Raw genomic sequence first — 112659 nt, 5'->3', positions numbered from 1 at the left:
GGTGTCGACGCGGGGCACGAACATCTGGGCCCAACGGCACTGAGTCACCGGAATCCCGGGCCGCACGCGGCGGCCGGTCCGAGGGGCGCACGGGGGCGCCCGCCGGGCGGGCCGTCGTGGGCACAAAAAACGGGCCGGTCCGTGGGGGGGAGACGGACCGGCCCGAGGGGGGGGTTTCCACCATAACCCTTCGTAAGTGATGCTGCGTGCATCCGCGTGCCACAACTACTCTCCGGAGTCGTCCGACAACGCCGCGATGAGCGCGGAACCATGGATTCCGGGCGTGATCATGGCCGATTCATGGCTGATTCAAAGGGAATCGTGGAGGATCGACAGAGATCCAATGGGTTCGTGACCGTTTCCACGACATGGCACCGCCGCGCCCGTCCGTACTCCGGGCGAGTGATCCGCGTGGCGCCCCCGGCTTGACCCGCCCGCTAACTTCGCACCCATGGCCACGTTCACGACGGACACACCGCAGGGGACATCCGAGCCGGTGCCCCTGGAACTGGCCGCCACGGCGCGCGCCCGGCGGCGGGGACTGCTCGGGCGCTCGGGGATCGAGGGCGCGCTGCTGCTCACACCGGCGAGCTCGGTGCACACCCTGGGGATGCGGTTCGCGATCGATGTCGCCTATCTGGACCGGTCGTCGCGGGTCCTGGCGGTACGCACGATGCGCCCGGGCCGGCTGGGACTGCCGCGACCCCGGGCCCGGCACGTCCTGGAGGCGGAGGCCGGGTCGATGGAGCGCTGGGGCGTGCGACGCGGCGCGCGGATCACCGTCCGGTACGCCTGACAGCGCGTCACCAGGGAAGGCAGCACCGCGCAGCCCCCTCCTCTGCGCGGTGCCACACGCGCAGCTTTGCTCACGCGAATTACCTTGGTCTGAACTTACGTCAGCCGAACAACCCTGGCGACAGCCGATCGATAACGATGTGGAAACCCCGTGCGGATGTCGCGCACACGGCGCGTCGCCCGCCCGGTCCGCCGCCGATCCCTCCGGACGGACATCTCACGCCGAGTGACCTCCATTGGGAGGTTTTCGGTCAATCTGCCGTGGAGATCAGCGGGCGGACCCGTTCCGCGGCGAAGCGGACGAAGCCCTCGGGGTCCGGCTCGTCGGCGGTGGGCTGGAGGACCACCGTGTCGGCACCGGCGTCGAGGAGACGCCGGACGGCCTCGGCGACGGCGTCCGCGTCACCCGCGACCCCGAGCTCCGGGACGGAGCCGTCGCCGTCGGCCTCGATCTCGGCGCGCAACCGGCCGGCCGCGCCGTCCCCGGTGGCGGTGAGCAGATAGACGACGACCCGGTGGTGTTCCTCCGTCCGGCCGGCCGCCCGCCGTCCCTCGTCGATGAGCCGGCGGGCCCGCCGTACCCCGTCGACCGTGGTCGAGGCGGTGAGGACCGTGCCGTCGGCCGCCTGTCCGGCCAGCCGGAGCGTACGGGGCCCGGTGGCGCCGGTGAGGACCTCGGGCACCTCGGAGGGCGGCCAGTCGAGGGCGACCCCGTCGAGTTTCACGTACCGCCCCTCGGTGGTCACCCGCTCGCCGCGCAACAGGGCGCGCAGCGCGTCGAGATGTTCCCGCAGCAACGTCATGGGCGACTCGGCCCGCGCCCCGACCTGTCCCATCCAGTCCTGGACGCCGTGGCCGACCGCGACGGTGGCCCGCCCGGGGAACAGCCGGTACAGGGTGGCGGCCTCCATCGCCGTGACGGCGACGTTCCGCAGTGGGACGGGCAGCAGTCCCACTCCCACCCGCAGGCGCTCGGTCCAGGCGAGGGCCGCCGCGGCGGCGGAGATGCCGCCTTCGAGGAAACAGTCCTCCCACAGCCACAGCTCCTCCAGCCCCGCCTCGTCCGCCGCGCGGGCCAGGGCGCGCAGCCGCTCGGGGGGCAGTTGGGGGCGGAAGACGACACCGAGGGAGGTCATGCCGTCTTCCTACCCGGGCCTCCCCCGGCGGACAACCGCTTTACGCGCGGTCCGTCCCGGCGGTTCCCTGCGTCCCGGCGGCATCGCCCGGCCCCGCGGTGGTGTCGCGCTCGTAGCGCAGGAGGGTGACGCCGTTGCCGAAGGTCCGCGTCTCGACGAGGCGGAGGTCGGTCGGGGCCTCGGACTCGGGGAACAGCAGTTTGCCGGCGCCGAGGAGGACGGGGTGCACGTACAGCCTGATCTCGTCGACGAGGCGCAGCCGCAGGAACTCCGCGGCGATGTCGGCGCCGCTGAGCGCGAGGTCGCCGCCCTCCTGCGCCTTGAGCGCCAGGATCTCCTCGGGCACGACCTCCCGTACGACCGTGGTGTGTCCCGTGCCGCGGTCGAGCGTCCGCGAGAACACCACCTTGGGAATGTTCCGCCAGATCCCGGCGAACTCGGCCATCTCCGGGCTGATGTCCGGGTCCTTGTCGGCCGTCGGCCAGTAGGAGGCCATCAGTTCGTAGGTCACCCGTCCGGACATCAGGGCGCCGAAGCCTTTGACCAGGTCGTTGAAGTGCTGGTGCAGTTCGGCGTCGACCCGGTGCCATTCGATGTCGCGGTCCGGGCCCTCCATGTATCCGTCGAGGGACACCGACGACATCAACACGATCTTCCTCATGGCGGACTCCATCGACCTCGTGCGCGACCCGTTCGTCGGGGGCATGCTGCCAGGAGGCCGGGCGCGGGAGAAGGTGACGCGCGCGTCAGGCGCTGTTCCCGTCCGCGGCGCCCCTCGGGAAGGTCACCTCCACCCGGCGGTTCTTGCGGCGGCCCTGTTCCGAGGTGTTGTCCGCGATCGGGTAGTCCTCGCTGTAGCCCCGCACCTCGAAGGTGACGTCCGCCTCCGCCGGACCGAGTGCGGCGGCCAGCCGGTCGTGCACCTCCTCCGCGCGCTTCTTGGAGAGGGTCAGGCCGTGCGCGTACGAGCCGAGGTTGTCGGTGAATCCGAAGACGCGGACGGTCGTGGCGTGCTGGGCCTTGATCTCGTCGGCGATCGCCTGGATACGGGACTGGGACTCCGGGTTGAGCTTGGAGCTGTCCTTGGGGAACAGGACCTCCGCCTGGAGGGCGAACGTCACGTCCTCGTTGGTGTCCTCCCGGCGCTCCTCGCCGCCCAGGTCCTCCACGACCGACTTGATGTCCAGCACCTTGGCGGGCGCGAGGGTGGCGCCGTCGGCGAGCTTGAGCCCCGGGCTGTTGGCGTCGACATCGGGGGGCGGGGAGGTGGTGACGCTGCCGGGCGGGGCACTGGGGTCGCTGTCGTCGGCGTGCGCGGGCCCGGGCAGGCCGAGGGTGACCAGTACGGCGAGAGCCGTGAACGCCGTCGCGGCGGCTCGGGGCGGGAGGGCCATGGGTCAGCCCTCGGAGATCTCGATGGAGGCGGGTGGCATGGAGCCGACCTGGAAGTCGACGGCGTCGGTTCCGGCGGGGGGTGCGGGGAACTGGGCGAACCAGTCGGCCGACTGGCCCGCGTCCACGCCTCCGCCGTCGAACTTGGTGCACAGGCAACGCCCCTGGGTGTCCCGCAGGACGAGGTACTTCTTCTTTCCCTTGCTGTCGGTCAGCGCTGCTCCGGCCATCGAGGCGCCGTTCCGGCTCAACTCGCGTTCGTCTCCGCGCCAGTTCGCGGCGACCCAGAACTGGCCGCCGCCGTTGGTCACCGTGCCGCTGACGGTGACGAATCCGCCCTGGTCCCGCACGGCCGAGGTGATCGTGAGCGTCACGTCACCACCCTTGACCTCGGCCAGCACCTGGTCCTGGCTCGCCGAGGGTGACGCCTGCTTCGAGCCGCCCTGCGCGCCCGACCGGGAGGAGGACGAGTCGGCCTTCGGCTTGTCGCCGCCGTCTCCGCTGCCGCACCCGGACACCGTGAGGAGCAATCCGGTACTGATCGCCACCGCGGTCATGACCCTGCGGCCCTTCATGGTGTGCCGGAGATCCATCGGTACGGCTTCCTCTCACTCGGCCAGATGCACTGAGAACAGCACGGACGCGTCGGGAAGTTCGTCCGAATGGAAATGTTCGGGATCGATGTCCACACTGCGCCCGGCACAATCCAGCCGCACGGGCTTCTTGGGGTCCGCGTCGGTGGGAAAGGTGCAGCGCGGTTCGATGACGGCCGTCGCGTGCGCCTGGGCATGGCGGCTCTCTGTGCCCGGAATGATCGAGTCGCCGACCGTGTAGCGGGTCTCGATCGCCACGCGATACCCGGGGAATCCGTTCACGACGGTGGGCTCAGGCCCACTTTGCACGTCCGAGTCGTTCTCGGCGGCCAGTCGGGCGGCGGCGGCCACGGCCCCCGCACCCTGGAACTTGTCACCGTCGAGCCAGTCCAGCCAGTGGTCGTCCGTACCGATGGCGCCCGTCAGCCCTTGTACGAGTTCGTCACGGGAGTCCTGCGCGGCCGCCAACGCCGCAGCGTCCGCCGCGGATTGAGCTCCATTGCGGGCGGACGCTGCTTGGGCGAAGGCGAAGAAGGCGAACGCGGCGAAGAGCAGGATCCCCGTCAGCCAGATGTAGATGGGGAGGGTCTGTCCTCGGTCGCCGCGGGTCGAACGGGTCAGCCTCCGGTGACCTGGGTGACCGCGTTCCGGATCGCACCGGAGATCAACCCGTCCAGGCCGATCTGGTCGATCAACGTGAAGATCCCCGCGATGATGATCATCAAGCCCGCGTACTCCACGAACCCCGCCCCCGCGTCCCGGTGGGCGCCCCGTGTCCGGGCGATCACCGTTCGGGTCCATGCGGTGAACCTGTTCATCAGGACTGCCCTCCCTGCCGAGGCCACTAACGACCCGAGCACCGTACGTGAGAAGTCGCCTACCGCGAGTGGGCCCAGGGGCCCAACTTCGCTGGTGGGGAACGCGGTGCGGAGTCATCGCCCCCACCCCTCGTGCGCGGTGCCCAGCCAGTGGGCGATCGCTTCGCTCCGCGAGGAACTGTGCAGCTTCGCGAAGATGCGATTGATGTGGTTCTTCACGGTCTTCTCCGCGATGAAGCAGGTGGCGGCGATCTGCCGGTTGTTCATACCGGCCGCGATGAGGTCCATCACCTCCACCTCCCTCGAACTCAGACCGAACTCGGACGGATGGACGGCATGGCGGTGAAGTCCCGCCGCCGGTAAGGGCCGAGCCTCCGAAGACTGTGCCACAGCCGGTTGCAGATGCGAAGAGAACGAGTGGGGTTGGTACGAAACTCCGAGTGAATCCGGGACAGTCGGGCGCCCGTGGCGCATCTCCCGTACGGCGGCGATCAGTTCGGCCGCCGTGAACTCGCCATGGACGAGGTAGCCGGAGGCGCCTCTGCGCAGGGCTTCCGCCACGACCTCGGGTTCACGGCTGTACGTCAGCATCATGACGGGCGCGATCGCGCACAGTGCGGGCAGCGCGGTGAGGCCGTCCGTGCCGGGCATCCGGACGTCGAGGAGGACCACGTCGGGGACGAGGAGGGCGGCACGGTCCAGCGCCTCCGCCCCGTCCCGTGCCGCCGCGACGACCGTGATGTCGGGGTGCGCGTCCAGCAGCGCGGTCAGGCCGGCCCGTACGACCGGGTTGTCGTCGGCCACGAGGACACGCAGGGACGGGCCGGGAAGTGCCTGGTCAGGCATGTGCGGCCTCCTCTTGGGAAGTGGGGGGAGCGGGAAGGGCGGCCGTCTGGAGCGGGAGGGTCAGCCGGACCTCGGTGCCCCCGCCGAGGGGCCGGTCCAGCCGGAGGAGGCCGCCGACGCACGCGGCCCGTTCCGTCATGCCGAGCAGGCCGAAATGGCCGGATCTCGTCCAGGCGGTGAGCCTGGCGGGGGTCGCCGGAGCCGGGAGGCCGACGCCGTCGTCACGGACGAGAAGCGCGAACACGTTCGCGGAAACATCGAGTTCGACGGTCAGCGTGCTCGCGTCCGCGTGCCGGTGGGCGTTCTCCAGGGCCTCGGACACGATCGCGAGGACGTGGTGGGCGGCGCTGCTGGGCAGGACCGGGGGCGCGCCCCGGAGCCGTACGACCGGGGCGAGGCCGGTGCGCGCCTCGAAGTCGGATGCCATGGCGTCGAGTTCGGGCAGCAGGTCGATGTCGGGGTCGGTCAGGTCGCTGTGCCGTCGCAGGTCCGTCAGGAGGGTGCGGGACTCGGCGGCGGCGAGGCGCGCCGCGTCCGCGACGGCGGTCGCCTGGCGTTTGAGCGCCCCCGGGTCCCCGCTCTCCGAGGAGGCGGCCAGTGCGTCCGCGGCGAGCGCGAGCCCGTACAGCGTCTTGGCCACCGAGTCGTGCATCTCGCGTGCCATGCGGGCCCGTTCGGACTCCACGGCCTCCGCGACGGCGAGCCTGCTGGTCGCCTCGGCCAGGGCCTGTCCCGCCGTGCCGAAGCGGAACAGCAGATTGCGCAGGGTCACCCCGATGATGCCGGCGCCCACGCAGAAGCCCGCGATGAGCAGGGTGTTGGATCCCGCCCCCGGCCGGTGTTCCCAGGCCCGGAACACCGTGAGCAGCACGACGAGCTGGAATCCGGTGAAGACGCCCGCGCCGCGCCAGCCGTACAGCAGGCCGGACAGGAGCGGGGTGCAGACCGTGGCGTAGGCGAGGGGGGAGGCCGGGGACGCGGTCAGGAGCAGGACCGCGCCGAAGCTGAGGTCCAGGCCCATCAGGGTCGGGTGGGCGAGGAGGCGCGGGCCGAAGCGGTCCCAGTCCCGGAGCATGGCGTAGGAGCCCATGACGCCGAGGACGGCGGCCGCGAGGACCGCGTAGCGCAGGAGGCCGCCCGTGGCGTTCGTCATCGCGAAGGGCGCGCCGACCACGATGGCCGCCAGCCGGACCGCGAAGGCCTGGCGGCACAGCGCCTGGAGGGCGTTGAGCTGGAGGCGGATGCCGCCGGGCGCGGGCGCGTCGTCGGCGAGGTAGCCGGTGCCCCGCTGTTCGCGGGTCCGCGCGAGCCGGAGGAACCGCCGCGCACGGCCTCGCGTGAGGCGGACGGACCGCTGTCCACGGCTTCGCGCGAGCTCGAAGGACTGGCGCAGGCGCTCGCGGGCCGCGCCACCCCGGCTCCTCGGAAGGCTCTTCATCAGCGCCCCAGGATCGAGCCGAAGTCGGTGCCCGAGCCCAGGAACATGCCCGTCGCGATGAGGATCATCGTCGCCGGGAGCATGAACACCAGCGTGACCATCGTGGCCTTGGGGATGGTCTTGGCGGCCCGGCGGCGGGCGTTCTGCGCGTCGGTGCGGCGCATGTCGGTGGCGAGCTGGATGAGGGTCTCGGCGATCGGGGAGCCGAGTTCCTCGCCCTGCTGGAGCGCCGAGACGAACTGGGCCACCTGCTCGGAGGAGTTGCGTCGGCGCAGCTCGTCGAAGGCCTGGCGGCGGCTGACGCCCATGTCCATCTGGCGCAGGGTGATGCGCAGTTCGTCCGCCCAGGGTCCCTCGTACTTCTCGGCGACGCGGTCCAGGGCCTGCCGGAAGCCGAGCCCCGCGGAGACGACGACGGCGAGGACGTCGAGGAAGTCGGGCAGGGTGCGGTCGATGACCTCCTTGCGCTCCCGGACGGCCTGCCAGATGAGGGCGTCCGCGGCGACCAGCCCGAAGGCGAAGGTGAGCACGGCGAAGAGGAGCTGGCCGTTGGAGAGGAAGACCAGCCCGAGGACGACGCCGAAGACCCCGTACACCGCGCGGCGGGCCGCGTAGCGGTTCAGGGTCAGACCGCCGGGGTTGCCGGCCATGTCGATGCGCCGGCGTTTGGCGTCCACCCGCCGCGGGCCCATCAGACGCAGGACGGTCGGCGCGAAGCGCATCCCGAGGCGGTCGACGGCCGAGTCCGCGGCCGAGACACGGGTGCCGCCGACCTCCAGAGCGAGCTGGAGGTCGCTGGGGAGTTTGACCTCGGAGCGGATCATCCGGACGCCCAGGAGGACGCCCGCGACGGCCGCGCCCATCAGGACGGCGAGCAGCAGCGGCAGCATGGTGATCCCTCCCTCACACTTCGATCTTGCCGAGCCGGCGGATGACGAAGAAGCCCACGGTGTAGAGGCCGAGGGCCAGCAGGACGAGGCCCTGGCCGAGGGGGGAGCCGGTGACGCGGGCGAGGGCTCCCTCGTTCGAGGAGTTGATGAGCACGAGCGAGCCGATGCCGAGGAAGGGGACCGTGAAGGCGGTCGCGTTGACCTCGGAGAGCATCGTGCGGACCTCGCGGCGGGTCTCCTTGCGGTCCTCCAGGGTCTGGGTGAGGTTGCGCAGGGAGCTGACGACGGAGCCGCCGGCCTTGTTCGCCAGGACGAGGGTGGTGACCAGGACGATCAGCTCGCGGGAGGGCAGTCGCTCCGACAGCTCCCCGAGGGCGTCGTCGATCGTGCGGCCCAGCATCAACTGGTCCGCCACGTGCGCCAGTTCCTCGCCTGCCGGGGCCTCCAGCTCCTCCGCGGCCATGGCGAGCGCCGTCCGCAGGGCGAGGCCGGCCGCCGTCGCGTTCGCCAGCAGGCGTGCCACGTCGGGGAGTTGGTTGATGAACGCCTCGATACGTTTCTGGCGCTGCCAGTTGAGGAAGATGCCCGCGCTCCACACGCCGAGGAGGGCCGCGATCGGGCCGAAGAAGGGGGCCAGGGTCGCGGCCGCGATCAGCCACAGGGCGACGACCACGGCGGTGACGTAGGTGAAGAACTCCCCCGCCGTGAGATCGAGTCCCGTGGCCGTCAGGCGCAGGTGGATCGTGCGGCCGAGGCCGGTGCGGCGCAGCCGGCGGTCGACGCCCGCGAAGCGGCGTGTCCTGCCGCCCGCCGTCGGGGGCAGGCCGCCGCCGGAGAGGCGGTCGAGGAGGTCCCGTCGCTGGGCGCGGCCCGAGGCGTAAATGTGCACTCCGGCGACGGCGAGCGTGCCGCCGAGGAGCGTCCCGCCGAGGGCGAGGAGTGCGGGGTCGTTGTTCATGGCTGCCTCCCTTCGGAGGTGAGGGGCGAGGGGGTGAGAGGCACGGGGGTAAGGGGCACGGGAGTGAGAGGGGCGAGGGTGAGGAGGGCGGGGGTGAAGGGGGCGGCGGACCGCTCGGCCCGGGACTCCTCGGTGGCGGGTCCCCCTGTCGAAGGCGTCATCCGATCGCCTGCCTCGTGTTGAGTACGTCGATGGCCTCGGCGACCCCGAAGGCGGGCGGCAGCGGCTCGTTGGCGACGTACAGCTTCTCCGCGACCGGGCGCGGGAGCGGTAGGTGCTCGAAGTGGCCCCTCACGACGCGGTCGGATCCCACCGGGCGGGGCACGAAGCGGGTGACGGGGGTGACCCGGAACTGCTCGCGGCCGTGCGAGACGAGCAGCGCGACCTCCGTGACCTTGCGGGAGCCGTCGGCGTGCCGGGACAGCTGGACGACGACGTCGACGGCGGAGTTGATCTGGTCCTTGAGCGCCTCGAAGGGGATCTGGACCTCGGACATCGAGCCGAGGGTCTGCAGGCGCATGAGGGCGTCCTCGGCGGAGTTCGCGTGGACGGTGGCGAGGGAGCCGTCGTGGCCGGTCGACATGGCCTGGAGCATGTCGAGGGTCTCGCCGCCGCGGACCTCGCCCACGATGATGCGGTCGGGTCGCATGCGCAGGGAGTTGCGGACCAGGTCGCGGATGGTGATCTGGCCCTTGCCCTCCACGTTCGGGGGCCGTGATTCGAGGCGGATGACGTGCTCCTGCTGGAGCTGGAGCTCCGCGGAGTCCTCGATCGTGATGATGCGCTCGTGCGAGGGGATCAGACCGGAGAGCGCGTTGAGCAGGGTGGTCTTGCCGCTGCCGGTGCCGCCGCTGACGATGACGTTGAAACGGGCCCGGACGAAGGCGGCGAGCAGCATGAGCGTCTGCTCGTCCAGGGAGCCGAGGCCGATCAGCTCGGGGAGCGTGTAGGCGCGGGGGAAGCGGCGGATGGTGAGGGTGGGGCCGGTCAGGGCGAGCGGCGGGATGATGACGTTGACGCGTTCGCCGGTGGGCAGGCGGGCGTCGACCATCGGGTTGGACTCGTCGACGCGGCGGTTGACCGTCGAGACGATGCGTTCGATGGTCTGCATGAGCTGCTCGTTGGAGGCGAAGCGCAGCGGGAGCTGTTCGACGCGGCCGGCCCGCTCGACGAAGATCGAGTCCGGGCCGTTGACCATGATCTCGGTGATGGACGCGTCGGCGAGGAGCGGTTCGAGGACGCCGAGTCCCAGGGCCTCGTCGACGACCCGGCGGATGAGCTGGGAGCGTTCGGCGGTGGAGAGGACCGGGCCCTCGCGGCTGATGATGTGGCCGAGGACCCGTTCGAGACGGACCCTTCTCTCGGCCGCCGCCAGGCTCGACATCTCGGCGAGGTCGATCTCCTCGAGGAGTTTGGCGCGGTAGACGGCGACGAGGTGTCCGTCCTCACGGGCGGGTCCCCCCTCGTCGGGGGAGGCGATGCGGGATCGCAGGCTCATGGTGTCGGCTCCTCCCGGTCAGTCGTCGGTGGGCATGGTGGCGTGGCGGCTGACGGTGTAACGGTCGAAGAGGGGGATGACGTTGGGGACCGTGACCGTGACCGTGGCGGTGGTGAGGTCGGTCCCGGGCCCTCCCTCCAACGACACGCTCGGGTCGAGCCATCCGCTCACGGCGGCCGTCCCGGCCGCCCCGCCCTCGCCGCCCTGCGAGGCGACCCGCGCGGCCGCCCGCGCCCCGGAGCCGGCCTGGTTGACGCCGTACCCGATGAGCCCGAGCTGGATGGTCGCCATCCCGATGAGCAGCAGGATCGGCAGGAACCCGACGAACTCCAGGATGGAGACGCCCCGGTCGTCCCGGAGCCTGCTCGCGGGTGCGGGTGCCGGTGTGGTCACCGGTGCGGCGGCGGTGACGGGCGCGGGTGCGTCGTGGGTCGGGGGCGTGCCGGTACATCCGTCTGTCGCCGCTGGATCAGACGTCGGTGTGGTGTGAAGCGTCGGCCGATCCGGACGTAAGCGACGGACATGTGATGTACCGGCACGTCCCCTTCCGCCGGATGCCGTCCGCGGGTGCGTCCTCATCCGTCGTCCCCCTCCAGCGCCGCGCCCGCCTTGCCCTGCACGTGGAAGCCCGCGTCGAAGCCGGGGAAGAAGAGCGGGACGTCGACGTCGACGGTGGCCGTCATGACCTGGCCCGACGAGCCGCACGCGATGCCCGCGTCCTTCCAGGAGCCCGGCAGATGCCTGCTCCCCGCCGCCGCGCAGGCGCCCGCGACGTCGCCGTGGACGGCGTAGGCCGCGGTGGCGGCCCGTGCCGCCTCGTCGGCCGCGTTCCCGGCCAGCGAGTACGAGTAGCCGTACAGCACGCACTGCCACAGGATCGTCATGACGACCAGGAGCAGCGGGAACATCCCGGCGAATTCGAGGGTGACCGCTCCCCGGTCGCCGCCCCGGCCGCGGAGCGAGAGCGCGCCCCGGTCGGACGCGGACGCCTTGCGGCGTCTGCCGCCTGCCCCGCCCTCCTGGGGGACGACGAGGCCCAGTTCGGCGGCGAGCGACCACAGCGCCTGTTTGACGGTCGAGCGGGCGTCCAGGTCCTGGAGCCGGCCCGCGTCGACGACCGACTGGAGTTCCTTGAAGGCGGCCGGGACCGCCGCGCGGGCGACCTTGGTGCCGGTGACGCGTTCGACGAGGGACGGCTGGATCTCCGTACCGCGGGCGAAGCGGTTCACGACGGTCGTGGTTTCCTCCGCCTTGCGGATCTGGAGGCGGTCCCACATCCGGACCATGCGTTTGGCGGCGCGTACGGCGACGACGTCGGGGGTGACGAGGAGCAGGGCCCGGTCGGCCATCTCGACGGCCGCGGCGGTGGCGGAGTTCATCTGGGAGCCGCAGTCGACGACCACGACGTCGTGACGGGAGCGCAGCGCGGAGACGACCTGGCGGGCCACGCGGTCGGTGACCTCCTCGCCGCGTTCGCCCTCGGCGGGCGCGAGCAGGAGGGCGATGCCGCTGTCGTGGGTGTAGACGGCGTCCTGGAGGACGCGCGGGTTGATGTCGGTGATGGCCGCGAGGTCGGCCACCGAGCGGCGGAACTGCACGTCGAGGTACGAGGCCACGTCCCCGGACTGCAGGTCCAGGTCGAGCAGCGCCACGTCGCGTCCCGACGCCTTCGCGGCGAGGGCGAGCTGGACGGCCGCGACGGTCGCGCCGACCCCGCCCTTCGCTCCGGTCACCGTGACGACGGTGCCGCCGGGGCCCGCGTACACCTCGGGGGCGCCGCTGTGCAGGTGGCGGCGCATTCCTGCGGACCAGGCGGCGGCGGCCTGGACGCGTTCGGCGAGGGCGTCGTAGCCGAGCGGGAGGCCGATGATGCCGCGCGCGCCGGAGTCCATGGCGGCGGTGAGGACGCCGGTGCTGGTGTCCGCGGTGATGAGGACGACGCCGACGGCGGGGAAGCGCATCACGAGGTCGCGGATCAGGTCCAGCGCCGGTACGGGGCCGATGCGTTCGTGGACGAGGACGACTTCGGGGAGTTCGTCGAGGGACTCGGCGGCCAGGCGCGCCAGGGTGTCGAGGAGGGCGGTCGAGTCGGGTACGGGCGGGGCGGGTTCGGTGTCGGCGAGCTGGCTCAGCAGGGTGGTGAGCGAGCGGGCCGAGTCGATGTCGCCGACGGCGGGAAGGATACGGATGGTCATCGGCGAAGCTCCTCGCTCGCGTGCCGCGCGGCGGCCCCTGTGCCCTGTGCCGCGGCGGGCGACGGCACCCCCGGCACCCGCCGCCGCGTCCCCGACCGGGGGCACGGCGCCGGCCGCGCCCTCGTCGCGGGGGCCGGCCTCGTACGCGGCCCGGTGGGCATGGACCTCATGCGCGGCCTCCTACTTGTCCTCGTCGAGGGTGTACGTGCGGTCGCCGGGCGCCACGATCGTGTCGGAGCCGCCGGCCACCAGGGCGAGCCGGACGTGTTCGGCGAACGACTCGGCGTACGCGACGCGTTGGGCGTCCGCGGTGCCGAGCGCGAAGGTGATCGGGACGGCCTGGGCGGCGCTGTTGCGCCGATCGGCGCTGGACTGGTCGGGTTCGAGGGCGGTGAGCTTGCCGACGTCGATGACGCGGGCGTTCTCGACGATCACCTTGGACTGGTCCCGGCCCTTGTCGTTCTCGGCCTTGAAGGTGGCGTAGATGTTGACCCGCGAGCCGGGGTCGATCTTGCCGGCCACGCCGGTCGAGGCGTCGATCATGATGGCGATCTCCTGCTGCCCCGCGGCCAGCCGGGGTTTGTCGACGATCATGTCGGCCTGCAGCAGGGAGCCCTTCTCCAGCCGGGTCACGGCGATCTTCCCGCGGATCCGCGCGAGGTCGGTGACGGCGGTGGACGACAGCCACCGCTCGGGCATCGAGATCTTCTCGAACTGGTCGGCCGTCAGCTCCTTGTAGGGCGCGATGTCGCTCTTGAGGCGGTACGCCGTGACCTCCGGGCCGACCTTGGAGTTCACGTCGCGGATCACCGAGAGGACTCCGGCGAAGGCGCCGAGGGCGCACAGGACCGAGAGGACCAGCAGGATGACGCCGCGGCGCTGGCGCGAGTTCACTGAATCTCTCCTCGTGGGGCGGAGCCGGGAAGGGGACCGGGCTGTCGTTCCTGCCGGGGATCCGGGGGCTGACCTCCGGGTTGATGCAGCATGTTCAGGACAACCTCGATCTACGGGGACGGCGGGGTCGGGCGGGTGGTGCCGGATGCGCTGTGCGGTCGTGCCGGACGTGCTGTGCGGTTCGTGCCTGGTGCGCTGTGCGGTCGTGCCGGTGAGGTCGTGCGGCTCGGACGGGCCCGAGGGGCCTATGTGGCGCCGCGGGGCAGGGCGCGTACCGGAGAGGCTGCCCGGACGGTCGTGGCCGGAAGCTCCTGCGCCGTGGGCGGCGGCGGCAGCGGGGCGGCGCAGAACCCGCAGCGGTCACCGATGAGTTCGAGGCCGCACCAGCGGCACTCGTCCCGCCGGACGGAGGACACGAGCTGGTAGAGGACGGAGACGTCGTACAGTCCGGCGGCGAACTCGACGAGTCGGTTCGTCCCCCACCAGCGGACCGACTCCTCGGGCAGCGGGACGGTGGCGGCGCCCTGGACCTGCCAGGCGGGCGCGAGGGTGGAGGTGACCCAGTCGGAGGGCGGCTGGCCGGAAGCCGAGAGCAGCCGGGTCCCGAACTCCGGACCGGGCAGCTCCTCCTGGCCGACTCTGATCAGCTCGGCGCGCGGATTGGCCAGTACGGCGAACTGGGCACCCGGCACCCAGGACTTGGCGTGCGACTTCAGGGAGACCGGGACCCGGTCGAGCTTGGCGACCGAGCCGAGCAGGGCGCCGGCGTAGATGTAGTGCGCGAGCAGCCGGGCGGCGGAGGCGAGCACACCGGGGCTGAAGTCGCAGACCGAGAGCTGGCGTAACTGCTGGGCCAGCAGGGCGATCCCGAGCGGTGGCAGCTCGATGCCGAGCAGGGCGATGCGGTCGCTCTCCAGGACGGAGCGGACGGTGTGCAGCCGCCGGGTGACGGCGGTGTCGGCGGAGGCCGGGTAGAGGGCGATGACATACCCGTGCTGCTCGATGAGCGTGTGCATCCCGGTGAGGGAGTCCTCCAGGGTGCCGAGCGGCTGGACGGCCGCCGGCGGAGTCTGCCGGTCGTGCGGTGGGAGCACCAGATCGGGACTGGTGACGGCTATCGCGGTCGGCACGCTGCACACACCCCGTTCGCTGCGGCGGGGTGGTCAACCACCGCCTCAGATCGCCCCTTTGTCGCCATAGAGCGTCACAGTCGTTCCTTCAACGGCCGCGGATCGCCACGGTGACGCCCTCTTGCATCAGCACCATATCCACGGCATGGCCCGCTCAACACCGAATCTCCGAGATCATCTCACCGAAGGTGCGGGCGTGATCAACGGAGAGTAAGCCGTCTCAAAACAACTGGGGCCTCACATAAGGGTGTTGGAAGTGCCGGAGGTCTTGACAACCAGATTGGTCTGGACCAACTTGTATCCACCGGCGGTGGCCACCGTTCCGTTCCCCCTCCCCTCCCCCACCTCTCCCTGGAGGACCCAGTGGACCGCGTCACCCGTATGCCCGGACGGAGATGGGCGGGAGCGCTCGCCGCCGCCGTCACCGCGTCCGTCCTCTCCCTCACGGGCCTGGCGGGCCAGGCCCAGGCCGCCGACGTCAACAACGTCAAGAACGCCGGCTTCGAGTCCGGCCTGAGCAACTGGACCTGTTCGGCGGGCAGCGGCGCGACCGTCTCCTCGCCGGTCCACGGCGGCTCGGCCGCCCTCAAGGCCACGCCCGCCGGGCAGGACTACGCGCAGTGCTCCCAGTCCGTCGCCGTGAAGCCCAACTCGACGTACACGCTGAGCGCCTGGGTCCAGGGGTCCTACACCTACCTCGGCGCGACCGGCACGGGGACGACGGACGTCTCGACCTGGACGCCCAACACCGCCTGGACGCAGCTCTCGACCACCTTCACCACCGGTGCCTCGACGACGTCGGTGACGGTCTGGACGCACGGCTGGTACGGACAGCCCGCCTACTTCGCCGACGACTTCTCGGTGTTCGGCCCCGACGGCGGCGGTGGCGGCGACCCGGCCCCGACGGTCCCGGCGACCCCCGCGGGCCTCGCCGTGTCCTCCACGACCTCCTCGTCGGTCTCCCTGGCCTGGAACACCGTGTCGGGCGCGACCGGCTACAACGTCTACCAGGGCGGCTCCAAGGTCCAGTCGGTGACCGGAACCTCCGCGACCGTCTCGGGGCTCTCCGCCTCGACGTCCTACTCGTTCCAGGTCAGCGCGACCAACTCGGCCGGTGAGTCGGCGAAGTCGTCCGCCGTCACCGGGACGACGAGCGCCTCGGGCGGCGGCGGGGGCGGGGGAACCGTGCCCGCGCACGCCGTGACGGGCTACTGGCAGAACTTCAACAACGGCGCGACCGTGCAGAAGCTCTCCGCGGTGCAGTCGCAGTACGACATCATCGCCGTCGCGTTCGCCGACGCCACCGGCACGCCGGGCGCCGTGAGCTTCACGCTCGACTCGGCCGGGCTGGGCGGTTACACCGTCGACCAGTTCAAGGCCGACATCAAGGCCAAGCAGGCCGCGGGCAAGAAGGTCATCATCTCCATCGGCGGGCAGAACGGCACCATCTCGGTGAGCGACTCCGCCTCGGCCACGAACTTCGCCAACTCCGTCTACTCCCTGATGCAGACGTACGGCTTCGACGGCGTGGACATCGACCTGGAGAACGGTCTCAACGCGACCTACATGTCCCAGGCGCTGCGCTCGCTGTCCGCGAAGGCGGGCTCGTCCCTGGTCATCACCATGGCCCCGCAGACCATCGACATGCAGTCCACGTCGAACTCCTACTTCCAGACCGCGCTGAACATCAAGGACATCCTCACCGTCGTCAACATGCAGTACTACAACAGCGGTTCGATGCTCGGCTGTGACGGCAAGGTCTACTCGCAGGGCTCGGTCGACTTCCTGACGGCGCTCGCCTGCATCCAGCTCCAGGGCGGTCTCGACGCGTCCCAGGTCGGCCTCGGCCTCCCCGCCTCCACCAGCGGCGCGGGCAGCGGCTACGTCTCCCCGACCATCGTGAACAACGCCCTCGACTGCCTGACCAAGCTCACCAACTGCGGTTCGTTCAAGCCCGCCAAGGCCTACCCGGGCCTGCGCGGCGCGATGACCTGGTCGACCAACTGGGACGCCTCCGCGGGCAGCGCCTGGTCGAACGCGGTGGGCCCGCACGTGCACTCCCTGTAGTCCCCACCGCCTGCTCCCCCTTCCCCGGCGGTGCCCCTCCCGGCCCCGTTCGCCGCACACGCGGCGAACGGGGCCGGTGCCGTCGCGCACGGCGTACGGCGTACGGCGGACGCGGCCCGTGCCGCCCGACGGGGGGCGGGTTCGGTGCCGTTCGGCGCGGCTGATTCCCGCCGACACCTCTTGGGCATCTCTTGACCTGCTCATGCCATGGCCTCACCATGAGCGCCACACCCGCACCAGGCACGTCACCTTGCGCCACCCCCCAGCTCCGTTCCCCCACAATTCCGGAGATCCCGGAATTTTCCGGAGAAACAAGGAGACTTCATGCGATTTCGCCCACGTGGCAGTGGCGGCGGGAGCAGAGGCGGCCGTCGCGGCGCCGCCCTCGCCGTTCTCGCGGCCCTCGCTCTCGCGGCTCCCCTGACCGCCACCGCCACCGACGCCACGGCGAACGGGGCCAGGGCCCTCGCGCCCTCGTCCGACGACGTCAGGCAGTACGAGATCCACCAGGGCTCGACCTCCGCCTCCCGGACGCAGATCCAGCGGTCGGGCGTCACCGTGGACGAGGCCGACGCGGAGACCGTCGTCGTCTCGGGCCGCGCCGACCAGATCGCCACACTGCGCCGGCAGGGCTACGACGTCACTCCGCTGGGCTCGGCGCCCGACCGCTCGTCCGGCGGCGTACGGCTCTTCGACTTCCCGACGGCGGACTCGAAGTACCACAACTACGCCGAGATGAACACGGAGATCGACCAGCGGCTCGCGGCCTATCCCGGCATCATGAGCAAGCGGGTGATCGGCAAGTCCTACCAGGGCCGGGACATCGTCGCCATCAAGGTCAGCGACAACGTGGCGACCGACGAGAACGAGCCCGAGGTCCTGCTGACCTTCCACCAGCACGCCCGCGAACACCTCACGGTGGAGATGGCGCTGTATCTGCTGCGCGAGCTCGGGGCCGGCTACGGCAGCGACTCCCGGGTCACGAACATGGTGAACAACCGCGAGATCTGGATCGTCCCCGACCTCAACCCGGACGGCGGCGAGTACGACATCGCGAGCGGCTCGTACCGTTCGTGGCGCAAGAACCGCCAGCCCAACTCCGGCTCCTCGTACGTCGGTACGGACCTGAACCGGAACTGGAACTACAAGTGGGGCTGCTGCGGCGGCTCCTCGTCTTCCAAGTCCTCCGAGACCTACCGCGGCGCGTCGGCCGAGTCCGCGCCCGAGGTGAAGGTGGTCGCGGACTTCGTACGCGGCCGGGTCGTCGGCGGCAAGCAGCAGATCACCGCGGGAATCGACTTCCACACCTACAGCGAGCTGGTGCTCTGGCCGTTCGGGTGGACCACGGCCGACACCGCGACCGGGATGACGGCGGACGACGCCGCCGCGTTCAAGGCCATCGGCCAGAAGATGGCCGCCAGCAACGGGTACACGCCCGAGCAGTCCAGCGATCTGTACATCACCGACGGCTCGATCGACGACTACCTCTGGGGCACCCAGAAGATCTTCGACTACACCTTCGAGATGTACCCGACGTCCAGCTCCGGAGGCGGCTTCTACCCGCCCGACGAGGTCATCGAGCGGGAGACCTCCCGCAACCGGGACGCGGTGCTCCAGCTCCTGGAGAACGCCGACTGCATGTACCGGTCCATCGGCAAGGCCGCCCAGTACTGCTCATAGGGGAGAACGCCCCCGCCGGACCGGCCGGGGGCCGGGGGTCCGCGCGCCCCACCTGACCGGGCGCGCGGATCCCCGTACCGCTTACGGCTTCTCGGCCTCGGCCTCGGCATCCGCCTTGGCTTCGACGTCCGCCTTGACCTCGACGTCCGCCTCGGTGTCGACCTCGGCCTCCGACTCGGTGGCGTGGTCCTCGCCGTCCTCGAAGTAGGCGTCCAGGACGGCGTCGAGCTGCTCCTCCCACTCCTTGAAGCGTGCCCGGGCGTTCGCCTCGATCTCTATCGGATACCAGCGGCGCTCCGGCGTGTGCACCGTGATGGTGAACCGCTTGCCGAAGCGCGGCGACTCCGTCTCGACGGCGCCGATCTCGTCCCAGCGGAACTCCGCCTCCTGGTCGTCCAGGCGCAGCCGGACACCGCTGTGGTCGGCCCGGATCGAGGCACGCCGGTCGGAGGCCTCGAAGACGGGACCGTCGGGGGCGGGTCCGCTCTCCTCCGCGGACCCGGCCTCCCCGTCGGACACGGCCTCCCCGTCGGACACGGCCTCCTCCACGGGCTCGGCCTCCTCCGCGATCTCGGTCTCCTCCGCGATCTCGGCTGCGGGCGCCTCGTCGGACGCCGCCTCGTCGGAGACCACGTCGTCGGAGACCGTCCCGTCGGAGACGGTCTCCTCCGCGGTGGCCTCCTCGGTCTCCGCGACCGCGTCCTTCGGCTCCGCCGGGACGGGTGACGTAAGCCCGGGGATGTACGCCGGGTTCACCGCGGCGGCGTCCAGGGGCTGGCTCTTCGAACCTATGCGCTGCTCCACAGCGGGAAGTATGGTCGAAGATCCTGTGCGGGACACAGCCAGGCCCGAATTGGCGATGCCACTGTTACACGAAGAGACTCACGACGGCGGCCACGGCGAACCCGGCGACGGACAGCACCGATTCCAGGACGGTCCAGGTCCTCAGCGTGTCGCGCTCGCTGATGCCGAAGTACTTGGCCACCATCCAGAAGCCGCCGTCGTTGACGTGCGAGGCGAAGATCGAACCCGCCGAGATCGCCATGATGACCAGCGCGACGAAGGCCTGGGAGTGGTCGCCCTCGGTGAGCAGCGGCGCGACGATGCCGGCCGTGGTGACGATCGCGACGGTGGCCGAGCCCTGGGCCACGCGCAGGACCAGCGAGATCAGATAGGCCAGGACGATCACCGGGAGGCCGACGTCGTTGAAGGTGTCCGAGAGTGCCTGGGCGACCCCGCTGGCCTTCAGCACGGCGCCGAAGACGCCGCCCGCGCCGACCACCAGCAGGATGTTGCCGACCGGCTTGAGGGACGAGGTCGACACCTTCTCAAGAGACTTGCGGGACCAGCCGCGCCGGATGCCGAGCAGGTAGTAGGCGAGGACCAGGGCGATGGTCAGGGCCACGAACGGGTGGCCGAAGAACTCGATGACCGAGCGGAGGGTGGAGGGGTCGAGGGCGATCGAGGAGAAGGTGGCCGCGAGGATCAGCACCAGCGGCGTACCGATGATGCCGAGGACCGTGCCGAGCGGCACCGGCTTCTCCTGGGGCTCCACCCCCGACGCCCGCTGTTCCTCGACGACGGCCCGCTTGGCCTCGGCGGCCGCCTCGACCATGTCCTGCGGTACGGGGACGAAGAGGCGCCTGCCGATCCAGGCCGCGTAGACCCAGGCGGCCAGCACGGCGGGGATGCCGCAGACGATGCCCATGAGGACGACCCAGCCGAGCTGGACGTGCAGCAGCCCCGCGGCGGCGACCGGGCCGGGGTGCGGCGGCAGGAAGGCGTGGGTCATCGACAGACCGGCGAGCAGCGGCAGGCAGTAGAGCAGGATGGACTTGCCCGACCGCTTGGCGGCGGCGTAGACGAGCGGCGCGAGGACGAAGATGCCGACGTCGAAGAAGACCGGGATGCCGAAGATCAGGCCGGTCAGGCCCATGGCGAGAGGGGCCCGCTTCTCCCCGAAGAGTCCGAGCAGCCGGGACGCCAACACCTCGGCCCCACCGCTGACTTCGAGGATCGCGCCGAGCATCGTGCCGAGGCCGATGATGATCGCGACATGGCCGAGGATGCCGCCCATGCCCGACTCGACGACCGAGACCGCGTCGGACCTCTGGACCGTGCCGAACAGTTCCGTGACCGAGAGTCCGGCGGCGAGGCCGACGGCTATGGAGACGGCGAGCAGGGCGACGAACGGCTGGAGCCGGACCTTGATGATCAGGAAGAGGAGGAGCGCGATGCCGAGGGCGGCGACCGTGAGCAGACCGGCCGTGCCGTCGAGGAGGAGCAGGAGACCGCCGGTGTGCGGTGGGGCCGGTGGGGCCGGGGCTGTCGCTGCGAGCGGGTACGACGACATGTCGGGGGAGCCTCTTTTTCGTCAGTCCGTGGGGGCTTTCGGGCAGGGCGGATCGCGGTGCGGCTCCCCGTGGGTGGTGGGGTGCCGCACCGTGACGTCGTACGTGGTGCGGGAGTTGCGCGGGTCGCGCCGGATGTGCGGGTCTCGCGGTCGCGCGGGAGTGGCGCGGACGCGGGCCCGGAGGGGACGTCAGCCGAGAACGGCGAGGACGTCGATCTCGACGAGGAGTCCGGCCGGCAGGCCGACGTAGACCGTCGTGCGGGCGGCGGGGGGCGCGGTGAGGCCCTGCTCCTCGAAGTACTGGTTGTAGATCTCGTTCATCTCGGCGAAGTGGCCGGTGTCCGTGAGGTAGACCCGGATCATCATCGCGTCGTCCCAGCCGGCGCCGCCCTCTTCGAGGATGGCCTTGACGTTGGCGAGCGTCTGGAGGGTCTGCTCGCGCAGGGTGGGACCGGCGGGCGTCGGGGGCCTGCCCTCCTCGGCGGGCAGGAAGCCGACCTGGCCGGCGACCTGGAGGATGTTCCCCTTCCGCACGCCGTGCGAGAACTTGGCGGGCGGGGTGGTGTGGGTCGAGGGGGTGAGGGCGGTCTTGTCGGTCATGCGGTGATCATTCCTTCGGGTCTTCCTTCGTGGGGGCTTTGCCGGAGTAGTCGCGGCTGATGGCGTCGGCCGTGCGGCGTACCAGCGGGAGCAGGGTGAGGAGTTCCTCGGCGGTGACGACGACGTTGGGCGCGGAGACCGACATGGCGGCGGCGACGCGTCCGTCGGCGCCGCGGACGGGTGCGGCGACGCAGTTGATGGATTCCTCGTGGCCGCCGAGGTCGGTGGCCCAGCCCTGTTCGCGCACCGTCGCCAGTTCCTTGAGGAAGGCGGGGGCGTTCGGGGTCGAACGGGCCGTGTACATCGGGTAGTCGAGCCTGTCGGCGACGGCGCGGCGTTCGGCCTCGGGCAGGTCGGCGAGGAGGAGTTTGGCGACCGCGGCGACGGTGATGGCGACCGGTTTCCCTATGCGCGAGTACATGCGCACCGGGTAGCGGCTCTCCACCTTGTCGATGTACAGGACCTCGTTCTCCTCGTACACGGCGAGGTGGACGGTGTGTCCGCAGCTCTCGTTGAGGCGGACGAGATGGGGGTGGGCGATCTCGCGGACGTCGAGGTTCTCGACGGCCTCCTGGGCGAGGGCGAAGAGGCGGGCGCCGAGCCGGTAGCGCTGGTCGGACTGGCGGTACACCAGGCCGTGTTCGTTCAGGGTGCGCAGCAGGCGCAGGGCCGTGGACTTGTGGACGCCGAGGCGGTCGGCGACCTGGCCGAGGTCGGCGGGGCCCTCGGCGAGCAGCGGCAGGATGCTCAGCGCTCGGTCGACGGTCTGGCTCATGGCGTACGTACCTCCTCGACGGCCCGTGGGTCGGCTTCGGTCCAGCCGGGGCCGAGACGAAGTGTCTCCCAGGCACGGTCGTCGAGAGCCGCCAGCCGGTCGGCGAGCCCCCGGGCGGGCGGCTCGGCGAGGTCGCCCGGGACGGTGAGGGCGGCGGCGGCCGTCAGGTGGCCGTGCCGCAGGCGGTCGCGGGCGGGCAGGCCGCGCAGGGTGGCGGAGAGGAACCCGGCGGCGAAGGCGTCGCCGGCGCCGACGGCCGCGACGACGTCCACCCCGAGGGCCCGGACGAAGGTGGCGGTGCCGGTCGGGTCCTCGGTCCCCTCGGGCGCCTCCGTGCCGGACCCGTCGAACACGACGGCTCCGTCCCCGCCGTACTTGACGACCAGGACGTCCGGTTCGGGCAGTGCCGCGCGGATCGCGCGCGCTCCGCGCAGGCCCCAGGCGTCGCGGGCCTCGTCGTCGCCGACGAAGACGATGTCGGCGCGGCGCGCGAGGTCGAGCAGGACGCGCGGCCCCTCGGGGTGGCCGCGCCACAGCCCCGGGCGGTGGTTGACGTCGAAGGAGACCAGGGGACGGCCGGTCCGGGGGGCGGTCAGTTCGCGCATCAGGTCGAGACAGCCCTCGGAAAGCGCGGCGGTGATGCCGGAGAGGTGGAGCACGCGGCCGGAGCGGGCGGCGGCCAGGTCCGTGTTCCCCGCCGTCATGGCCGAGGCGGCGGACCCGGCCCGGTAGTAGGCGACTTCGTGGGCGTCGGTCGCCCGGTCGCCCGCGGTGCGGAAGTAGACGCCGGTGGGCCGGCCGGGGTCCCGGCGCACGGCGGAGGTGTCGACGCCGTACGCGCCGATCGCCTCCACGAGGTGGTCGCCGAACCCGTCGGCGCCGACCCGGCCGACCCAGCGGGCGGAGTGACCGGAGCGGGCGAGCACGCAGGCGACGTTCGACTCGGCGCCGCCGATCCCCCGCTCGAAGGACGGCACGTCGGCGAGGCGTCCGGGGCGCGTGGGCAGGAAGGTGACCATGGACTCGCCGAGCGCCACCACGTCGACGGTGCCGGCGTCGGTGCCGGTGCCGGTGCCGACGACCGTGCCGGTGCCGGCGGCGGTCTCGGTGCCGGCGTCCGGGGACATGGCACCCGTGGGTCCGTTGCTGCTCACGGTGGTCGGGGCTCCTCGCTCTGGCGGCCCACGGCGGCGAACGGCACCGTTGACCCTGCGTCGGCTGGGATGTTAGACAGCAGCGAACGACATACGCAATGAGCGTTGCACATGATGCAACACGACCGAACAGGCCGAGGAGGCCCCATGAGCGCCGACACCGCCGCCGCACCCCTGGCCGCTCTCGCGGCGGAGCGCGTCGACCACCGTTTCAAGGGCCTGCCGCCGGACGCCGACGGCCTGAGCGTCGGCGAGTTGGCCGCCCAGCGCCGCAACCTCTTCACGGACGGCTTCACCACCCCCGTCCTCGCCCTCTCCGCCGAGCGCCTGACCCACAACCTCGAACTCATGGAGACGTACGCCGACCGGCACGGCCTCTCCTTCGCCCCGCACGGCAAGACGTCCATGGCGCCCCAGCTCTTCTGGCGGCAGATCGAGCACGGCGCCTGGGGCATCACCCTGGCGGTCCCCCACCAGGTGCGGGTGGCCCGGGAGTTCGGCATCGACCGGATCTTCCTCGCGAACGAACTCGTCGACCCCGCGGCCCTGCGCTGGATCGCCGCCGAACTCGCCGCGGACCCGGACTTCCGTTTCGTCTGTTACGTCGACTCGGTGCGCGGGGTGGAACTGATGGACGCCGCGCTGCGCGGGAGCGCCCGCCCGGTGGACGTCGTCGTCGAACTCGCCGCGGGAGAGGGCGCCCGTACCGGCGCGCGGACGGAGGAGGACTGCGCGGCCGTCGCCGACGCCGTGGCGGCGACCGGGACGCTGCGGCTGGCCGGGGTCGCCGGGTACGAGGGGGAGGTGCCGGACGCGGACCCCGAGCGGGTGCACGCCTGGCTGCGGCGGCTGACCGCGCTGGCGGCGGCCTTCGACGGCGCCGGGCGGTTCAAGGACGTCGACACGATCGTCGTCAGCGCGGGCGGCAGCGCCTGGTTCGACGCGGTCGCCGACGTCTTCGCCGAGATCCCCGAACTCTCGCTGCCCGTACTGAAACTGCTGCGCTCCGGCGCCTACGTCTCGCACGACGACGGCCACTACCGCAGGCTCACGCCCTTCGCCCGGGTCCCGCGGGAGGGCGCCCTGCACCCGGCCTTCCGCCTCTGGTCCCAGGTCGTCTCGCGGCCCTCCCCCGAACAGGCCTTCACCAACGCCGGCAAGCGGGACGCGGCCCACGACCTCGATCTGCCCGTCGCCCAGGTCGTGCGCCGGGGCGGGGCCGAGCGTCCGGCGGACGGCATCGAGGTGAGCAAGCTCTCCGACCAGCACGCCTGGCTGCGCACGGAGCCCGGGGCGGACCTGGAGGTCGGCGACTGGGTCGGCATGGGCCTGTCCCATCCGTGCACGTCCTTCGACAAGTGGCAGCTCATCCCGCTGGTCGAGGCGGACGGCACGGTCGTCGACTACGTCCGTACGTTCTTCTAGACGTCCCCGCGCCCCTTCCCTCCGAGGAATGCGTACGCCCTTCCTCATTCCGAGGAATCCGTACCCCCTCTTCCCTCCGAAGATCTCCAGCCCCACCGAGACGGGAGTCGCCCCATGGACCACGCCGACCTGGTCCTCCAGGACGTGGACGTCGCCGACGGCAGCGGCGCGCCGACGTATCGCGCGGACGTGGCCGTCAAGGGCGGCCGGATCGTCGCGATCGTCAAGGAGGCCGCGGCGGCCGGCTGCCAACGGCCGCGCGGCACGAGGGAACTGGACGCGGAGGGCCTGGTCCTGGCCCCCGGCTTCATCGACATGCACGCGCACAGCGATCTCGCGCTGCTGCGGGACCCGGACCACAGCGCGAAGGCCGCCCAGGGCGTGACGCTCGAAGTCATCGGCCAGGACGGCCTGTCGTACGCGCCGGTCGACGACCGTACGCTCGCCGAGGTCCGCCGGACGATCACCGGCTGGAACGGCCACGGCGACGACATCGACTTCGACTGGCGTTCCGTGGGCGAGTACCTGGACCGGCTCGACCACGGCTTCGACGGCGAGGGCATCGCGGTCAACGCCGCCTACCTCGTCCCCCAGGGCACCGTCCGCATGCTCGCCGTCGGCTGGGAGGACCGCGAGGCGACCCCCCGGGAGCTGGACCGGATGCGGCGGTTGGTGGCGGACGGGCTGCGGGAGGGCGCGGTCGGCATGTCCTCGGGACTGACGTACACGCCGGGGATGTACGCCCGGGACTCCGAACTCACCGCGCTGTGCCGGGTGGTGGCGGAGCACGGCGGCTACTACTGCCCGCACCACCGCTCGTACGGGGCGGGCGCGCTGGAGGCGTACGAGGAGATGGTGGCACTCACCCGCGAGGCCGGCTGTCCGCTCCATCTCGCCCACGCCACCATGAACTTCGGGGTGAACGAGGGCAGGGCGCCGGAACTCCTCGCCCTGCTGGACAAGGCGCTGGAGCGGGGTGCCGACATCACCCTCGACACCTATCCGTACACCCCGGGGTGCACCACCCTCGCGGCGATGCTGCCGAGCTGGGCGGGCGAGGGCGGCCCGGAGGCGGTGCTCGCCCGGCTGCGGGACGACGACACCGCCGAACGGGTCCGGCACCACATGGAGGTCGTGGGCGCCGACGGCTGCCACGGCGTGCCCATCGCGTGGGACACGATCGAGATCTCGGGGGTGAACGACCCCGGGCTCGGTACGTACGTCGGCCGGACCGTCCGGGAGTCGGCCGACCTGCGCGGCGAGGAACCCTGGACCACCGCCCGGCGGCTGCTGGTCGAGGACCGGCTCGGCCCCACGATCCTGCAACACGTCGGTCACGAGGAGAACGTCCGGGCGATCATGCGCCACCCGGTGCACACCGGCGGCTCGGACGGCATCCTGCACGGCACCAAACCGCACCCGCGCGCCTACGGCACCTTCCCGCACTACCTGGGCCGCTACGTACGGGAGTTGGGCGTCCTGACGCTGGAGGAGTGCGTCGCCCATCTCACCGGCAGGCCCGCCGCCCGGCTGCGGCTGCCCGACCGCGGTCTCGTCCGCGAGGGGTACCGCGCCGACCTGGTCCTCTTCGACCCGGCGACGGTCGCGGCGGGCTCGACGTTCGCGGAGCCGCGCACCCTGCCCACCGGCATCCCGCACGTCCTGATCGACGGGCGGTTCGTCGTCGAGGACGGGCGCCGGACGGACGTGCTGGCGGGACGGGCGGTCCGCCGGACGACGTGACCGCCCGCCCTCCCGCGGTGTTACGGCTTGGGCAGGACGCACCCGCTCCGGGCCAGGTCGAGCTTGTTGCCCGTCGTGAAGCAGGCCGGGATCTGGTAGGTCTCCTCGGCGTAGTTGATGCCCTGGCGGACGGTGACGGTGCCGTTCGCGTCGACCTCGCAGGGGTTGTTCACCGTGCAGCGTTCGCCGTCCTCGTTGCCGGTGTTGTTGACGGCGACGACCTTGCCGGTGGACTGGTCGACGACCGGCGAGCCCGAGGTGCCGCCGATGGTCTGGCACGCGGAGGTGTAGCGGACCGAGTCCTTCCAGGTCCAGCCCCCCTCCTTCAGGCGGTACACGAACCCGTCGACGTTGCAGCTGTAGAGGCGCTTCCAGTAGCCGGAGGCCACCGTGATGGCGGTGCCGGCGACCGGGTGCGTGTCCTGCACGGTCAGCGCGCTGATGCCGTACGAGTTCTTGATGGTCGCGTAGGTGCTGGTGAGCTGGTAGATCGTGATGTCCGTGTCGGTCATGGTCGAGTACGCGACCTTGCTCGCGCGCAGGGTCGCGACCCTGGTGCCCGCAGAGTTGAGCAGGCCGAAGGTCCGGCTGGACGACTGGCCGACGATCACCTCACCGGGGTCCGGGAAACCGGTCTCCAGGCAGTGGCCGTTGGAGAGCACGAGCGCCGGGTCGGTGTCCGCCGAGTTGGGGAAGCGGATGACCGAACCGGAGCAGTTGCTGAGCGAGACGGTCCCGGCGAGGCTGACGGCCTTCAAGGTGGGCGCCGCCTGGGTGTCGGCGGCGTCGACGGAGGCCCGGACGTGCGCGGGAGCCGCGTAGGACGCGGGTACGGCGTGGGGAGCGGGTGCCGCGACCGCGGGTGCCGCGCCCGCCCCGGACAGCACCAGGGCGAAGACTGCGGCGACGAGAGGCTTTCTCATGTGGGGGTCCCCTCTTGCGACTTGGGGCGGCCGGAGGTCGTCCGTCCGCCTTCCGCTGACCGGAGGTCTTCCGGCCAGTTGTTGTCATGCGCATTGTGAGGGGAGAGGGAAAAGTGAACAAGGAGCGGTTTCCGGCCTGGAGTGCCGGAAACGGCGTATGTCGCCTCGGCGGCGTACAGCGCGCCGGCGAGGTGCGCCGCGTCGCCGCGGCGGAGGAGGAACGCGCCACGGCGGAGGAGGAGCGCCCCACGCGTGGAGGCCCGACAGGCCCGGAGCCCGTGGAGGGTTCCCGTCCGGCACCCCAGCCCTGACTCTCACCGGGCAGCCGGGAATCGCCGGACAGCCCTTGGTGCCCTGACCCTGGCCCTAGCCCCAGCCGCCGTGCCCGCGGCCGTGGCCGTGGCGTCCGGTGGGGCTCGTCGTCGACGGGGTCGGGGCGGGGGCGGAGGTCGTGGGTGCCGTGGACCTGCTCGCGCTCGGGCTCGCGGAGGCACTCGGGGACGCGGACGCGCTCCGGGAAGCGGTGCCCGTGCTCGCGGACGCGAGGGTCGAGGCGGACACCGACGGGGCGGCCGGCACCACGGGCACGTCGGTGGCCGACGGCCGCGCCGAGGAGGCGTCCGGTTCCGCGGGGCCGGTCGCCAGGCGCACGGGCTCGGACGTCCGCGAGGGCGCGCCGTCGCCGGACCCGTCGGCCGCGCCGGAGTCGAGGGCGGCCAGGGTGACGACACCGAGGACGACGGCGACGGCCGCGCCCCCGGCCACGACGATGCGCCGCTTGTTCCGGGCACGCCTGCGGTGCCGGGTCCGCTGCTGCTGCCGCCCGGCGCCGCCGACGACGGGCAGGGAGGTCGTCTCGTCGCCGTCCGTGTACGCCTTCCGCCAGCCGTGCGCCTCGGCGGGATCGGCGTACGCCTCGTAGGCCAAAGGCGTGTCCTCGTCGCTCTGCGGGAGGTACACCGTCGGCCGGGCTTCGGGATCTCCGGACTGCCAGGACATGATCGCGCATTCTAGGGATCACCTGGGGGTTCGGCGCAGCCGAAGGACAAAGATGCCGGAACCGACACGGCTCACGTGGTGAAAAACACGCCCCGGCGTACGGCGGGCGGTCGTAAGCTCACGGGCATGCAGGTGATCCAGTCCACGAAGCTCGCCAACGTCTGCTACGAGATCCGGGGTCCGGTTCTTGAGGAGGCGATGCGGCTCGAAGCGGCCGGTCACCGCATCCTCAAGCTCAACACGGGCAACCCGGCCGCGTTCGGGTTCGAGTGCCCGCCGGAGATCCTCGAGGACATCCTCCGCAACGTCTCCTCGGCGCACGGCTACGGCGACGCCAAGGGCCTGCTCGCCGCCCGTCGCGCGGTCGTCATGCACAACCAGACCCTGGGCATCGAGACGGACGTCGACCACGTCTTCATCGGCAACGGCGTCTCCGAGCTCATCGTGATGGCGATGCAGGCGCTGCTGGACGACGGCGACGAGGTGCTCGTACCGGCGCCCGACTACCCGCTGTGGACCGCGGCTGTCTCCCTGTCCGGCGGCACGGCCGTGCACTACCGCTGCGACGAGCAGTCCGACTGGATGCCCGATCTCGCGGACGTGGAGCGGAAGATCACCGACCGCACCAAGGCGATCGTCATCATCAACCCGAACAACCCGACGGGCGCGGTCTACGACGACGCGATGCTCCGGGGGCTGACGGACATCGCCCGGCGGCACAACCTGCTGGTCTGCTCCGACGAGATCTACGACAAGATCCTGTACGACGGTGTCACGCACACCGCGACCGCCAAGATCGCCCCCGATCTGCTCACCCTCACCTTCAACGGCATGTCGAAGGCGTACCGGGTGGCGGGCTACCGCGTCGGCTGGATGTCCGTCTCGGGGCCGCGCGCGCACGCCGCGTCCTACATCGAGGGACTGACGATCCTCGCGAACATGCGACTGTGCGCGAACATGCCGGGACAGCACGGCGTGGTGGCCGCGCTCAGCGGGCGCCAGACGATCAACGACCTGGTCCTGCCGGGCGGGCGTCTGAAGGAGCAGCGGGACGTCGCCCACGAACTGCTGACGCAGATCCCGGGTGTGACCTGCGTGAAACCGAAGGGGGCGCTGTACCTCTTCCCGCGCCTCGACCCGAAGGTCTTCAAGGTCAAGGACGACCGGCAGATGGTGCTCGATCTGCTGCGGGCCGAGAAGATCATGGTCGTCCAGGGGACGGGCTTCAACTGGCCCGAGCCGGACCACTTCCGGGTCGTCACCCTGCCGACGGTCGCGGATCTGACGGACGCGGTGACCCGGATCGGCTCGTTCCTGGACGGCTACGGCCAGCCGTGACACCCGCCGGGACGCGGCCCGCGCTCACCCTGAGTGTGCGTGGCGTCCCAGTATGCGAACCAGCTCAACTTTAGACGAAATCCAAGCTAGGATGGCTTCCTGTCAGGCACAGGAGGCCATTCCATGTACGAACCGATCCGGTCGAAGTCGGTCCACACGACGGTCGGCGCCCCCTCCTCCGACTTCCCCCACCGGTCGCGCGAGGAGGAGCTGGACATCCAGCTCGCCGGCCACCTCGCGGCACTGCTCGCCGTCACGGACGAGATCCGCGCGCTCGCCCCGTCCGCCGACCTGGACGCGGGCGCCGAGCGGCTGACCCAGCAGGTGAGCCGGCTGCGCGGCGGCGCCCCGCTCCGCGCGCAGGCCGCCCCGGCCGCCCCGGAGGCCGGCGAGTCCCACCTGTCGGCCCTCCACCGGCGGGCCCACGCCCTGGCGGGCCGTGCCCTGGTCGTCGCGGCCTCCCGCGCCGACACGGCCGCGGCGATCCTCTCCGCCGAGCGGATGGACGCCCACGCCTCCGCCTCCGCCGCCCCCTCCGCCACCGCAGAACCCCGCGAGCTGGCCACCCACTGACACCCCGGCCCTCGCCGTCCGCCCGGCCCCCGGGCCGGACCTCCGGCCTCCGGGCCACCCCCTCGGGCCCCTGGCCCGAGGCCCCGTACGGCCCCGGTCCGCGCGTCTTCGAAGTGACGCGCGGACCGGGCGCCACGCCCACCCGTCCATCCGTGACAGGCCCCGCGCCGGCCGGGTAGCGGCAGCCCCTCCTCCGGTTGCGTACCGGGACCCGGTGGTCACCCCGTGTTCACCCCCGGGGACGGGGAACGTTGGATTCCGAGGTGCACGCTCCAGGCGTGAGACGCATCGCGGGAATCGTCCTGGCGGTCCTGCTGATCGGCGGAGTGGCAGCAGCCGTCGTCGCAGGCCGCACTGGTCAGGACAAGGGCACGGCAACGAAGACCGTGCGAGGAGTGATCGGTTCGGAGAAGGCGGAGTTCTTCTCCGATCCGGATGTGGTGAAGGCCCTCGCCGCCAAGGGCTACACCGTGAAGACGGAGACCTCCGGGTCCTGGGCCATGGACGGCCTGGAACTCAAGGGGTACGACTTCGCCTTCCCTTCCAGCCAGGCCCCGGCCGACGAGCTCGCGGACAAGTACCACGTCCGTCAGCCGCTGCCCCGGCCCTTCTACTCGCCCCTGGTCGTGGTGGCCCACCGCAGCGCGGCCGAGGTCCTCGCCGCCAACGGACTGGCCACCCTCGACAAGAACACCGGCACGCTGAGGATGGCCGCCTACCTCGACGCGGCCGAGCACGGCCGGACCTGGCAGCAGCTCAAGGGCGCCTCGGCCCACGGTGAGCTGACCGGCACGCTGTACGTCGCCACCACCGACCCGGAGACCTCCAACTCCGGCGCCCTCTACCTCGCCGCGGCGTCCTACGTCGCCGACGGCGGGCGGGTGGCCACGGACGACGCCGCCGTCGGCCGCACCGCGTCCCTGATGCACCGGCTCATCAGTGTCCAGGGCGCCCAGCAGCCCAGCACCGACGCCGCGTTCGGCGACTTCGTCAGCGGCGCGGGCAACCCGCTCGTCCTCGTCTACGAGTCACAGGTCGCCGCGCTGCTCACCCAGGGCAAGGACACCGGAGACCTCACGGTCCTCTACCCGGACACCACCGCCAACAGCGACCACACGGTCGTACCGCTCACGCCCGAGGGCCGCGCGCTGGGTGAACTCCTCAGCACCGACCCGGCGTTGCGCCGCCTGGCCGTCCGGCACGGCTTCCGTCCGCAGGGCGCCGGAGCCGAGTTCACGGCGGCCACCGCAGGCCGTGCCACCTATCTCAATCAGAAGCTGACCGGCGTCCGGCAGGCGCCCGTGCCCGCCTACAAGGTGCTGCACGAGATGGCGCGCCGGGCCGGGAACTAGGGGGAAGAGAACATGAGCAGCACCGAAGACACGTTCACCCTCACACCGCCCGAGGCCGTGGCCCCCGTGCCCCGCGAGAAGGCGGGCGGGCTCGTCCCCGTCGACCCGGGGGTGCAGGACGAGATGGCGCGCCGGGCCGCGGAGTACATCGAGGGACTCGCCGTCCTGGACGCCCGCTCCCCCGAGTTCGCCGGCAAGGTCGGGGAGATCGCCGGCCTCGGGGCCACCGAGATGCGCGGCGCCGCCGCCCAGTCGAACCGCATGCTGGAGCGCACGATCCGCAGCCTGCCCTCCAAGGGCGAGGACGCGCAGTCGCACGTCGCCGGCTCGCTCGTCGAACTCCGGCGCGTGGTCGAGGACCTGGACCCGCGCGACCTGTCCGCGAGCAAGGGCAGGAAGTTCCTGTCCCGGCTGCCGGGCGGCAACAAGCTGCGCGACCACGTCGCCAAGTACGCCTCCGCGCAAGGCACGTTGAACAAGATCGTCGGCTCGCTGCGCGGCGGCCAGGACGAACTGCGCCGGGACAACGCGGCGCTTCAGACCGAACGCGTCCGGCTCTGGGAGACGATGGGCAAGCTCCAGGAGTACGTCGTGCTCACCCAGGCCCTGGACGGCGCGGTGGAGGCGCACATCGCGGGAGTCGACGCCGCCGACCCCGCGCAGGCCGACACGCTCCGCTCCGACGTGCTCTTCCCCGTCCGGCAGAAGCACCAGGACCTGCTCACCCAGCTCGCGGTGTGCGCCCAGGGCTATCTGGCGATGGACGTGGTCCGGCGCAACAACGACGAACTCATCAAGGGCGTCGACCGCGCGGCCACCACCACCGTCTCCGCGCTGCGCATCTCCGTGATGCTCGCCTCCGCCCTCGACAACCAGCGCAAGGTCGTCGAGCAGGTCAACGCCCTGCGCGGCACGACGGAGGACCTGATCCGCGGCAACGCCGAGATGCTGTCCACCCAGAGCGGGGAGATCCAGCGCATCGCCGCCGACCCGGCGGTCGGCGCCGAGACGCTGCGGACCGCCTTCCAGGAGATCTACCGCACCCTCGACGCGATCGACACGTACAAGGTCAGGGCGACCGAGACGATGGCCGCGACCGTGGAGTCCCTGACCTCCGAACTCCAGAACGCCGGAGCCTACCTGGAGCGCAGCCGCACGCGGGGCGCCCTGGAAGGCGGGCAGGGATGAGAGCGCTCCGACAGGCGGCGGCCGGCGCCGTCGCCCTGCTCGCCCTGACGGCCTGCACGGCCCAGGGGGACGCGCCGTCCGGGGACGACGGGAAGCCGCGGAGCGGCACCCTGCGGGTCCTCGCCTCCAGCGAACTCGGCGACATGAAGCCGGTGCTCGACCGGATCGAGCGGGACACCGGCATCAAGGTCAGACCCACCTACATGGGCACCCTCGCCGCCGTGGACCTGATCGCGCGGGGCGCTTCGGACGACCGCTACGACGCCCTGTGGCTGTCCTCCAACGCCTATCTGCATCTGCGTCCCGAGGCCGCGAGGAAGGTCGTCTCGGAGACCCCCGTCATGTCGAGCCCGGTGGCCATCGGCGTGAAGCCGGCCACGGTACGGGCCCTCGGCTGGAAGCCGGAGGACGTCACCTGGTCGCAGGTGGAGAAGGCCGTGGCGGACGGAGACCTCACGTACGGCATGACCGATCCGGCGCGCTCCAACTCCGGCTTCTCCACCCTGATCTCGGTGGCCTCCGCGCTGTCCGGCGCCCAGTCGGCGCTCACGGACGCCGACGTGGCCGAGGCGACTCCCCGGCTGCGCGAGTTCTTCAAGGGACAGAAACTCACGTCGGGTTCGTCGGGCTGGCTGGCCACCGCCTACGAACACCGCGGCACCGTCGACGCCCTGCTCAACTACGAGTCCGTCCTCAAGGGCGTGAAGGGTCTGACCGTCATCCGCCCGCGCGACGGCGTCGTGACGGCCGACTATCCGCTCTCCTCCCTCGCCGCGTCCTCCACGGACACCCGCGACGACGTCAAGCGCCTCGCCGAGGCGCTGCGCGCGCCGGCCGCCCAGAAGCTGATCACCGAGCGGACGCACCGCCGCCCGGTCGTCGCCTCCGTCGCCCCGGCGGCCGGACTCGACACCGGACGACGGCGTGAACTCCCCTTCCCCGGCAGCCGGTCGGTGGCCGACCACCTCCTCGACTCCTACGAGAACAAGCTGCGCCGGCCGTCCCGGACGGTGTACGTCCTCGACACCTCGGGCTCGATGGAAGGCGACCGCCTCGACCGGCTCAAGAAGTCCCTGGGCGATCTGACGGGCGACTTCCGCGACCGCGAGGAGGTGACGCTCATGCCGTTCGGCTCCCAGGTCAAGAGCGTCAGCACGCATGTGGTCCGCCCCGAGAACCCGAAGGCCGGGATCGACGCCATCCGCGAGGACACCCGCGCGCTGAGCGCCGACGGCGACACCGCGATCTACACCTCGCTGGAGAAGGCGTACGAGCATCTGGGCGCCGACGAAGACACGTTCACCTCGATCGTGCTGATGACGGACGGCGAGAACACCAAGGGGGCGAGCCCCTCCGACTTCGACGACTTCTACGGCAGGCTGCCCGGCGACCGGCGGGAGATCCCGGTCTTCCCCATCCTGTTCGGCGACTCCGACCGCGGGGAGCTCCAGCACATCGCCGACCTGACCGGCGGCCGTCTCTTCGACGCCCGAAAGGGCTCGCTCGACGGCGCCTTCGAGGAGATCCGTGGCTACCAATAAGCTCCTCGGCTTCCTCGAATCGCGCAAGAACCTCACCGGCAGCGCGTGCGGGATCGCCGGACTCGCGCTGACCTTCACCGGTCTCGCGGGCCCGTACTGGCCGGTCGTCGTGGCGGGTCTGTACGGCGCGGGCGCGCTGATCGCGCCGCCGGAGCGCCCGGCGCCGCCCGACTTCCCCGACCCCTCCGCCCAACTGGCCGAGCTGCGCGTCGACTTCGGCAAGCTGCGGGAGTACCTGGACGGCGTCGAGCTGCCTCCGGCGGCGGCCGGCCGGCTCACCGAGCTGACCGAGGTCCTCACCGCCCTGCTCGACCCGGGCTGGGTCGCCGAGATCCTCGCCCAGGACCCCGAGGGCGTGCACGCCCTGTCGCGTGCCGTACGCCAGGACATCCCGGAAGCGGTCGACACCTTCGTCCGTACCCGGTGGTGGACCCGGCTGGCCCCCGGCACCGAGCCGCCGGAGCGCCATCTGGAGCGTCAGCTCACCGTGCTCCAGGAGGAGTCGGACCGGCTCGCCGCGGCCCTGCGCGAGACGGAGGCGCGGCGCCAGGAGTCCCACACCCGCTACCTGGAGGACCGCGGCCGCTCGCAGTGACGGAGGCGGCCCCCGGCGCGCCGCCCAGGTCACCACGACGGCCACGCACGGTCCCCGGCGGCTCCGGGGCACCGGCGGCTCAAGCGGCCCGGGCCGGCCCCGGGCCGCTCAGGCGTTCGCGACGATCACCGCCAGGATCACGACCGCCAGGATCAGCAGCGCCACCTTCAGCCCCGTCGGCCACGGCTCGCCCGGTGCCGGCACCGGCGGCTGCGGCCCGGGCTGCATCACGCCCGGCGCCGGGACCGAGGCCGGGCCGTTGAACACGTCGTGCCCCGTGAGCGCCGCCCGGCCGCACCAGGGGCACGAGGACAGATGCGAACCGAACGCGTGCAGCGGACGGGTCGGGCAGACCCGTACCAGCGCGCGCTCCTTGTCCAGGGCGCGCAGCCACGCCTCGGCGGAGGGCCGGGTGGCGGGGTCCTGCACCCCGGGGCCGAAGGCGGTGCGGGCCAGCGCGAGGAGTTCGGGCGGGAGCACGGAGGGGTCGATGGTGCCGCGCGGGATGACGACCCGCTCCGGGCGCACGACGTAGGAGATGCTGGCGGCGATGTTGTCCTTGACGGTCGACTCGGACGCGCTGTCGTGCGGGACGCCGCCGAAGGGGTGGTTCCCGGCCGTCAGGAGCTGGTAGACGAGGACGGCGAGGGCGAACTCGTCCGTGGCGCGGGTGGCGGGGCCGCCGGCCTGCCGCTCGGGGGACGAGTAGTCGGTGGTGTGCATCAGACAGGGGAACAGCTCCCCGGTCTCCGGGTCGTTGAAGGCGATGGAGTCGCAGTCGAGGAACGTGACGAACCCGTTGGCGTCGACGACGACGTTGCTGCTGGAGAAGTCGCCGATGACGAGGTTGTCGTAGTGCATGCGCGCCGTCATGAAGGCGAGGTTCCAGGCCACGCCGAGCAGGAAGCGCCAGTCGGCCCGGTCGGCGAACAGTTTGAGGCGCTGGGCGCGCGTGAACAGGCCGATGAGCTGGACGTGCTGGGGCTCGCCGAAGCGGCGCATGGCGTAGCCGAGGAACTCGCCCTGCGGGCCGCGGGCGAGCGCGGTCGGCCAGGCCAGTTCCGGCGGCTGGGAGGCGTCGGTGGGACGGGTCACGAGCGGCGACATCGTCAGCATCCGCTTCAGCCGCTGCTCCTCCTTGGGTCCGGGCGTCTCGCGGTACAGCTTGACGACGATTCCGTCGTCGCCGACGACCGGGAAGACGGCCGCCTGGCCGCCGCCCTTGAGGGGCAGTTCGGCGAGGGTCACCGGCTTGCCGTCCAGGAACACCGTGCGCCCGCTCATGGCCGCGCCTTGAGGACGGCCCGCAGCAGGGTCTTGTCGTCGGCGTTGAGCGCGGTGAGCCGGTCGGACCGGAGCAGGGTCCCCAGGCCCTCGTGGGCGCTCGCGGTCACCGGTCCGGGGACGTCGAGGGAGCGGAACACGGCTTCGGCGAAGGACGTGTTCGGGGACAGCGCGCCGCCCGGGGACCGGTTGAGCGCGGCCTGCGCCAGTCCGTCGGTGGACAGCAGCACCCCGTCGATCCCGTCGTCGGACACGCAGTCGGTGTGCACCCGGCGGGCCGCGTCCGGCGAGGTGAGGAAGACCGTCTCGTTGCTGTACTCGCTGACGGCGGCCGGCTGGGGCAGCAGATGGAACTGCCGTTCACCGTCCTCCGTACCGGCTCGCAGGACGACGAAGCCGTCGCCCAGGGACAGATGGCCGAGCCAGCCCCGCGTGAGCACGACCACGGTGAGCGTGGTCGCGAAGTCCGCCGCGTCGGGGCCCGTGCGGTCCAGGAACACCTTGCACACGTCGTGGAAGGCGTCCCGCAGCAGCTCACGCACCGCCGTGCCGGGGCGCCGGTCCGCCAGGGTGGCGGCCCGCCGCGCGAAGTGCTCGGTGGCCAGCTCCACCGCGAGCCGGGCGCCCTCCTCGGAGCGCGGCCGGCTGCCCGCGCCGTCGGCGACGGCGAGGACCGCGACGGAGGACGTCACCGTGTGCCCGCAGGCGTCCTGGCAGGGCCGGCCCTGGCGGCGGTGCCGGTATCCCTCGACGCTCATTCCGTGGATCCGCCACGGCGTCTCCCGCTCGTCGGCTGTGGTCATCACTCAGGAGTCCCATCGGGTCATCGGTCACGATTCCCAGGCCGGGCGCTGCGTCTTGAACTGGCTGAAGATCTTCTCGAAGACCTCGTCGCCCGCGCCCTTCTGCTCGGCGTTGGCGCTCGCGGACATCATCTGGAGCAGTTCGCGGAACGGGAATCCCTGGAGCCGGGCGTTGAACTTCGGCGCGAAGGACCGGAGCACCTGCTCGCCGCGGTCCGTGATGCCGCCGACGCCGATCGCGTACAGCCGGAAGCGGCGGGCCTGCTGCTCGTCGGCGAGGACCGGGATCAGCCGTTGCCAGGAGTCGGTGAGATGGCCCGTCGCGTCGGTGGGCAGTCCGTCGGTGACCAGGCAGATCTGCGGCCGGTAGTACTGGAGTCCGGAGGCGCGCAGTTCGGCCTTGCGGGCGGCGACGATGTTCATCGACAGTTCGAGCGCCTCGGTCATCAGGGTGACGCCGGCTGCGGCGAGCTGCGGCGGGTGGAACATGTGCGCCGGCACGAAGGGGCTCACCGGCGCGTGCGCGGGCAGGAGCTGGGGTCCGCGCCAGGCGGCGACGCCCTGGCCGCCGAAGGTGACCACGGCGACCTCGACGCTGTAGCTGAGGCTGACGTCGTCGTGCAGTTCCCGGGTCCACTCCGCGAGCGCGTTGTTGAGGGTCTGGATGGGCTGACCCGCCATCGAGCTGGAGATGTCGAGGCAGAGGACGAGCGGCATCCGCTGCGCGTTGTTCTCGAACTCGATGTCGGCGTACTCCGCCGGCAGGGTGGGCGGGTAGTCGCTGTGCATGTGGGTCTCTCCTGGTCTCAGGGCCGGGCGGCCTTGGCGTGCCGTCCGGGTGTCGGCGGGAACGCGTAGAGGACGTCGGAGTCGCGCTCCCCGGCCTCGGTGACGTCGACGAGTCCGCCGGGCGCGGGCGGCGGGCGGCCCGGCTCGGCCCACACCGCCCGGTACAGCACGTGGTCCACCTCGACATAGCCCTGCGGGTGCAGTTCGGTGCGTACGACGGCGGGCCGGGCGGGGCCCGGTACGTTGCCGACGCGCCGGCCGTGGCTGCGGGGCGCGGGCGTGGCCCGGAGGCGGGTGGTGGCCTCGTCGGGCATCCGGGTGCGGGGAGGGGCGGCGGCCTCGTCGGACACGCGGGTACGGGTGGTGGCCTGGTCGGACGCGTGGGTACGGGGACGGCCGCGGGGCCGGGGCGTCGAGGCGGCCGGTACGGCGCCGACGCCGGGCGCGGCGAGCGAGCGCCTGGACAGGGTGCCGACGGCGACGGAACGCGCGGAGCGGCGGATCAGGAAGAGCAGGACGCCGAGCAGCAGGACGAGCACGGCGCACAGGACGGTGAGCACCGCGGTGGCGGTGTCCCAGCCGCCGCCGTCGCCGGGGTCGGTGGAGGTTCCGGGGTCCCGGCCGGTGTCGCCGGCCTTCCCGGTCTCCTGGCCTTGGCCTTGGCCTTGGCCCTGACCCTGGGCCGGGCTCTGCCCCTGTCCTTGGCCCTGTCCCTGCTGCCCGGTGGCGGTCTCGTCACCGCCGGGGTTCGCGGACGAGCCGGCCGCGGAGCCGCCGACGGTGTCCGTGCGGGAGAGGTCGGTGGCCAGGCCGAGACGGACCAGGTCGGCCCCGGTCAGCCGCCCCTTGGCGAGCCGGGCGCACAGGTCCCCCGCCTTACGGGGGTCGCAGGCCCGGCGGTCGGCCAGTTCCTTGACGGTGCCGGGCTTCAGCGCGTCGATGACGGCGTCGTCCGCGAGGAACCTGTGGTCGTGGTCCGCGAGCACGACGAGTGCCGTGCCGCCCTCGCCGGTGTGGACGCCCGAGGGCACCTCGACCAGGAGTCGGGCGCTGCGGTCCACCAGGGTCTGCTCGAAGCCCTTGCGGTTCGCGGCCCTGCCGTCGAACGGCAGGCTCCGGTCGACGGTGACGCGGACCGTGCCCTCGTCGGTCGCGCGGGCCCAGCAGCCCAGACGCTGCTCGAAGGTGCCGCCGCACGGCTGGGCCGCCGTGGCGGCCACCGCCGGAGCCGACGCGGCCAGGAGTCCGAAAAGCATGATGAGGGAAAGGCGACGCCGCATGAAAAAGACCCCCCGTGGCCCTGACACAACACCCCCGTGGCCCTGAAAGGCACTCGCCCATACTGGCGGAAAGTGGCGGGTGTCCGGAAGGGTTTGAGAAACGCGGGGGGCATCACTTCTACAACTCGAACACCTGATGGCATCGGGTGAACATCTGTCTCGCCCGCTCCACCCAATCACTGGCCAAAGCATCGAAATCTGTTTGCGTCATACGACAGGTCAGGGGAAGGTCGCACACGCCCGCGAGACAGGGGCGCGGCCCCCGTACGTCCCACACGGACAGCATGGGATGGAGCTGTTCGGTGTTCCACGCGTTCGACGCGGCGGCGGCGAGAGCGAGTTGGTCCTTGCGCAGGAAATGGCCGTCGGTGGCGAATGCGACCAGAAGTCTCTTGGTCGTCATGAACCGGACGGTAATCATCCGGCCCGTTTCCTCGAGGTCGAATCGCATGGAGACGGAAACGGTGTCGGTCTCCGTGTGGAAATTCCGTCTCGCCACCCAGGTCTGCACCAACTGCCGCCAGTGCGTTCCGATTTCGAGAATCTCCCGGCCCCGGCCGGAAAAGGAGTCAGGCGTCGCCACGGCCCACCGCCTCGGCGACCATCGCGTCGGTCAGTCCGGCGTCGAGCAGCGCCTGGGCGTGCGACAGCAGACAGGAGGGTACGGACACGCTGGTGCTCTCCTTGCGGCGCTTCATCAGGTCCTGGGTGCGCACCCTGATGGTGTGGGCGACGGTGGGCGGCGGCCAGTCGGCCCGGCGGGGCTCCTGCTCCAGCAGCCCGTCCAGGAGCTGAGCCGGCCGGGGCCGGTCCTCGGGACGCTTCGCCAGACAGCGCGCGACCAGTTCCCGCATCGGGCCCGCGATGCCGTCGAGTTCGGGGGCCTCGAAGGCCACGCGGTGGCGCACGGACTCCCCGCTGCCGTGCGGCGGGCGTCCGGTGAGCGCGTACACCAGGACCCCGCCGAGGGAGAAGACGTCGCTCTCCGGGCCCACCTTGGCGCCCCTGATCTGCTCGGGGGACATGAACGGCGGGGTGCCGACGACGACGCCGACCTGGGTGAGGCCGGGGGCGCCGTCCACACGGGAGATCCCGAAGTCGATGACGCGCGGGCCGTCGGAGGCGAGGAGCACGTTGGCCGGCTTGAGGTCCCGGTGCACGACGCGTGCGGCGTGGATGGCCTGCAACGCCTCGACCAGGCCCGCGCCGAGCCGCCGTACCTGTGGCTCGGGCAGGGGGCCGTCGGTGCGGACCGCCTCGGCGAGCGAGGGACCGGCCACGTACAGGGTGGCCAGCCACGGCAGTTCGGCCTCGGTGTCGGCGTCGACCACGGCCGCCGTGTAGGCGCCGCTGACCACGCGCGCCGCGGCGACCTCGCGCGCGAAGCGCTCCCGGAACTCGCGCTCCGCGGCCAGTTCGGGCCGCACCACCTTGACCGCGACCTCGCGCCCGGCGGGCGAGCGGCCGAGATACACCCATCCCATGCCACCGGAGCCGAGCCGGCCCACGATGCGGTACGGACCGATCTTCATGGGGTCACTGACAGGCGTACGCACCCCGCCCACCTCATTTCGGGGTCCAGTGCAGGATGTCAGGAGTGTCCCTCGAAATCCGCGCTTTTTCAGCCGTTCCGGCACGGGCGGGACGCCGGGGACGAAAAAGCCGGGGTCCCGCGCTGATGTGCGCGAGACCCCGGCGGGTGCGGTCACCGCGGCCGACCGCCGCAACGGTCGCAGGTCAGGGCAACTCGGGTCGGCCGCGGAGTGGTTGGGGGCGTCAGCCCAGGCGCTGCACCAGTGCGCGGTACTCGTCCCACAGCTCCTTGGGCGTGTGCTCGCCGAAGGTGTTGAGGTGCTCGGGGACCAGTCCGGCCTCCTCGCGCCAGACCTCCTTGTCGACCGTGAGCAGGAAGTCGAGGTCGGACTCGGCGAGTTCGAGACCGTCGGTGTCGAGGGACTCCCGGGTCGGCAGGACGCCGATCGGGGTCTCGACGCCCTCGGCCTTGCCGTCGAGGCGCTCGACGATCCACTTCAGGACGCGGCTGTTCTCGCCGAAGCCGGGCCAGACGAACTTGCCCGCGTCGTTCTTGCGGAACCAGTTCACGTAGTAGATCTTCGGGAGCTTCGCCTGGTCCTTGTCCTTGGCGACGTCGACCCAGTGCCCCATGTAGTCGCCCATGTTGTAGCCGCAGAACGGCAGCATGGCGAAGGGGTCGCGGCGCAGCTCGCCGACCTTGCCCTCGGCGGCGGCGGTCTTCTCGGAGGCGACGTTCGCGCCGAGGAAGACGCCGTGGTTCCAGTCGAAGGACTCGGTCACCAGCGGGACCGCGGTGGCGCGGCGGCCGCCGAAGAGGATCGCCGAGATCGGCACGCCCTTGGGGTCCTCCCACTCGGGCGCGATGATCGGGCACTGCGAGGCGGGCACCGTGAAGCGGGCGTTGGGGTGCGCGGCGGGCGTGCCGGACTCGGGGGTCCAGTCGTTGCCCTTCCAGTCGGTCAGGTGGGCCGGAGTCTCCTCCGTCATGCCCTCCCACCAGATGTCGTTGTCGTCGGTGAGCGCGACGTTCGTGAAGACGGAGTTGCCCCACAGCGTCTTCATCGCGTTGGCGTTGGTGTGCTCACCGGTGCCGGGCGCGACACCGAAGAAGCCGGCCTCGGGGTTGATCGCGTAGAGGCGGCCGTCCTCGCCGAACCGCATCCAGGCGATGTCGTCACCGATGGTCTCGACCGTCCAGCCGGAGATCGTGGGCTCCAGCATGGCGAGGTTGGTCTTGCCGCAGGCGCTCGGGAAGGCGGCGGCGACGTACTTCGACTCGCCCTGCGGCGGCGTCAGCTTGAGGATCAGCATGTGCTCGGCGAGCCAGCCCTCGTCGCGCGCCATCACGGAGGCTATGCGCAGGGCGTAGCACTTCTTGCCGAGGAGCGCGTTGCCGCCGTAGCCGGAGCCGTACGACCAGATCTCGCGGGTCTCGGGGAAGTGGGAGATGTACTTCGTGGAGTTGCACGGCCACGGCACGTCCGCCTCGCCCTCGGCCAGCGGGGCTCCGAGCGTGTGCACGGCACGCACGAAGAACCCGTCGGTGCCGAGTTCGTCCAGGACCGGCTGTCCCATGCGGGTCATGGTGCGCATGGACACGGCGACGTAGGCGGAGTCGGTGATCTCGACGCCGATCGCGGAGAGGTCGGAGCCGAGGGGGCCCATGCAGAACGGGACGACGTACATCGTGCGGCCGCGCATCGAGCCGCGGAAGACGCCCTGCTCGCCGGAGAAGATCTCCCGCATCTCGGCGGGGGCCTTCCAGTGGTTCGTCGGGCCCGCGTCCTCCTCCTTCTCGGAGCAGATGAACGTCCGGTCCTCGACCCGCGCGACATCGGTCGGGTCGGACGCGGCGTAGTAGGAGTTGGGGCGCTTGATCGGGTCGAGCTTCTTGAAGGTGCCCTTGCGGACGAGCTCCTCACTCAGTCGCTCGTACTCGGCCTCGGATCCGTCGCACCAGACCACACTGTCCGGCTCGGTCAGTTCGGCGATCTCGTTGACCCACGAGATCAGTTCTTTGTGGTTGGTCGGGACGGGAGCCGCGATGTCGCGCGCCACGATTGCTCCTAAATGAGGGGTTTTGTTGTTGTGCCCCGTGGGGGCTGCGACCCGGATGCTTCACGGTGATTGAACCCCTGGCGCTCATCCGGTGCCGACCGCACTCATTTGATGATCCGACCGGGGCGCGCATATGTCCAGAGGGCCTCACACCTGAGCGGAGTGAGCATCGCCACTTCCAGGGAGGTTTCCGCCCGCTCACCCCGGGTTCACCGCGAGTACCCCGGCGGCGCCCGCCAATGGCGTGAGATCATGGCCACTATCGGGGCCCGCTTATGCGGGACTGACGCGTAACTTACGGTTCCGTAGGTACGATTCGGCGCATGACTGCGTCCGCCCCCGACGCGCCCACGGACTCGCCGGCCGCCGGCCAGACGTCTGTCGCGCACTCCCTGTCGGAAGAGATCAAGCCCAAGCTTCGCGGCTGGCTGCACCTCGGCATGTTTCCGGCCGCCCTCGTCTCCGGACTGGTCCTCACCGCACTGGCGGACTCGACCCGGGGCCGCATCGCCTGCGGGATCTTCGCCCTGACCGCCTGCCTCCTGTTCGGCGTGAGCGCCCTGTACCACCGCGGCGACTGGAGCCCGCGGATGGACGGTGTCCTGCGCAGACTCGACCACGCGAACATCTTCCTGATCATCGCGGGCACCTACACCCCGCTGACCATGCTCCTGCTGCCGGAGGCCAAGGGGCAGTGGCTCCTGTGGAGCATCTGGGCCGCCGCGGCGGCGGGCATCGCCTTCCGGGTGTTCTGGGTCGGCGCCCCGCGCTGGCTCTACACGCCCTGCTACATCGCGATGGGCTGGGCGGCCGTCTTCTTCCTGCCCGACTTCATGCGCACGGGCGGCATCGCCGTCCTCGTCCTGGTGATCGTCGGCGGACTGCTCTACAGCGCGGGCGGAGTGATCTACGGGATCAAGAAGCCCAACCCGTCACCGCGTTGGTTCGGATTCCACGAGGTCTTCCACTCCCTGACCCTCGCGGCGTTCATCGTGCACTACGTCGGCATCTCCCTGGTGGCCTACCAGCACGGCTGACCCCCACCCCCACCCACACTCCCGCCCTTCCAGTGGCCGCGGCTCCCCAGCCGCGGCCACTGCGCGTTTTCCGGCCACCGTCCGGCCTCCCCGCCCGCGCCGCGACAAACACGCGCCACCCGCCACCCACTGAAAGCCGTACTCGATTGACATCACCTGGCTTTTGAGAGTTACTCTCATTTCATGGTGACTCTCACGCAGGACGGCGCCGTTCGGCGCGACCCCCGACGCTGGTGGGCCCTCGGGGCCCTGGTCGCGAGCATGCTCGTGCTCGGCTTCGACATGACGATCCTCAACGTGGCACTGCCGACGATGGCCCGGGACCTGGGCGCGTCCACCGGTGAGCAGCAGTGGATGGCGGACGCCTACGTCGTCGTCTTCGCCTCGCTGATGCTCCCCGCCGGTCTGCTCGGCGACCGCTTCGGGCGGCGCCGGATGCTCATCACCGGCCTCGTGGTGTTCCTGGGCGGCTCCCTGGCCGGCGCCCTCGTCGACGACGTCACCTGGGTGATCGCCGCCCGGGCCCTGATGGGCGTCGGCGGCGCGCTCGTGATGCCGCTCGCGCTCGCCGTGCTGCCCTCGCTGTTCGGACCCGACGAGCGCACGAAGGCGGTCGGAGCGGTCTCCGCGGCCTCGGCGCTGGGACTGCCGCTCGGCCCGATCATCGGCGGCTGGCTGCTGAACCACTTCTGGTGGGGATCCGTCTTCCTGGTCAACGTCCCGATGGCCGCCATCGGCGTCACCGCCTGCGTCTTTCTGCTCCCCGAGACCCGCGACCCCGCCTCGCCCCGGGTGGACGCCCTGTCCACCGCGCTCACCGCGGTGGGTCTGAGCGTCCTCGTCTACGGGATCATCGAAGCCCCGTCCCGCGGCTGGGGCGACCCGCTCGTCCTCGGCTGCCTCGCCGCCGCCGTCGTCCTGATCGCCCTGCTCGTCGTCCGCGAACGCCGCAGCCCCCGCCCGATGCTGGATCTGGCCCTGCTCGCGCAGCGCGGCTTCCTGCTCAACACCCTCGCCGCGACGCTCGTCATGTTCGTCCTGTCCGGCCTGATGTTCGTGCTGCCGCAGTACCTCCAGGCGGTCCTCGGCCACGACGCCCTCGGCACCGGCGTCCGTCTGCTGCCGATGATGGGCGGCCTGCTGATCGCCTCCCGGGGCGCACAGCCGCTGGTGACCCGCTTCGGGCCCCGCGCGGTGATCAGCGCGGGTCTCGTCGTCCTCGCCTTCGCCGCGTTCCTCGGCAGCCGTACGACCGTCGACGACGGGTACGGGGCCACCGCCCTGTGGCTGACCGTCGCCGGACTCGGCTTCGGCTTCGCCGTGGTGCCCGCGATGTCCACCGCGCTGGGCGCGCTCCCCCGCGACCGGGCCGGCAGCGGCTCCGGACTGCTGATGACGGTCCGCCAAGTGGGCGGCGCGATCGGCATCGCCCTGCTCGGCTCCCTGCTCGCGAGCACCTACGCCGACCGCCTCGACACCTCCGCGCTGCCGCGCGCCGCCGCGCAGGCGGCCGACGACTCGGTGGTCGGCGCCCATGTCGTCGCCGGCCGGCTCGGGGACCGGGCTCTCGAAGCCTCCGCGAACGCCGCCTACATCCACGGCATGGACCTGGTCCTGCTGGTCAGCGGGATCGCGGCGCTGGTCACCGCGCTGCTGGCTGCGGCCCTGCTGCCGAACCCGCCCCGGTCCGCCCCCGCGTCCGAGGAGGGCACCGACATGGCACCGGCCACGGCCGATGCCGGACAATGAGACCCATGGCCGCCACCGCACAGAGTTCCACTCCCGCCGCGGAGCCCCAGCCCGGGCTCCGCGAGCGGAAGAAGATCAAGACCCGCATCGCGATCCGCGAGGCCACGTACCGGCTGATCGAGCGGCAGGGGTACGACGCCACCACGATCGAGCAGATCGCGGAGGCGGCCGAGGTCTCCCCCTCCACGGTGTTCCGCTACTTCCCCACCAAGGAGGACATCGTCCTCACGGACGAGTACGACCCGCTCCTCGAACAGGAGCTGCGCGAACGTCCCGCGGACGAGCCGTGGTTCGACTCCCTGCGGCATGTGCTCGGCAAGGCCATCGGCCTGGGGGAATCCGAGGACCCCCAGGTCAGCCGGCTGCGGACCCGGCTGATGGTCGAGGTCCCCGCGGTGCGGTCGCGGATGATGGAGAGCGCTTCGGTCACCGGGCGGCTGCTGAGCCGGGCCATCGGCGAGCGCACCGGCCGCAACCCGGACAGCCTGGAGGTCCGGGTCTTCGCGATGTCCCTGATCGGCGGGCTCATGGAGACCTCCCTCTACTGGGCCGACAACGGCCACCGGGACGACTTCGCCGAACTCGTCGAGCGCGCCGTGGACGTCTTGGAGCACGGCCTTCCCCCGCGAAACCCGGAGGCCGCGGACACCTCCCGCGTGACATCCTGACCGTGTGAACGGACCGGAGATCCACATCGAATTCGCTCCCGAACTGGGGCTGTTCGTCCCGCACGCCCGCCGCTCCGGGGTCACCCCGGTCGGCACCGACGGCTCCTCCACCCTCGGCCATGTCGTCGAGTCGCTGGGCGTCCCGCTGACGGAGGTCGGCGCCCTGGTCGTGGACGGGCGCGAGGTGCCCTTCTCCCACATCCCGGCCGCGGGCGAGTCCGTACGGGTCGGCGCCGTCGAACGCCCCCAGCAGGTCCCCGGCGCGCCGCTGCGCTTCCTCCTGGACGTCCATCTCGGCACCCTCGCCCGCCGGATGCGGCTGCTCGGCGTCGACACGGCCTACGAGTCCACCGACATCGGCGACCCGGCGCTCGCCGCCCGTTCGGCGGCCGAGCGGCGCGTCCTGCTCAGCCGCGACCGCGGTCTGCTGCGGCGCCGCGAACTGTGGGCGGGCGGCTTCGTCTACAGCACCCGCCCCGACGACCAGCTCCGTGACGTGCTGGGCCGGTTCGCGCCCGAGCTTCGGCCCTGGACGCGCTGCACCGCGTGCAACGGCCTGCTCGCCCGGGCCACCAAGGAGCAGGTCGCCGACCAGCTCGAGAGCGGCACCGAGCGGTCGTACGACGTCTTCGCCCAGTGCGCCGAGTGCGGGCGCGCCTACTGGAAGGGCGCGCACCACGACCGGCTGGAGACCGTCGTGGAGCGCGCCCTCGCGGAGTTCGGGACCTGACGCGGTCCCGCGGACGTCCGCGGGACCCGTCCGGCGCCGGGACGCACGGCCCCGGCGCCGGCCCTGGGGCGGACGCGCCCTGCGGACACGCCCTAGCGCCTGATCAGATCCTTCGCGCCGCAGGCCAGTCCGTCCCTGCTGGGGTCGAGGCCCAGGGGATCGTCCTTGCCGTTGATCCTGAGCCGTCCGTAGTCGTTCTTCTTCAGCCAGGCACAGCGGGAGGCCGTCGTCTTCCTCACCCCCTCCGGGAAGACCGTCGGCACACAGACGTTGATCGACCCGTAGTGCCGGTCGCAGCCGGAGATCGTCGTGGACACCTTCTGCGAGGTCCGCTTCCGGTCCGCCCCGGTGACGGCCCCCGTCAGGGAGTCGGCGAAGGAGTGGACGTGCGCCGAGGCGGTGTCCGCGGCGAGCGCTGAGGGGCCCTGGAGATGCACCCACTGCGCCACCGAGGGAACGCCGTTGGCGTCCACCGCGAAGAGCATGTACCAGCCGGGCGGCGCCAGGTTCGGGTTGCTCGTCACGTTGAGGTCGACGTTGTTCCCGTCCACGCTCAGCGGCAGGTCCACGAACCGCTGGTTGGGGTCGGAGGAGTGGGTGACCGCGGCGGGCCTGATCAACTCGGCCTTCACGACCGGCCGGTCGACGGTGATGCGCTGCGTGTCCCCGTACACCCATTCCTTGTCGATCACCGAAGTGATCGTCGGGCGGCTGCCCTTGAGGAGGTACGGCGGGGTGTAGATCGACACGTCGTGGTTCCAGGTGCCGTTGCCCGGGTTGTCGCCGGTGGCCATCACGCGGCCGTCGGGCAGCAGGAACGCCGAGGAGTGGTAGCCGCGGGCCTCCGGGTCGGCGGCCACCGGGTCGAACGCCGAGGTCGCCGGGTCGAAGATCGACGCCTCGTACACGGGATCGGCGCGGTTGTGCAGCGCTCCGCCCGTCTCCAGGACCTTGCCGTCGGGCAGCAGCACGGCGGACACGTACATCTTGCCCTGCTCGCCGGTCTGGGCGACCTTGCCGTTGCCGACGTCGACCGTGCCCTGCGGGATCTTCGGGCCCATCGTGTACGCCGGGTTCGCCGCCTTGAGGTCGATGATGTCGGTGAGCCGGTTGGCGGCGGGGTTGGAGTCGATGTTGCCGCCGCCGAGGGTCAGGACCTTCTGGTCCTGGGCCGGGGGCAGCAGCACGCTCGCGGACTGGTCGCGTTCGTCCTTGTTCTGCAGACCGGGGATCGCGGTGGTGGTGTTGGCGTCGTAGTCGTAGATCGCGGAACCCGTGCCCGGGGTGCCGTTGCCGAAGACATGGCTGCCCGAGTAGAAGAGCCGCCCGTCCTGCATCAGGATCATCGACGGGTACAGACCCCAGAACGACCAGGTCTGGTTGACCTGCCACAGCGGCAGCCACTGCTGCTGCGCGTTCGACCAGCGTTCGGCGGTCACCGAACCGGACGAGTCCTCGCGCAGCCCGCCGAACGAGATGATGTCGCCGTTGCCCAGCTCGGTGGCCGACGGGTACCAGTGGCCGTCGTTGAGGTCGTTCGTCCTGCTGTACGTCTCGGTGACCGGGTCGAAGACGTACGACTCCCTGTACCCCTCGTACCCGTGGCCGCCCGCGACCGGGAAGGCCTTGTTGCCGCTGAGCACCAGCACCCGGCCGTCCGCGAGCTGGACGTGCCCGGAGCAGAACATGTCCTTGGGTGTGGGGATCACCTTGTACGAGCCGGTCGCCGGGTCGTAGACCGCCGAGGTGAACGTGCCCGCGTCGAAGTTCTCCTCGCTGTTCCCGGAACCGGCGATCAGCAGCACCTTGCCGTTGTTGAGGACGACGGAGTGCATGGAGCGGACCGGGTTCTGCGTCGGCAGGACCGTCCACCTCCCGTTCGCGCACTCGTCGGCCGTGCCGGTGCAGGTGGCCGGCGGGATCGGTTCGGAGACCTGTTCCATCGTGTAGTCGTCGGTGGTCGCCGAACCCGTGCCGTACACGGAGACGCCCCAGGTGATCCGGTCGGTGCCCGCCGGGACGGCCGGCGTGCGCACCGTCGCCTGCGTCCAGGCCGCCGCCATGTCCAGGGTCTTGAGGTCGGTCCAGTACTGCCAGCCCGCCGTGGTGTCGTGCCGGAACAGCGTGATCGCCGCGTCGGGGGTCGTCGTCTTGTAGAAGAGCCCGAGGTCGTACTGCCGGCCCGCCGTGACGACCGGCGCGCACGCGGTGGACTCGGTGATCAGCGCCTTGCGGTCGCCGTCCACCCGCCGGGTCAGCGTGACCTTCATGGCCTTGGTGCCCGAGTGGGCGTCGGACACGGTCGCGAAGGTGAAGTCGTTGTCCCCCCAGCCGGACTTCTCCCAGCAGGACGGCATGCCGTCGGTGCCGCCGGTCTCGAAGCCCGGGTTGGTGACGAGGTTGGCCGCGGACGCGGGCTGCGGGGACACCAGCAGCAGTCCGGCGGCCAGACCCGTCACGGCCAGCAGGGCGGTCCTCCGTCGTGGTCTCGTCCGAAATCTCACGCCGTCCCCCTCTCGGCGCGGCTCCCCCGCCCGGCGCCGGCGCGGCGCGGCAGGTACACCAGCGCCTCGGTCCCGGCGAAGCGCAGGACGAAGGTCGTCACCAGGGCCAGGGCCGTGGCGGACAGCGCGCCCATCCCGAGGTGGCGGACGAAGAGCGCGATCAGCGGGATGCGCAGCACCAGATCGGCGTTGGCGAGCAGCGCGAACCGGGCCGCCCGGTCCCAGCCCCTGCGGTGCCGTCGGCGTTCCCGGAACAGCAGATGCTCGATGAGCAGGAAGTTCCAGGCCACGCCGAGCTGGTTGGCGAGGATCTCCGCCGGTACGTAGTGCAGTCCGGCGGCGGTGAGCGCGTAGAGGCCGAGGAGGTTCGGCACGAAGCCGGTGGCGCCGATCAGCCCGAAGACCGTCATGCGGGCCACCGGCGAGGCGGTGCGCAGTCCGACGAGATGGCGCAGGAACCGCAGGCCCTCCGCCGCCGAGGACTTGGACTCGCCCGCGAAGCGGTCCTGGAAGACGAAGGGCACCTCGGTGACCCGCCGGGGGCGGCTGCGCACGGCCAGCTCCAGCAGGATCTTGTAGCCGAGCGGCCGCAGGACCTCGGCGGTGACCGCGCTGCGCCGGATCGCGAAGAACCCGCTCATGGGGTCGCTGATGCCGCGCAGCCGGCGCGGGAAGAGCGCCTTGGTCAGCCAGGTCGCGCCGCGTGACACCGCGATCCGGTATCCGCCCGCGAGCCCTTCCCTGCTGCCGCCCTTGATGTACCGGCTGGCGACCACGAGGCCGGCGTGCGTGCGTTCCCCCGAGGCGATCAACTCCGGTACGAGGGACGGCGGATGCTGGCAGTCACCGTCCATCACGACGATCCACTGGGAACTCGCCGCCTTCAGCCCCTCGACCACCGCGCCGCCGAGCCCGCCCACGGGCTCCTCGCGGTGCAGCACGCTCACCGGGAACGGGCAGTCCCGCGCGGCCTCGGCGATCACCTCGGGAGTGTCGTCCGTGGAGTCGTCCACGAACACGACCTCGCAGGGCAGCCGCGCCGGCACCGATTCGGTGATCTGGCGCAGCAACTGCCGTATGTTCGCCGACTCGTTGAAGGTCGGCACGACGATGGTGACGGCCCCGGGCTCCGGGATCCCGACGGCGCGTACCGCCGGTTCGCCCAGCTCGCCGGGGACAGTGCTCTCGAAGCTGCTCATCGACCGCCTCCGGAACGGACCGTGGTGGTGGTGTCGTTGTCGTCGACCGCGTCTCCGGTGGCGTCGATCCGCCGGATCTCGATGCGGTCCTCGCCCGTGCCGAAGGTGGCGACGGGCCTGGAGTGCTCCATCGCGGCCCGCACGTTCGGCAGGTCGGCCGCGTCACGCCGTACCGTCGGGGAGGCGACCACGTAGTCGAGGTCCTTCCAGCCGCGCGGCATCGTCTTGGTGACGGCGGGGTCGAGGTCGGCCTTGTAGAACCAGATGGCGCCGAGGCCCGGCCGGTAGCCGTCGTGCACGAGGTCGAGCCAGAGTCCGTCGTCGACCAGGACCCGGGTGTCCTCGGGGTTCCTCACCTCGGTCCTCAGCCAGGACGAGGCCGCCCGGTAGGGGGCGTTGGCGTCGGCCGTCACCGCGGTGCGGTCGCCGTCGTACCAGCGGGGCACGACATAGGAACCCGCGGCCACCAGGAGCACCGCCGCCAGCCCCCGGCGCCCCCAGGTGACCGGGGCGCTCTCCTGGGCCGTCCGCCGTCTGCGCAGCACGGCGTGGGCGACGCTCGCGGCGCCCCCGGCGAGGACGAGGGCGAGGAAGGGCAGGGCCTGGACGACGTACATCGCGGGCAGGTAGCCGTTGGGGCGCAGCGCCACCAGGGCGAGGATCGCCACGGCGAGCGCGGGACCGGCCAGCGCGCGGGCCGTCACCGACCAGCGGAAGGTGACCAGGAGCAGCAGCGCGCCGGCGAGGCCACCGAGCGGCAGCACCCGGTCGTAGTAGAGCCAGGAGTGGAGGACACCGTACGAGCCGGTGCCGCGTTCCAGGAGGAATCCGGAACCGGGGCGGCTCATCTGGTAGGTGATGCCCTCCCAGAGCGAGACGTGTCCGCCGCCGGGCAGCAACTCACCCTTGAGGAGGGCGAAGAGCGGATACGCGGTGCCGATCAGCACGCAGGCCGTGACGGCGCCGGTGAGCGCGAACTTTCTGGTGTCGCGGTGGCTGTGCCGCCACATCGTGACGAACAGGGCGGGCAGGACGACGAGCATCGTCTCCTTGGTGAGCACGGCGGCGGCGGCCGCGAGGCCCGCGCCGAAGTGGTGCCACAGGTGCCGGCTCGGCGACGCGGCCAGGCAGAACGCGAGCAGCGTCCAGGTCACCGCGATGTTGTCGAGGAAGATCTCCCGCTGGAGCACGACCGAGAGCGGGGACAGCCCGAACAGGACCATGGCGAGTCCGGCCGCCCAGCGCGGGAGCGACAGCCGGCGCGCCAGGACGTACAGCAGGACCGCGCTCGCCGCGCTGACCACGAGCATCGCGACGCGCATCGAGCCGACGGTCATCAGGGACGGGCTGAGGTGCGCGGGGACCCAGGTCAGCAGCGCTATCTGGATCCAGCCGAGCGGTGGATGGTCGTACCAGTACGTGTAGTGGGCCAGGCCCTTGCCCTGCTGGACGGCCCAGGCCTGGGCGAGGTAGGTGCCCTCGTCGTCGCTGAGCGCCGGGTAGGCGGCGATGTTCCAGCCCTGGACGACGAGGATCGCCGTGAGCAGGGCCACGCACAGGATCAGATCGGGGCGCGAGCCCCGCAGGAACGGGCCGGTGAGCCGTGCCGGGAGGTTTTCGGGCGCGTTCGGCCGCTGCGCGGGGGCCGTGGGTGTGGCCGCCGCGGGAAGGGTGGAGGTCACGCGGGAACGTCCTCTCGGATCGCTTCGGTGAGATGCGCGCCGGCGTGACTGGTCAACTCCCAGTCGTTGCGCCCTTGTTGCTCACGCCAGACGGCGCGCACGGCGGCCCCCGCGAGCAGGACCTGGTAGAAGGGCCCGCCGGCGACGAGCTTCAGGTAGTGCACGGTGCGGACGCGCAGCCCGTACTGCTTGCCGAAGTCGTGCAGCCCGACGAGCTCGAAGACGAAGGTGACCAGGGCGGTCACGGCCGGAAGGAAGGTGACGAAGGCGATCCCGACGGGCACGTCGAGGAAGAGCGCGACCGCCACGTTGAGCGGGATGATCACCCCGGAGACCGCCTGGAGGTACGGCGTCATGAGCGTGTAGCGGGCGAGCAACCGCTGCCCGAAGGTGGGCAGTTGCTTCCAGTCGCGCTTGCGGTAGACCTGCAGGAAGCCCTGGTTCCAGCGGGTGCGCTGTCTGAGCAGCGACATCAGCGAGCCGGGGGTCTCCTCCTTGGTCACCATGCCGGAGTCGTAGGCGACGACGACCTTCTTGCCGACGCTGGACAGCCGGACGCCCAGGTCGCAGTCCTCCGCGAGGCAGTCCGGGTCCCAGCCGCCGGCCTCCCGCAGGACCCGCGTCCGTACGAAGACGGTGTTGCCGCCGAGCGGGATGAACCCCTTCTGCGCGTGCAGGTGGAGGCGCGAGCGGAACCAGAAGAAGTACTCCAGGCAGTTGCGCAGGCTGTACCAGCTCGAATGGAAGTTGATGAGCTGCACCCCGCCCTGGACGACGTCCGCCTCCGTCGTGCGGAACGCGTGGTCGACGTGGGCGAGCAGCTCGGGATGCACCTGGTCCTCGGCGTCGAAGACCCCGACCACCTCGCCGCGGCAGTGCGGCAGGGCCGTGTTCATGGCCTTCGGCTTGTTCTTCCGCTCGTGGTGGTCGACGACGACCCGCACCCGCGGGTCGCGCGCCTCCGCGCTCCGGGCCACCTCGGTGGTCTCCGGGTCGTCGTGCCCCACGATGACGATGATCTCGAAGTCCGTGTGGCCGGATTCCAGCAGCCGCCGGATGGTGTGGTCGAGCACCGCCTGCTCGTGCCGCGCGGGCAGCAGCAGCGAGAAGGACAGGCTCTCACCCCCGTCCGGACGGCCGAACCGGGTGGATGCCAGCACTTCGGGCGTACGCCACGCGTGCATCTGCCACCACAGGGTGAAGGCCGCCATCCAGAAGAGCGCCAGTGAAACGGCAGCGATGAAGACAGAAGTGAGCACAGATCCCCCCAGATCCCCTGACCCCCGTCGCGACAGCGCGTGATGGCTGTCGCGACCCCAGGCAGACGCTATGGGTGATCTGTGAAGGACACGGGTTGCTCTGATGAAGAGCGTGTTTCGTCACGGTAGGTCAAATAGCCGAACAAACCGCTCTCTGGGGGCGTTTGGACCAGTTGGGGGTTACGCGTTTCGGCCGTTCAGAACCGCGCCGAGCCGGTCGGGATCGGTCGTCGGGACGTCGCAGACGAAGTTTCGGCAGACGTACGCGGCCGGCTTCCCGTCCACCAGCGGTCGCCCGGACAGCAGCGGCAGTTCGTCACTCTCCGGCACGCCCACCGCCACGACGGCCCCCGGCGCGGTGCCCAGAAGGGCCGCACGCCGCAACGCCGTCGTGGCCGGATCACCGGCCTCGCCCACCACCGCGACCTCCCGGGGGCCGTCGAGCAGCGCCTCGGCCACCGCGAGCCCCCACCCGATGAAACGGGGCGCCCGCGGCCCGAGCGCCTTCACGACACCGAGCGCCCGCTCGGCCGCGGTGCGGTGGGGCTCCGCGCCGGTCTGCGCGCCGTACGAGAGCAGCGCCCCGGCCGCCGCGCTCCACCCCGAGGGCGTGGCGTTGTCGGTGGGGTCCTGCGGGCGGCGGATCAGCCGCTCCGCGTCGGCCGCCGTGTCGTACAGCGCACCCGACTCCGCGTCCGTGAACTGCGCGAGGACGTGGTCGAGCAGGAACCCGGCGAACTCCAGCCAGACCCCCTCCCCGGTCACGGACGCCAGCGCGAGGAAGCCCTCGGCGACGTCCGCGTAGTCCTCCAGCACCCCGGCGTGGGCGCCGGCCCGGCCGTCCTTGCTGGTGCGCACCAGCCGCGCCCGGTCGTCCATGTGCAGCCGTACGAGGAGATCGGCGGCGCCGATCGCGGCCTCCACCAGGTCGGGGCGGTCGAAGTAGGCGCCGGTCTCCGCGAGGGCGGCCACCGCGAGCCCGTTCCAGGCGGCGACCACCTTGTCGTCGCGCCCGGGGGCGGGCCGCCCGTCCCGCGCCGCGAGCAGCCGCTCCCGCACCGAGGCCAGCGCGTCCGCGTCGAAGACCTCCTCCTGCTGCGGCAACTGCAGCACGGAGGCGCCCTCCTCGAAGGTGCCCTCCTCGGTGACCCCGAAGTACCGCGCCGCGAACCCGGCGTCCGCCTCCCCGAGCACCTCACGAAGCTGCGCCGGCGTCCACACGTAGTAGGCGCCCTCGACGTGCCTGCCGGTGCCGTCGTCGCTGTCCGCGTCGAGCGCCGAGGCGAACCCGCCCTCGGCGGTGCGCAGTTCACGCACCATGAAGTCCGCGGTCTCCAACGCGACCCGCCGCGCCAGCTCGGACCCGGTGGACCGCCACAGGTGCGCGTAGACACGGCAGAGAAGAGCGTTGTCGTAGAGCATCTTCTCGAAGTGCGGAACCACCCAGTCCCGGTCGACGGAGTAACGGGCGAAGCCGCCGCCGAGCTGGTCGTAGATGCCGCCGCGCGCCATCCGCTCACAGGTGTCCACGGCCATCTGCAGGGCGCCCTCGGAGCCGGTCCGCGCGTGGTGGCGCAGCAGGAACTCGATGACCATGGACGGCGGGAACTTGGGCGCGCCGCCGAATCCGCCGCGCGCCGCGTCGTAGTCCCGGGTGAGTCCGAGCAGCGCCCCGGCCAGCTCCTCCTCGCCCGGTACCCGGCTGTCCCCGAAGGACATCTCCCGCTCGGCGAGGTCCCGCGTGATCTTCCCGGCGACCTCGGCGACCTCGTCCCGCCGCTCGCTCCAGGCGCTCGACACGCCCTCCAGCACCTGCCGGAAGGAGGCCATGCCGTGACGGGGCTCGGGCGGGAAGTACGTGCCGAAGTAGAACGGCTCGGCGTCCGGGGTCAGGAACACGGTCATCGGCCAGCCGCCCTGCCCGGTCGCCGCCTGCACCGCCTCCATGTAGACGGCGTCGACGTCGGGCCTCTCCTCGCGGTCGACCTTGACGCTGACGAAGTGCTCGTTCAGGTAGGCGGCCGTCACCTCGTCCTCGAAGGACTCGTGGGCCATGACATGGCACCAGTGACAGGCGCTGTACCCGACGCTCAGCAGAACGGGCCGGTTGCTTCTGCGGGCCTCGTCGAAGGCCTCGGCCGACCACGGCCACCAGTCGACGGGGTTGTCGGCGTGCTGGAGCAGATACGGGGACGTCTCATGGGCCAGTCGGTTCACCCTCCCACTCTCCCACGGCGTCCGGGACGGCGTAGAAGCGCAGATGCACCGGGCGCGCCCCGTCGGGGGCATCTTCACGAGCGTGGCCGTACCGGTCCAGGAGCGCCCTGTATTCCCGTACGAAGTCCAGGAGTTCTCCCTGGGTCATCCAGGTGCCGGAGCGCTGGACCTGGGCCCAGCCCTCGGGGCCCGCGTACTCCCGGTGCGCCCGGAGGTACAGCCCGGTGTCCATCTCGATCTTCAGGCGTGCCACGCCCTCGGCGGCCGCGAGCTCCTCGGGGGCCATGGTGGACGGATCGGGTGTGGTGTGGCTGAACGGCAGCGCCCGCCACCAGCGTTCACGGCCGCCCGACTTCTCGGCGATCTCCTCGATCAGACGCTGGTCCGCCAGCTTGCGCAGGTGGTAGCTGGTCGTGCCCGAGCTCTCGCCGAGTTCTCTGGCGAGGACGGTCGAGTTCGCCTCGCCGTGCCGGCCGAGGTAGTCGAGGATGCGGCGGCGCAGCGGGTTGCCCAGGGACTTGTACAGGGCGGTGCGTTCGAGGCTGGTCAGCTCGGGGTCGGGCATACGGACACGGTATCCCCGGCCCGTCACGTCCACAGAACTTGTTCTGCAGAATTTTCTTTGCAGAATTTCCTCTGTGATCCTATCGTTGAGGCATGGAGATGAAGCGCACCATGATGCGAAGCGACTGGGCCCTCGTGCTGCTCGGCGTCACCGCCGTGGCACTCGTGCCCTGGATGGTGCTCCTCGTGCGGACGCTCCCGGCCAGCACGGAGGTGCGGAACTGGCAGGTGGCCTGGGCGGGGCTCGACGTGCTGATGGCCGCGGGCTGCGCGGCCACCGCCGCGCTGGGGCTGCGCCGCGATCCGCGGGCCCGGCTGACCGCCTCGGCGACGGCGGCGGTCGCGGTGCTCGACGCCTGGTTCGACATAACCACCGCGCAGCCGGGCGCCCCCCTGCTCCAGGCCCTGGCCTGCGCGGTGGCGGAGGCGGGGCTCGCCTGCGCTTGTGTGTTCCTCGCCCTCTCCAAAAACCGTGGCCCCCGCGAGGAACAGCCGGGTCGTCCGCGTCCAGGGGAACGGATTCCGACGGCCGGCACACACGATCGCGGTGAATGATCGACGCCCCCTCGCGCTCGCGTCGCGGCCGAAGGACACTCATAGGCCAGGGAGTTGCTGCCGGAGGGGGACGTGACATGCGGGACGGCCATCGGGCGGAGGCCGAGCGGCTGCTGGTCCGGGCTGTCGAGGAGGAGGTGCGGCGCTCAGGGGGGCGCGCGGACGGGAGCGCCCTGCTGTCGCGGGCGCGGGCCTCGCTCGACGCGATGACGGAGACGGCCGCCGAGGAGTACACGGCGTACGAACGGGCGCTGGAGGAGTCCGAGGCCGGACGGGAGACCTTCGGGCAGCGGTTCGCCCGCGAGGGGTCCGGAACTCCCCTGCTGGTGGCCGCGGTCGGCGCGGTCGCCGCCGTCGTCGCCGACCTGGCCCTCGGCACCGGCGCCGGCACGGCGGTGGGCACCGGGGCGACCGTGGCCGTCGCGGGCGCGACCGCCACCGTCCTCAAGGTGACGGCCACGCACGTGCCCGCCGCGAGCCGCCGCGCCGGAGCCCTCGGACAGCCCGGCGGACCCGAGCAACTGCGGCTCCAGTGGCTGACGGCCCTGGAGGTACGGGGCGTCCGCCCCTTCCTCGACCAGCAGCGGGTGCTCAGCGCCACCACCGGCGCCAAGAAGGGCGCGCCCCAACTGCGCCGCACCGACAAGAGCGCGGCCGCCCGCCGCCGCAACGTGCTGGAGCAGTCGTTCGGTCAGCTCCCCGAACAGGAAGGCCCGTTCACCGGGCGCCGCGCCGAACTGTCACGGATCGCGCAGTGGGTTCACGCGGCCAGGGCGAGCACGGAGACGAGACCGACGGTCGTCGTGCTGCACGGCGCCCCCGGCTCCGGCCGCAGCACCCTCGCGGTCCGGGCCGCGCACGCCCTCAAGGACCAGTTCCGCGGCGCCTGCGTGGTCGACCTGCGGGGCGGCAGCCCGGACGATCCGCCGCTCACCACCCGCGACGCGCTGCTCCACCTGCTGAACCGGCTGGGCGCCCCGCGCGAACAGCTCCTCTTCCGCGAGCGCTCCTCGCAGGACCAGCAGGTCAAACGACTGAGCGAGCTGTACCACCAGCATCTGACGGGCCTGCCCGTCACGATCGTGCTGGACGACGCGAGCGACGCCGAGCAGGTGCGCACCCTGGTCCCCGAGCGCTCCGACAGCCTGGTGCTCGTGACCGCCCGCAAGCCCCTCGACCTGTCCGCCGGCCTCGCCGCCTGGGTGCACCAGCTCCCCGTGGACGCCCTGGACGCGGCCGGCTCCGAGGAACTGCTGACCGCCGCGGCCCAGGACGCCTCCGGTCCGTACGACGCCGAATCAGCCGACCGGATAAGGGAGTTGTGCGGCGGCCTGCCCCTGGCCCTGCGGATCGCGGGCTCCTCGCTCGGCCCCCGCACCCCGCGCGCCCTCGCCGGCGACCTCGCGGCCTACGGCCCGGTGGAGCCCGTCGAACGGGTGCTGTGGCTGCGGTACACGGACCAGTCGGAACCGGCGCGCCGCCTGCTGCGCCGGCTGGCCCTGGCCGGCCGGGCCTCGCTGGGCGCCGCGGCGGCCGCGTCCCTGCTCGCGACGGACGAACCCGAGGCGCTCCGTCATCTGACCGCGCTGTCCCGGGCGGGCCTGATCGACCATGTGCGCGGCAGCCGCTACCGCCTGCACGATCTCGTACGGACCTTCGCCGCGGCGCGTCTCCTCGACGAGGAGGAGGCCTCCGAGCGGACGGCGGCCCAGGAGCGTCTCATCGTGAACTACGCGGAGCTCGCCGACTCGGTGATCCGGCTGGTGGACGGCAAGACGTCGACACGCGCCGACCAGTTCGGACCGCACGGCTTCACCTCCCTGGACGCCGCGCTGCGCTGGCTGGACGACGAGTCGAGCTTCATCACCGCGGCCCTCCGGCACGCCGAAGGGGTGGACCAGGCGGCGGTGCTCCATCTGCTGGGCGCCCTGTGCGACTACTGCCTGCTGCGCGGCGACCTGTACCGGCTGGGCGAGATCAGCGAGCTGACCCAGGCCGTCGACCAGGGGCTCCTGGTCCGCTCGGTGCAGTGGCGCACCGGTATCGCGGCCCGCCAGCTCGGCGAGCTGGACAAGGCACGGACGACCCTGGCCGCGGTGGTGGACCTGTACTTCGAGGCCCACCACGACGCGGGGGCCGCGAGAGCCCTGTGCTCGCTCGGCATCACGCTGCACCACCAGGGCGGCCTCGTCGAGGCGGCGGCCAAGCTCCAGGAGGCCATGGACCTCCAGGCCGCGCCCGAGCTGGCCGCCGACCGTGCCTGGACGATGCACGCGCTCGCGGCGGTCGAGCGCGACAGGTCCCGGCTCGGCCAGGCCCTCGGGCTGCTCACCGAGGCACTGGTCCTGCACCGCGAGAGCGGCTCGGTGCACGGCGAGGCCTGGGCCCACTTCCAGCTCGGACAGCTCGGCCTGCGGATGGGCGACGTCCCGCGCGCGGAGCGTGAACTGCGCGAGGCGCTCGACCTGTACGGCCGTACGCGCGACGCCCGCGGGGAGGCCTGGGCGCTCACCCAGCTCGCCCGGGCGCGGCTCGTCGAGGGCGACCCGTCCGCCGCGGTCGACGGGCTGCGCCAGGCGGCCTCCCGGCACCGCGAGAACGAGGACGCGCGCGGCGAGGCCTGGACGGTCTACTACCTGGGCCAGTCCCTGGAGGAGACCGGCAGCCTGGACCAGGCGGTGCGGGAGCTGGAGCGCTCCCGGACGATGTTCTCGCGCATGCGGGACGTCTACGGGCTGGCCTGTGCCCGCCACCACTCGGCCCGCGTGACCCGCGACCAGCGCGCCGCGCAGACGGGCTCCCTGCGGAACTCGGGCTTCGCCCGCCAGCTCCTGGTCGACGCCCGCGCGGACTTCCAGCGCATCGGAGTCGCCCACGGCGAGGCGTGGACCTGTCTGGAGCTCGCCGTCGTCGACGCGGGCAACGCCCGGACCCAGCAGGCGCTGACCCTGTGCGACGAGGCGGTCGGCCTCTTCGCCTCGTACGGCGACCGGCGCGGGGAGGACTGGGCCCGCTTCCTGCGCTGCACGCTGCTCCCCTACGCCGCGCCCGGCGGCCACGAGGTGGGCGCCGCGGTGGCCGTGGAGGAGCTGTCGCAGCTCGGCCGGGCCGGCCACGCCACCCGGGACGGCCGGCTGGACGACTTCATCGAGGCCTACCGGCTGCTGCTGGAGCGCGGAGTGGACCTGGACGCCGGATGGCAGGCCTGGCGCCTGGGCATGGTGCCGGGCCGCCACGCCCGCGACGTGATGGGCGTGCCGGTGCCGACATGAGCCGGGGGCCTGCCGGCCGCGGCACCGTGAACCAGCGGCCTGCCGACTGCGGCGACGTGAACCAGGCGCCTGCCGGCCACGGCGAGGTCAGCCACACGCCGGCCGATCACGGCACCGTGAGCCGGGCGCCTGCCGATCACGGCACCTCGAACTAGGCGCCTGCCAGCCACGGCGAGGTGAGCCAGACGCCGACCGACCACGGCGACGTGAGCCAGACGCCGACCGACCACGGCGACGTGAACCGGGCGCCTGCCGGCCACGGCGAGGTGAGCTGGGCGCCCTGTGGGCGCATGGCGGAGCCCGGTGTGTGCCCGCTGGGATCACACCGGGTGCCGGTCATGGCAGGGGCGGCCCCGGTCATGGCGAGGGGGCGGCCCCGTCACGGCCGACGGCCCGCCGTCAGGCCGGTCGCGCGGACCGGCCGGTCGCGGCCATCAGGCGGGCGGGCCGGTGACCCGGGTCGGCCGGTCGCGGTCGCCGTCGTCCGGCGGTCGCGGTGGTCTTGCGGTCTCGGCCGTCGGGCCCGGGCCCGGGGAGCCCGCGGGTGCGGGCGTCCGCTCAGCCCTTCGCGGGAGCGGTCCCGCCGGATCCGGAGCCGTCGGCGGACACCGCCTCGTTCTCGGGGTCCTGCTCGAAGGAGACCTTGCCCATGTGCTTGCTCATGGACTTCATCAGACCCCAGACGGCCAGGGCCATCACCGCGAAGACGATGAAGCCGAGGACGCCGGGGGTGACCTTGTTCTCGTCGACCTCCTTGGCGAGGGGGACGAGGTGCGTCAGTGCCAGGCTTGCGCTCATGTCAGGCATTGTCGCGGATGCCCGCAAAGAGGTCGTCCTCGGGGAGGGATGTGTCCACGAGGGACTTCGCGAGCTCGTACTCCTCGGTCGGCCAGACCTCCCGCTGGATCTCCATGGGGACCTTGAACCAGCCGCCGTCGGGGTCGATCTGCGTGGCGTGCGCGATCAGCGCCTTGTCACGGATCTCGAAGAAGTCCGCGCAGGGAACGTGCGTGGTCAGCGTGCGCTCGGCGCGCTCGAACTCGCTCCAGCGCTTCAGCCAGTCCCCGTACGGCGACTCCATCCCGCGGTCCAGGAGCGCGTGGTGCAGCGCCTCGGTGCGCGGGCGGTTGAAGCCCTGGTTGTAGTAGAGCTTCTGCGGCCGGTAGGCCGGGCCGAACTCGGACTCCGGGTACTTCTCGGTGTCCGTGGCGCCTTCGAAGGCCACCATCGAGATCTTGTGGGTCATGATGTGGTCGGGGTGCGGGTAGCCCCCGTTCTCGTCGTACGTGGTGATCACCTGCGGGCGGAACGAGCGGATCTGCTTGACCAGCTCGCCGGCCGCCTTGTCCACGTCCTCCAGGGCGAAGCAGCCCTCGGGCAGCGGCGGCAGCGGGTCGCCCTCGGGAAGGCCCGAGTCGACGAAGCCGAGCCACTCCTGCTTGACGCCGAGGATCTCGCGGGCCTCGTCCATCTCCTTCTTGCGTACCTCGTGGATGTTCTCCTCGATGTACTTGTCGCCCTGAAGCTTGGGGTTGAGGATGGAGCCGCGCTCCCCGCCCGTGCAGGTCACGACCAGCACGTCCACCCCCTCGGACACGTACTTCGCCATGGTGGCCGCACCCTTGCTCGACTCGTCGTCGGGGTGGGCGTGCACGGCCATCAGTCGCAGCTGGTCAGTCAAGACTCAATCCTCGGTCAGTCGGCTGTCGCCTGAGTCGGCTGTCGGCGCCCGGCGTGATTCCGCGCTGTGGGCGGCTTCTATAGTGACGGAATCGGGGGGCGATTAATTCCGGGGTCCGTCCCGGTGACCCCAGCCGAGAGGACGATCATGAGTACGTCGAGCACGCGGCTGCCCGAGGGCCGGTACGGCCGCTCCGCGGACGAGCGGGCCGACCGGAAGCTCAGGATCATCGGCGGCGTGCTGGGGGTCGCCCTGATCGGCGTGGTCGGCTGGTTCGGCTACGACTACATCGCCGGTTCCAAGATCAGCGCGCAGGTGATCACCTTCAAGGCGGTCTCGGACCGCGCGGTCGAGGTGCACCTGGAGGTGCACAAGGACGCCGGTACGAAGGGCTACTGCACCCTGCGTTCCCAGGACGCCGACGGCCTGGAGGTGGGCCGCGCGGACTTCCGTTTCGACCAGGACTCCTCCCGCCTCGACAAGGTGGTCACCCTGCGTACGACGGGCCGGGGCACCACGGCGGAACTCCTCGGCTGCCACGCGGGCTGAGCGGCACCGCCGATCGGGTCCCGACGGCAGCGGCGCGGGCCGGAATCACTCGGGGTGACCGGCGCCGACCTGCGGCTGACCAGCGTTGATGCAATTCTGATGTCTTATGTCCTCCCCTCGGAGCCGCTGAATTGTTAGGCTCGTGGTTTCGCCCACCCGTGAGAGAACATGCTTCAGGGTAGGGCGATGCTTTGTATTCCCAGTACCTACGAGGAGCACCTGTGACCCAGACCAGTGAGAACGTCACCTGGCTGACCCAGGAGGCGTACAACCAGCTCAGGGCCGAGCTGGAGTACCTGTCTGGTCCTGCGCGCACGGAGATCGCCGCCAAGATCGCGGCCGCGCGCGAGGAGGGGGACCTGCGCGAGAACGGCGGGTACCACGCGGCCAAGGAAGAGCAGGGCAAGCAGGAGCTCCGTGTGCGCCAGCTGACCCAGCTCCTGGAGAACGCCAAGGTCGGCGAGGCTCCCGCGGCGGACGGCGTGGTGGCACCGGGCATGATCGTGACCATCGCCTTCGACGGCGACGAGGACGACACCCTGGACTTCCTTCTCGGCTCCCGCGAATACGCGAGCTCGGACATGGAGACGTACTCTCCGCAGTCGCCCCTGGGCTCCGGAGTGAACGGCAAGAAGGTCGGCGAGGACGCCCAGTACGAGCTGCCGAACGGCAAGCTCGCCTCGGTGAAGATCCTCAAGGCCGAACCGCACCGGGGCTGAGCCCCGAACCGGCGACGACGATGCCCCCGGCAGCACGCCGGGGGCATCGTCATGTCCGCGTCGATCGGAGCCTGGACGGCACGCCGTCAGGACACCGGCGTCACGCCGTCGCCGAGCGGTACTTGCGGACGGCGAGCGTCCGGAAGATCACCACGATCAGGACCGAGTAGATCACCGAGGCCCAGACAGGGTGCTGCATGGGCCAGGCGTCGGACGTCGACACGCCCGGGTTGGCGAACAGCACCCGGCATGCCTGCACGGTGGCGCTGAACGGGTTCCAGTCGGCGACGTGCCGCAGCCAGGGGGTCATGTTGCTGGTGTCCACGAACGCGTTCGAGATGAACGTGACCGGGAAGAGCCAGATCAGCCCGCCGGACGTGGCCGCCTCGGGTGTCCGCACGGACAGGCCGATGAGCGCGCCGATCCAGGTGAACGCGTACCCGAGCAGGAGCAGCAGACCGAAGGCCCCGATGACGCGGAACGCGTCGGTGCTGCCGTTCGAGCCGACCCGCCAGCCGACCATGACCGCGACCACCGCGAGGACCAGCAGGGTCAGCGCGGTCTGCACGAGGTCGGCCAGGGTGCGGCCGGTCAGCACCGCGCCCCGCGCCATGGGCAGCGACCGGAAGCGGTCGATCAGGCCCTTGTGCATGTCGTCGGCGATGCCCGCGCCGGCGCCCGCGGTCGCGAAGGTGACCGTCTGGGCGAAGATGCCGGCCATCAGGAAGTTCGTGTAGTCGGTGGCGCTGGTGCTGCCACCGATCTTCATGGACCCGCCGAAGACGTACGTGAACAGGACCACGAACATGATCGGCTGGATCAGTCCGAAGATGACCATCTCCGGGATCCTGGACATTCTGATCAGGTTCCGCTTGGCGATGACCAGGGAGTCCCGGACGGACTGGAAGACCGGGTTCGAGGGTGCCGTGACCCGCACGGCGTCGCTGAGGGCACTCACTTCACGGCCTCTTTCACGCTCTCGTCGGTGCGGGCGTCCTTGCCCTTGCCGCCCCGGTCGTCCGCCGGGCCGTCGCCCTCCTCGGGCTTCTCCTCGGCCACATGGCCGGTGAGCGAGAGGAAGACGTCGTCCAGGGTGGGGCGGCGCAGGCCGACGTCGTCGATCTCGATGCCGCGGCCGTCCAGCTCGCGGATCACCTCGGCGAGGAGCTTCGCGCCGCCGGTGACGGGCACGGTGAGCTTGCGAGTGTGCTCCTCGACCGTCGTCTCGCCCTTGCCGAAGGCGCGCAGCACCTCGGAGGCGGTCGCGATGTGCTCGCGGTCGTGCACGACGACCTCGACGCGCTCGCCGCCGGTCTGCGCCTTGAGCTCGTCGGCGGTGCCGCGGGCGATGACGCGGCCGTGGTCGACGACGCAGATGTCGTGCGCGAGGTGGTCGGCCTCTTCGAGGTACTGGGTGGTGAGCAGCAGCGTCGTACCGCCGGAGACGAGCTGCTTGATGACGTCCCAGAGCTGCTGGCGGTTGCGCGGGTCGAGGCCGGTCGTGGGCTCGTCCATGAACATCACCGGGGGCGACACGACCAGGGCCGCCGCGAGGTCGAGACGGCGTCGCATGCCGCCCGAGTACGTCTTCGCGGTGCGGTCGGCGGCGTCGGCGAGGTTGAACTGCTCCAGGAGCTCGTCCGCGCGGACCTTCGCGGCCTTCGCCCGCATCTGGTAGAGCTGTCCGACCATCTGGAGGTTCTCGCGGCCGGTCAGGTATTCGTCGACCGCCGCGAACTGTCCGGAGAGGCCGACCCTGCGTCGTACCGCGTCGGGGTCCTTGAGCACGTCGACGCCCGCGACGACGGCCTTGCCGCTGTCGGGGCGCAGCAGGGTCGTCAGACAGCGGACCGCGGTCGTCTTGCCCGCGCCGTTCGGCCCGAGCAGGCCGAGCACGGTGCCTTCCGGGACATCGAGGTCGACGCCGTCCAGAGCCCTTACGTCACCGAAGGTCTTCACCAGGCCTTCGGCGTAGATGGCGCCTGGCATGAGTGTTCTCCACGTCGTTGGGGATTTTCGGATGTGCGCGTGTTTGCGAATGTGCGCGTACTGGGGACTGGTGCACGACGAGAAAGTCATCGGCCCGGCCCCGTCGGCGCCGATCCGGACCCACCGTAACGCGATGTATCGCGTCTCTCAATGGATTTTCCCCGAGTGGGACGGCCGGGCCCCTTCGGGCGGCCGCGCCCTCACTCGATGACCGTGTACCCCGCCTCGCGCAGCGCCGCGTTCACCTCGGCGCAGTGCTCGTGCCCCTTCGTCTCCAGGTGCAGCTCGACCTCCACCTCCGTGAGCCCGAGCCGCGGATCGGTCCGTACGTGGCTCACATCGAGGACGTTAGCGTCCGCCACTGACAACACCCCGAGAAGCGTGGCCAGGGCGCCGGGCCGGTCGGTGAGCCGCAGCGTGACCGCCAGATAGCGGCCGCCCGCCGCCATGCCGTGCCGCAGGATGCGCTGCATCAGCAGCGGATCCACGTTCCCGCCCGACAGCAGCGCCACGACCGGGCCCTCGAAGGAGCCGGGGTCGCGCAGCAGCGCCGCGACGGAGCTCGCGCCGGCCGGTTCGACGACCAGCTTGGCGCGCTCCAGGCACAGCAGCAGCGCGCTGGACAGATCGTTCTCGGAGACCGTGCGGACCTCGTCGACCAGCTCCTCGACCAGGCGGAACGGCACGTCGCCGGGACGGCCGACCTTGATGCCGTCGGCCATCGTCGCCGGGTTCTCCACCGACACCGGCCGCCCCGCCGCGAGCGAGGGCGGATACGCCGCCGCGCCCTCCGCCTGCACGCCGATGATCCGGACGTCCGGGCGCAGCGACTTCACGGCGAGGGCCACGCCCGCCGCGAGCCCGCCGCCGCCGATCCCGAGGACGATCGTGCGCACCTCCGGGCACTGCTCCAGGATCTCCAGGCCGACCGTGCCCTGCCCCGCGATGACGTCGGGGTGGTCGAAGGGGTGGATGAACACCGCGCCCGTCCGCCGCGCGTACTCCTGCGCGGCGGCCAGGGTCTCGTCGACCACCTGCCCGTGCAGCCTCACCTCGGCGCCGTAGTCGCGGGTGGCCGCGACCTTGGGCAGCGGGGCGCCGTTCGGCATGAACACGGTGGACCGCACACCGAGCAGCGAGGAGGCGAGCGCCACGCCCTGCGCGTGGTTGCCCGCGCTCGCGGCGACGACGCCCGCCGCGCGCTCCTCCGGGAGCAGGCCCGCGATCCGCACGTACGCGCCGCGCAGCTTGAACGATCCCGTCCGCTGGAGGTTCTCGCACTTGAACTGCACCGGCGCGCCGACGAGCTGGGACAGATACCTGCTGCCCTCCATCGCGGTCACCCGCGCCACCCCCGACAGCATCTTCTGCGCGCCGCGCACGTCGTCGAGAGTCACACTGGGAAAGGAGTCAGCACTGCTGTAGCTCATGACCGTCAGTCTCGCAGTTCACGCTGGCGCACTCCCGTGGTGACCACGCTCCGAGACTCGGTTTGCGCAGCGCCGGTACGGCCCGCGCCCCGGCCGCGTAACCTGTCCCCCAACCCAGCTCCCCACGCATGAATTGAGCCCCCGGCCATGCCCACTACACCAGAGATGTCGATGGACATGACGACCGTCGGTGACACCGGTCTTCTCGAAGCCCTTCAGCACGAGGTCGCGGTCTTCGCGCGCCGTGCGGAACAGACCCGGCTCGGCGGGGTGGGGCAGGTGCGCAACTCCATGGACCGTGCCGCCTACCTCCTGCTCAACCGCCTCGACAAGGAAGGCCCGATGGGCGTCAAGGCGCTCGCGGCGAGCATGGGGATCGACTCCTCGACGGTCACCCGGCAGGTCGCCCCGCTGGTCGACACCGGGCTCGTCAAGCGCACCTCGCACCCCGAGGACGGGCGCGCCGTGGTGCTCCAGCTCTCCCCGCGCGGCCAGTCCCGGCTCGACGAAGTACGCACGTCCCGGCGTCAGTTGATGGCCGAGCTGACACACGATTGGGCACCGGAGGAGCGTGAGGTCTTCTGCGCGCTCCTCACCCGCTTCAACGGCGCGCTCTCGGCCCGCCAGGCGGCCCAGGGCCTGCCGACCACGGAGACCGAGCCGGCTTCCTGAACGGAGCCGGTGCCGGCCGGTCGGCCGGGCCCTTTCCGGCCGTCGGCCGCGCCCGGAGCTTGCCGGTGACCGCACCTGGGGCAGACCGGCGCGCCGAGCCCTGGTTTCGGCCGCCGGTCGCGCTCAGGACTGGCTGATGGGCCGTGCCCGGGGCGGGTGGTGAGCCGCGCCCGGGGCGGGGCGCAGGCCGGGGCCCCGGTGTCCCCGGGCGTTCGTCGCGCGGCACGCGCGCGTGCATGTGCTCCGAACTCTTGACCGGAAGGCGCCCCCTGGCCTCATATGAGACCGGGTCCTCGTCGTACGGGGTGCGACGGGTCGCACGCGGCCGCGGGCCTTCTCAGGGTCACCCTCAGGCGGGAGGCATGGTGCGAGAACGGCGTGCCTCCCAAGGCGTTCGCCGGGCCAGGGAGTTCGAGGCCTTCGTGGCGGGCGCGGCGGGGCGGCTGCTGCACACCGCCACCCTGCTCACCGCGGAGCCCCGGGACGCCAACCCGCGCGCGCGGCGACTGCTGACGCAGGCCCTCGCCCACACGTACGCCTCATGGGACCGGCTCCACGGCGAGGATCCCTACGACAGCGCCCGCAGGCAACTGGCCGCACGCTTCCAGCGCACCGCCTGGCACCAGTACGGGAGCTTCGGGCGCCGGCGTACGTCCCCGGACCACGTCCTGGCCTCCCTCACGCCCCAGGAACGGCTGATCCTCGTGCTCAGGCTGTACGAGGGGGTCGCCGAGGAGCAGGCGGCGGCCCTGCTCGGGCTCCCCCCGGAACGCGTACGGGCGATCTGCGCCCGCGCCATGGCGACGCTGCTGCACCCGCCCCGCGACCCGGCACCGGCCCTGGAGGTGGCGCCGTCATGAACCTGTCGGAGCGCGAGGCGGCCGTGCGGCGGATGCTGGAGCTGACACCCGCGCCCGTGGTGCCGGCCGACCTGTACGGCGAGGTCGTACGCCGCGGACGGCGCGTGCAGCGCCGTGCGCGGGCGGTGCGGCGGCTGCTGTGGCTGGCGCTGCTCGCCGCGGCCGTCGTCTTCGCCGTCTGGGCGGCGACGGCCCGTCCGTGGGTGGAACCGCCGTCGGACACGACTCCCCCGCTGACGGGCTGGTGACCGAACGCTTCCCGGGGACGGGCCGGTGATCTCGGGCCGTGCCGAAGGCCGGTGTTCGCGGACCGTGGCTGACGGCCGGTGACCGTGCGCCACTGCCCGCGGGCCGGTGGTCCGGCGCGCGGGCAGTGGTGGAGGTCCGGTCGGGCGGCGACGGCGGGCCGGAGCGGCCCACCGAAGGCCGCCGTCCTCGGCTCTAGCCCAGGGCCTGCTGCAGGTCCTGGAGCAGGTCGTCGATGTTCTCGATGCCCACGGAGATGCGGACGAGGTCGGCGGGGACCTCCAGCGCCGAACCGGCGACCGAGGCGTGCGTCATGCGTCCCGGGTGCTCGATCAGGGACTCGACCCCGCCCAGCGACTCACCGAGCGTGAACACCTTGGCACGGTTGCAGACCTCGACGGCCGCCTCCTCGCCGCCCTCGACCTGGAAGGAGACCATGCCGCCGAACGACCTCATCTGCTTGGCGGCGATCTCGTGACCGGGGTGCTCCGGGAGACCCGGGTACAGGACCCGCGTCACGCGCGCGTGCCGGGTGAGCATGTCGGCGATCCGGCCGGCGTTCTCGCTGTGCCGGTCCATGCGCACGGAGAGGGTCTTGGTGCCGCGCAGCACCAGCCAGGAGTCGAAGGGCCCGGCGACGGCGCCCATCGCGTTCTGGTGGTACGCCAGTTCCTCGCCGAGTTCCTGGTCGGCGGTGATCAGGGCGCCGCCCACGACGTCCGAGTGACCGCCCATGTACTTGGTCAGGGAGTGCACGACGACGTCCGCGCCGAGCGCGAGCGGCTGCTGGAGGTAGGGGGTCGCGAAGGTGTTGTCGACGACGAGCCGGGCGCCCGCCTCGCGCGCGATCTGCGCGATCACGGCGATGTCGGTGATGCCGAGGAGGGGGTTGGAGGGCGTCTCGACCCAGATCGCCTTGGTCTTCGGGGTCAGTGCGGCCCGTACCGACTCGGGGTCGCTGGTGTCGGCCACCGACCATTCGACGCCCCAGCGGGAGACGACCTTGGCGAAGAGCCGGAAGGTGCCGCCGTACGCGTCGTTGGGGATCACCACGTGGTCACCGGGGCTGAGCAGCGTACGCAGCAGGCAGTCCTCGGCCGCGAGTCCCGACGCGAAGGCGAGGCCGCGGCGGCCGCCCTCCAGTGCTGCGAGGTTCTCCTCCAGGGCGGTCCTGGTGGGGTTGGCGCTCCGGCTGTACTCGTAGCCGCCGCGCAGGCCGCCGACGCCGTCCTGCTTGTAGGTCGAGACCTGGTAGATCGGCGGGACGACCGCTCCGGTGAGGGGATCGGCGGTGTTGCCCGCGTGGATCGCGAGCGTCTCGAAATGCTGACTGATGTGCCTGTCGCTCATGAGTCCCGAGCGTAGTGCTCCTTACGCGTTCGTGACGGCGTACACCCGGCCGCGGAGCGGGCCTTCGCCGAGAGCGTGACGCGTGCGCCGGGACCGGAGCGGGCCCGGACGCGGAGCGTGCTGCGCGCACCCGAGGCCGGAGCGGGCCTTCGCCCACAGCGTGACGGACCGGGTTGGCCAATTGTCGGACGCGTCTGGTTCGCTGGAGGCATGCAGATTCTCTGGGTCCTGATGGCGCTGGCCATGTTCAGCGTGGTCCTGCTGCCGGTGTTCCGGCGCAGGCGCACCGGTATACAGCTCGTCACGCCCGGTGACCCGGACGCCGCGGACCCGGCGAACTACGGCTTCCTGCGCCAGGAGGAGCTGGACATCCGCATGCCGGGACCGGACGCGGATCTGCTGAACGTCCTGGACGTGGTGCAGCGGACCCAGGACTACCGCGCGGCCTCGCAGCTCCTGGCCGGCACCGAGACCGAGGGCGAGACCCGCTGGCAGCGGGTGCAGGCCTTCGCGGGCGCCGCGTCGCTCGAGCTCATGCAGCGGCCCGGCGGGGTCAGCGAGACGCCCGGCGGGCAGTGGCTGCGGGTGTGGCGTGCCGAGGCTCCCAAGGACGCGGGCGGCGCCGCGGTGCACGCCGAGTTCCTGGTGCAGCAGGCCTGGCGGACGTCGACGCCGGGCACCGACGACTTCCGGATCATCATGGAGGAGGCTCGGTCCGCCTGCGGCGACGCGGCGCTGCTGTCCCCCGGTGACCCGATCCCGTACATCATCGAACTGTCGGTGGCGCGCGGACTCGGCTACACCCAGCCGGAGTTCGAGAAGCTCTGGCTGAAGATCCTGGACCGCGCGCCGTCCCACATGGGCGCGCACCTGGCGGCCCTGCACTACTGGTGCGAGAAGTGGCACGGCTCGCGGGAGACGGCGTACGCCTTCGCGGAGGCCGCGGCGGCACGGGCGCCGGAGGGCTCCCTCCTCGCGGCGATGCCGCTGTTCGCGGTCTTCGAGCACCTGCCCGAGGTGAACCTGGTCCGCGGCTTCTACCAGAGCGAGGTCGTGACCAAGGCCGTCCACGGCGCGCTGTACGCGGTCCACGCGGCCCGCCCCGACGACCCGATGCTCGCCCACGTCCGCCATCTGCTGGTCTGCTTCCTGGTCCGCGGCGAGCGCTGGTCCGAGGCGATGAACCAGTTGGTGCACGTGGACGGCCACGTCGGCGCCCTGCCGTGGACCCTGAGCCAGGATCCGGCCGCGGACTACGCGATATACCGCGCGCTGGCGGTCGCCGGGTACGAGGCCAACGGCGGCAGCCCGGCGACCCTGTCGCACTGACGGCGGCGCGCGGGGCGAGGGCGGCTCGCCCCGGGGTCGGGGCGGGGCGGTGCTTCCCGGGGCCGGGAAGCCGCGGGGCGGGGTTCTTCCCCGGGCCGGGTGATCATGGCGCCCGGGAATTCGGTTGCCCCTCGGACGTTCCCGGGCTACAAACCACACATGGCCGACATCCAGGGCTCGTACGACGATCTCTTCATCGCTGTGCCCCAGGCGCTGTCCGTGATGCTGGACGAGGGTGACGCCGGTGCCTCGGTGGCCGTCTTCGTGGACGGCGAACCGGTGGTGGACGTCTGGGGCGGTTTCACCGACGCGGACCGCACGACCCCGTGGCAGCGGGACACGATCACCAACGTCTGGTCCGTGACCAAGACGATGACGAACCTGTGCGCGCTGATCCTGGTCGACCGGGGCGAGCTCGACCTGGACACGCCGGTCGGTCACTACTGGCCGGAGTTCGCCCGGGCGGGCAAGGAGAAGGTGCTGGTACGGCACCTGCTCGCGCACACCGCGGGCCTGCCCGACTGGGACGGACCGGTCGAGGACCTGTACGACTGGACGGCCGCCACGGCGCGTCTGGAGGCGCAGACCCCGCAGTGGGAGCCGGGCTCCGCGGCCGGGTACCACTCGCTGACCCAGGGCTTCCTCGTGGGCGAGGTGATCCGCCGCATCACGGGCGCCGGCCCGGGCGCGTTCTTCGCACGGGAGGTGGCGGGCCCGCTGGGCGCCGACTTCCACATCGGGCTGCCGGCCGCACAGGACCACCGGGTGGCCCTCACGATCCCGCCGCCCGGCCAGGACGAGGACTACACCGCGAGCGCGCCCGGCGGCACCACACCGGCCGCCGGCACCGCGCGCCTCAGGGTCCGTGACGGCAACAGTGCGGCCTGGCGCCGGGCGGAGATCCCCGCGGCGAGCGGATTCGGCAACGCCCGCTCGGTCGCGCTCGTGCAGTCGGTCATGGCCCGCGGAGGAGCACTGGGCGGCACCCGGCTCCTGTCACCGGCGGTCTGCGAGCTCGCACGACAGGAACAGTTCAAGGGCGAGGACCGCCGCCTGGGCATGCCCGTCCGCTGGGGCCTGGGCTACGGCCTGTTCGACACCGGCATCGGCTGGGGCGGCTGGGGCGGCTCCCTGGTCGTGGTCGACCCCGACCACCGCATGGCGGTCGCCTACGTGACCCACCAGATGCGCGAACCAGCGAACGACCAGCGGGGCCTGGAACTGCTGATGTCCGCCTACGACGGCCTCCAGGGCCTGAAACCCTGACGGGCCGGACCACAGCCTCCGTGCCCCTTCCGGGTCCGGCCCTGCGCGAGCGGCCCGCCCTCACGCGTCGCGGCCGACCCTGTCGGGCAACCGCCGTTCGGACCACCCGAGGCGGCTCTTCAGGTGACTGCCGGACGCCTCATGAGCCAGGCAGCCGTCGCAGGGGTACGACGTCTCAGCAGAGAACGAACCCGGAACGCCGTGAGGAGCTTGGCGATGTACGCAGCAGTCCGGCGGTACGAAGGGGTGACCGATTCGGCCGAGGCAGCACGTCTCGTGAACGAGGGGTTCGTGGCACTCATGCGCCAGGTCTCCGGCTTCGTGGCCTACTACTGGATCGATGCCGGGGACGGAGTGATGGTCTCGACCAGCGTCTTCCAGGACCGGGCCGGTGCCGAGGAATCGATCTCGAGGGCTGCGGACTTCGTGCGGGACAACCTTGCGTCCCTGCTCCCCAACCCTCCCCAGGTCATGGCCGGCGAGGTGGTGGCTTCCGCATGACGGCGTTCGGACCGGCCCCATGAAACCTCCGGGGCCGTACCGGCCCGCAGTGCCCACGCGGTCGCCCTTCACAGACCTTTGCTGCCGCCATGCGGCCCGTGGGTGATGCCCGCGGTTGTGCCCGGGCCACCGGTCAGTGACACAGGTGGGCCAGGAGTTCTTCGCCGGCGGGGTACTCCTCCTCCTGGGGGAGCAGGCGGGTGGCCGAGTCCAGTTCGCGGTCCCTGACGAGTGCGTGTATCTCGTGGGCGAGCGGGGTCACGTCGCTGATGGACACGATCCACTCGTCCGCGTACCGCGTCGACGCCTCACCTGAGAGCCCCAGTTGCAGCGAGCGGTATGGCAGGGGACGCAGGTGCAGATCGCGTTCGGGATCCCACTGGACCCGGGCGGGCGCGCGCTTGAGGTCGCGCTGCCAGGCGCTGCGATCGGGATGCAGTCCGCGGACGTAGTGCGACAGGCAGGCATGACGCAGCGCCCAGTCGAAGCCGTCACGCGTGATCTCGACAGCGAGGACGGTCTCCTGACCCTCCTTCATGCCCCAGCCGGAGCGGTACATCATCCACATGAAGCTGGGTTTGATCCACGTCATGCGGTCGAGCTTCCACGCGGCGGGGAAACGACCCTCGCGGGCGGCGGGTCCGCCGATCTCCGGGCGGTACGCCTGATAGACGGTGATCGTGGAGTCCGTGTGGGCCGCGCGGATCTGACGTTGCGGTTCTTCCATGACGTACAGCGTGGGCTGGGCCGGCCCAGGTGACCACCGATTTTCGAGCTACGGCCGCTGCTTGGCCTTGTCGACGATCCGACCACGCATCCGAGTGGCGAGTTCACAAGGCAATCGGCCGGTAGGCCAGAGCATGATCGACCACTTCCTCTGCGGACAGCTCCCGCTCCGGGGGCCAGAAGATCAGGCCGGAGACATGGCCGGTTGGGCAGGCCAGGGCTCTGTCGAGTTTTTCCAGCAAGTCGTTCGCCTCGGACTCGGAGGCGTAGTCCACGTCCTCGATCCGCCGCACGAGCGCGATCGCTTCCGCTCGGCTCAACTCCACGTCCGCGTCAGCCCCTTTCATCGGCGCCACCTTGGTGAGCGGTGTGCTCGGCAGGAGGAGTCCTAGTGGTTCAGCTCGTAGTCGAACCAGATTCGGTGGGTGCCGTCCGGGGCGATCGCGATGCCGCCGGTTCCGGTGATTCCGGTCAGGGTGGCTGTTCCGCTGGACGGCACGATCGTGAAGAACTCGCTCTCCCTCGACTCGCCCAGCGTCGTCGCGGAGTGGGCGAAGTTGAAGGTGCCCGCCTGGTCGTGGAGCGTTCCCTCGAAGGACTCCATGGCGACGTACGTCCCCACGCCGGTGGACTGATCGAACGCGGCGGTGAACAGCGTGGCGGAGCGTCCGGCGATCTCGCCTTCGTACTCCTTCTCCATCGTGGCGACGCCGACCGGCAGTGCCGTCTCGATCGCGGGGCCCGGCACGGGCGCCGGGGTGAATCCGGCGACTTTGAACGTTCCTGAAGCTCGCATGGCGGGATCGTATGCCGCACCACTGACAACGCCACCGGGTCGCGCGGACACCCACCGCCCGCGCGGCCGACGCGGGTGCCCTCCATTGCCTCAGAGGCTCCGCAGCACGCCCGCCACCCCGCCGATGAACGCGCTGGTCAGCGTTGCCGTGGCCAGGACGCCCAGCAGGATCCGCAGCCCGCGGGATCCGGCCTCCGGGCCGGTTCGGGCGTGTACGACCGTGGCTCCCAGGGTCAGCACCACCAGGCCGAGCAGGGACAGCGCCAGCCAGCCAAACACGGCGGCCACGCCGGTCTGTTCGTAGGTGTCAGCGGACGTCCGCCGCAGCGCGACCGTGCTGCCGACGGGCACGTCGCTGTCGACCGTGGCGTCGGTGTCCACCACGGTCCCGTCGTCGGAACGGAAGATGCCGTGGCAGTGCGGGTACCGGTGGCCTCCCGACTGGCTGTACGAGCAGGCCTGGACACTGAGCCGTCCGGACGTGCCCGCCATCCCCGTGGCGTAGGCGAGATGCGTGACCGCGAGCCAGGTCACGGCGGTGCCCGCGACGAACAGACCCGTGATCACCAGCAGGAGGCGCCTCGCCGGCATCCCTGTCCGGCGGTCCGTGTTCCGGGTGTTCGTCCGCTTCCTCATCCCGTCCCCCCGTCCCCCCATTCCCGCGCCTCGCCGGTCCCGGTCCTCCTCGACGTAAAGCAGACCCGCCGGCGCGCCCGATGGTTGCGGGCCCCCGTGGCTCCGATCGAGTGGACTTGCCGGAACGTTGATCGGACCGGAGCCCGTACCGGGGGCGCGGATGGTGCTGTTGCCGTCTGCTCCCGTGACCTGGACCTGAACCTGAACCAGAACCCGCACCTGATCCGGAAGAGGCGCCCCCCATGCGGCACAGCTCCTACCGCCGTCCCCTCGTCGCGGCACTGCTCGCGGCGACCGTGCTGGCCCCGATGACCACGACGCCCGCCGCGGCCTTCCACCCGCCGGGCGTACGACCGACCCCCGTGCACGCCACGGACAGGGACGGGTACGGCAACGACGACGAGGCGACCGACAGTCTCGGCCCGGCGCTGAGCGCCCGGCTGGACAAGGCCGTCGAGGACGTCCGTAAGCAGGCCGGCATCCCCGGTGTCGTCGTCGGTCTGTGGATGCCCGGCAAGGGCAACTACGTCCGCGCGACCGGAGTCGCCGACAAGGCCACCGGCAAGCCGATGTCCGCCGACGACTACGTGCGGATCGGCAGCGAGACCAAGACCTTCACCGTCACCGCGCTGCTCGAACTCGTCGACCGGCACCGGGTCCGGCTGGACGACCCCATCTCCCGCTACATCCCCGGCGTCCCGAACGGCCGCCACATCACGCTGCGCCAGCTCGCCGAGATGCGCAGCGGACTGTTCCCGTACACCTCCGACGCGGACTTCGAGCACGACCTGCTGAGCGACCCGCAGCGGTTCTTCACCCCGCGAGAGCTGCTCGCGTACGGCTTCAAGCACCCCAACACCTTCGCCCCGGGCACGCAGTTCGAGTACTCCAACACCAACCTCATCCTGCTGGGCCTCGTCGTCGAGAAGGTCACCGGGCGCAAGCTCCGCGACATCATCGACGAGCGGGTCCTGCGCCCGGCCCGTCTGCGCCACACGCTGTTCCCGAAGGGGAACGAGTTCCCCAAGCCGCACCCGCAGGGCTACACCGACCAGACGCTGAGCGGCGAGGTCGCGAACTCCACGAACTGGAACCCGAGCTGGGCCTGGGCCGCCGGGGCGATGATCTCGAACCTCCAGGACCTGCGGCACTGGGCCAAGGTCGTCGCCACCGGCACGCTGCTCAGCCCCGAGACCCAGGCGCAGCGCCTCAAGACGCTGCCGACCGGCTTCCCGGGAACGACGTACGGGCTCGGCATCTTCAACGCCAGCGGATGGATCGGGCACAACGGCTCCCTGCCGGGATACGAGACCGTGACCGTGTACCTGCCCTCGAAGAAGGCCACCCTGGTCGTCATGCTCAACACCGACATCACCTACCAGGGCCAGGAACCGTCCACGCTGGTCGCCAGGGCCGTCACAGAGATCGTCACTCCGGACAACGTCTACGCCGGCGCGGTCGTCACCCCCTGAGGCCCGGCCGGCGCGCGCCCGGCCCGCGGGGCTACTCCACCGCGATGCCGAAGTCCCGTACGAGTTCCGCGAGACCGCCCGGATAGCCCTTGCCGCCGAGGACGAACTTCCAGTTCCCGTCGGCACGGCGCCGGAAGGAGCCGAGGACCAGGGCGGTCTCGCCGGGCCGGCCGTCGGAGACGTCGAGCCGGTCCAGTTCGGTCAGGTCCGGGCCCAGCAGCCGGATGCCGGCGTCCGTGAAGCCGGAGAGGTCGGCGTCCGGGTCGGCCTCGGGGTCGACGGCGGCCACGAGGACGACCCGGTCGGCCTCCGTCGGCAGGGCGTCGAAGGAGACGCCGATCGCGGCCTTGTCGGGCGGCGTGGCGGGCAGCGCGGACACCGAACCGTCCGGTGTCCGCGGGTTGTTGTAGAACACGAAGTGATCGTCGCCGAGGACGCGCCCGCCCCGGCAGACGAGCGCGCAGACGTCCAGTGCGACGCCCCCGGTCCATCCCATCCCGAGGACGTTGTGGTCGTCGGGCAGCGGGGTCCCCGCCTCGGGGCGGGACGCCCCCGACGCCCGCGTAGAGGCACGCGAAGCACCCGACGCCACCGAAGACGGACGGGAAGCCCCCGAAGACGGCCGGACAGTCCCCGAAGACGGCCGGGACCGTCCCGGCCCCCGAGGCGCCTGGACCGGCCGCGTCGCATCCGGCTCCGGAACCGGCCGGGCCGCCGACGCCGCCCCCGAGCGGCCCCCGTCCCCCAGCCTCCCCCGCAGCCCGTGCCGATGCAGCAGGTCCACGAGTTCGGGGCCGGAGATGAGCTCCAGCGGCTTGCCCTCGGCGAAGGTGTGCGAGCCGGGTCCGAACCCCGACGTCGTCACCAGGACGCCCTTGTTGGCGCCCGCGTCCTGCACCGTCCCGTACAGGTCGCGTACGGCGGTGGGCGGCACGGTGTTCCGGTAACGCTTCACCTGGACGACGATCTTGCCGCCCCGGATGGGCGCCGGGTCCAGCGCGTCGACGTCCACGCCTCCGTCGTTCGAGCGCTGGGTCGTCACCGCCTGCATCCCCATGGCCCGGAACAGATCGGCCACGAGCTCCTCGAACGCGATCGGGTCCATGGCGTACAGGTCGGGATCCTCGTCACCGCCGTGGGCGACGACGCGGTTCCCGACGTCCTGGGGCCGCCGGCCGGGCCGTACGGGCGTGAGCTGGTCCGGCCGGGCCGAGAGCTGTCCGCGCAGTCCGTCGGTCAGACAACTGGCCGCGTCCACCTGGGCGAGGTGCAGGGCGAGGAACGAGGTGCGGGCGGCCCTGACGGTGGCGAGGACGATGTGGTGCGGCCGGCCCGTGGCGGGGTCGTGCCCGTCCACGAAGCCGTTCAGGACGACCGATTCGAGCGCGCCCTGTTCGTCGGCGCCGAAGAGCTCGTGCAGGACGAGCAGGACGCACTGCGCGAGGACCTCGCGGTACAGGGCCCGCCGCTGGGTCACGGGACGGGCGGTCTCCTTGTCCTGATCGGCGCCGGACAGATAGCGGACGGCCTTCGCCTCGGGGACGACGTCGTAGGCGGGAAGCTCCCAGTCGAGGACCAGTTCCCCGGCGGCCGCGTCGTAGGCGGCGGCGATCCGGCGCGGGAAGCCCTCCGGCCACGCCGACGACGAGTAGAGAGCGGCGGAGAAGTACTCGATCACGGAGTCGGGATCCCGGTGGCGGACTCCTTCGGCCACCTCGGCGACACCCGCGTTGTGCCGCCGCGCCTCCCCCAGCGTGGCGTCGGCCCACTGCTGGTACTCCCGTTGATACGAGGCCAGTTGGCGCTGCCGGTGCGCCTCGGCGGCCTGGGCGGCGTGCCAGTCGTGCTCGAAGCGGGCGCGCGCCTCGGCCTGCGCCTGCGCCCGGCGGTTCGCGGTCCAGCCGCCCTGCACCTGGTACCGGTCCATGTCCGGCATGACCACCGGCTGCGCGAGCGGGCCCGGGGCGAAGGGCTGGACCTGTTCGGGACGCAGGAGCGCGGCGGCCCGGAAGGCGGGCGCCCGGCAGCCCGCGGCGAGCAGCCCCTGAAGGGAGGCGACCTCGGCGTCCAGTTCCTCGGTACGGCGCCGCGCCTCGGCCTGCCGGTACTCGCGGTACTCCTGGGCGGCCCGCCGCTGGTGGGCCCGCGCCTGCTGCTCCGCCTGCCTGCGCCGTCTCTCGTCGAGCTCCCGCTGGCGCTGCTGCTGCCGCTGCACCTCGGCCCAGACGCCGACGAAACCCGTAGAGCGACGACTCATGAGCTGCAGGCCCTCCCCCGATGTCGGCAGCCGAACGGCCCCGTTGGTTGTCCCCACAACCATGTGTAAAAGGGTGACTCTATCCAGTAATCACCGTCCCGCACATCCGCTGGGCGGCCGCCCCCGGGAGCGGGCATTCTGGCAGGTCACCTCCGGTCGGGAAGCGCCGAGGGCGCCGCTCTCGTCGTACGACGGGAGCGGCGCCCTCGGGGGTCGTGCGCCTGTTGGTGCCGCGAAGCGGCCGGGGCTGCCGGGCCGGCCGGGACTACTGGATCGTGGCCGCGTCGATCACGAAGCGGTAGCGCACGTCGCTGGCCAGGACCCGCTCGTAGGCCTCGTTGATCTCGGACGCGTCGATCAGTTCGATCTCGGCGCCGAAGCCGTTCGCGGCGCAGAAGTCCAGCATCTCCTGGGTCTCCTGGATGCCGCCGATGCCGGAGCCCGCCAGGGTCTTGCGGCCGCCGATCACCGAGAACAGGTTGAGCCGGACCGGCTCCTCGGGCGCGCCCACGTTCACGAAGGCGCCGTCCGTGCGCAGCAGGGCGAGGTAGGCGTCCAGGTCCAGCGGTGCGGAGACGGTGGACAGGATCAGGTCGAACGTGCCGCGCAGCGCCTTGAAGGTCTCCGGGTCGCTGGTGGCGTGGTAGTGGTCGGCGCCGAGCTTCAGGCCGTCGTCCTTCTTGCGCAGCGACTGGGAGAGGACGGTGACCTCGGCGCCGAGCGCGTGGGCGATCTTGACGCCCATGTGGCCGAGACCTCCCATGCCGAGAACGGCGACCTTCTTGCCGGGGCCGGCGTTCCAGTGCTTGAGCGGGGAGTACGTGGTGATGCCGGCGCAGAGCAGCGGCGCGGCGACGTCCAGGGAGATGCCGTCGGGGATGCGCAGGGTGTAGTTCTCGTCGACGACGATCTTCTGGGAGTAGCCGCCGTAGGTGGGCTCGCCGTCCTTGCCGACGGAGTTGTACGTGCCGACGCCGCCGCCGGTGCAGTACTGCTCCAGACCGGCCTCGCAGTTGTCGCACTCACGGCAGGAGTCGACCAGGCAGCCGACGCCGACGCGGTCGCCGACCTTGAACTTGGTGACGCCGGAGCCGACCTCGGCGACGATGCCGGCGATCTCGTGGCCCGGCACCATGGGGAAGGCGGCCTTGCCCCAGCCCTCGCGGGCCTGGTGGATGTCGGAGTGGCAGATGCCGGCGAACTTGATGTCGATCAGGACGTCGTGCTCCCGGACCGCGCGACGCTCGATGGTGGTGCGCTCCAGCGGAGCCTTGGCGGCGGGTGCGGCGTACGCGACGACTGTGGTCATGCCGGAGTTCTCCTCAGGAGGGGGGTGGTAGGTGCCCGGCTGTCTCGCGTCGGGCACGGCGTCAAGCCTGCCCGATCCCGCGCGGGTCACCCAGACCACGGTTCTGCGTACGTTCGCTGGTCCTACCACTGGCGGGGTCAGGCTCCGTGTCGTACGACCGTTGATACTGGACATATGGATGAACAGCCCTCCGTGGGGCCCGCCGGTGAGGCGGCCCTCCCTCTCGACCGGCGTGCCGAGCTGAGCGAGTTCCTGCGCAGCCGCCGCGCCCGGCTGAAGCCGGAGGACGTCGGGATGCCCGACTTCGGACGGCACCGCCGGGTGCCCGGGCTGCGCCGTGAGGAGCTGGCCCAGCTCGCCGGGGTCTCCGTCGCGTACTACACGCGCCTTGAGCAGGGGCACGGACGCAACGTGTCGGCGGAGGTGCTGGACGCCATCGCGAAGGCGCTGCGGCTGACGGACGCCGAGCACAACCACCTCACGCATCTCGCGAAGCCCAAGCAGCACAAGAAGCGGCAGGCGGCGCGGCCGCAGCAGGTGCGCGGCTCCCTGCGTCAGCTTCTCGACACCCTCGACGGCGTCCCGGCGTACATCACCGGACGCCGCTCCGACGTGCTCGTGTGGAACCGGATGGCCGCGGCCGTCTTCGGGGACTGGTCGGAGCTGCCGCCGCAGGAGCGGAACTGGGCGCGGATGGTCTTTCTGCGGCCCGAGTACCGGGATCTCTTCGTGGAGTGGGAGCAGAAGGCGATCGACATCGTCTGTCTGCTGCGCATGGACGCGGGCTGTCATCCGGACGATCCGCGGCTGGCCGCGCTGGTCGGGGAGCTGTCGGTGAAGAGCGAGGACTTCCGGCGGCTGTGGGCGACGCACGACGTGAAGGAGAAGAGCCACGGGGTGAAGCTGCTGCGGCATCCGCTGGTGGGCGACCTCGCGTTGCAGTTCGAGTCGTTCCGGCTGGTCGGTGACACCGAGCTGGCGCTGGTGACGTATCACGCGGAGCCGGGGTCGAGCTCGGCCCAGGCGCTGCGGCTGCTGGCCTCGTGGGGCGAGGACGCGACCCGCGCCGGAGTGCCCTCACCCCACTGACCGCGCCCGGCCGACTCCCGGCGGGGGTCGGCGCCCGCACGGCGGCGGGCCCTGCTCACGGCTCACAACCGGCAGGTACCGCCGCACCACACGCGCCGGCGCCCGGCTCACGGCCAGTACCGCCGCACCACACGCGCCGGCGCCCGGCTCACGGCCAGTACCGCCGCACCACACGCGCCGGCGCCCGGCTCACGGCCAGTACGGCGGCACCGCGCGCGTCGGCTCACGGCTCACAACCGGCAGGTACCGCCGCACCGCACGCGTCGGCGCCCGGCTCACGGCCGGTACGGCGGTGCGGCCCCCCAGGTCCACTTCGGTACGGGCTGTTCCGCCGGGGGTGTCGCGTCCGGGCCGGAGAAGTACACGGCCAGCCTCGTGCCCCACTCGGCGTAGGCGAGGAAGGCGGAGCGGAACTCGGCGTCGGTGGGGAGCCCCGCTTCGTCGGCGGCGTCCTGGAGGAGGTTCACCCAGCGGCGGCGCTGCGGCTCCGTGATGCCCTTGCCCAGGTGCTTGGCGACCATGTGGCCGTGGCCGCCCTGGGCCTCGGTGTACGCCGGCGGTCCGCCGAAGACCTCGCCGAGCCAGAGGGCCACATGGGCGGCGTGTTCCGGCGCGAGGTCCGCGAACAGCGGCGCGAGGAGGTCGTCCTTGAGGACCTTGTCGTAGAACGCCTCGGTGAGACGGGCGAAGGCCTCGGCGCCGCCCGCCCAGGCGTAGAGGGTGGGTTCGGAGGCGCCCCGGCCGCGCACGGAGGTCGGTTTGTAGTGGCGCATCTCCTCGATGCTGCCGATGTACGGGCGGATCTCGGCGAGGAAGTCCGGGAAGAGCTCGGAGGCGCGGAAGCCCTCGATGTGGTCCTCGGTCGAGGTCCAGGTGATCCTCAGGACGAAGTGCTCGAAGTCCTCCTCGCAGCGGGCGAGTTCGTAGTCGACGCACTGCGGCGCCGCGGCGAGCTGGACGGCGGCACGGGTGTAGGCGGCCAGGAACTCGGCCGACTGCTCCTCGGGAATGCGGTACCGGATGTATTCGACTGTCGAGACGGTCATGTCTCCACACAAACACGGAAGGGCCACCGGAGGCTCTGTTTCCGGTGGCCCTTTCGCTGCGGGCTCATTCCGCGCCGCGGGGCGGCGCGCGCCGCCGCTACCGTGCCGCGTTCTCCTTGACGGTGATCAGCCCCTTGCGGATCGTCGCGAGGCGCGGGGCCTTCTTCGCGATCGCGGAGTCGTGCGTGACCATGATGAAGGTCAGGCCGTGCTCCTTCCACATGGCTTCGAGCACCTCCATGATCTCGTCGCGCATGCTCTCGTCGAGGTTGCCGGTGGGCTCGTCGGCGAGCAGCACCTTGGGCTGCTTGACCAGGGCGCGGGCGATCGCCACGCGCTGCTGCTGACCGCCCGAGAGCTCGGCGGGCAGGTGTCCGAGGCGCTCGGCGAGCCCCACGGACTCCAGGGCCGCGGCGGCCCGCTCACGCCGTTCCTTGGCCTTGACCCGCAGCGGTACGAGCGCGGTCTCGACGTTCTCCTGGGCGGTGAGCGTGGGGATCAGGTTGAAGCTCTGGAACACGAAACCGATGTTCTCGCTGCGCACCCGGGTGAGCTTCGCCTCGGACAGCTTCGCCATGTCGACGCCGTCGAGTTCGACGCTGCCGGCGGTGGGGCGGTCGAGTCCGCCGAGCATCTGGAGCAGGGTGGACTTGCCGCCGCCGGTGGGGCCCTGGATGACGAGCCGGTCGCCGTCGCCGATCGTCAGGTCGATCCCGGCGAGCGCGTTGATCGATTCCTTGCCCCGCGTATAGCGCTTGGTGACGCCTCTGAGTTCGTACATGGTGTTACTCCTGGGATACGTAAGTACGTATGGGGCGGGGCTTATTCGACGCGGCGCAGGGCGTCGGCGGGGCGCAGCCGGGAGGCGCGCCAGCCGCCGAAGGCACCGGCGATCAGGCCTCCGGCCACGGCCAGGCCCACCGCGATGACGATGGTGTTGACGCTGACGGGCGCGGTGAGCGCGACGTCGAGGGCCTTGGAGGCGCTCTGGCGGGCCGGGCCGGCGAAGCCGCCGCCCCCGCCGCCGAAGCCGCCTCCGCCCGGACCGCCACGGCCCGCGCTCGCCACCTGGGCCTGGAGGTTGGGGCTGATCTCGGTGACGACGTAGGCGCCCGCGAGGCCGAGGGCGATGCCGAGGACACCGCCGACCAGGCCGTTGACGACGGCCTCGCCGACCACCTGGCGGGTCACGCGGCTCGACTTCCAGCCGAGCGCCTTGAGGGTGCCGAACTCACGGACACGGCGGGAGACGGCGGAGGAGGTGAGCAGGCCGGCGACCAGGAACGCGGCCACGAGCACCGCGATCGACAGCCACTTGCCGACGTTGGAGGCGAGGTCGGAGGCGGTGGACAGCGAGCCGGAGACCGTGTCCGCGAGGTCGGCGGAGGTGGTGACCGTCGTGCCGGAGATGTTCTTCTGGATGGTGCTCTTGACGCCGGCGATCTGCTGCGAGTCCGAGGCCTTGACGTAGATCGTCGTGACCTTGTTCTTGGAGTCGCTGAGCGTCTGCGCCTGCTGGAGCGGGATGTAGAGGTTCGCCGCCGCGTCGCCGCTGTCGGGCGTCGCGATGCCGATGATCTTGTACTTGACGCCCTTGACGGTGACGGTGCCGTCGAGCTTGAGCTTCTTCTCCTTGGCGTACGACGTGTCCGCGACGGCCACCTTGGCGTTCGTCTCGGTGGTCTTGAACGTACGACCGCTGGTGATCTTCGACGAGGTCAGCGGGCCGAGGGCCGGCTTGGTGACGTCGGTGCCGTAGACCGAGTAGTTGTTGACGTCGAAGTTGGCGCCGCCGCCCTCGACGCGGCCCTGCGGGGACTGCTGGGCCCCGGGGCCGCCCTGCCGGTTGCCGCCGCCGCTGCTGCTGTTCGGGTCCTGCTTGAACTGGCCGCGGGTGAACTGGCCGTTGATACGGATGACCTGGAGGCTCAGGCCGCCGACGGAGTCCGCGACGCCCTTCTGCGCGTCGACCTTGGAGACGGTCGAGGAGGGCAGGGTCTGGAAGCCCTGGACCATGACGCGGTCGCTGCTCTGCTCCTTGTCGGAATCGCTGTCCTTCGCGTCGAAGTTGAAGCGGGGACGGTCGCTGGTGCTCTGGGCGGCGGCGGCCTTGGTGACCGTCATGTCGGTCCCGAGCCCGTACAGCGACTGCAGGACCTTGCCCTGGGCCTTCTCCATGCCGGAGGACACGGAACTGACCACGATGACCAGGGCTATGCCCAGGGCGAGCCCGGAGGCGACGACGAGGGCCGCCTTTCTGCGGCGGCGCAGTTCGCGCCTCAGGTAGGTGAAGAACATGCGCCGCAAGCTAGTTACGGCGCGTGATGAAGGAATAAGGCCGAAATAAGAGAAGCATGAGAAGGCTGTGGCCGGGCCCAGAAATCGTTGGGAGACGCCGATGCGGCGGCGGCCCCTGGGGGCCACCGCCGCATCGGTGTTCGCTCTCTCGCGTCCCGGCCTCGGCCGGTCCGCCGGACGGTGCCGGCCCGGTTCGGGCCGTCACGTCCCGGGTCAGACGGCCGAACCGGCCTTCCAGGCCGCCCAGTCCAGGTTCCAGCCGTTGAGGCCGTTGTCCGGGGCGATGGTCTTGTCGCCGGTGTTCTTGACGACGACGACGTCACCGATCAGCGAGTGGTTGAAGAACCACGCGGCGGGGGTGTTGGCGTCGTTGGCGCCCTTGGTGTCGGACAGACCGACACAGCCGTGGCTGGTGTTGACGGAACCGAAGATGGACTTCGCGCCCCAGTAGTTGCCGTGGATGAAGGTGCCGGAGTTCGACAGACGCATGGCGTGCGGCACGTCCTTGATGTCGTACTCGCCCTTGCCGTCGTCGTTCGTGAAGCCGACGGTCGAGCCGTCCATCCGGGTCTCCTTGAACTTCTGGGAGATCACCATCTGGCCCTGGTACGTGGTGTGGTCCGGCGCGCCCGCGGAGATCGGGATGGTCTTGACGACCTTGCCGTCCTGGGTGACCTGCATCGTCTTGGTCTTGGCGTCGACGATGGAGACCTGGTTGCGGCCGATCTTGAAGGTGACCGTCTTCTGCTGCACTCCGTAGACACCGCTCGCGCCCTGGACCCCGTCGAGGTTCAGCTTGAGGGTGACGGTGGAGCCGCCGGTCCAGTAGTCCTGCGGGCGGAAGTCCAGGCGGTTGGCGTTGAACCAGTGCCCGACGACCTCCTGGCCGCTGCTGGAGGAGACGGTGATCCCCTTCTGCACCGCGGACTTGTTGGTGATCGCCTTGTCGAAGTTGATCGAGACCGGCATGCCGACGCCGACGGTGGAGCCGTCCTCGGGCGTGAAGTTGCCGATGAAGCTGTTGGCGGGGGAGACCGTGGTGAACGACGCGTTCTCGTGGGCAGTGCGGCCCTCGGAGTCGGCGGCCTCGGCGGCGATCTTGTACGTGGTGGCGCGCTCGAGGCGGTTCAGCGGCTTCCAGCTCTTCTTGTCCGCCGATATCTGACCGGCGACGGCGGTGCCGGACGCGGTCTTCATCGTGACGGACGTGAGCGTGCCCTTGCTGACCGTGACGGCGGTGCCGTTGTTGATCGAGGCGTTGTCGGAGCCGTCCTTGGGCGTGATCTTGATCAGGGCCTCGGACGTCTTCTTGGCCGCGGCCTCGTCGACCTTGGCCTGCGACGTGGAGTCGCCGCCGCCCGACGTGCCGGCCTTGTCGTCGCCTCCGCTGCACGCAGAGAGCACCAGCACCCCGCCGAGCAGTGCGGACGCCGCCACAAGACGCCTGCGCCGCTTACTGATCGTCATCACACGCTTCTCCATCGTCGCCGATTCCCGAAAGGACCACGGGAGCCCCGTAACCACTAAGAACGCCACAACCGGTTACTCCCGTTCCACTTCCCTCGGAAGTGTGGCCCACACCACGTCCGCCCTGTCCGGGCGCAAGGACCGAGACGGTACGGAGGGTTGGTGCCGGGGGTGCGGAGGCGGCCGTGCCACGCCAGGGGCAAGAAGCCCCGGACGGCGGTCACCGGCCGGGGTCACACCCCCCGGACCGCGTCAGCCGCGCACGTCTTCCTCGTCGTCCTCTTCGGCATCATCCTCGTCGATGTCCCAATCCGGCGAATCGGGATCGTAGTCGACGGGCTCGCTGCTCCACGAGGCCTGCGCGAGCTCGACGCCGGGCACCTCGCTGACCAGGTCGAACGGGTCGACGAGATAGGCCAGGGCTTCCGCAGTGTCTTCCGTCACTGCGCCTTCCGCGTGGGCCCGTTCATCGGCCGGCATGTCCGCGTCGTCGCTGATCCGGCCCAGCGCGGCCCGGGTGACGGCGTCGGCGTCGCCGATCTCCAGGACGAGTTCTACACGAAGCCGGACAAATTGTGAGGTCTCAGGGGTACTCATGGGAGGGAGCGTACGGCCCGTGGCATGCGCGACTTTCCCACGACCCGCGCCTTTCATTAGCATCGGCCCGCACGGCCAATTCGCAAGCGCCACAAGGGGATCGATATTTCGTGTCCGCCGCACGTCGATCGTTGCTGACCGCCACCGCAGCGGGGACCCTCCTGGGTGCCCTGTGGTTCGTCCCGTCCGCCAACGCGACCCAGGACGTCCCGTCACCGGGCGCGACGGCCTCGGCGTCCGCGGCACCGGCCGTCAGCGCGACGACACGGATGTCCGCCGGTTCGGGCGACACCGGATCCCGTACGGCCTCCGACGGCAGCGCGCCGAGCGCGCTCTCCGACGGCACCGGGCCGAGCGCGCTGTCCGGTGACGACGGGACCCGGCTCGCGGACACCGGCGCCGTGGACACCACGCCCTATCTCGTCGGCGGCACGCTCTTCCTGGGCCTGGGCGCCGGATTCGTGGCCTACTCCGTGCGCCGAGAGCGCATGATTGCCTACTGAGCGCACCGACCGCATTCCGGACAACCCACGGGGAAGCCATGCGAGAGCTGAGCGAGCTGACGGACGTCGAGGAACCGGCCTGGCCCCTGCTGTCCAAGGCGCTCGCCGCCAGCGGGGTGTCCATGGAGGTTCCCCCCGTGGACCCGGACCTGGCCCGCGCGAGCCTGCTCCAACTCCAGGTCACGGCACGGTCCTGGCTGGGCGGGATGGTGCTCAACTGCGGCGGCGTGGTGCTGGACAGCGGATGGCTGCGGATCTACGGCAGCCCGGCCGAGGACTCCTCGACGGGGCTGCCGGGCGGCTCGACGGACCTGCCCTCGCTGGCCGAGGTCAACGAGTTCCCCGAGTACTTCGATCCGGCCTGGCGCCCGCGGGACGGCGGGCTCGTCGTCGGCCACGACGTGCTGGGCGGGGCGTTCGTCCTCAACGGCCCCGACCCCGAGTCGGTGGGACGTCCCGGTCGCCCCGGCGAGGTCGTGTACTTCGCGCCCGACTCACTGAAGTGGGAGTCGCTCGAAGTGGGCCACGGGGAATGGCTCCAGTGGCTCCTGCGCGAGGGCACGGACCAGTTCTACGACACGCTGCGCTGGCCCGGCTGGCGGGCCGAGTCCGGAGCCCTCACGGGCACCCAGGGGCTGTCCGTGGTGCCGTTCCTGTGGTCGGCGGAGGCGCGGCGCGACCTCATGTCGACCAGCCGCCGTGCGGTGCCGCTGGCCGAGATCCTCGGCCTGCACCGGGACTTCGCCCTGAAGCTGGACGGGGTGGACCCGGGCTTCCTCGGCGACGTCTGAACCAGCGCGGCACGGGCCGGTCACGGCTCGGCCGGCCGTGCGGGCCGATCTCCCGCCCGGGAAACGGCCGCTGACACGAAGGCCCCGCAACCCCCGGCGCCTGCCAGGGGGTTACGGGGCCACGATGTCTGAGCGGGTCGGACCCGCGCCGGTCAGGCGGCCCTGCGGCCGCCGCCCTGGGCGCCGTTCTGGCCGCCGCGCTGCGCGGCACGCCCGCGGCCGCCGGAGCGACCCGCGCCCGCGCCACCACCGGCGTCCGTACGGCGACCGGCGCCGCCGGAGGCCTCGCCACGACGACCCGCGCCGGCACCCGCGTCCGTACGACGGCTTCCGGCGCCACCGGTCTCGGTGCGGCGGCCCGCGGCCGCTCCGCCCGCTTCCGCGCGACGGCCGGCGCCGGTGCCCGTGCGGCGTCCGGCGGGCGTGCCGCCCGTCGCGGCGCCCGCGTCCGTGGCCGGACGACCGGCGCGCCTGCGGCGGGCCTGGCCGTCGGAACCGGTGCTCGCGCGTCCGGCCGTGCCGCCGTCGGCGACCGCCGGGCGGCGGGCCCCGCCACCGGTGGCACGCCGCGTCTTGGGCCGCGCCTTCGGCTGCTCGACCGGCTGCGGGACCTCGATGACGACCGGGACGCCGGAAGGCTCACGGGCGCCGGTGAGACGGGCGAGCTCCTCGTCGCTGGACTTCACGCGGGCGGTGCGCGGCGTGATGCCCGCGTCCGCCATCAGCCGCGTCATCTCACGCTTCTGCTCGGGCAGCACCAGGGTGACGACACTGCCGGACTCCCCCGCGCGGGCGGTACGGCCGCCGCGGTGGAGGTAGTCCTTGTGGTCGGTCGGCGGGTCGACGTTGACCACGAGGTCGAGGTCGTCGATGTGGATGCCGCGGGCCGCCACGTTGGTGGCGACGAGCGCGGTGACCTGACCGTTCTTGAACTGGTCGAGGGTGCGGTTGCGCTGCGGCTGGCTGCGCCCGCCGTGCAGGGCGGAGGCCCGGACACCGCTGGCGAGCAGCCGCTTGGTGAAGCGGTCGGCGCCACGCTTGGTGTCGACGAAGAGGATCACGCGGCCGTCACGGGCGGCGATGCGCAGCGCGACCGCCTTCTTGTCGGTCTCGTCGGCTACGTGGAGCACGTGGTGCTCCATGGTCGTCACCGCGCCCGCGGACGGGTCGACGGAGTGCACGACGGGGTCGGTGAGGAACATCTTGACGAGCCGGTCGATGTTCTTGTCGAGCGTGGCCGAGAAGAGCAGCCGCTGGCCGCCCGGCTCGACCTGCTTGAGCAGCGCGGTGACCTGCGGCATGAAGCCCATGTCGGCCATCTGGTCGGCCTCGTCCAGCACGGTGATCGCGACCTGGCCGAGGGCGCAGTCGCCCCGCTCGATGAGGTCCTTCAGCCGCCCGGGGGTGGCCACGAGGACCTCGACACCGCGGCGCAGCGTGCCGGCCTGGCGGCCGATCGACATCCCGCCGACGGCCGTGGCCACGCGCAGGTTGACCGCGGTGGCGTACGGCGTCAGCGCGTCGTCGACCTGCTGGGCGAGTTCGCGCGTGGGCACCAGGACGAGCGCGAGCGGGTGGCGCGGCTCGGCGCGGCGGCCGGCGGTGCGGGCGAGGAGCGCGAGCCCGAAGGCGAGCGTCTTGCCGGAGCCGGTGCGTCCCCGGCCGAGCACGTCGCGCCCGGCGAGGGAGTTGGGCAGGGTGGCGCCCTGGATGGGGAACGGCTCGGTGACGCCCTGGGCCGCGAGGGTCTTCGTCAGGGCGGCGGGCATGTCCAGCGCGTCGAAGGACTCGACCGCGGGCAGCGCCGGCGTGATCGTCTCGGGCAGGGAGAACTCCTGCGGAGGCGCGACCTTGCGGGCGCCGGCACGGCCGGCTCCCCGGCCCGCGCTCTTCGCGGAGCCGCCGGACTGCGCGGCACGTGCGTGCGCCGGCCGCTTACGGACGGGACGTTCGGATCGAGTCATGCTGGATCTGGTTTCCTTCCTGGGCCCACGGACTGCACACACAGCGCTCACCGACTGCATGAGCTGTCACAGCGCTGAGCCGGGTCCAGCACCCGAAGGTGCGGGACCCGGCTCTGGAAAAGCGCGTTCGAACTAGGCGGGAACGATGTTCTCCGCCTGCAGGCCCTTCTGGCCCTGCGTGACCTCGAAGGAGACCTTCTGGCCCTCGATGAGCTCACGGAAGCCGGAGCTGGCGATGTTCGAGTAGTGGGCGAAGACGTCGGGGCCGCCGCCGTCCTGCTCGATGAAGCCGAAGCCCTTTTCCGAGTTGAACCACTTCACGGTGCCAGTAGCCATGTTGTTCTCCTGAACAGGTAGTTGGGCCCCCATCCGGAGATGCACCGGGTAATGCCGGAGATGCCGGTAAAACAAAACGCGCCTGCGGAGGATTCCGATCAGGCGCACAAAGTAAATGGGTACCAAAAACGTATCAATGAGACAGTAGCACACCCCGATATCAGAGGGCGAGGCGAGGCGTGTGGGCCGGGACACATCCCGTCGTGTGGGCCGGGACACACCCGGCCCACACGACGGACTCCGCTACGCCAGCGGGCCGGTCACCGGCTCCACCGCGGCCACCACGCCGCCCGCGCGCACGAACGCGTCCGCCGCCGCCAGGTCGGGGGCGAGGAAGCGGTCCGGGCCGGGGCCCTGGACGCCGGCCGCGCGGACCGCGTCGATGACCGCCCGCGAGGCCGGGGCCGGGGTCAGGCCCTCGCGCAGTTCGATGGCGCGGGTGGCGGCGTACAGCTCGATGGCCACGATCCGGGTGAGGTTGTCGACGGAGGTGCGCAGCTTGCGCGCCGCCGACCAGCCCATGGACACGTGGTCCTCCTGCATGGCGGAGGAGGGGATGGAGTCCGCGGACGCCGGGACGGCGAGCCGCTTCATCTCGCTGACCAGGGCGGCCTGCGTGTACTGGGCGATCATCAGGCCCGAGTCGACGCCGGCGTCGTCCGCGAGGAACGGCGGCAGGCCGTGGCTGCGGTTCTTGTCGAGCAGCCGGTCGGTGCGGCGCTCGGCGATCGAGCCGAGGTCGGCGGCGGCGATGGCGAGGAAGTCGAGGACGTAGGCGACGGGGGCGCCGTGGAAGTTGCCGTTCGACTCGACGCGTCCGTCGGGCAGCACGACCGGGTTGTCGACGGCGGCGGCCAGCTCGCGCTCGGCGACCGTGCGGGCGTGAGCGAGGGTGTCACGGCCGGCGCCGGCGACCTGCGGGGCACAGCGCACGGAGTAGGCGTCCTGGACGCGCGGGGCGTCGTCCTGGTGGTGGCCGGTGAGCTCCGAGCCCTTCAGCACGGCCAGCATGTTGGCGGCGCTGGCGCTCTGGCCGGGGTGCGGGCGGATGGCGTGCAGTTCGGGGGCGAGGACCTTGTCCGTGCCGAGGAGCGCTTCGAGGGAGAGCGCGGCGGAGACGTCGGCCGACTTGTAGAGCGTCTCCAGGTCGGCGAGGGCCATGACCAGCATGCCGAGCATGCCGTCGGTGCCGTTGAGGAGGGCGAGGCCCTCCTTCTCGCGCAGCTCGACGGGGGCGATGCCGGCCTCGGCGAGCAGCTCGCCCGCGGGGCGCACGACGCCGTCGGGGCCTTCGGCGTCGCCCTCGCCCATCAGGGTCAGGGCGCAGTGGGACAGCGGCGCGAGGTCGCCGGAGCAGCCGAGCGAGCCGTACTCGTGGACGACCGGGGTGATGCCCGCGTTCAGGATGTCCGCCATGGTCTGCGCGACCTCGGGCCGCACACCGGTGTGTCCCGAGCAGACGGTCTTGAGCCGCAGGAACATCAGCGCGCGGACGACCTCGCGCTCGACGCGCGGGCCCATGCCGGCGGCGTGCGAGCGGACGATGTTGCGCTGCAACTGGGCGCGCAGTTCCGGGCTGATGTGCCGGGTCGCCAGGGCGCCGAAACCGGTGGAGACGCCGTAGACGGGCTCCGGCTTCGCGGCCAGCGCGTCCACGATCTCGCGGGCCGCGGCGAGGGCCGCCACCGCCTCGCCGGAGAGCTCGATCCGGGCGCCTTCGCGCGCCACGGCGAGAACGTCGGACGCGGTCACTCCGGACGTCCCCACCACCACAGTGTGCATATCCATATTCAGGAGCGTACGCAGTGAATTCGATGATGTCACTAGTGGGCGGCGGGTTGACCCCTTACTCCGGCGTACGTCACAACGCCGGGGGCCTGGCGCGCCGGTGCGCGTCATGTGCGGGGCTTGTCGTGCCGTCCGCGGAACCTGCGGCGTTCGCCCGCCGTGGGCGGGGGCGTGTCCGCGAGGCGTACGACGGGATCGTCCGGGCCCTCGCGCCCGGCGACCACCGGCTTCGCGGCCCGGACGGCCTTCGCCCGGTACTGGGCCGCGTCCGCCAGCCGGAACAACCGCCGCGCCGACCGTACGGGCCCGATCGCGTCCCCGGTCGAGGCGACCCCGCACGCCACCCCCTCGCCGAGCTCCAACTCCGACGCCCGGCAGCACAGTTCACCGGCGATCCGCACCACCTCGTCCGCCGTCGGGCCCACCGCGAGCAGACAGAACTCGTCGCCGCCCAGCCGTGCGGCGAGGGTGCCCGGGAGCATGGCCCCGCACAGCGAGAGCACCGATCCGAACCGTTCGAGGAGCCGGTCGCCGACGGCGTGCCCGCGGGTGTCGTTGACGCGCTTGAGTCCGTTGAGGTCGCAGACGACCAGGCTGACCACGGAACCGTCCTCCCGGTGCCGTTCCACGGCCTCCTCCAGCCGTACGTCCACCGCGCGGCGGTTGGCCAGCCCGGTCAGGGAGTCGGTGTAGGCGAGGCGCCGGGCCTCCTCCAGCCGCTCGGTCTGCGCTATCCCGGCCGCGACGACGGAGGCGAGGACGGTCGCGAAGTCGGCGTCCTCGGGACCGAAGACCGGCGCACCCGCCGAACGGGCGACGTAGAGCTCGCCCCAGGCCCGCCCGTGCAGCACGATCGGCGCGACGACGCAGCAGCCGCGGCCACGCCTGCGCAGTGCCGCCACGCGCTGGTGGCAGTACCCGAAGGCGCCGACCGCGGGGCCGTCGGCGGTCTCGACCCAGGCGTTCGGCTCGCCGCCGCCCGCCCAGCGCTCGTGCAGGAACTCGGTGATCTCCGGGAACTGGTGCACCGGGTAGGCCTCCCCGTCGGGGAACTCGTCCTCGCCCGGGGCGCGCTCGCCCACGTTGGCCAGCACGCGCAGCCGGCCGAGTTCGCGCTCCCACACAGAGAGCGCGGCGAAGCTCCCGGCCAGCGCGTGGCACGCGCCGAGCGCCGCGGCCCGCCACGACTCCCGCGGGGTGTGCGCCGCCGCCATCCCCTGCGCCAGCGTCACCACGGCCCTCAGCCGACTGTCCTCACCACCCATCACCCCAGGCTAGGTATATTTGCCCATAATTGGGACATCAGCGGGGCGAACAGGGGTACGGCCACGAGGTCCGGATCCCGGGACTACTCCCCCGGCCACTCCGGCTTGCGCTTCTCGTTGAACGCGGCGACACCCTCCGCACGGTCCCCGGAGAAGGCGACGGACCGCCAGGCCGCGTCCTCGACCTCCAGACCGGCGCGCAGATCGAGTCCCTGGCCGAGGCGCAGGGCCCGCTTGGCGGCGCGCAGCCCGACCGGCGAGTTCGCGGCGATCCGGGCGGCCAGGGCCAGCGCCTCCTCCGTGTCCCGCCCCGCCTCCACCAGCTCGTCCACCAGCCCCAACTCCCGCGCCTCGGCGGCCTCCAGACGCCGCGCCGAGAAGATGAGCTCGGCGGCGCGCGCGGCTCCGACCCGGCGCGGCAGAAGCTGCGTGCCGCCGCCCCCGGGAATCACGCCGACGGACACCTCGGGCAGTCCGACGACCGCCGTACGGTCGGCCACGATCACGTCGCAGGACAGCGCCAGCTCGAACCCGCCGCCCAGCGCGAAGCCGTGCACGGCGGCGACGGTCGGCATCGGCAGCTCCAGGACCCCGGTGTACGCGGATCGCGCGAGGGGCCGCTGCCGCACCAGCTCGGCGTCCGTGAAGGAGTTGCGCTCCTTCAGGTCGGCGCCGACGCAGAAGGCGCGCTCGTGCGTGGAGGTCAGGACCACCACGCGGACGTCCCGGTCGGCGGCGAGGGCGTCACAGGCGCCGGCGATCGACCGCGCCATGTCCGTGGACACGGCGTTCATGGCCTTGGGCCGGTCGAGGACGAGCTCGGCGACGTGACCGTGCCGCCGCACGGCCACGAACTCGCCGAACCTCCGCTCGCCCGGCTCCGTCACCTGGTCCGCCTCTTGCTGCGCCATGACACCCTCCCGGTTAACGCGGGTTAACAATCGATGCCCCGATCATCGCAGCAGGTGCCGTCCGGCGAAACCCGCCCCCTCGGCCCGTACCTCCTCGTTCGAGTGACATGTCGTCGAACTTCGTTTCGCCGCCCTCAGCGGGTGCATAACCTGCGCACCGCCGCAGCGCATCAGGGACACCGGCTCACCGGGGAGGGACGACCATGACGAACCGCGAGACACCGCAGGCCGCCGGCACCCGGCCGGGCCCACGACCGACACTCACGCGACCGCCCGCCCAGCGGGGGGCCTCCGAGGCCGCCGGAGCGGACACGGCGCCCGACCGTCGCCCCTCCGCCGCGGCGGAGGGGCCCTCGGCGGCGGACGACCGGTGGATCCGGGTCACGCCGCTCAACAGGGCGATGCCGGCCCCCACCGCGTCGGGTGCCGCCGCGCCGGACGCGCCCACCGTGAAGACGCCCACCGCCCGCATGGGCGCCATCCTGGCGGCCGCCAGGAAGCGGGCCGACGTCGACACGGCGGTGACCCGGAGGACGGGCGGCACCGGGGCTCGTACCCCGTCCCCGCAGGCCGCCGCACCCGCCCCCGCCACCTCGAAGACCGGAACCGCACCGGACAGGGCCGCGAAGGTCTGGGCCCCCGGCGCTCCGGGCACGCCCACGCGTGGGACCGGGGCCGCGACGGCCGGCCAGGGACCGGAGACGGGGGCCAAGGCCCCCGCCGCCGCAGCCGGGACGAGCGCCCGCGAAGCCGAGACCCGAGTGTCCACCGCCGCGGCCGGCACCCAGGCGCCGGAAGCAGGAGACACGACGGGCGCGGACCGCGTCGACGGGCCGGAAGCCGGAAGCGCCGCGGGCGAGGACGCGACGGGCGGGCACGGCGCCGAGACGCGGGCCGAGGCACCGACGACCACCCGTACCCCGGACGCCCGGCCGACGGAGACCGGAGACACGACGCGCGCCGCCGGAGACGCCTCGAACGCCGAGCGGACAGAAGCCGGACCCACGGTGCGCGCGGCCACGATCACCACGGACGCCCGACGGACAGAAGCCGGAACCACGGTGCGCGCGGCCGCGATCACGACCGACACCCGACGGACGGAGCCCGGAGGCACGGTGCGCGCGGTCGCGATCACCGCCGACGCCGGGCGGACGGAAGCCGGAACCACGGCTCGCGTGGCGGAGGCCGGGGGTGCTGGGCGCGCGGGGGTGCGGGTCTCGCCGGAGACCGAGGTCGGAGGGCGAGGGATCGTTCCGGCGCCGCGGTCGGGCGGCGCGAGCGGGGCCGCGTACACCCCCGGAGGCGACGAGCCCGCGCCCGTCCGGCTGCGGGTCGTCCGGGGCCGGCACCGCAAGCCCCGTCGCCGCCGCGTGCTCTTCGCCGCGGGAGGGCTCGCGCTCGCCGCCGGGGTGCTGAGCCTCACCCGGATGACGCCGGACGCGGTGACCGGGAGCGCGGACGGGGGGCACGCGGAGGCCGAACCGGTCGCGACCGCCACGGACAACGACACGGCGGGCGACGACGCCGTCCCCACCGTCGCGGCGATGCCCTCACCCACGCAGGCCGGAGCCGCGCCGGCGAGCCCCGCGATGGGCGGGACGAGCCCGGCGCCCACCTCGGACACGAGCGGGATCCCGGCCTCGGTGCGCACACCGGCCGGCACGGTCCCGGCCGCTCACGGCGCGGCCCCCGCGGCCACGCCGGGGACCGGGGGCAGCACGGGCATCCCCACGGCCCCCGCGACGACCCCGCCGGCCGCGCGGCCGACCCCGCCGGCCACCGCGCCCGCCGAGCCACCGCGGCACACCCCGTCCCCGAGCCCGAGCGCCACGGCGCCGTCCCACCAGCAGCCGGGCGTGTGCGTACCGATCGTGGGGATCTGCGTGAACGGCCTGCTGTCGTCCGGCCAGGACGCACAGTGAGCGGGAGAGGCCGAGCCGTGGCCCCAAGAGGCCGAACGGTGAACCGAAAGAGGTCGAGCAGTGCCCCGTAGAGGCCGAGCGGTGACCCGTAGAGGCCGGACGGCGGCCTGAAGGTGCTACGCGTCCTCGGACCGGCGGGCCAGCAGCCACGGCTCGATGACACCGAGCCCTCGCACGGGCCGCTGCCACATCGGCTGGAGCGCGAAGCGGTACGAGGGGGGCTCCTCGCCCTCCTTCTCCGCGGCGGCCGCGGCCTCGGCGGCCTCCGCCTCGGAGGCCGGCGCGTCACCGGTGCGGGTCAGCTCCTCGGCGAAGGCGCCGTCGACGAGCACGGCGTCGCGCGGCGCTATCGACGTCAGCCGGCTCGCCAGGTTCACGGTCGTACCGAACACGTCGCCCATCCGGGTGGTGACCGTGCCGAAGGCGATGCCGACGCGCAGCTCCGGCATCGTCTCGTCGTTCGCCATCGTCTCGATGAGCCGCAGCGCGATCTCGGCGGCGACACCGGCGTCGTCCGCGGAGTAGAGCACCTCGTCGCCGAGGGTCTTGATGAGCCGGCCCCCGTGGGCCGCCACCAGGTCCGCCGCAGTCGTCTCGAAGGCCTCGACGAGCTCGCCGAGCTCCTCCTCCTCCATGCGGCGCGTCAGCCGGGTGAAGCCGACGAGGTCGGCGAAGCCGACGGCGAGACGGCGGTCGACCATCTCCTCGTCGTCCGCCGCCTGCACGACCCGGCCGGTGGCCGCAGCGAGCTGGCGGCGCCAGACGTAGACGAGGAACTCCTCCAGCTCGGGCAGGAGCAGCTCGATCAGCGGGTACGTCACCTCGGTGCGGGTCATACCCGGCTCCGGGGGCTCGGTCAGACCCTCCAGGAAGGAATCGATCTGCCATTCGGCCAGACGGGCGGTGGTCTGCCCGGTGGAGCGGGCGACCTGGACGGCCATGGCCTCGCTGAGCAGGCCCGCCTCGACGAGACCGGCGAGGCGGCGCAGGGCGAGCACGTCCGCCTCGGTCAGCGCCTTGGCCTGGCCGATGTCCGCGAAGCCCATCGCCCGCCAGAAGCGGGAGGCCAGCTCCATGGACACGCCCGCGCTGCGGGCGGCCTGGAACGGGGTGTAGCGCCGCTCGGCGCCGAGGATCAGCCCCTCCAGGCGCAGCGCGAGCGGGTCGCCCTCGGAGTCCGGTTCGGCCTGGGGGTCCACCCGGCCGTTCGCCTCGTGCCGCGCGTCGGGCCGGACCTCCGGCCGCGCGCCGCTGTCGCCGGCCGTGCCGTGGTCGTGGTCGTCGCCTCGGGGACGGCTTCCCGCGGGGACGAGCTCCTCGCCGGAGAGGCCGGTTCCCGCGCCCTCGCGGTCGTCCGGGCGGTGGTTCGGGCGGGTGCCGGTCCCGGCGTCGGGACGGGCCTCGTGCCGGGCCTCGCCGGCCGCGGCCGCCCGTGCGGGTGTCGCGTCCGTGACCGGCCCGGCGGTACGGCCGGGCTCGCCGCCGGGGGCGGGGTGGGCACCCGTGCCGGAGCCGGTGTCGTCGACGGTCACTCCTGCTGCCCTTCCGATCTGCCGTGGTCAGGTTCGACCGCGCTCAACTCTACGGCAGGTGTGCGCTGGCTCACTCCCGATGGCGGGAGCGAGGCCCGAGAGCCACCGAAGGTCTGGACCACTCGCCCGTCCCGGGCCGTCACCCGCCCCACCGGCCACACCCTCGCCCCACCCGCCGCACCGCGCCGCCGGGGAGTTCCCGGGCACCGCGCCGCCGGACCTCCCGCCGCCCGGACCACCGACCGCCCGGTCGGCGCGTGGCACGCGTGGGGGATCGGGGCGGCGGGCGTCGGCTCAGACGGGGGCGGGCCGGTCCAGGCGGGGCGTCGGCTCAGCGGGGCGCGGGCTCAGGCGGAGGGCCGGCTCTGCGGGGCGCGCGCCCGGGCGGAGCAGCGGCCCGGGCGGAGCAGCGGCTCAGGCAGAGCAGCGGCTCAGGCAGGGCGTTGGCTCGGCGGGGCGTCGGCTCAGGCGGGGCGCAGGTGCACCACGTCTCCGGCGCCCACCGGCTCCCGCACTCCGTCGGCGGTCGCGATGACGAGCCGGCCGTCCCCGTCCAGGGCCACCGCCTCGCCGACGACCGCCCGGCCGCCGGGCAGTTCGGCCCGCACCGAGCGCCCGAGCGTCGCGCATCCGGCCGCGTACGTCTCCTGGAGGCCGGACGCGACTGGGTCGCCGCCCGCATCCCGCCAGCGCACGTACCACTGCTCCAGGGAGCGGAGCACGGCCCGCAGCACGGTGTCACGGTCCGTGGTCGTCGCGCCCGCCATCACCAGCGATCCGGCGCCGGGCACGGGCAGTTCGTCCGCGCGCAGCGTCACGTTGACGCCGATCCCGACGACGACCGCGTCGCTTCCCGCGCGCTCGGCGAGGATGCCCCCGGCCTTGCGTTCCTCTCCGTCCACGGTGACCAGCAGGTCGTTGGGCCACTTGAGGGCGGTGTCGACGCCCGCGGAGCGCGAGAGGGCCGTGGCGACGGCCACGCCGGTGAGCAGCGGCAGCCAGCCCCAGCGCTCGACGGGGACTCCGGTGGGCTTCAGCACCACGGAGAAGAAGAGGCCGGAGCGGGCCGGCGCGCTCCACCGGCGGTCCAGGCGCCCGCGCCCGGCGTTCTGTTCCTCGGCCACGAGGACGGCGCCCTCGTCGGCGCCCTTCTCGCTCGTGACGACCGCGGCCAGGTCGGTGTTGGTCGACCCGGTCCGTTCCACCACCTCCACGTCGCACCACAGGCCGCCGTCGCGGACCAGTGCCCGGCGCAGGGCGGCCCCGTTCAGCGGCGGACGGTCCAGATCGGACCACCGGTTGTCGTTCGCGTCTGCTGCATCTCGCGGCGTCATGCAACCCAGCCTAGGTGTGGTAAACGCCGCACTGCCGATCGGTAGGCACGCCACTACGCTACGGATGAGTAGCAAGCCCCCCTTCTGAGCACCGCTTCTGAGCACCGCGTTTTCCGAGCAGTCACCCTCACGTCCCCTTAGATCAGGCAGGGAGCCGCAACCCGATGTCCGAGCCGGAAGAGCTGCACCACCCCGACATCCACACCACCGCGGGCAAACTCGCGGATCTGCAGCGCCGCATCCAGGAAGCGACGCACGCCGGCTCGGAGCGCGCCGTCGAAAAGCAGCACGCCAAGGGCAAGCTGACGGCTCGTGAGCGCATCGAACTGCTGATGGACGAGGGTTCCTTCGTCGAGTTCGACGAGTTCGCGCGGCACCGGTCGACGGACTTCGGCCTGGAGAAGAACCGCCCGTACGGCGACGGTGTGGTCACCGGCTACGGCACCGTCGACGGCCGCCCGGTCGCCGTGTTCTCCCAGGACTTCACCGTTTTCGGCGGTGCGCTCGGCGAGGTCTTCGGCCAGAAGATCATGAAGGTGATGGACTTCGCGCTGAAGACCGGCTGCCCGGTCATCGGCATCAACGACTCGGGCGGCGCCCGGATCCAGGAGGGCGTGAGCGCCCTCGGCATGTACGGCGAGATCTTCCGCCGCAACGTGCACGCCTCGGGTGTCGTCCCGCAGATCAGCCTGGTCGTCGGTCCCTGCGCGGGCGGCGCGGTGTACTCCCCCGCCATCACCGACTTCACGGTGATGGTCGATCAGACCTCGCACATGTTCATCACGGGTCCCGACGTCATCAAGACGGTGACGGGCGAGGACGTCGGCTTCGAGGAGCTGGGCGGCGCCCGTACGCACAACGCCGTGTCGGGTGTGGCCCATCACATGGCGGGCGACGAGAAGGACGCGATCGAGTACGTCAAGCAGTTGCTGTCGTACCTGCCGTCCAACAACCTCAGCGAGCCCCCGGTGTTCCCGGAGGAGGCGGACCTCGCCCTCACCGACGAGGACCGTGAGCTGGACACGATCGTGCCGGACAGCGCGAACCAGCCGTACGACATGCACGCGGTGATCGAACACGTCCTGGACGACGCCGAGTTCTTCGAGACGCAGCCGCTGTTCGCGCCGAACATCCTCACCGGCTTCGGCCGGGTCGAGGGCCACCCGGTCGGCATCGTGGCCAACCAGCCGATGCAGTTCGCCGGTTGTCTGGACATCGACGCGAGCGAGAAGGCCGCGCGGTTCGTGCGGACGTGCGACGCGTTCAACGTGCCCGTCCTGACCTTCGTGGACGTGCCCGGCTTCCTGCCGGGTGTCGACCAGGAGCACACGGGCATCATCCGCCGCGGCGCCAAGCTGATCTACGCGTACGCCGAGGCGACCGTCCCGCTGATCACGATCATCACCCGCAAGGCCTTCGGCGGCGCGTACGACGTCATGGGCTCCAAGCACCTGGGCGCCGACCTCAACCTGGCCTGGCCCACCTCCCAGATCGCGGTCATGGGCGCGCAGGGCGCGGTCAACATCCTGCACCGCCGCACCATCGCGGCCGCCGAGGACCAGGACGCCACCCGGGCCCGGCTCATCCAGGAGTACGAGGACACGCTGCTGAACCCGTACACGGCGGCCGAGCGCGGTTACATCGACGCGGTGATCATGCCGTCGCAGACCCGCTCCCACGTCGTGCGCGGCCTGCGTCAGCTCCGTACGAAGAGGGCGTCCCTGCCTCCGAAGAAGCACGGCAACATCCCGCTCTAGACCCCGCCGACCAGGACCCTGGGAGCAGACATGACGATCAAGGTCGTACGGGGCAATCCGACCCCTGAGGAGCTGGCCGCCGCACTGGCGGTGGTCCGCGCACGCGCCGCGGCGGTGGCGTCCGCCCCGTCCGGCGCGTCCGGGCCGCGTGACTCCTGGTCCGACCCCGCCCGCATCGCCGCGCACCGGCTCCCCCGGCCGGGCCCGACGTCGTGGGGCCGCAGCTACTGGCCGGGCTAGGACACGCCCCGGGGCCCGGCCCCACAGGCACGCGCCACGCCTCGATCCCCCCGCGGACCCGTCCCGGGGGGATCTCGGTTTCACAGGACGTCCGCAAGTTGAGTACGCGTACTCAGGCGTCGGGCCGCCCCCTCGCCGCACGATCGGGAGCATGCTGTGGTCCGACCCCGAGAACGAACCCCCCGAGGATCTCCGCGACATGCAGGACATGTTGCGACGCCTGGGCGTTCTCCTGGCGCTGGCCATGGTGATCGGGATGATCCTGGTGGGCCTCGGCTGAACCCGCCCGGCAGCCGAGGCAGGGGCGGATCGGCGCCGATACCCTGATCGCATGACCGATCAGCCGCGCCGCCGTCTCGTCCTCGCCTCCCAGTCTCCCGCCCGGCTCAATCTGCTGCGGCAGGCCGGTCTCGCCCCCGAGGTGATCGTGAGCGGGTTCGACGAGGACGCCGTCACCGCACCCACTCCCGCCGAACTGGCCCTCGCGCTGGCCGAGGCGAAGGCCTCCGTCGTGGCGGCCCGTCCCGAGGTCCAGGGCGCGCTGGTGATCGGCTGCGACTCGGTGCTCGACCTCGACGGCCAGGCGCTCGGCAAGCCCGCCGACGCCGAGGAGGCCACCGCGCGCTGGAAGGCGATGCGCGGCCGGGCGGGCACGCTCCAGACGGGGCACTGCATCTGGGACACCGCGCAGAAGCGGTGGGAGTCCGCGGTCGCCTCGACCGTGGTCCGCTTCGGCGAACCGACCGACGAGGAGATCGCCGCGTACGTCGCCTCGGGCGAACCCCTGCACGTGGCGGGCGCGTTCACCCTGGACGGCCGCTCGGCGCCCTTCATCGAGGGCATCGACGGCGACCACGGCAACGTCATCGGCATCTCGCTGCCGCTCGTCCGCAGGCTGCTCGGCGAACTCGGCGTGGGCATCACGGAGTTGTGGACGCCCCGGGAGGCGTGAGGACCACCGGCCCGGGCATCGGACCGAGCCGCCCCGCCGCCCGTCCGCCTCGGGAACGCCCTTCCGCCACGGGAACGCCCGTACGGATCAGGGCGGTCGGCGTGCCGGGGTCGGGGCGGACGGGGTCCGGACACGCGCACACGTGAGCGCCCGGACGCCGGTGAGCCGGCCCCCGGGCCACGCGGACTCGTGGGCGTGCCCGAGGACGGCCGGTAGCCGCCCGAGGACGGCCTGAGAGCCCGGGCCATGCCCCGGAGCCACCCGGCGCCGTCACGGGGCCCCGTGGCCTAGTGAGCCGCCCCCGCGACCGCGGGCTCCTCCTCCGCGACCCTCGGGTCGTCCGCTTCCCTCGCCTCGGCACCCGTCACGTCGCCGGTCGCCGCCTCGGCGCCCTTCGGCTCGGAGCCCTTCCCGAGGTCGACGGTCCCCGCGGGGACGCCCTCACCCGAGCCGGCGCCGTCCGCGTTCGCGTCGGGTCCGGTGCTCCCCGTGTCGGCCGCGTCGCCCTCGCCGTCACCCGTCCCGCCGGTCTCCGGCGCGGCGTCGACGGGGCCGGTCTCGCGGCCGTCGTACGCCAGGAGGGTGAACACGATCAACGCGAGCACCACCATCATGAAGGTGAATGCTCCCCAGCCCACCAGGCCCACCGTGAAGGCGCCGAGCAGGGCGTGCACCACGGCGGCGCTGATCAGCAGGACACGCCCGAACACGCCCGGGGGGCGCTGCCGCAGCGCGACCAGCAGGGCCGACACGGCACAGGCCAGGAAGTAGAGGCCGAAGACAAGACCGCCGATCTTCGACGACCGCGCCATCATGTCGGAGTCGAGCCCGGCCATGGACATGTCCTGGCGGTCGACGACCACCCCGAGGAACCAGTTGAGGAGTGCGATACCTATCGCCTCCACGAAAAGCACGATCGCCGCCACCCACACCAGCGGTCTCCGTACCACCGGCCCCACCCACTTCCGCGTGCTGTTACCCCAAGTACGTCTCAGACATCCCGAACGCTACTAACGGGTAAACCCAGGGACAAGGGTTCCGTCGAGGGCAAAGAATCGTTGGGCCATTCGTAGGGACTCGACAAAGAATCGTTGTGGGCCGCAGCACGGAGTCACAGAGACCTTGGCCACACCGGAGGGCTAGGGTTCAGGGAAGGATTCCCGCGTGCCTTGGCACGACAAGGGATTTCGCGGGTAGGGCGAGCCTCGTATCACGCTCCGTGTGGGCAAGCTCACCACTGGGGACAGCTCGAAGTGTCGTGTTGGCTGTCCCTAAACTCGGCTTGTTTTCAAGGAGGGAGCCATCGTGCGCAAGGTGCTCATCGCCAACCGTGGCGAAATCGCTGTCCGCGTGGCCCGAGCATGTCGGGATGCCGGGATCGCGAGCGTTGCCGTGTATGCGGAACCGGACCGGGACGCTCTGCATGTCCGTGCGGCGGACGAGGCGTTCGCGCTGGGCGGTGACACTCCGGCCACCAGTTACCTGGACTTCGCCAAGGTGCTGCAGGCCGCCAAGGACTCGGGCGCGGATGCCATCCATCCGGGTTACGGCTTCCTTTCGGAGAACGCGGACTTCGCCCAGGCCGTCCTCGACGCCGGGCTGATCTGGATCGGTCCGCCGCCGCAGGCGATCCGCGACCTGGGTGACAAGGTCGCCGCCCGGCACATCGCGCAGCGCGCCGGCGCGCCGCTGGTGGCGGGCACCCCGGACCCGGTCTCGGGTTCCGACGAGGTCGTCGCGTTCGCCGAGCAGCACGGTCTGCCGATCGCGATCAAGGCCGCCTTCGGTGGCGGCGGACGCGGTCTGAAGGTCGCCCGCACCCTCGAAGAGGTGCCGGAGCTGTACGAGTCGGCGGTGCGCGAGGCGGTCGCGGCCTTCGGGCGCGGCGAGTGCTTCGTGGAGCGCTACCTCGACAAGCCCCGGCACGTGGAGACGCAGTGCCTGGCCGACCAGCACGGCAACGTGGTCGTCGTCTCCACGCGTGACTGCTCGCTCCAGCGCCGCCACCAGAAGCTGGTCGAGGAGGCCCCCGCCCCCTTCCTGTCCGAGGCGCAGGTGGCGGAGCTGTACGCGTCCTCCAAGGCGATCCTCAAGGAGGCCGGCTACGTCGGCGCGGGAACCGTGGAGTTCCTGGTCGGCATGGACGGCACGATCTCCTTCCTGGAGGTCAACACCCGTCTGCAGGTCGAGCACCCGGTCACCGAGGAGGTCGCCGGCATCGACCTGGTCCGCGAGATGTTCCGTATCGCGGACGGCGAGGAGCTCGGCTACGGCGATCCCGAACTGCGCGGCCACTCCATCGAGTTCCGCATCAACGGTGAGGACCCGGGCCGCAACTTCCTGCCGGCCCCCGGTACGGTCACGGCCTTCTCGGCGCCGACCGGCCCCGGTGTCCGCCTGGACGCGGGCGTCGAGTCCGGCAGCGTCATCGGCCCGGCCTGGGACTCCCTGCTCGCCAAGCTGATCGTCACCGGCGCCACCCGCAAGCAGGCGCTCCAGCGGGCCGCCCGCGCCCTGGCCGAGTTCCAGGTCGAGGGCATGGCGACCGCGATCCCCTTCCACCGCGCGGTGGTCGTGGACCCGGCGTTCGCCCCCGAGCTCACCGACTCGGAGGACCCGTTCACGGTCCACACCCGCTGGATCGAGACCGAGTTCGTCAACGAGATCAAGCCGTTCGCCGCCCCGGCCGACGCCGAGACCGACGACGAGCCCGGCCGCGAGACGGTGGTCGTCGAGGTCGGCGGCAAGCGCCTGGAGGTCTCGCTGCCCGTCTCGCTGGGCATGTCGCTGGCCCGCACCGGTCTGGCCGCCGGCGCCAAGCCCAAGCGCCGGGCGGCGAAGAAGTCCGGCCCGGTCGCCTCGGGCGACACCCTCGCCTCCCCGATGCAGGGCACCATCGTCAAGGTGGCCGTCGAGGAGGGCCAGGAGGTCAAGGAGGGCGATCTGATCGTCGTCCTGGAGGCCATGAAGATGGAACAGCCCCTGAACGCGCACCGCTCCGGCACCATCAAGGGCCTGAGCGCGGAGGTCGGTGCCTCGGTGACGTCCGGCGCCCCGATCTGCGAGATCAAGGACTGAAACGCGGACGGGTGACACACCCGTCCCGTGGCGTCAGAAGCGCCCGGCGAACCGCCCTCCGCGGCCCGCCGGGCGCTTCCGCGTACGGAACCGCCGCCAGGGGCTTCCCCGTACGGAACAACCTGGCGGGCGTTTGCGCGTACGAAGTGGGGCTCGGGCCGGGCGGCGCCCGGCGTCCCGGCCGCGCAACCGTCCATGATGCTTCGAGCCGTCCGGCGCGGAGCCCGCGCACGTCCGTCCGGCGGCCGCCGGTGGCATCCTGGAGCGCAGCCGGACGGGTGGGAAGAGGGCAGGTGGAGGCCATGGTGGGCGCGACCGCGAAGGAGTGGGCCGGAACGTCCGGGCCCGCCCAGGACACAGGGGCGCCGCGGGTGATGCGGGCGGACGCCCGGCGCAACCACGGACGGCTGCTCGCGGAGGCGCGCTCCGCGTTCGCCGCGCACGGCACGGACGCGTCCCTGGAGGACGTGGCCCGGCGCGCGGGCGTCGGAATCGGCACGCTGTACCGGCACTTCCCGAACCGGCACGCCCTGATGAGCGCGGTCTTCGAGGACGCGGTGAGCGATCTGCTCGCCCGTTCGCGCGAGTTGCTCGACGCCCCGCAGCCGTGCACCGCGCTGGTGGAGTGGCTGCGCGAGATCATCTCGCACGCGGGCGCGTACCGGGGACTCGCGCGCGCCCTCATGTCGGCCTCGCGGGACGACGGTTCGCACCTGGCCCGGTGCAGTGGCCCGATGCGTGAGGCGGGCGGCGCCCTGCTGCTGCGCGCCCAGGAGTCGGGGGCCGTACGCCCCGACGTCTCGATCGGGGATCTCCTCCAGTTGACCAACGCGATCGCGCTGGCCGCGGAAGAAACCCCGGACGATCCCGCGCTGGCCGACCGGCTGCTGAACCTGACCCTGCGCGGGCTGAAGCCGTGAACCGGCCCGGCCTGCGGGCCTGACCGGTGAGCCACCCGGCCCGCGGCCCGGCGGCATGGACCGCCGTACCCCCGGTGGCCCGGCACCGTGAACCCCCGGCCTGCGGCCCGGGAACGCGGACCGCCCTGCGCCGGTGACCCGGCGCCCTGAGCCGTGAACCGTGAACCGATCTGATGCACGGCCTGGGACCGGTGAGCCGGTCCGGTCGGTCGGCCGAGGGGCTCGGCCGTCCGCTTCACCGTCCCGGGGACACCGCTCAGCGGCGTCGCAGATCGGCCACTCGTGCCCGTTCGGCCGGGGGCTGGTCCCCCATCACCGTCGCGCTCCGTAGTTGCGGTCCCGAGCCCGGGACCACCTGGCCGCGGCGCGGACCCGGGAGCGGTACGTCCCGACGTGGCTGACGCCCCGCCGGAAGCGGATCACCTCCCGCACCGCCCGACGCCGATGACCCCGCCACCGCGATCTGCACGCCCTGATCGGCCAGGGCCTGCAGTTCCGTGGCCGCCCGGTCGTCATGGGCGGGTGGCTCGTCCGTGACCAGCCGGGTGATGAGGTCGGTCGGCACGGTCTGGAACATGGTGTCCGTCCCGAGCTTGGTGTGGTCGGCGAGGACCACGACCTCCGCGGCGGCCTGGACGAGGGCACGGTCCACGGACGCCGAGAGCATGTTGGACGTGGAGAGTCCGCGCTCGGCGGTCAGACCGCTCCCGGAGAGGAACGCCCGGGACACGCGCAGTCCTTGCAGGGACTGCTCCGCACCCGAGCCGACCAGGGCATAGTTGGAACCGCGCAGGGTGCCGCCGGTCATCACGACCTCGACGCGGTTGGCGTGGGCCAATGCCTGGGCCACCAGCAGGGAGTTGGTGACGACGGTCAGGCCGGGCACCCGCGCGAGCCGGCGGGCCAGCTCCTGCGTGGTGGTCCCCGCCCCCACCACGATGGCCTCGCCCTCTTCGACGAGACCCGCGGCGAGATCGGCGATGGCCGTCTTCTCGGCGGTCGCGAGATGCGATTTCTGCGGAAAGCCGGACTCCCGCGTGAACCCGCCCGGCAATACCGCACCGCCGTGCCGGCGGTCGAGGAGTCCTTCTGCCTCCAGCGCGCGCACGTCCCGCCGTACGGTCACTTCGGAGGTCTGGACGACGCGGGCGAGCTCACGGAGCGACACGGCCCCGTTCGCTCGCACCATTTCGAGGATCAATTGGCGACGTTCTGCAGCGAACACGAAACTGACAGTAACCCCAACGACCGTCTGCTTTCAGCAGTTTGCGCCGAATAACAGAAGTTGTTCGCATGGCGGGGTGCTCAGTGGTATACGTGCCCACTCTCGCCGGCCTCGCGCTGCGGAGCGTGACCAACTCCCCGTGACCAGCGGGGAGTCGGCAGGAGGCCTCAGCCCTCGCCCGTGGTCTTCCGGGTGTGGAGCTGCCGCGCCACCTCGGCGATCGAGCCGGACAGCGACGGGTACACGGTGAACGCGTTCGCGATCTGTTCGACCGTCAGATTGTTGTCGACCGCGATCGAGATCGGGTGGATGAGCTCCGAGGCACGCGGGGAGACGACCACACCGCCGACCACGATGCCGGTGCCGGGGCGGCAGAAGATCTTGACGAAGCCGTCACGGATGCCCTGCATCTTGGCGCGCGGGTTGCGCAGCAGCGGCAGCTTCACGACCCGGGCGTCGATCTTGCCCGCGTCGACGTCCGCCTGGGTGTAGCCGACGGTGGCGATCTCCGGGTCGGTGAAGACGTTCGAGGAGACCGTCTTCAGGTTCAGCGGGGCCACCGCGTCGCCGAGGAAGTGGTACATGGCGATCCGGCCCTGCATGGCGGCGACGGACGCGAGGGCGAAGACGCCGGTCACGTCACCGGCCGCGTACACGCCCGGGGCGGTGGTGCGCGAGACCTTGTCGGTCCAGATGTGCCCGGAGTCGCGGACCTTGACGCCGGCCTCCTCCAGGCCCATCCCGCTGCTGTTCGGGATGGCACCCACGGCCATCAGGCAGTGCGTGCCGCTGATGACCCGGCCGTCGGCGAGCGTGACCTCGACCCGGTCGCCGACGCGCTTGGCGGACTCGGCGCGGGAACGGGCCATGACGTTCATGCCGCGGCGGCGGAAGACGTCCTCGAGGACTGCGGCGGCGTCCGGGTCCTCGCCCGGCAGCACGCGGTCGCGGCTGGAGACGAGGGTGACGCGGGAGCCGAGCGCCTGGTAGGCACCGGCGAACTCGGCACCGGTGACACCGGAGCCGACCACGATGAGCTCCTCGGGCAGCTCGTCGAGGTCGTAGACCTGGGTCCAGTTCAGGATGCGCTCGCCGTCGGGCTGCGCGTCGGGCAGCTCGCGCGGGTGTCCGCCGGTGGCGATGAGCACGGCGTCGGCGGTGAGGGTCTCCTCGGTGCCGTCCGCGGCGCTCACGACGACCTTGCGGGAGCCGTCCAGGGCCTGCATGCCCTCCAGCCGTCCGCGGCCGCGCAGGACACGGGCGCCGGCCCGGGTCACCGAGGCGGTGATGTCGTGGGACTGGGCGAGCGCCAGCCGCTTCACACGGCGGTTGACCTTGCCGAGGTCGACGCCGACCACCTTGGCCGCCTGCTCCATGGGTGGGGTGTCGTCCGCGACGATGATCCCCAGCTCCTCGTAGGAGGAGTCGAAGGTCGTCATCACCTCGGCCGTGGCGATCAGAGTCTTCGACGGCACGCAGTCGGTGAGCACCGACGCCCCGCCCAGACCGTCGCAGTCGACGACGGTCACCTCCGCGCCGAGCTGCGCGGCGACCAGCGCCGCTTCATATCCGCCGGGTCCGCCACCGATGATCACGATCCGAGTCACGTACTCCATTGTCCCGCACGCTTCAAGGTGCTTCCGCCCAGGGGCCCCGAGTCCGGCGCATCCGAGCCACTTTGTTACGTGAGAGGCCCGCGTGCCGCTGACGTACCCTCGACCCCATGTCGCTCTACGCCGCGTACGCCGGCAATCTCGATCCGCGGCTCATGACGCGCCGCGCCCCGCATTCGCCGCTGCGCGCGACGGGCTGGCTGAACGGCTGGCGACTGACCTTCGGCGGCGAGCACATGGGCTGGGAGGGGGCCCTCGCGACCATCGTCGAGGCGCCGCGGTCCCAGGTCTTCGTGGCGCTGTACGACCTCGCCCCGCCGGACGAGGACTCCATGGACCGCTGGGAGGGCGTCGGCCTCGACGTCTACCGCCGGATGCGTGTACGTGTGCACACACTGGAGGGTGAGGAGAGCGCGTGGGTCTACGTACTGAACGGGTACGAGGGGGGACTGCCCTCGGCGCGTTATCTCGGCGAGATCGCGGACGCCGCCGAGTCCGCCGGGGCTCCTCACGACTACGTCATGGAGCTGCGCAAGCGGCCCTGCTGACGTCTGTCCTACCGGCGTGCTCCGCCGCTCCGCGGCGGCTTTCCCACCCGCCCGCCCGTCTCGGCCCGACGCCAAGGTGCCCTCGGCTCTCCGCCGCTCCGCGGCGCTTTTCCCACCCGCCCGCCCGTCTCGGCCGGTCACGAGGGTGCCGTCGCCTCTCCGCCGCTCCGCGGCGTGTCTCCCACCCGCCCGCCCGTCTCCGCCCGACGCCCAGGCGCCCTCGTCACCCCGCCGCTCCGCGGCGTCTCGGAGCCGTGCGAAGTGGTCTCGGTCTCGTTCGTTTGTCGGAAACGACAAGACAACGATCGCAAGACCGTGAGCACTGTCATCTACGCGCGTAGGCCCGAACCGGCTACGCTCTTGCGCGTGAACGCATCTCTTCTTCCGGACGACATCCAGGGCGACCCCCACGCCGCCGCCGACGCCGCCGCCACGCGCCTGCGTGAGCTGACGGGCGCCGAGACCCACGACGTCGCCCTCGTGATGGGCTCCGGCTGGGCTCCCGCGGTGGACGCCCTCGGCACCCCCGAGGCCGAGTTCCCCGTCACCGAGCTGCCCGGCTTCCCGCCGCCGGCGGTCGAGGGCCACGGCGGCAAGATCCGCTCGTACCGGATCGGCGACAAGCGCGCCCTGGTCTTCCTCGGCCGCACCCACTTCTACGAGGGCCGCGGGGTCGCCGCCGTCGCGCACGGCGTCCGTACCGCCGTCGCCGCCGGCTGCAAGACCATCGTGCTCACCAACGGCTGCGGCGGCCTGCGCGAGGGCATGCGCCCCGGCCAGCCCGTGCTGATCAGCGACCACATCAACCTGACGGCCACCTCGCCGATCGTCGGCGCGAACTTCGTGGACCTCACCGACCTGTACTCGCCGCGACTGCGCGCGCTGTGCAAGGAGGTGGACCCCTCCCTGGAAGAGGGCGTCTACGCGCAGTTCCCCGGCCCGCACTACGAGACCCCCGCCGAGATCCGGATGGCCCGTGTCATCGGCGCCGACCTCGTGGGCATGTCGACGACCCTCGAGGCCATCGCCGCGCGCGAGGCGGGCGCCGAGGTGCTCGGCATCTCCCTCGTCACCAACCTCGCCGCCGGTATGACGGGCGAGCCCCTCAACCACGAGGAAGTCCTCCAGGCCGGCCGCGACTCGGCCGCGCGCATGGGGGAACTTCTGACCCAGGTGCTGGATCGTCTGTAGGCGACAGGGTCACGCGCCCCCGGCGCCGGGGGCGGAGCGACCCGGGCACACGGAAGCCGTACGACCGAAGAGAGGTGCACCCCAGGTGCAGGACGACATCGTCGCGCGGGCCGAGGCGTGGCTGGCCGAGGACCCCGACGCGGAGACCCGTGACGAACTCGCCAAGCTCGTCGCGGCGGCGGACGTCACCGAGCTGACCGCCCGCTTCAGCGGAACGCTCCAGTTCGGCACCGCGGGCCTGCGCGGTGAGCTCGGCGCGGGGCCGATGCGGATGAACCGCAGCGTGGTCATCAGGGCCGCGGCCGGACTCGCCGCGTATCTCAAGGCCAAGGGACGGACCGGCGGCCTCGTGGTGATCGGCTACGACGCCCGCCACAAGTCCGAGGACTTCGCCCGGGACACGGCGGCCGTGATGACGGGCGCGGGCCTGCGCGCCGCCGTCCTGCCCCGGCCGCTGCCCACCCCCGTCCTCGCCTACGCCATACGGCATCTCGGCGCGGTCGCGGGCGTGGAGGTCACCGCCAGCCACAACCCGCCCCGGGACAACGGCTACAAGGTCTACCTCGGCGACGGCTCGCAGATCGTCCCGCCGGCCGACGCGGAGATCGCCGCCGAGATCGACGCGGTCCGCGCGCTCGCGGACGTGCCGCGCCCCGAGTCCGGCTGGGAGACCCTCGACGAGAGCGTCCTGGATGCCTACCTGGCCCGTACGGACGCCGTCCTCGCCGAGGGCTCGCCGCGTACCGCCCGCACCGTCTACACGGCCATGCACGGCGTCGGCAAGGACGTGCTGCTCGCGGCCTTCGCGCGGGCCGGGTTCCCCGAGCCGGTGCTCGTCGCCGAGCAGGCCGAGCCCGACCCGGACTTCCCGACCGTGGCCTTCCCCAACCCGGAGGAGCCCGGCGCGATGGACCTCGCCTTCGCGGCGGCCCGCGCGGCGGAACCCGACCTGATCATCGCCAACGACCCGGACGCCGACCGGTGCGCCGTGGCCGTGAAGGCCGGAGCCGACTGGCGCATGCTGCGCGGCGACGAGGTCGGCGCGCTGCTCGCCGAGCACCTGGTACGACGCGGCGCGCGCGGCGTGTTCGCCGAGTCGATCGTCTCCTCCTCGCTGCTCGGCCGGATCGCCGAGGGCGCGGGCCTGCCGTACGAGGAGACGCTCACCGGCTTCAAGTGGATCGCCCGCGTCGAGGGGCTGCGCTTCGGGTACGAGGAGGCGCTCGGCTACTGCGTCGACCCCGACGGCGTACGCGACAAGGACGGCATCACCGCGGCCCTGCTCGTCACCGAGCTGGCCTCGGAGCTCAAGGAGCAGGGCCGGACCCTGCTGGATCTCCTCGACGACATCGCCGTCGCGTACGGGCTGCACGCCACCGACCAGCTCTCGGTGCGGGTGGAGGACCTCTCGGTCATCGCGAACGCCATGCGCCGGCTGCGCGAGCAGCCGCCCACGGAGCTCGCGGGCCTCGCCATCACCAGCGCCGAGGACCTGACCCGGGGGACGGACAAGCTGCCGCCCACGGACGGCCTGCGCTACACGCTGGACGGTGCCCGGGTCATCGTCCGGCCGAGCGGCACCGAGCCCAAGCTGAAGTGCTACCTGGAGGTCGTGGTGCCCGTCGGCGGCCACGACGAGCTCCCGGCGGCCCACGCGAGGGCGGCCGAGCTGCTGACGGCGATCAAGCGGGACCTGTCGGCCGCGGCCGGCATCTGAGTTCATTTCCCCGGGGCACCCCGGTGAGCATCCCGGGTGGGGGCGCGGCGTGTCCGTCGCCTCCGCCCGGGGGCCGTGCGGGGTTCCGGTGCGGGGAGCTGTGTGGGGCTTCCCGGTGCGCGTTTCCCGTGCGGGGAGCTGTGTGGGGCTTCCGTTTCGCGTGCGAGGAGCTGTGTGGGGCTTCCGGTGCGGGTTTCCCGTGCGAGGAGCTGTGTGGGGCTTCCGGTGCGGGATTCCCATGCGGGGAGCTGTGTGGGGCTTCCGGTGAGGTTCTGACACGCTCGTCCGCCCTTCTTACGGGTGATTTCCGCAGGGCAGTTGACGCAGCGCTCCCGTGCGCCACCGGACGACCGAGGAACGGTTACCGGCAGCGCACCTTCGAGTCCCAGGAGCCGCCGCGTGCCCTCGACCGATTCCCGGCGGACGTCCGCCCCGCCCCGAACGGCGCCCGGCGGGACCGTCCCCGGCGTCCCGGCCGCCCGGCACGCGCCCGGCGCCGCCGGCCGCCTCGCCCTGGTCCGCGCCGGTCTGCGGCACGCGGCCCCCGCCCTGACCGCCTACGCGGCCGTCCGTCTCACCGGACTGCTCACCCTCGCGCTCTGGGCGCACCGCAGGCATCACGGCGTCTGGCCGATCCTGGCGGCCCAGTGGGACGCGGACTGGTACCTCGGCATCGCCGACCACGGTTACGCACGCCACCTGGGCACCGCGT

The 112659-nt window shown here is 71.8% G+C and carries 102 protein-coding genes and 1 pseudogene (2 of these 103 only partly in view); 41 read left to right on the top strand and 62 right to left on the bottom strand.

The genetic code is table 11. The features are described 5' to 3' along the window. On the top strand, window positions 1-43 hold the 3' portion of the coding sequence (gene mgrA / locus ACZ4TO_RS21790; protein ID WP_468025000.1) for an L-glyceraldehyde 3-phosphate reductase. 995 nt of this gene lie to the left of the window's left edge; only the last 43 of its 1038 coding nucleotides appear in the window; its start codon lies off the left edge, out of view; the stop codon is at window positions 41-43. A gap of 408 nt (window positions 44-451) precedes the next feature. Beyond that, window positions 452-796: a DUF192 domain-containing protein gene (locus tag ACZ4TO_RS21785; RefSeq protein ID WP_382787885.1), complete on the top strand. Its 345-nt coding sequence runs from the start codon at window positions 452-454 to the stop codon at window positions 794-796. 250 nt (window positions 797-1046) lie between these two features. On the opposite strand, the gene ACZ4TO_RS21780 is transcribed toward ACZ4TO_RS21785, so the two are convergent. The 15 genes from ACZ4TO_RS21780 to ACZ4TO_RS21710 all read right to left on the bottom strand — a co-directional run bounded on the left by ACZ4TO_RS21780 (window position 1047) and on the right by ACZ4TO_RS21710 (window position 14583). Beyond that, complete coding sequence (locus tag ACZ4TO_RS21780; RefSeq protein ID WP_385045462.1) at window positions 1047-1931, bottom strand: LLM class flavin-dependent oxidoreductase; 885 nt, start codon at window positions 1929-1931, stop codon at window positions 1047-1049. A 40-nt stretch (window positions 1932-1971) separates the two neighbouring features. Beyond that, window positions 1972-2592, bottom strand: a complete 621-nt coding sequence (locus ACZ4TO_RS21775) for a dihydrofolate reductase family protein (RefSeq protein ID WP_468024999.1) — start codon at window positions 2590-2592, stop codon at window positions 1972-1974. Window positions 2593-2677: 85 nt separating this feature from the next. After that, window positions 2678-3325 (bottom strand): OmpA family protein, encoded by a 648-nt coding sequence (locus ACZ4TO_RS21770; RefSeq protein ID WP_382787890.1) that lies wholly within the window; start codon window positions 3323-3325, stop codon window positions 2678-2680. Window positions 3326-3328: 3 nt separating this feature from the next. Continuing rightward, window positions 3329-3916, bottom strand: a complete 588-nt coding sequence (locus ACZ4TO_RS21765; protein ID WP_468024998.1) for a hypothetical protein — start codon at window positions 3914-3916, stop codon at window positions 3329-3331. 15 nt (window positions 3917-3931) lie between these two features. Continuing rightward, entirely contained in the window at window positions 3932-4495 is a 564-nt protein-coding gene (locus tag ACZ4TO_RS21760) for a pilus assembly protein TadG-related protein (protein WP_468025063.1), read from the bottom strand. A gap of 38 nt (window positions 4496-4533) precedes the next feature. Then, window positions 4534-4734 carry a hypothetical protein gene (locus ACZ4TO_RS21755; RefSeq protein WP_388772466.1) on the bottom strand — a complete coding sequence of 67 codons (201 nt, stop codon included), beginning with the start codon at window positions 4732-4734 and terminating at the stop codon, window positions 4534-4536. Between the two features lie 114 nt (window positions 4735-4848). Further along, window positions 4849-5580 carry a response regulator gene (locus ACZ4TO_RS21750; protein ID WP_468024997.1) on the bottom strand — a complete coding sequence of 244 codons (732 nt, stop codon included), beginning with the start codon at window positions 5578-5580 and terminating at the stop codon, window positions 4849-4851. After that, a complete protein-coding gene (locus tag ACZ4TO_RS21745) occupies window positions 5573-7018 on the bottom strand; it encodes a sensor histidine kinase (protein WP_468024996.1) in 1446 nt (481 codons plus the stop codon). Before ACZ4TO_RS21745 ends, ACZ4TO_RS21750 begins: the two co-directional genes overlap by 8 nt. After that, window positions 7018-7908: a DUF5936 domain-containing protein gene (locus ACZ4TO_RS21740; RefSeq protein WP_385045474.1), complete on the bottom strand. Its 891-nt coding sequence runs from the start codon at window positions 7906-7908 to the stop codon at window positions 7018-7020. Before ACZ4TO_RS21740 ends, ACZ4TO_RS21745 begins: the two co-directional genes overlap by 1 nt. Window positions 7909-7921: 13 nt before the next feature. Next, a complete protein-coding gene (locus ACZ4TO_RS21735) occupies window positions 7922-8866 on the bottom strand; it encodes a type II secretion system F family protein (RefSeq protein WP_382787901.1) in 945 nt (314 codons plus the stop codon). Between the two features lie 157 nt (window positions 8867-9023). Continuing rightward, complete coding sequence (locus ACZ4TO_RS21730; protein ID WP_382787903.1) at window positions 9024-10364, bottom strand: CpaF family protein; 1341 nt, start codon at window positions 10362-10364, stop codon at window positions 9024-9026. An 18-nt stretch (window positions 10365-10382) separates the two neighbouring features. Beyond that, complete coding sequence (locus ACZ4TO_RS21725) at window positions 10383-10757, bottom strand: TadE/TadG family type IV pilus assembly protein (protein WP_382787905.1); 375 nt, start codon at window positions 10755-10757, stop codon at window positions 10383-10385. A 182-nt stretch (window positions 10758-10939) separates the two neighbouring features. Continuing rightward, a complete protein-coding gene (locus ACZ4TO_RS21720) occupies window positions 10940-12559 on the bottom strand; it encodes an AAA family ATPase (protein ID WP_468024995.1) in 1620 nt (539 codons plus the stop codon). A gap of 180 nt (window positions 12560-12739) precedes the next feature. Continuing rightward, entirely contained in the window at window positions 12740-13453 is a 714-nt protein-coding gene (gene cpaB / locus ACZ4TO_RS21715) for a Flp pilus assembly protein CpaB (protein ID WP_382787909.1), read from the bottom strand. A gap of 245 nt (window positions 13454-13698) precedes the next feature. After that, complete coding sequence (locus tag ACZ4TO_RS21710) at window positions 13699-14583, bottom strand: hypothetical protein (RefSeq protein WP_382787911.1); 885 nt, start codon at window positions 14581-14583, stop codon at window positions 13699-13701. Between the two features lie 381 nt (window positions 14584-14964). Between ACZ4TO_RS21710 and ACZ4TO_RS21705 the strand changes: the two genes are divergently transcribed. After that, on the top strand, window positions 14965-16650 hold the full coding sequence (locus ACZ4TO_RS21705; protein ID WP_468024994.1) for a chitinase: 1686 nt from the start codon (window positions 14965-14967) through the stop codon (window positions 16648-16650). A gap of 324 nt (window positions 16651-16974) precedes the next feature. Next, window positions 16975-18330, top strand: a complete 1356-nt coding sequence (locus tag ACZ4TO_RS21700; RefSeq protein ID WP_382787915.1) for a M14 family metallopeptidase — start codon at window positions 16975-16977, stop codon at window positions 18328-18330. An 81-nt stretch (window positions 18331-18411) separates the two neighbouring features. Here the strand turns inward: ACZ4TO_RS21700 and ACZ4TO_RS21695 are convergent, their stop codons facing one another. The 5 genes from ACZ4TO_RS21695 to ACZ4TO_RS21675 form a co-directional block, all read right to left on the bottom strand. Continuing rightward, on the bottom strand, window positions 18412-19134 hold the full coding sequence (locus ACZ4TO_RS21695; RefSeq protein ID WP_468024993.1) for a hypothetical protein: 723 nt from the start codon (window positions 19132-19134) through the stop codon (window positions 18412-18414). Between the two features lie 64 nt (window positions 19135-19198). After that, window positions 19199-20683: a GntP family permease gene (locus ACZ4TO_RS21690; RefSeq protein ID WP_385045486.1), complete on the bottom strand. Its 1485-nt coding sequence runs from the start codon at window positions 20681-20683 to the stop codon at window positions 19199-19201. Window positions 20684-20872: 189 nt separating this feature from the next. After that, window positions 20873-21283, bottom strand: coding sequence for a RidA family protein (locus tag ACZ4TO_RS21685; protein WP_382787921.1), 411 nt, complete (start codon window positions 21281-21283; stop codon window positions 20873-20875). 7 nt (window positions 21284-21290) lie between these two features. Continuing rightward, window positions 21291-22058, bottom strand: a complete 768-nt coding sequence (locus ACZ4TO_RS21680) for an IclR family transcriptional regulator (RefSeq protein ID WP_382787923.1) — start codon at window positions 22056-22058, stop codon at window positions 21291-21293. After that, window positions 22055-23185 (bottom strand): sugar kinase, encoded by a 1131-nt coding sequence (locus ACZ4TO_RS21675; protein ID WP_468025062.1) that lies wholly within the window; start codon window positions 23183-23185, stop codon window positions 22055-22057. Before ACZ4TO_RS21675 ends, ACZ4TO_RS21680 begins: the two co-directional genes overlap by 4 nt. A gap of 174 nt (window positions 23186-23359) precedes the next feature. Here ACZ4TO_RS21675 and ACZ4TO_RS21670 point away from each other — a divergent pair, with 174 nt between their 5' ends. Both ACZ4TO_RS21670 and ACZ4TO_RS21665 read left to right on the top strand, forming a co-directional pair. Continuing rightward, window positions 23360-24637, top strand: coding sequence for an amino acid deaminase (locus ACZ4TO_RS21670; protein WP_468024992.1), 1278 nt, complete (start codon window positions 23360-23362; stop codon window positions 24635-24637). Between the two features lie 114 nt (window positions 24638-24751). Further along, on the top strand, window positions 24752-26380 hold the full coding sequence (locus ACZ4TO_RS21665; RefSeq protein ID WP_382787927.1) for an N-acyl-D-amino-acid deacylase family protein: 1629 nt from the start codon (window positions 24752-24754) through the stop codon (window positions 26378-26380). A 20-nt stretch (window positions 26381-26400) separates the two neighbouring features. Here ACZ4TO_RS21665 and ACZ4TO_RS21660 read toward each other — a convergent pair whose 3' ends face one another. Continuing rightward, a complete protein-coding gene (locus ACZ4TO_RS21660; protein ID WP_468024991.1) occupies window positions 26401-27303 on the bottom strand; it encodes a S1 family peptidase in 903 nt (300 codons plus the stop codon). Between the two features lie 366 nt (window positions 27304-27669). Continuing rightward, window positions 27670-28302, bottom strand: coding sequence for a hypothetical protein (locus tag ACZ4TO_RS21655; protein ID WP_468024990.1), 633 nt, complete (start codon window positions 28300-28302; stop codon window positions 27670-27672). A gap of 126 nt (window positions 28303-28428) precedes the next feature. Between ACZ4TO_RS21655 and ACZ4TO_RS21650 the strand changes: the two genes are divergently transcribed. From ACZ4TO_RS21650 to ACZ4TO_RS21625, 6 genes are all read left to right on the top strand, one after another. Next, entirely contained in the window at window positions 28429-29640 is a 1212-nt protein-coding gene (locus tag ACZ4TO_RS21650; protein WP_382787933.1) for a pyridoxal phosphate-dependent aminotransferase, read from the top strand. 123 nt (window positions 29641-29763) lie between these two features. After that, window positions 29764-30213, top strand: coding sequence for an SCO4983 family protein (locus ACZ4TO_RS21645; RefSeq protein ID WP_468024989.1), 450 nt, complete (start codon window positions 29764-29766; stop codon window positions 30211-30213). Between the two features lie 278 nt (window positions 30214-30491). Next, entirely contained in the window at window positions 30492-31565 is a 1074-nt protein-coding gene (locus ACZ4TO_RS21640; RefSeq protein ID WP_385045504.1) for a hypothetical protein, read from the top strand. A 12-nt stretch (window positions 31566-31577) separates the two neighbouring features. Beyond that, window positions 31578-32753: a toxic anion resistance protein gene (locus ACZ4TO_RS21635; protein ID WP_382787939.1), complete on the top strand. Its 1176-nt coding sequence runs from the start codon at window positions 31578-31580 to the stop codon at window positions 32751-32753. Beyond that, window positions 32750-34294 (top strand): substrate-binding and vWA domain-containing protein, encoded by a 1545-nt coding sequence (locus ACZ4TO_RS21630; RefSeq protein ID WP_468024988.1) that lies wholly within the window; start codon window positions 32750-32752, stop codon window positions 34292-34294. Before ACZ4TO_RS21635 ends, ACZ4TO_RS21630 begins: the two co-directional genes overlap by 4 nt. Then, window positions 34281-34889: a hypothetical protein gene (locus ACZ4TO_RS21625; RefSeq protein ID WP_382787943.1), complete on the top strand. Its 609-nt coding sequence runs from the start codon at window positions 34281-34283 to the stop codon at window positions 34887-34889. The genes ACZ4TO_RS21630 and ACZ4TO_RS21625 overlap by 14 nt, the downstream gene beginning before the upstream one ends. A 108-nt stretch (window positions 34890-34997) precedes the next feature. On the opposite strand, the gene ACZ4TO_RS21620 is transcribed toward ACZ4TO_RS21625, so the two are convergent. The 7 genes from ACZ4TO_RS21620 to ACZ4TO_RS21590 form a co-directional block, all read right to left on the bottom strand. Further along, window positions 34998-36173, bottom strand: coding sequence for a hypothetical protein (locus ACZ4TO_RS21620; protein ID WP_468024987.1), 1176 nt, complete (start codon window positions 36171-36173; stop codon window positions 34998-35000). Next, complete coding sequence (locus ACZ4TO_RS21615; RefSeq protein WP_382787947.1) at window positions 36170-36976, bottom strand: PP2C family serine/threonine-protein phosphatase; 807 nt, start codon at window positions 36974-36976, stop codon at window positions 36170-36172. The genes ACZ4TO_RS21620 and ACZ4TO_RS21615 overlap by 4 nt, the downstream gene beginning before the upstream one ends. 27 nt (window positions 36977-37003) lie before the next feature. Next, complete coding sequence (locus tag ACZ4TO_RS21610) at window positions 37004-37765, bottom strand: vWA domain-containing protein (RefSeq protein WP_382787949.1); 762 nt, start codon at window positions 37763-37765, stop codon at window positions 37004-37006. Between the two features lie 17 nt (window positions 37766-37782). After that, complete coding sequence (locus tag ACZ4TO_RS21605) at window positions 37783-39021, bottom strand: hypothetical protein (RefSeq protein ID WP_468024986.1); 1239 nt, start codon at window positions 39019-39021, stop codon at window positions 37783-37785. Window positions 39022-39163: 142 nt separating this feature from the next. Next, window positions 39164-39628 (bottom strand): hypothetical protein, encoded by a 465-nt coding sequence (locus ACZ4TO_RS21600; protein ID WP_385045518.1) that lies wholly within the window; start codon window positions 39626-39628, stop codon window positions 39164-39166. Next, window positions 39615-40577, bottom strand: a complete 963-nt coding sequence (locus tag ACZ4TO_RS21595; protein ID WP_382787955.1) for a serine/threonine-protein kinase — start codon at window positions 40575-40577, stop codon at window positions 39615-39617. Before ACZ4TO_RS21595 ends, ACZ4TO_RS21600 begins: the two co-directional genes overlap by 14 nt. 244 nt (window positions 40578-40821) lie before the next feature. Continuing rightward, a complete protein-coding gene (locus ACZ4TO_RS21590) occupies window positions 40822-42639 on the bottom strand; it encodes a phosphoenolpyruvate carboxykinase (GTP) (RefSeq protein WP_382787957.1) in 1818 nt (605 codons plus the stop codon). Window positions 42640-42962: 323 nt separating this feature from the next. On the opposite strand from ACZ4TO_RS21590, the gene trhA reads away from it, so the two are divergent. The 4 genes from trhA (at window position 42963) to ACZ4TO_RS21570 (ending at window position 46823) form a co-directional block, all read left to right on the top strand. Further along, window positions 42963-43676 (top strand): PAQR family membrane homeostasis protein TrhA, encoded by a 714-nt coding sequence (gene trhA, locus ACZ4TO_RS21585; protein WP_382787959.1) that lies wholly within the window; start codon window positions 42963-42965, stop codon window positions 43674-43676. Between the two features lie 183 nt (window positions 43677-43859). After that, window positions 43860-45425 carry an MFS transporter gene (locus ACZ4TO_RS21580; RefSeq protein WP_468024985.1) on the top strand — a complete coding sequence of 522 codons (1566 nt, stop codon included), beginning with the start codon at window positions 43860-43862 and terminating at the stop codon, window positions 45423-45425. Further along, entirely contained in the window at window positions 45422-46093 is a 672-nt protein-coding gene (locus tag ACZ4TO_RS21575) for a TetR/AcrR family transcriptional regulator (protein ID WP_468024984.1), read from the top strand. Before ACZ4TO_RS21580 ends, ACZ4TO_RS21575 begins: the two co-directional genes overlap by 4 nt. Window positions 46094-46097: 4 nt before the next feature. Further along, entirely contained in the window at window positions 46098-46823 is a 726-nt protein-coding gene (locus tag ACZ4TO_RS21570; RefSeq protein ID WP_382787965.1) for a Mut7-C RNAse domain-containing protein, read from the top strand. Window positions 46824-46915: 92 nt separating this feature from the next. Here ACZ4TO_RS21570 and ACZ4TO_RS21565 read toward each other — a convergent pair whose 3' ends face one another. The 6 genes from ACZ4TO_RS21565 to ACZ4TO_RS21540 all read right to left on the bottom strand — a co-directional run bounded on the left by ACZ4TO_RS21565 (window position 46916) and on the right by ACZ4TO_RS21540 (window position 56249). Then, window positions 46916-49180, bottom strand: coding sequence for a galactose oxidase-like domain-containing protein (locus ACZ4TO_RS21565; protein WP_468025061.1), 2265 nt, complete (start codon window positions 49178-49180; stop codon window positions 46916-46918). A 143-nt stretch (window positions 49181-49323) separates the two neighbouring features. After that, the gene (locus ACZ4TO_RS21560; RefSeq protein WP_468024983.1) at window positions 49324-50526 is read right to left on the bottom strand and encodes a glycosyltransferase; all 1203 of its coding nucleotides are present in this window, start codon (window positions 50524-50526) and stop codon (window positions 49324-49326) included. After that, on the bottom strand, window positions 50523-52208 hold the full coding sequence (locus ACZ4TO_RS21555) for an ArnT family glycosyltransferase (RefSeq protein ID WP_382787970.1): 1686 nt from the start codon (window positions 52206-52208) through the stop codon (window positions 50523-50525). The genes ACZ4TO_RS21560 and ACZ4TO_RS21555 overlap by 4 nt, the downstream gene beginning before the upstream one ends. Next, window positions 52205-53467 carry a glycosyltransferase gene (locus ACZ4TO_RS21550; RefSeq protein WP_382787972.1) on the bottom strand — a complete coding sequence of 421 codons (1263 nt, stop codon included), beginning with the start codon at window positions 53465-53467 and terminating at the stop codon, window positions 52205-52207. The genes ACZ4TO_RS21555 and ACZ4TO_RS21550 overlap by 4 nt, the downstream gene beginning before the upstream one ends. Window positions 53468-53647: 180 nt before the next feature. After that, on the bottom strand, window positions 53648-55684 hold the full coding sequence (locus tag ACZ4TO_RS21545; protein ID WP_385045538.1) for a thioredoxin domain-containing protein: 2037 nt from the start codon (window positions 55682-55684) through the stop codon (window positions 53648-53650). Continuing rightward, on the bottom strand, window positions 55665-56249 hold the full coding sequence (locus ACZ4TO_RS21540) for an ArsR/SmtB family transcription factor (protein WP_382787976.1): 585 nt from the start codon (window positions 56247-56249) through the stop codon (window positions 55665-55667). The genes ACZ4TO_RS21545 and ACZ4TO_RS21540 overlap by 20 nt, the downstream gene beginning before the upstream one ends. Window positions 56250-56341: 92 nt before the next feature. On the opposite strand from ACZ4TO_RS21540, the gene ACZ4TO_RS21535 reads away from it, so the two are divergent. Together ACZ4TO_RS21535 and ACZ4TO_RS21530 are read left to right on the top strand one after the other, a co-directional pair. Beyond that, on the top strand, window positions 56342-56803 hold the full coding sequence (locus tag ACZ4TO_RS21535) for a hypothetical protein (RefSeq protein ID WP_468024982.1): 462 nt from the start codon (window positions 56342-56344) through the stop codon (window positions 56801-56803). Window positions 56804-56880: 77 nt separating this feature from the next. Next, entirely contained in the window at window positions 56881-60075 is a 3195-nt protein-coding gene (locus ACZ4TO_RS21530; protein ID WP_385045545.1) for a tetratricopeptide repeat protein, read from the top strand. A 558-nt stretch (window positions 60076-60633) separates the two neighbouring features. Here ACZ4TO_RS21530 and ACZ4TO_RS21525 read toward each other — a convergent pair. Further along, entirely contained in the window at window positions 60634-60882 is a 249-nt protein-coding gene (locus ACZ4TO_RS21525) for a hypothetical protein (RefSeq protein ID WP_382787982.1), read from the bottom strand. Then, the gene (gene mca, locus ACZ4TO_RS21520) at window positions 60875-61735 is read right to left on the bottom strand and encodes a mycothiol conjugate amidase Mca (RefSeq protein WP_382788062.1); all 861 of its coding nucleotides are present in this window, start codon (window positions 61733-61735) and stop codon (window positions 60875-60877) included. Before mca ends, ACZ4TO_RS21525 begins: the two co-directional genes overlap by 8 nt. Before the next feature lie 168 nt (window positions 61736-61903). Between mca and ACZ4TO_RS21515 the strand changes: the two genes are divergently transcribed. Together ACZ4TO_RS21515 and greA are read left to right on the top strand one after the other, a co-directional pair. Continuing rightward, window positions 61904-62305: a DUF4307 domain-containing protein gene (locus ACZ4TO_RS21515; RefSeq protein ID WP_385045549.1), complete on the top strand. Its 402-nt coding sequence runs from the start codon at window positions 61904-61906 to the stop codon at window positions 62303-62305. 221 nt (window positions 62306-62526) lie between these two features. Next, window positions 62527-63024 (top strand): transcription elongation factor GreA, encoded by a 498-nt coding sequence (gene greA, locus ACZ4TO_RS21510; protein WP_382787986.1) that lies wholly within the window; start codon window positions 62527-62529, stop codon window positions 63022-63024. A gap of 100 nt (window positions 63025-63124) precedes the next feature. Here greA and ACZ4TO_RS21505 read toward each other — a convergent pair whose 3' ends face one another. The 3 genes from ACZ4TO_RS21505 to ilvA form a co-directional block, all read right to left on the bottom strand. Beyond that, window positions 63125-63982 carry an ABC transporter permease gene (locus tag ACZ4TO_RS21505; protein ID WP_382787988.1) on the bottom strand — a complete coding sequence of 286 codons (858 nt, stop codon included), beginning with the start codon at window positions 63980-63982 and terminating at the stop codon, window positions 63125-63127. Beyond that, window positions 63979-65013: an ATP-binding cassette domain-containing protein gene (locus ACZ4TO_RS21500; protein ID WP_382787990.1), complete on the bottom strand. Its 1035-nt coding sequence runs from the start codon at window positions 65011-65013 to the stop codon at window positions 63979-63981. Before ACZ4TO_RS21500 ends, ACZ4TO_RS21505 begins: the two co-directional genes overlap by 4 nt. A gap of 200 nt (window positions 65014-65213) precedes the next feature. Next, window positions 65214-66443: a threonine ammonia-lyase gene (gene ilvA / locus ACZ4TO_RS21495; RefSeq protein WP_382787992.1), complete on the bottom strand. Its 1230-nt coding sequence runs from the start codon at window positions 66441-66443 to the stop codon at window positions 65214-65216. 165 nt (window positions 66444-66608) lie between these two features. Here ilvA and ACZ4TO_RS21490 point away from each other — a divergent pair, with 165 nt between their 5' ends. From ACZ4TO_RS21490 to ACZ4TO_RS21480, 3 genes are all read left to right on the top strand, one after another. Continuing rightward, the gene (locus ACZ4TO_RS21490; RefSeq protein WP_382788064.1) at window positions 66609-67115 is read left to right on the top strand and encodes a MarR family winged helix-turn-helix transcriptional regulator; all 507 of its coding nucleotides are present in this window, start codon (window positions 66609-66611) and stop codon (window positions 67113-67115) included. Between the two features lie 365 nt (window positions 67116-67480). Next, entirely contained in the window at window positions 67481-67975 is a 495-nt protein-coding gene (locus ACZ4TO_RS21485; RefSeq protein ID WP_382788066.1) for a sigma factor-like helix-turn-helix DNA-binding protein, read from the top strand. Further along, on the top strand, window positions 67972-68223 hold the full coding sequence (locus ACZ4TO_RS21480) for a hypothetical protein (protein WP_382787994.1): 252 nt from the start codon (window positions 67972-67974) through the stop codon (window positions 68221-68223). The genes ACZ4TO_RS21485 and ACZ4TO_RS21480 overlap by 4 nt, the downstream gene beginning before the upstream one ends. A 193-nt stretch (window positions 68224-68416) precedes the next feature. Here ACZ4TO_RS21480 and ACZ4TO_RS21475 read toward each other — a convergent pair whose 3' ends face one another. Then, window positions 68417-69571 carry a cystathionine gamma-synthase gene (locus ACZ4TO_RS21475; RefSeq protein WP_467841605.1) on the bottom strand — a complete coding sequence of 385 codons (1155 nt, stop codon included), beginning with the start codon at window positions 69569-69571 and terminating at the stop codon, window positions 68417-68419. A 210-nt stretch (window positions 69572-69781) separates the two neighbouring features. Between ACZ4TO_RS21475 and ACZ4TO_RS21470 the strand changes: the two genes are divergently transcribed. From ACZ4TO_RS21470 to ACZ4TO_RS21460, 3 genes are all read left to right on the top strand, one after another. Next, entirely contained in the window at window positions 69782-70900 is a 1119-nt protein-coding gene (locus ACZ4TO_RS21470; RefSeq protein WP_385045564.1) for a hypothetical protein, read from the top strand. A 159-nt stretch (window positions 70901-71059) separates the two neighbouring features. Then, window positions 71060-72166: a serine hydrolase domain-containing protein gene (locus tag ACZ4TO_RS21465; protein WP_385045567.1), complete on the top strand. Its 1107-nt coding sequence runs from the start codon at window positions 71060-71062 to the stop codon at window positions 72164-72166. A 216-nt stretch (window positions 72167-72382) separates the two neighbouring features. Continuing rightward, window positions 72383-72667 carry a hypothetical protein gene (locus tag ACZ4TO_RS21460; RefSeq protein WP_382788002.1) on the top strand — a complete coding sequence of 95 codons (285 nt, stop codon included), beginning with the start codon at window positions 72383-72385 and terminating at the stop codon, window positions 72665-72667. Window positions 72668-72800: 133 nt separating this feature from the next. Here the strand turns inward: ACZ4TO_RS21460 and ACZ4TO_RS21455 are convergent, their stop codons facing one another. The 4 genes from ACZ4TO_RS21455 to ACZ4TO_RS21440 all read right to left on the bottom strand — a co-directional run bounded on the left by ACZ4TO_RS21455 (window position 72801) and on the right by ACZ4TO_RS21440 (window position 74780). Continuing rightward, the gene (locus tag ACZ4TO_RS21455; RefSeq protein WP_468024981.1) at window positions 72801-73394 is read right to left on the bottom strand and encodes a DUF4291 domain-containing protein; all 594 of its coding nucleotides are present in this window, start codon (window positions 73392-73394) and stop codon (window positions 72801-72803) included. Between the two features lie 103 nt (window positions 73395-73497). Further along, window positions 73498-73740 carry an e9imm peptide gene (locus ACZ4TO_RS21450; protein WP_468024980.1) on the bottom strand — a complete coding sequence of 81 codons (243 nt, stop codon included), beginning with the start codon at window positions 73738-73740 and terminating at the stop codon, window positions 73498-73500. Between the two features lie 41 nt (window positions 73741-73781). Next, a complete protein-coding gene (locus ACZ4TO_RS21445) occupies window positions 73782-74189 on the bottom strand; it encodes a DUF3224 domain-containing protein (protein WP_468024979.1) in 408 nt (135 codons plus the stop codon). A gap of 90 nt (window positions 74190-74279) precedes the next feature. Then, the gene (locus ACZ4TO_RS21440; RefSeq protein ID WP_468024978.1) at window positions 74280-74780 is read right to left on the bottom strand and encodes a hypothetical protein; all 501 of its coding nucleotides are present in this window, start codon (window positions 74778-74780) and stop codon (window positions 74280-74282) included. A gap of 287 nt (window positions 74781-75067) precedes the next feature. Here ACZ4TO_RS21440 and ACZ4TO_RS21435 point away from each other — a divergent pair, with 287 nt between their 5' ends. After that, a complete protein-coding gene (locus tag ACZ4TO_RS21435; RefSeq protein ID WP_468024977.1) occupies window positions 75068-76297 on the top strand; it encodes a serine hydrolase domain-containing protein in 1230 nt (409 codons plus the stop codon). 31 nt (window positions 76298-76328) lie between these two features. On the opposite strand, the gene ACZ4TO_RS21430 is transcribed toward ACZ4TO_RS21435, so the two are convergent. After that, a complete protein-coding gene (locus ACZ4TO_RS21430) occupies window positions 76329-78554 on the bottom strand; it encodes a restriction endonuclease (protein WP_468024976.1) in 2226 nt (741 codons plus the stop codon). Between the two features lie 265 nt (window positions 78555-78819). Beyond that, window positions 78820-79863: an NAD(P)-dependent alcohol dehydrogenase gene (locus tag ACZ4TO_RS21425; protein WP_382793501.1), complete on the bottom strand. Its 1044-nt coding sequence runs from the start codon at window positions 79861-79863 to the stop codon at window positions 78820-78822. 174 nt (window positions 79864-80037) lie between these two features. On the opposite strand from ACZ4TO_RS21425, the gene ACZ4TO_RS21420 reads away from it, so the two are divergent. After that, window positions 80038-80952: a helix-turn-helix domain-containing protein gene (locus ACZ4TO_RS21420; RefSeq protein WP_382793499.1), complete on the top strand. Its 915-nt coding sequence runs from the start codon at window positions 80038-80040 to the stop codon at window positions 80950-80952. Between the two features lie 275 nt (window positions 80953-81227). Here the strand turns inward: ACZ4TO_RS21420 and ACZ4TO_RS21415 are convergent, their stop codons facing one another. The 5 genes from ACZ4TO_RS21415 to ACZ4TO_RS21395 form a co-directional block, all read right to left on the bottom strand. Beyond that, the gene (locus ACZ4TO_RS21415; RefSeq protein ID WP_468024975.1) at window positions 81228-81998 is read right to left on the bottom strand and encodes a globin domain-containing protein; all 771 of its coding nucleotides are present in this window, start codon (window positions 81996-81998) and stop codon (window positions 81228-81230) included. 97 nt (window positions 81999-82095) lie between these two features. After that, a complete protein-coding gene (locus ACZ4TO_RS21410) occupies window positions 82096-82779 on the bottom strand; it encodes an ABC transporter ATP-binding protein (protein WP_382793494.1) in 684 nt (227 codons plus the stop codon). 41 nt (window positions 82780-82820) lie between these two features. Next, window positions 82821-84296, bottom strand: a complete 1476-nt coding sequence (locus tag ACZ4TO_RS21405) for an ABC transporter permease (protein ID WP_385045590.1) — start codon at window positions 84294-84296, stop codon at window positions 82821-82823. A 213-nt stretch (window positions 84297-84509) separates the two neighbouring features. Then, window positions 84510-85778 carry a L,D-transpeptidase gene (locus ACZ4TO_RS21400; protein WP_382793490.1) on the bottom strand — a complete coding sequence of 423 codons (1269 nt, stop codon included), beginning with the start codon at window positions 85776-85778 and terminating at the stop codon, window positions 84510-84512. A gap of 237 nt (window positions 85779-86015) precedes the next feature. Beyond that, on the bottom strand, window positions 86016-86360 hold the full coding sequence (locus ACZ4TO_RS21395) for a hypothetical protein (RefSeq protein WP_382793487.1): 345 nt from the start codon (window positions 86358-86360) through the stop codon (window positions 86016-86018). Window positions 86361-86470: 110 nt separating this feature from the next. On the opposite strand from ACZ4TO_RS21395, the gene ACZ4TO_RS21390 reads away from it, so the two are divergent. Further along, on the top strand, window positions 86471-86863 hold the full coding sequence (locus ACZ4TO_RS21390; RefSeq protein ID WP_382793484.1) for a hypothetical protein: 393 nt from the start codon (window positions 86471-86473) through the stop codon (window positions 86861-86863). A 38-nt stretch (window positions 86864-86901) separates the two neighbouring features. Continuing rightward, complete coding sequence (locus tag ACZ4TO_RS21385) at window positions 86902-87654, top strand: DUF2625 family protein (protein WP_382793481.1); 753 nt, start codon at window positions 86902-86904, stop codon at window positions 87652-87654. A 152-nt stretch (window positions 87655-87806) separates the two neighbouring features. Here the strand turns inward: ACZ4TO_RS21385 and ACZ4TO_RS21380 are convergent, their stop codons facing one another. The 5 genes from ACZ4TO_RS21380 to ACZ4TO_RS21360 form a co-directional block, all read right to left on the bottom strand. Then, entirely contained in the window at window positions 87807-89618 is a 1812-nt protein-coding gene (locus ACZ4TO_RS21380; protein ID WP_468024974.1) for a DEAD/DEAH box helicase, read from the bottom strand. A 132-nt stretch (window positions 89619-89750) separates the two neighbouring features. Then, window positions 89751-89954 carry a cold-shock protein gene (locus ACZ4TO_RS21375; protein ID WP_361691350.1) on the bottom strand — a complete coding sequence of 68 codons (204 nt, stop codon included), beginning with the start codon at window positions 89952-89954 and terminating at the stop codon, window positions 89751-89753. A 243-nt stretch (window positions 89955-90197) separates the two neighbouring features. Then, the gene (gene hutH, locus ACZ4TO_RS21370; protein WP_468025060.1) at window positions 90198-91736 is read right to left on the bottom strand and encodes a histidine ammonia-lyase; all 1539 of its coding nucleotides are present in this window, start codon (window positions 91734-91736) and stop codon (window positions 90198-90200) included. 113 nt (window positions 91737-91849) lie between these two features. Then, a complete protein-coding gene (locus tag ACZ4TO_RS21365) occupies window positions 91850-93007 on the bottom strand; it encodes a GGDEF domain-containing protein (RefSeq protein WP_382793476.1) in 1158 nt (385 codons plus the stop codon). An 83-nt stretch (window positions 93008-93090) separates the two neighbouring features. Continuing rightward, a complete protein-coding gene (locus tag ACZ4TO_RS21360) occupies window positions 93091-93918 on the bottom strand; it encodes an enoyl-CoA hydratase/isomerase family protein (protein ID WP_382793473.1) in 828 nt (275 codons plus the stop codon). A 203-nt stretch (window positions 93919-94121) separates the two neighbouring features. On the opposite strand from ACZ4TO_RS21360, the gene ACZ4TO_RS21355 reads away from it, so the two are divergent. Then, window positions 94122-95840, top strand: coding sequence for a DNA polymerase III subunit gamma/tau domain-containing protein (locus tag ACZ4TO_RS21355; protein ID WP_468024973.1), 1719 nt, complete (start codon window positions 94122-94124; stop codon window positions 95838-95840). A gap of 116 nt (window positions 95841-95956) precedes the next feature. Here ACZ4TO_RS21355 and ACZ4TO_RS21350 read toward each other — a convergent pair whose 3' ends face one another. Both ACZ4TO_RS21350 and ACZ4TO_RS21345 read right to left on the bottom strand, forming a co-directional pair. Then, the gene (locus ACZ4TO_RS21350) at window positions 95957-97039 is read right to left on the bottom strand and encodes an adenylate/guanylate cyclase domain-containing protein (RefSeq protein WP_382793538.1); all 1083 of its coding nucleotides are present in this window, start codon (window positions 97037-97039) and stop codon (window positions 95957-95959) included. A gap of 797 nt (window positions 97040-97836) precedes the next feature. Further along, window positions 97837-98706, bottom strand: a complete 870-nt coding sequence (locus ACZ4TO_RS21345; RefSeq protein WP_385045606.1) for a biotin--[acetyl-CoA-carboxylase] ligase — start codon at window positions 98704-98706, stop codon at window positions 97837-97839. A 164-nt stretch (window positions 98707-98870) separates the two neighbouring features. Between ACZ4TO_RS21345 and ACZ4TO_RS21340 the strand changes: the two genes are divergently transcribed. The 4 genes from ACZ4TO_RS21340 (at window position 98871) to ACZ4TO_RS21325 (ending at window position 101655) form a co-directional block, all read left to right on the top strand. Next, entirely contained in the window at window positions 98871-100463 is a 1593-nt protein-coding gene (locus ACZ4TO_RS21340; protein WP_382793464.1) for an acyl-CoA carboxylase subunit beta, read from the top strand. A gap of 30 nt (window positions 100464-100493) precedes the next feature. Beyond that, complete coding sequence (locus tag ACZ4TO_RS21335; protein ID WP_382793461.1) at window positions 100494-100703, top strand: acyl-CoA carboxylase epsilon subunit; 210 nt, start codon at window positions 100494-100496, stop codon at window positions 100701-100703. A gap of 151 nt (window positions 100704-100854) precedes the next feature. Beyond that, window positions 100855-100983: a morphogenic membrane protein MmpB gene (mmpB, locus tag ACZ4TO_RS21330; RefSeq protein WP_382793459.1), complete on the top strand. Its 129-nt coding sequence runs from the start codon at window positions 100855-100857 to the stop codon at window positions 100981-100983. Window positions 100984-101034: 51 nt separating this feature from the next. Beyond that, window positions 101035-101655, top strand: coding sequence for a Maf family protein (locus ACZ4TO_RS21325; protein WP_382793456.1), 621 nt, complete (start codon window positions 101035-101037; stop codon window positions 101653-101655). A 473-nt stretch (window positions 101656-102128) separates the two neighbouring features. On the opposite strand, the pseudogene ACZ4TO_RS21320 reads toward ACZ4TO_RS21325, so the two are convergent. Continuing rightward, window positions 102129-102605: pseudogene (locus tag ACZ4TO_RS21320) on the bottom strand (hypothetical protein); the annotation flags it as partial. A gap of 355 nt (window positions 102606-102960) precedes the next feature. On the opposite strand from ACZ4TO_RS21320, the gene ACZ4TO_RS21315 reads away from it, so the two are divergent. Together ACZ4TO_RS21315 and ACZ4TO_RS21310 are read left to right on the top strand one after the other, a co-directional pair. Beyond that, the gene (locus ACZ4TO_RS21315; RefSeq protein ID WP_468024972.1) at window positions 102961-104733 is read left to right on the top strand and encodes an acetyl/propionyl/methylcrotonyl-CoA carboxylase subunit alpha; all 1773 of its coding nucleotides are present in this window, start codon (window positions 102961-102963) and stop codon (window positions 104731-104733) included. A gap of 374 nt (window positions 104734-105107) precedes the next feature. Continuing rightward, the gene (locus tag ACZ4TO_RS21310) at window positions 105108-105653 is read left to right on the top strand and encodes a TetR/AcrR family transcriptional regulator (protein WP_468025059.1); all 546 of its coding nucleotides are present in this window, start codon (window positions 105108-105110) and stop codon (window positions 105651-105653) included. 256 nt (window positions 105654-105909) lie between these two features. Here the strand turns inward: ACZ4TO_RS21310 and ACZ4TO_RS21305 are convergent, their stop codons facing one another. Together ACZ4TO_RS21305 and ACZ4TO_RS21300 are read right to left on the bottom strand one after the other, a co-directional pair. Continuing rightward, window positions 105910-106842 (bottom strand): DeoR/GlpR family DNA-binding transcription regulator, encoded by a 933-nt coding sequence (locus ACZ4TO_RS21305; protein WP_451074883.1) that lies wholly within the window; start codon window positions 106840-106842, stop codon window positions 105910-105912. Between the two features lie 203 nt (window positions 106843-107045). Continuing rightward, window positions 107046-108494, bottom strand: a complete 1449-nt coding sequence (locus tag ACZ4TO_RS21300; RefSeq protein ID WP_382793443.1) for an NAD(P)H-quinone dehydrogenase — start codon at window positions 108492-108494, stop codon at window positions 107046-107048. Window positions 108495-108601: 107 nt separating this feature from the next. Here ACZ4TO_RS21300 and ACZ4TO_RS21295 point away from each other — a divergent pair, with 107 nt between their 5' ends. From ACZ4TO_RS21295 to ACZ4TO_RS21280, 4 genes are all read left to right on the top strand, one after another. Continuing rightward, window positions 108602-109039, top strand: a complete 438-nt coding sequence (locus ACZ4TO_RS21295; protein ID WP_382793441.1) for a gamma-glutamylcyclotransferase family protein — start codon at window positions 108602-108604, stop codon at window positions 109037-109039. Between the two features lie 366 nt (window positions 109040-109405). Continuing rightward, window positions 109406-110230, top strand: coding sequence for a purine-nucleoside phosphorylase (locus ACZ4TO_RS21290; protein ID WP_361691395.1), 825 nt, complete (start codon window positions 109406-109408; stop codon window positions 110228-110230). An 85-nt stretch (window positions 110231-110315) separates the two neighbouring features. Next, complete coding sequence (locus tag ACZ4TO_RS21285) at window positions 110316-111947, top strand: phospho-sugar mutase (RefSeq protein ID WP_468024971.1); 1632 nt, start codon at window positions 110316-110318, stop codon at window positions 111945-111947. Window positions 111948-112346: 399 nt separating this feature from the next. Beyond that, a protein-coding gene (locus tag ACZ4TO_RS21280; RefSeq protein WP_385045620.1) for a hypothetical protein crosses the window boundary here: on the top strand, window positions 112347-112659 show its 5' portion. 908 nt of this gene lie beyond the right edge of the window; only the first 313 of its 1221 coding nucleotides appear in the window; its start codon is at window positions 112347-112349; its stop codon lies off the right edge, out of view.

The sequence above is a fragment of the Streptomyces sp. NPDC028298 genome, from assembly GCF_055565895.1.
Note: the sequence above shows the minus strand (reverse complement) of the source record. Positions and strands in the feature narration are given on the sequence as shown.

Excerpts from the sequence above, each read along its gene's own strand:
- ACZ4TO_RS21705 (WP_468024994.1), top strand. The coding sequence starts at position 14,965 with ATGCCCGGACGGAGATGGGCGGGAGCGCTCGCCGCCGCCGTCACCGCG.
- ACZ4TO_RS21400 (WP_382793490.1), bottom strand. The coding sequence starts at position 85,778 with ATGGAGAAGCGTGTGATGACGATCAGTAAGCGGCGCAGGCGTCTTGTG.
- ACZ4TO_RS21380 (WP_468024974.1), bottom strand. The coding sequence starts at position 89,618 with ATGACTCGATCCGAACGTCCCGTCCGTAAGCGGCCGGCGCACGCACGT.
- ACZ4TO_RS21650 (WP_382787933.1), top strand. The coding sequence starts at position 28,429 with ATGCAGGTGATCCAGTCCACGAAGCTCGCCAACGTCTGCTACGAGATC.
- ACZ4TO_RS21395 (WP_382793487.1), bottom strand. The coding sequence starts at position 86,360 with ATGAGTACCCCTGAGACCTCACAATTTGTCCGGCTTCGTGTAGAACTC.
- ACZ4TO_RS21770 (WP_382787890.1), bottom strand. The coding sequence starts at position 3,325 with ATGGCCCTCCCGCCCCGAGCCGCCGCGACGGCGTTCACGGCTCTCGCC.
- ACZ4TO_RS21630 (WP_468024988.1), top strand. The coding sequence starts at position 32,750 with ATGAGAGCGCTCCGACAGGCGGCGGCCGGCGCCGTCGCCCTGCTCGCC.
- ACZ4TO_RS21480 (WP_382787994.1), top strand. The coding sequence starts at position 67,972 with ATGAACCTGTCGGAGCGCGAGGCGGCCGTGCGGCGGATGCTGGAGCTG.
- ACZ4TO_RS21605 (WP_468024986.1), bottom strand. The coding sequence starts at position 39,021 with ATGCTTTTCGGACTCCTGGCCGCGTCGGCTCCGGCGGTGGCCGCCACG.
- ACZ4TO_RS21540 (WP_382787976.1), bottom strand. The coding sequence starts at position 56,249 with ATGCCCGACCCCGAGCTGACCAGCCTCGAACGCACCGCCCTGTACAAG.
- mca (WP_382788062.1), bottom strand. The coding sequence starts at position 61,735 with ATGGCCGTGCACGCCCACCCCGACGACGAGTCGAGCAAGGGTGCGGCC.
- ACZ4TO_RS21615 (WP_382787947.1), bottom strand. The coding sequence starts at position 36,976 with ATGACCACAGCCGACGAGCGGGAGACGCCGTGGCGGATCCACGGAATG.
- ACZ4TO_RS21365 (WP_382793476.1), bottom strand. The coding sequence starts at position 93,007 with ATGGGTGGTGAGGACAGTCGGCTGAGGGCCGTGGTGACGCTGGCGCAG.
- ACZ4TO_RS21775 (WP_468024999.1), bottom strand. The coding sequence starts at position 2,592 with ATGAGGAAGATCGTGTTGATGTCGTCGGTGTCCCTCGACGGATACATG.
- ACZ4TO_RS21670 (WP_468024992.1), top strand. The coding sequence starts at position 23,360 with ATGAGCGCCGACACCGCCGCCGCACCCCTGGCCGCTCTCGCGGCGGAG.
- ACZ4TO_RS21645 (WP_468024989.1), top strand. The coding sequence starts at position 29,764 with ATGTACGAACCGATCCGGTCGAAGTCGGTCCACACGACGGTCGGCGCC.
- ACZ4TO_RS21300 (WP_382793443.1), bottom strand. The coding sequence starts at position 108,494 with ATGGAGTACGTGACTCGGATCGTGATCATCGGTGGCGGACCCGGCGGA.
- ACZ4TO_RS21690 (WP_385045486.1), bottom strand. The coding sequence starts at position 20,683 with ATGTCGTCGTACCCGCTCGCAGCGACAGCCCCGGCCCCACCGGCCCCA.
- ACZ4TO_RS21750 (WP_468024997.1), bottom strand. The coding sequence starts at position 5,580 with ATGCCTGACCAGGCACTTCCCGGCCCGTCCCTGCGTGTCCTCGTGGCC.
- ACZ4TO_RS21305 (WP_451074883.1), bottom strand. The coding sequence starts at position 106,842 with ATGGTGCGAGCGAACGGGGCCGTGTCGCTCCGTGAGCTCGCCCGCGTC.
- ACZ4TO_RS21680 (WP_382787923.1), bottom strand. The coding sequence starts at position 22,058 with ATGAGCCAGACCGTCGACCGAGCGCTGAGCATCCTGCCGCTGCTCGCC.
- ACZ4TO_RS21310 (WP_468025059.1), top strand. The coding sequence starts at position 105,108 with ATGCGGGCGGACGCCCGGCGCAACCACGGACGGCTGCTCGCGGAGGCG.
- ACZ4TO_RS21455 (WP_468024981.1), bottom strand. The coding sequence starts at position 73,394 with ATGGAAGAACCGCAACGTCAGATCCGCGCGGCCCACACGGACTCCACG.
- ACZ4TO_RS21465 (WP_385045567.1), top strand. The coding sequence starts at position 71,060 with ATGGCCGACATCCAGGGCTCGTACGACGATCTCTTCATCGCTGTGCCC.
- ACZ4TO_RS21560 (WP_468024983.1), bottom strand. The coding sequence starts at position 50,526 with ATGAGCAGCTTCGAGAGCACTGTCCCCGGCGAGCTGGGCGAACCGGCG.
- ACZ4TO_RS21745 (WP_468024996.1), bottom strand. The coding sequence starts at position 7,018 with ATGAAGAGCCTTCCGAGGAGCCGGGGTGGCGCGGCCCGCGAGCGCCTG.
- ACZ4TO_RS21720 (WP_468024995.1), bottom strand. The coding sequence starts at position 12,559 with ATGACCATCCGTATCCTTCCCGCCGTCGGCGACATCGACTCGGCCCGC.
- ACZ4TO_RS21575 (WP_468024984.1), top strand. The coding sequence starts at position 45,422 with ATGAGACCCATGGCCGCCACCGCACAGAGTTCCACTCCCGCCGCGGAG.
- ACZ4TO_RS21385 (WP_382793481.1), top strand. The coding sequence starts at position 86,902 with ATGCGAGAGCTGAGCGAGCTGACGGACGTCGAGGAACCGGCCTGGCCC.
- ACZ4TO_RS21765 (WP_468024998.1), bottom strand. The coding sequence starts at position 3,916 with ATGGATCTCCGGCACACCATGAAGGGCCGCAGGGTCATGACCGCGGTG.
- mmpB (WP_382793459.1), top strand. The coding sequence starts at position 100,855 with ATGCTGTGGTCCGACCCCGAGAACGAACCCCCCGAGGATCTCCGCGAC.
- ACZ4TO_RS21460 (WP_382788002.1), top strand. The coding sequence starts at position 72,383 with ATGTACGCAGCAGTCCGGCGGTACGAAGGGGTGACCGATTCGGCCGAG.
- ACZ4TO_RS21635 (WP_382787939.1), top strand. The coding sequence starts at position 31,578 with ATGAGCAGCACCGAAGACACGTTCACCCTCACACCGCCCGAGGCCGTG.
- ACZ4TO_RS21610 (WP_382787949.1), bottom strand. The coding sequence starts at position 37,765 with ATGCACAGCGACTACCCGCCCACCCTGCCGGCGGAGTACGCCGACATC.
- ACZ4TO_RS21580 (WP_468024985.1), top strand. The coding sequence starts at position 43,860 with ATGGTGACTCTCACGCAGGACGGCGCCGTTCGGCGCGACCCCCGACGC.
- ACZ4TO_RS21375 (WP_361691350.1), bottom strand. The coding sequence starts at position 89,954 with ATGGCTACTGGCACCGTGAAGTGGTTCAACTCGGAAAAGGGCTTCGGC.
- ACZ4TO_RS21785 (WP_382787885.1), top strand. The coding sequence starts at position 452 with ATGGCCACGTTCACGACGGACACACCGCAGGGGACATCCGAGCCGGTG.
- ACZ4TO_RS21595 (WP_382787955.1), bottom strand. The coding sequence starts at position 40,577 with ATGAAGATCGGTCCGTACCGCATCGTGGGCCGGCTCGGCTCCGGTGGC.
- ACZ4TO_RS21530 (WP_385045545.1), top strand. The coding sequence starts at position 56,881 with ATGCGGGACGGCCATCGGGCGGAGGCCGAGCGGCTGCTGGTCCGGGCT.
- ACZ4TO_RS21335 (WP_382793461.1), top strand. The coding sequence starts at position 100,494 with ATGACGATCAAGGTCGTACGGGGCAATCCGACCCCTGAGGAGCTGGCC.
- hutH (WP_468025060.1), bottom strand. The coding sequence starts at position 91,736 with ATGCACACTGTGGTGGTGGGGACGTCCGGAGTGACCGCGTCCGACGTT.
- ACZ4TO_RS21325 (WP_382793456.1), top strand. The coding sequence starts at position 101,035 with ATGACCGATCAGCCGCGCCGCCGTCTCGTCCTCGCCTCCCAGTCTCCC.
- ACZ4TO_RS21360 (WP_382793473.1), bottom strand. The coding sequence starts at position 93,918 with ATGGCGCAGCAAGAGGCGGACCAGGTGACGGAGCCGGGCGAGCGGAGG.
- ACZ4TO_RS21535 (WP_468024982.1), top strand. The coding sequence starts at position 56,342 with ATGGAGATGAAGCGCACCATGATGCGAAGCGACTGGGCCCTCGTGCTG.
- ACZ4TO_RS21420 (WP_382793499.1), top strand. The coding sequence starts at position 80,038 with ATGGATGAACAGCCCTCCGTGGGGCCCGCCGGTGAGGCGGCCCTCCCT.
- ACZ4TO_RS21685 (WP_382787921.1), bottom strand. The coding sequence starts at position 21,283 with ATGACCGACAAGACCGCCCTCACCCCCTCGACCCACACCACCCCGCCC.
- ACZ4TO_RS21700 (WP_382787915.1), top strand. The coding sequence starts at position 16,975 with ATGCGATTTCGCCCACGTGGCAGTGGCGGCGGGAGCAGAGGCGGCCGT.
- ACZ4TO_RS21355 (WP_468024973.1), top strand. The coding sequence starts at position 94,122 with ATGACGAACCGCGAGACACCGCAGGCCGCCGGCACCCGGCCGGGCCCA.
- ACZ4TO_RS21500 (WP_382787990.1), bottom strand. The coding sequence starts at position 65,013 with ATGCCAGGCGCCATCTACGCCGAAGGCCTGGTGAAGACCTTCGGTGAC.
- ACZ4TO_RS21450 (WP_468024980.1), bottom strand. The coding sequence starts at position 73,740 with ATGAAAGGGGCTGACGCGGACGTGGAGTTGAGCCGAGCGGAAGCGATC.
- ACZ4TO_RS21675 (WP_468025062.1), bottom strand. The coding sequence starts at position 23,185 with ATGTCCCCGGACGCCGGCACCGAGACCGCCGCCGGCACCGGCACGGTC.
- ACZ4TO_RS21475 (WP_467841605.1), bottom strand. The coding sequence starts at position 69,571 with ATGAGCGACAGGCACATCAGTCAGCATTTCGAGACGCTCGCGATCCAC.
- ACZ4TO_RS21780 (WP_385045462.1), bottom strand. The coding sequence starts at position 1,931 with ATGACCTCCCTCGGTGTCGTCTTCCGCCCCCAACTGCCCCCCGAGCGG.
- ACZ4TO_RS21565 (WP_468025061.1), bottom strand. The coding sequence starts at position 49,180 with ATGCCGTCCTGCTGGGAGAAGTCCGGCTGGGGGGACAACGACTTCACC.
- ACZ4TO_RS21435 (WP_468024977.1), top strand. The coding sequence starts at position 75,068 with ATGCGGCACAGCTCCTACCGCCGTCCCCTCGTCGCGGCACTGCTCGCG.
- ACZ4TO_RS21730 (WP_382787903.1), bottom strand. The coding sequence starts at position 10,364 with ATGAGCCTGCGATCCCGCATCGCCTCCCCCGACGAGGGGGGACCCGCC.
- ACZ4TO_RS21425 (WP_382793501.1), bottom strand. The coding sequence starts at position 79,863 with ATGACCACAGTCGTCGCGTACGCCGCACCCGCCGCCAAGGCTCCGCTG.
- ACZ4TO_RS21410 (WP_382793494.1), bottom strand. The coding sequence starts at position 82,779 with ATGTACGAACTCAGAGGCGTCACCAAGCGCTATACGCGGGGCAAGGAA.
- ACZ4TO_RS21660 (WP_468024991.1), bottom strand. The coding sequence starts at position 27,303 with ATGAGAAAGCCTCTCGTCGCCGCAGTCTTCGCCCTGGTGCTGTCCGGG.
- ACZ4TO_RS21735 (WP_382787901.1), bottom strand. The coding sequence starts at position 8,866 with ATGAACAACGACCCCGCACTCCTCGCCCTCGGCGGGACGCTCCTCGGC.
- ACZ4TO_RS21295 (WP_382793441.1), top strand. The coding sequence starts at position 108,602 with ATGTCGCTCTACGCCGCGTACGCCGGCAATCTCGATCCGCGGCTCATG.
- ACZ4TO_RS21405 (WP_385045590.1), bottom strand. The coding sequence starts at position 84,296 with ATGTTCTTCACCTACCTGAGGCGCGAACTGCGCCGCCGCAGAAAGGCG.
- ACZ4TO_RS21445 (WP_468024979.1), bottom strand. The coding sequence starts at position 74,189 with ATGCGAGCTTCAGGAACGTTCAAAGTCGCCGGATTCACCCCGGCGCCC.
- ACZ4TO_RS21440 (WP_468024978.1), bottom strand. The coding sequence starts at position 74,780 with ATGCCGGCGAGGCGCCTCCTGCTGGTGATCACGGGTCTGTTCGTCGCG.
- ACZ4TO_RS21345 (WP_385045606.1), bottom strand. The coding sequence starts at position 98,706 with ATGACGCCGCGAGATGCAGCAGACGCGAACGACAACCGGTGGTCCGAT.
- ACZ4TO_RS21655 (WP_468024990.1), bottom strand. The coding sequence starts at position 28,302 with ATGTCCTGGCAGTCCGGAGATCCCGAAGCCCGGCCGACGGTGTACCTC.
- ACZ4TO_RS21340 (WP_382793464.1), top strand. The coding sequence starts at position 98,871 with ATGTCCGAGCCGGAAGAGCTGCACCACCCCGACATCCACACCACCGCG.
- ACZ4TO_RS21470 (WP_385045564.1), top strand. The coding sequence starts at position 69,782 with ATGCAGATTCTCTGGGTCCTGATGGCGCTGGCCATGTTCAGCGTGGTC.
- ACZ4TO_RS21490 (WP_382788064.1), top strand. The coding sequence starts at position 66,609 with ATGTCGATGGACATGACGACCGTCGGTGACACCGGTCTTCTCGAAGCC.
- ACZ4TO_RS21515 (WP_385045549.1), top strand. The coding sequence starts at position 61,904 with ATGAGTACGTCGAGCACGCGGCTGCCCGAGGGCCGGTACGGCCGCTCC.
- ACZ4TO_RS21525 (WP_382787982.1), bottom strand. The coding sequence starts at position 60,882 with ATGCCTGACATGAGCGCAAGCCTGGCACTGACGCACCTCGTCCCCCTC.
- ACZ4TO_RS21665 (WP_382787927.1), top strand. The coding sequence starts at position 24,752 with ATGGACCACGCCGACCTGGTCCTCCAGGACGTGGACGTCGCCGACGGC.
- ACZ4TO_RS21755 (WP_388772466.1), bottom strand. The coding sequence starts at position 4,734 with ATGAACAGGTTCACCGCATGGACCCGAACGGTGATCGCCCGGACACGG.
- ACZ4TO_RS21430 (WP_468024976.1), bottom strand. The coding sequence starts at position 78,554 with ATGAGTCGTCGCTCTACGGGTTTCGTCGGCGTCTGGGCCGAGGTGCAG.
- ACZ4TO_RS21415 (WP_468024975.1), bottom strand. The coding sequence starts at position 81,998 with ATGACCGTCTCGACAGTCGAATACATCCGGTACCGCATTCCCGAGGAG.
- trhA (WP_382787959.1), top strand. The coding sequence starts at position 42,963 with ATGACTGCGTCCGCCCCCGACGCGCCCACGGACTCGCCGGCCGCCGGC.
- ACZ4TO_RS21740 (WP_385045474.1), bottom strand. The coding sequence starts at position 7,908 with ATGCTGCCGCTGCTGCTCGCCGTCCTGATGGGCGCGGCCGTCGCGGGC.
- ACZ4TO_RS21620 (WP_468024987.1), bottom strand. The coding sequence starts at position 36,173 with ATGAGCGGGCGCACGGTGTTCCTGGACGGCAAGCCGGTGACCCTCGCC.
- ilvA (WP_382787992.1), bottom strand. The coding sequence starts at position 66,443 with ATGAGCTACAGCAGTGCTGACTCCTTTCCCAGTGTGACTCTCGACGAC.